This window comes from Streptomyces sp. B3I8, assembly GCF_030816915.1.
GTDB lineage: Bacteria > Actinomycetota > Actinomycetes > Streptomycetales > Streptomycetaceae > Streptomyces.
The window spans coordinates 625,219-737,469 of the sequence record NZ_JAUSYN010000002.1 but is presented as its reverse complement, the minus strand read 5'-3'; the positions used below and the strand labels follow the sequence as shown (position 1 = coordinate 737,469).

Annotated in this window: 108 protein-coding genes and 2 pseudogenes (2 of these 110 cut by a window edge); 54 read left to right on the top strand and 56 right to left on the bottom strand. The window is 73.5% G+C overall.

The window, feature by feature from the left end; all coding sequences use genetic code 11:
* Together QFZ64_RS05535 and QFZ64_RS05530 are read right to left on the bottom strand one after the other, a co-directional pair.
* Window positions 1–181, bottom strand: partial view of a Fur family transcriptional regulator gene (locus QFZ64_RS05535; protein WP_307062920.1) — the beginning only. It extends 263 nt beyond the left edge of the window; only the first 181 of its 444 coding nucleotides appear in the window; the start codon lies at window positions 179–181; its stop codon lies beyond the left edge, outside the window.
* Between the two features lie 411 nt (window positions 182–592).
* Window positions 593–1,174 carry a TetR/AcrR family transcriptional regulator gene (locus QFZ64_RS05530; RefSeq protein ID WP_307062918.1) on the bottom strand — a complete coding sequence of 194 codons (582 nt, stop codon included), beginning with the start codon at window positions 1,172–1,174 and terminating at the stop codon, window positions 593–595.
* A gap of 282 nt (window positions 1,175–1,456) precedes the next feature.
* Between QFZ64_RS05530 and QFZ64_RS05525 the strand changes: the two genes are divergently transcribed.
* From QFZ64_RS05525 to bla, 5 genes are all read left to right on the top strand, one after another.
* A complete protein-coding gene (locus tag QFZ64_RS05525) occupies window positions 1,457–2,059 on the top strand; it encodes a (2Fe-2S)-binding protein (RefSeq protein WP_307062917.1) in 603 nt (200 codons plus the stop codon).
* Window positions 2,056–3,048, top strand: a complete 993-nt coding sequence (locus QFZ64_RS05520; RefSeq protein ID WP_307062913.1) for a xanthine dehydrogenase family protein subunit M — start codon at window positions 2,056–2,058, stop codon at window positions 3,046–3,048. Before QFZ64_RS05525 ends, QFZ64_RS05520 begins: the two co-directional genes overlap by 4 nt.
* A complete protein-coding gene (locus QFZ64_RS05515) occupies window positions 3,045–5,183 on the top strand; it encodes a xanthine dehydrogenase family protein molybdopterin-binding subunit (protein ID WP_307062911.1) in 2,139 nt (712 codons plus the stop codon). The genes QFZ64_RS05520 and QFZ64_RS05515 overlap by 4 nt, the downstream gene beginning before the upstream one ends.
* Window positions 5,176–6,315 (top strand): XdhC family protein, encoded by a 1,140-nt coding sequence (locus QFZ64_RS05510; protein ID WP_307062909.1) that lies wholly within the window; start codon window positions 5,176–5,178, stop codon window positions 6,313–6,315. Before QFZ64_RS05515 ends, QFZ64_RS05510 begins: the two co-directional genes overlap by 8 nt.
* A gap of 138 nt (window positions 6,316–6,453) precedes the next feature.
* Entirely contained in the window at window positions 6,454–7,395 is a 942-nt protein-coding gene (gene bla / locus QFZ64_RS05505; RefSeq protein ID WP_307062907.1) for a class A beta-lactamase, read from the top strand.
* 199 nt (window positions 7,396–7,594) lie between these two features.
* Here the strand turns inward: bla and QFZ64_RS05500 are convergent, their stop codons facing one another.
* On the bottom strand, window positions 7,595–8,107 hold the full coding sequence (locus QFZ64_RS05500; protein WP_307062905.1) for an Lrp/AsnC family transcriptional regulator: 513 nt from the start codon (window positions 8,105–8,107) through the stop codon (window positions 7,595–7,597).
* A gap of 250 nt (window positions 8,108–8,357) precedes the next feature.
* On the opposite strand from QFZ64_RS05500, the gene QFZ64_RS05495 reads away from it, so the two are divergent.
* Window positions 8,358–9,854, top strand: coding sequence for an FUSC family protein (locus tag QFZ64_RS05495; RefSeq protein WP_307062903.1), 1,497 nt, complete (start codon window positions 8,358–8,360; stop codon window positions 9,852–9,854).
* Window positions 9,855–9,942: 88 nt separating this feature from the next.
* A complete protein-coding gene (locus QFZ64_RS05490) occupies window positions 9,943–10,986 on the top strand; it encodes a lactonase family protein (RefSeq protein ID WP_307062900.1) in 1,044 nt (347 codons plus the stop codon).
* 88 nt (window positions 10,987–11,074) lie between these two features.
* Here QFZ64_RS05490 and QFZ64_RS05485 read toward each other — a convergent pair whose 3' ends face one another.
* The 3 genes and pseudogenes from QFZ64_RS05485 to QFZ64_RS05475 form a co-directional block, all read right to left on the bottom strand.
* Window positions 11,075–11,998 (bottom strand): sirohydrochlorin chelatase, encoded by a 924-nt coding sequence (locus tag QFZ64_RS05485; RefSeq protein ID WP_307062899.1) that lies wholly within the window; start codon window positions 11,996–11,998, stop codon window positions 11,075–11,077.
* 259 nt (window positions 11,999–12,257) lie between these two features.
* Window positions 12,258–13,307: an N-acetylglucosamine kinase gene (locus QFZ64_RS05480; RefSeq protein ID WP_307071586.1), complete on the bottom strand. Its 1,050-nt coding sequence runs from the start codon at window positions 13,305–13,307 to the stop codon at window positions 12,258–12,260.
* 20 nt (window positions 13,308–13,327) lie between these two features.
* A pseudogene (locus tag QFZ64_RS05475) lies at window positions 13,328–13,792 on the bottom strand (uracil-DNA glycosylase); the annotation flags it as partial.
* Between the two features lie 232 nt (window positions 13,793–14,024).
* On the opposite strand from QFZ64_RS05475, the gene QFZ64_RS05470 reads away from it, so the two are divergent.
* Together QFZ64_RS05470 and QFZ64_RS35295 are read left to right on the top strand one after the other, a co-directional pair.
* Entirely contained in the window at window positions 14,025–14,702 is a 678-nt protein-coding gene (locus tag QFZ64_RS05470; RefSeq protein ID WP_307062896.1) for a uracil-DNA glycosylase, read from the top strand.
* A 752-nt stretch (window positions 14,703–15,454) separates the two neighbouring features.
* Window positions 15,455–15,871: an IS3 family transposase gene (locus QFZ64_RS35295; protein ID WP_373430725.1), complete on the top strand. Its 417-nt coding sequence runs from the start codon at window positions 15,455–15,457 to the stop codon at window positions 15,869–15,871.
* Between the two features lie 163 nt (window positions 15,872–16,034).
* Here the strand turns inward: QFZ64_RS35295 and QFZ64_RS05465 are convergent, their stop codons facing one another.
* The 6 genes from QFZ64_RS05465 to QFZ64_RS05440 all read right to left on the bottom strand — a co-directional run bounded on the left by QFZ64_RS05465 (window position 16,035) and on the right by QFZ64_RS05440 (window position 22,264).
* Window positions 16,035–17,027: an amidohydrolase family protein gene (locus tag QFZ64_RS05465; RefSeq protein WP_307062894.1), complete on the bottom strand. Its 993-nt coding sequence runs from the start codon at window positions 17,025–17,027 to the stop codon at window positions 16,035–16,037.
* Between the two features lie 30 nt (window positions 17,028–17,057).
* The gene (locus QFZ64_RS05460) at window positions 17,058–18,116 is read right to left on the bottom strand and encodes an amidohydrolase family protein (RefSeq protein WP_307062892.1); all 1,059 of its coding nucleotides are present in this window, start codon (window positions 18,114–18,116) and stop codon (window positions 17,058–17,060) included.
* Window positions 18,117–18,441: 325 nt separating this feature from the next.
* Complete coding sequence (locus tag QFZ64_RS05455; protein WP_307062890.1) at window positions 18,442–18,645, bottom strand: CoA-transferase; 204 nt, start codon at window positions 18,643–18,645, stop codon at window positions 18,442–18,444.
* Between the two features lie 184 nt (window positions 18,646–18,829).
* Entirely contained in the window at window positions 18,830–20,461 is a 1,632-nt protein-coding gene (locus tag QFZ64_RS05450) for a bifunctional 3-(3-hydroxy-phenyl)propionate/3-hydroxycinnamic acid hydroxylase (protein ID WP_307062888.1), read from the bottom strand.
* Between the two features lie 4 nt (window positions 20,462–20,465).
* The gene (locus QFZ64_RS05445) at window positions 20,466–21,392 is read right to left on the bottom strand and encodes a VOC family protein (protein WP_307062886.1); all 927 of its coding nucleotides are present in this window, start codon (window positions 21,390–21,392) and stop codon (window positions 20,466–20,468) included.
* Window positions 21,393–21,421: 29 nt separating this feature from the next.
* Window positions 21,422–22,264, bottom strand: a complete 843-nt coding sequence (locus QFZ64_RS05440) for a fumarylacetoacetate hydrolase family protein (RefSeq protein WP_307062883.1) — start codon at window positions 22,262–22,264, stop codon at window positions 21,422–21,424.
* Between the two features lie 225 nt (window positions 22,265–22,489).
* Between QFZ64_RS05440 and QFZ64_RS05435 the strand changes: the two genes are divergently transcribed.
* The gene (locus QFZ64_RS05435) at window positions 22,490–23,341 is read left to right on the top strand and encodes a FadR/GntR family transcriptional regulator (RefSeq protein WP_307062880.1); all 852 of its coding nucleotides are present in this window, start codon (window positions 22,490–22,492) and stop codon (window positions 23,339–23,341) included.
* A 400-nt stretch (window positions 23,342–23,741) separates the two neighbouring features.
* On the opposite strand, the gene QFZ64_RS05430 is transcribed toward QFZ64_RS05435, so the two are convergent.
* Complete coding sequence (locus QFZ64_RS05430) at window positions 23,742–24,884, bottom strand: WD40/YVTN/BNR-like repeat-containing protein (protein ID WP_373430553.1); 1,143 nt, start codon at window positions 24,882–24,884, stop codon at window positions 23,742–23,744.
* A 234-nt stretch (window positions 24,885–25,118) separates the two neighbouring features.
* On the opposite strand from QFZ64_RS05430, the gene QFZ64_RS05425 reads away from it, so the two are divergent.
* The gene (locus QFZ64_RS05425) at window positions 25,119–25,685 is read left to right on the top strand and encodes a hypothetical protein (RefSeq protein WP_307071585.1); all 567 of its coding nucleotides are present in this window, start codon (window positions 25,119–25,121) and stop codon (window positions 25,683–25,685) included.
* A 94-nt stretch (window positions 25,686–25,779) separates the two neighbouring features.
* On the opposite strand, the gene QFZ64_RS05420 is transcribed toward QFZ64_RS05425, so the two are convergent.
* On the bottom strand, window positions 25,780–26,532 hold the full coding sequence (locus tag QFZ64_RS05420; protein ID WP_307062876.1) for a TetR/AcrR family transcriptional regulator: 753 nt from the start codon (window positions 26,530–26,532) through the stop codon (window positions 25,780–25,782).
* A 268-nt stretch (window positions 26,533–26,800) separates the two neighbouring features.
* Here QFZ64_RS05420 and QFZ64_RS05415 point away from each other — a divergent pair, with 268 nt between their 5' ends.
* Window positions 26,801–27,046: a DUF2630 family protein gene (locus QFZ64_RS05415; RefSeq protein ID WP_307062874.1), complete on the top strand. Its 246-nt coding sequence runs from the start codon at window positions 26,801–26,803 to the stop codon at window positions 27,044–27,046.
* 50 nt (window positions 27,047–27,096) lie between these two features.
* Here the strand turns inward: QFZ64_RS05415 and QFZ64_RS05410 are convergent, their stop codons facing one another.
* The 3 genes from QFZ64_RS05410 to QFZ64_RS05400 all read right to left on the bottom strand — a co-directional run bounded on the left by QFZ64_RS05410 (window position 27,097) and on the right by QFZ64_RS05400 (window position 29,652).
* The gene (locus QFZ64_RS05410) at window positions 27,097–27,822 is read right to left on the bottom strand and encodes a phosphatase PAP2 family protein (RefSeq protein ID WP_307062872.1); all 726 of its coding nucleotides are present in this window, start codon (window positions 27,820–27,822) and stop codon (window positions 27,097–27,099) included.
* A 73-nt stretch (window positions 27,823–27,895) separates the two neighbouring features.
* Window positions 27,896–28,831 (bottom strand): M56 family metallopeptidase, encoded by a 936-nt coding sequence (locus QFZ64_RS05405; protein WP_307062870.1) that lies wholly within the window; start codon window positions 28,829–28,831, stop codon window positions 27,896–27,898.
* 254 nt (window positions 28,832–29,085) lie between these two features.
* Window positions 29,086–29,652 carry a DUF5134 domain-containing protein gene (locus QFZ64_RS05400; RefSeq protein ID WP_307062869.1) on the bottom strand — a complete coding sequence of 189 codons (567 nt, stop codon included), beginning with the start codon at window positions 29,650–29,652 and terminating at the stop codon, window positions 29,086–29,088.
* A gap of 225 nt (window positions 29,653–29,877) precedes the next feature.
* Between QFZ64_RS05400 and QFZ64_RS05395 the strand changes: the two genes are divergently transcribed.
* Together QFZ64_RS05395 and QFZ64_RS05390 are read left to right on the top strand one after the other, a co-directional pair.
* Window positions 29,878–31,608, top strand: coding sequence for an FUSC family protein (locus QFZ64_RS05395; RefSeq protein ID WP_307062867.1), 1,731 nt, complete (start codon window positions 29,878–29,880; stop codon window positions 31,606–31,608).
* Window positions 31,605–32,240, top strand: coding sequence for a MarR family winged helix-turn-helix transcriptional regulator (locus QFZ64_RS05390; protein WP_307062864.1), 636 nt, complete (start codon window positions 31,605–31,607; stop codon window positions 32,238–32,240). Before QFZ64_RS05395 ends, QFZ64_RS05390 begins: the two co-directional genes overlap by 4 nt.
* 147 nt (window positions 32,241–32,387) lie before the next feature.
* Here QFZ64_RS05390 and QFZ64_RS05385 read toward each other — a convergent pair whose 3' ends face one another.
* Entirely contained in the window at window positions 32,388–32,780 is a 393-nt protein-coding gene (locus QFZ64_RS05385; protein ID WP_307062862.1) for a VOC family protein, read from the bottom strand.
* A 79-nt stretch (window positions 32,781–32,859) separates the two neighbouring features.
* On the opposite strand from QFZ64_RS05385, the gene QFZ64_RS05380 reads away from it, so the two are divergent.
* A complete protein-coding gene (locus QFZ64_RS05380; protein WP_307062859.1) occupies window positions 32,860–33,480 on the top strand; it encodes a GNAT family N-acetyltransferase in 621 nt (206 codons plus the stop codon).
* 19 nt (window positions 33,481–33,499) lie between these two features.
* Here the strand turns inward: QFZ64_RS05380 and QFZ64_RS05375 are convergent, their stop codons facing one another.
* Entirely contained in the window at window positions 33,500–34,183 is a 684-nt protein-coding gene (locus tag QFZ64_RS05375; protein WP_307062857.1) for a glycerophosphodiester phosphodiesterase family protein, read from the bottom strand.
* Window positions 34,184–34,667: 484 nt separating this feature from the next.
* Here QFZ64_RS05375 and QFZ64_RS05370 point away from each other — a divergent pair, with 484 nt between their 5' ends.
* The 4 genes from QFZ64_RS05370 (at window position 34,668) to QFZ64_RS05355 (ending at window position 38,657) form a co-directional block, all read left to right on the top strand.
* A complete protein-coding gene (locus QFZ64_RS05370; RefSeq protein ID WP_307062855.1) occupies window positions 34,668–36,065 on the top strand; it encodes a DUF6421 family protein in 1,398 nt (465 codons plus the stop codon).
* Between the two features lie 35 nt (window positions 36,066–36,100).
* Window positions 36,101–36,856 (top strand): SDR family NAD(P)-dependent oxidoreductase, encoded by a 756-nt coding sequence (locus QFZ64_RS05365; RefSeq protein WP_307071584.1) that lies wholly within the window; start codon window positions 36,101–36,103, stop codon window positions 36,854–36,856.
* Window positions 36,857–36,900: 44 nt separating this feature from the next.
* On the top strand, window positions 36,901–37,971 hold the full coding sequence (locus QFZ64_RS05360; RefSeq protein ID WP_307071583.1) for a low specificity L-threonine aldolase: 1,071 nt from the start codon (window positions 36,901–36,903) through the stop codon (window positions 37,969–37,971).
* A 92-nt stretch (window positions 37,972–38,063) separates the two neighbouring features.
* Window positions 38,064–38,657, top strand: a complete 594-nt coding sequence (locus QFZ64_RS05355; RefSeq protein ID WP_307062853.1) for a transglutaminase domain-containing protein — start codon at window positions 38,064–38,066, stop codon at window positions 38,655–38,657.
* A 31-nt stretch (window positions 38,658–38,688) separates the two neighbouring features.
* Here the strand turns inward: QFZ64_RS05355 and QFZ64_RS05350 are convergent, their stop codons facing one another.
* The 3 genes from QFZ64_RS05350 to QFZ64_RS05340 form a co-directional block, all read right to left on the bottom strand.
* On the bottom strand, window positions 38,689–39,417 hold the full coding sequence (locus QFZ64_RS05350; RefSeq protein WP_307062851.1) for a 1-acyl-sn-glycerol-3-phosphate acyltransferase: 729 nt from the start codon (window positions 39,415–39,417) through the stop codon (window positions 38,689–38,691).
* Between the two features lie 256 nt (window positions 39,418–39,673).
* A complete protein-coding gene (locus tag QFZ64_RS05345; RefSeq protein WP_307062849.1) occupies window positions 39,674–40,633 on the bottom strand; it encodes a serine/threonine dehydratase in 960 nt (319 codons plus the stop codon).
* A gap of 44 nt (window positions 40,634–40,677) precedes the next feature.
* The gene (locus QFZ64_RS05340) at window positions 40,678–41,643 is read right to left on the bottom strand and encodes a carbon-nitrogen hydrolase family protein (protein WP_373430724.1); all 966 of its coding nucleotides are present in this window, start codon (window positions 41,641–41,643) and stop codon (window positions 40,678–40,680) included.
* 179 nt (window positions 41,644–41,822) lie between these two features.
* Between QFZ64_RS05340 and QFZ64_RS05335 the strand changes: the two genes are divergently transcribed.
* The 5 genes from QFZ64_RS05335 (at window position 41,823) to QFZ64_RS05315 (ending at window position 45,997) form a co-directional block, all read left to right on the top strand.
* A complete protein-coding gene (locus tag QFZ64_RS05335; protein WP_307062844.1) occupies window positions 41,823–42,731 on the top strand; it encodes a LysR family transcriptional regulator in 909 nt (302 codons plus the stop codon).
* A 147-nt stretch (window positions 42,732–42,878) separates the two neighbouring features.
* Window positions 42,879–43,217, top strand: coding sequence for a thioredoxin family protein (locus QFZ64_RS05330; RefSeq protein WP_307062842.1), 339 nt, complete (start codon window positions 42,879–42,881; stop codon window positions 43,215–43,217).
* Window positions 43,218–43,434: 217 nt separating this feature from the next.
* Window positions 43,435–43,968 carry a flavin reductase family protein gene (locus tag QFZ64_RS05325; protein ID WP_373430552.1) on the top strand — a complete coding sequence of 178 codons (534 nt, stop codon included), beginning with the start codon at window positions 43,435–43,437 and terminating at the stop codon, window positions 43,966–43,968.
* 212 nt (window positions 43,969–44,180) lie between these two features.
* The gene (locus QFZ64_RS05320) at window positions 44,181–44,978 is read left to right on the top strand and encodes an electron transfer flavoprotein subunit beta/FixA family protein (protein ID WP_307062840.1); all 798 of its coding nucleotides are present in this window, start codon (window positions 44,181–44,183) and stop codon (window positions 44,976–44,978) included.
* 56 nt (window positions 44,979–45,034) lie between these two features.
* Window positions 45,035–45,997: an electron transfer flavoprotein subunit alpha/FixB family protein gene (locus QFZ64_RS05315; protein ID WP_307062838.1), complete on the top strand. Its 963-nt coding sequence runs from the start codon at window positions 45,035–45,037 to the stop codon at window positions 45,995–45,997.
* A gap of 646 nt (window positions 45,998–46,643) precedes the next feature.
* Here QFZ64_RS05315 and QFZ64_RS05310 read toward each other — a convergent pair.
* From QFZ64_RS05310 to QFZ64_RS05295, 4 genes are all read right to left on the bottom strand, one after another.
* Window positions 46,644–46,856 carry a hypothetical protein gene (locus QFZ64_RS05310; protein WP_307062836.1) on the bottom strand — a complete coding sequence of 71 codons (213 nt, stop codon included), beginning with the start codon at window positions 46,854–46,856 and terminating at the stop codon, window positions 46,644–46,646.
* 102 nt (window positions 46,857–46,958) lie between these two features.
* Window positions 46,959–47,720 (bottom strand): hypothetical protein, encoded by a 762-nt coding sequence (locus QFZ64_RS05305; RefSeq protein WP_307062834.1) that lies wholly within the window; start codon window positions 47,718–47,720, stop codon window positions 46,959–46,961.
* The gene (locus tag QFZ64_RS05300; protein WP_307062832.1) at window positions 47,717–48,424 is read right to left on the bottom strand and encodes a sigma factor-like helix-turn-helix DNA-binding protein; all 708 of its coding nucleotides are present in this window, start codon (window positions 48,422–48,424) and stop codon (window positions 47,717–47,719) included. The genes QFZ64_RS05305 and QFZ64_RS05300 overlap by 4 nt, the downstream gene beginning before the upstream one ends.
* Window positions 48,425–48,821: 397 nt before the next feature.
* On the bottom strand, window positions 48,822–49,898 hold the full coding sequence (locus tag QFZ64_RS05295) for a LacI family DNA-binding transcriptional regulator (RefSeq protein WP_307062830.1): 1,077 nt from the start codon (window positions 49,896–49,898) through the stop codon (window positions 48,822–48,824).
* A 174-nt stretch (window positions 49,899–50,072) separates the two neighbouring features.
* Between QFZ64_RS05295 and QFZ64_RS05290 the strand changes: the two genes are divergently transcribed.
* Complete coding sequence (locus QFZ64_RS05290; RefSeq protein WP_307062828.1) at window positions 50,073–51,026, top strand: ROK family protein; 954 nt, start codon at window positions 50,073–50,075, stop codon at window positions 51,024–51,026.
* A 543-nt stretch (window positions 51,027–51,569) separates the two neighbouring features.
* On the opposite strand, the gene QFZ64_RS05285 is transcribed toward QFZ64_RS05290, so the two are convergent.
* Complete coding sequence (locus tag QFZ64_RS05285; protein ID WP_307062826.1) at window positions 51,570–53,642, bottom strand: NPCBM/NEW2 domain-containing protein; 2,073 nt, start codon at window positions 53,640–53,642, stop codon at window positions 51,570–51,572.
* 314 nt (window positions 53,643–53,956) lie between these two features.
* On the opposite strand from QFZ64_RS05285, the gene QFZ64_RS05280 reads away from it, so the two are divergent.
* From QFZ64_RS05280 to QFZ64_RS05270, 3 genes are all read left to right on the top strand, one after another.
* Complete coding sequence (locus QFZ64_RS05280) at window positions 53,957–54,157, top strand: hypothetical protein (RefSeq protein WP_307062825.1); 201 nt, start codon at window positions 53,957–53,959, stop codon at window positions 54,155–54,157.
* 161 nt (window positions 54,158–54,318) lie between these two features.
* Window positions 54,319–55,359 (top strand): NUDIX hydrolase, encoded by a 1,041-nt coding sequence (locus QFZ64_RS05275; protein WP_307062823.1) that lies wholly within the window; start codon window positions 54,319–54,321, stop codon window positions 55,357–55,359.
* 263 nt (window positions 55,360–55,622) lie between these two features.
* Window positions 55,623–56,927 (top strand): MFS transporter, encoded by a 1,305-nt coding sequence (locus QFZ64_RS05270; RefSeq protein WP_307062822.1) that lies wholly within the window; start codon window positions 55,623–55,625, stop codon window positions 56,925–56,927.
* Window positions 56,928–57,029: 102 nt separating this feature from the next.
* On the opposite strand, the gene QFZ64_RS05265 is transcribed toward QFZ64_RS05270, so the two are convergent.
* Both QFZ64_RS05265 and QFZ64_RS05260 read right to left on the bottom strand, forming a co-directional pair.
* Window positions 57,030–57,353: a hypothetical protein gene (locus QFZ64_RS05265; protein WP_307062820.1), complete on the bottom strand. Its 324-nt coding sequence runs from the start codon at window positions 57,351–57,353 to the stop codon at window positions 57,030–57,032.
* Between the two features lie 99 nt (window positions 57,354–57,452).
* Complete coding sequence (locus QFZ64_RS05260; protein WP_307062818.1) at window positions 57,453–58,808, bottom strand: dipeptidase; 1,356 nt, start codon at window positions 58,806–58,808, stop codon at window positions 57,453–57,455.
* Between the two features lie 194 nt (window positions 58,809–59,002).
* On the opposite strand from QFZ64_RS05260, the gene QFZ64_RS05255 reads away from it, so the two are divergent.
* The 3 genes from QFZ64_RS05255 (at window position 59,003) to QFZ64_RS05245 (ending at window position 62,346) form a co-directional block, all read left to right on the top strand.
* A complete protein-coding gene (locus tag QFZ64_RS05255; protein WP_307062817.1) occupies window positions 59,003–60,208 on the top strand; it encodes a geranylgeranyl reductase family protein in 1,206 nt (401 codons plus the stop codon).
* 120 nt (window positions 60,209–60,328) lie between these two features.
* On the top strand, window positions 60,329–61,684 hold the full coding sequence (locus QFZ64_RS05250; protein ID WP_307062816.1) for a sensor histidine kinase: 1,356 nt from the start codon (window positions 60,329–60,331) through the stop codon (window positions 61,682–61,684).
* A complete protein-coding gene (locus QFZ64_RS05245) occupies window positions 61,681–62,346 on the top strand; it encodes a response regulator transcription factor (protein WP_307062814.1) in 666 nt (221 codons plus the stop codon). Before QFZ64_RS05250 ends, QFZ64_RS05245 begins: the two co-directional genes overlap by 4 nt.
* An 80-nt stretch (window positions 62,347–62,426) precedes the next feature.
* On the opposite strand, the gene QFZ64_RS05240 is transcribed toward QFZ64_RS05245, so the two are convergent.
* The 3 genes from QFZ64_RS05240 to QFZ64_RS05230 form a co-directional block, all read right to left on the bottom strand.
* Window positions 62,427–63,188, bottom strand: a complete 762-nt coding sequence (locus QFZ64_RS05240) for a maleylpyruvate isomerase family mycothiol-dependent enzyme (protein WP_307062812.1) — start codon at window positions 63,186–63,188, stop codon at window positions 62,427–62,429.
* 77 nt (window positions 63,189–63,265) lie between these two features.
* A complete protein-coding gene (locus QFZ64_RS05235) occupies window positions 63,266–64,435 on the bottom strand; it encodes an MFS transporter (RefSeq protein ID WP_307071581.1) in 1,170 nt (389 codons plus the stop codon).
* Window positions 64,436–64,570: 135 nt separating this feature from the next.
* Window positions 64,571–65,743: a methyltransferase gene (locus tag QFZ64_RS05230; RefSeq protein ID WP_307062810.1), complete on the bottom strand. Its 1,173-nt coding sequence runs from the start codon at window positions 65,741–65,743 to the stop codon at window positions 64,571–64,573.
* A 102-nt stretch (window positions 65,744–65,845) separates the two neighbouring features.
* On the opposite strand from QFZ64_RS05230, the gene QFZ64_RS05225 reads away from it, so the two are divergent.
* Window positions 65,846–67,093 carry an ROK family protein gene (locus QFZ64_RS05225; protein WP_307062808.1) on the top strand — a complete coding sequence of 416 codons (1,248 nt, stop codon included), beginning with the start codon at window positions 65,846–65,848 and terminating at the stop codon, window positions 67,091–67,093.
* Between the two features lie 69 nt (window positions 67,094–67,162).
* Here the strand turns inward: QFZ64_RS05225 and QFZ64_RS05220 are convergent, their stop codons facing one another.
* Together QFZ64_RS05220 and QFZ64_RS05215 are read right to left on the bottom strand one after the other, a co-directional pair.
* Window positions 67,163–67,747, bottom strand: coding sequence for a DUF4865 family protein (locus QFZ64_RS05220; protein ID WP_307062806.1), 585 nt, complete (start codon window positions 67,745–67,747; stop codon window positions 67,163–67,165).
* Window positions 67,747–68,319 (bottom strand): TetR/AcrR family transcriptional regulator, encoded by a 573-nt coding sequence (locus tag QFZ64_RS05215; RefSeq protein ID WP_307062803.1) that lies wholly within the window; start codon window positions 68,317–68,319, stop codon window positions 67,747–67,749. The genes QFZ64_RS05220 and QFZ64_RS05215 overlap by 1 nt, the downstream gene beginning before the upstream one ends.
* Window positions 68,320–68,485: 166 nt before the next feature.
* Here QFZ64_RS05215 and QFZ64_RS05210 point away from each other — a divergent pair, with 166 nt between their 5' ends.
* A complete protein-coding gene (locus QFZ64_RS05210) occupies window positions 68,486–68,776 on the top strand; it encodes an SHOCT domain-containing protein (protein WP_307062801.1) in 291 nt (96 codons plus the stop codon).
* A gap of 187 nt (window positions 68,777–68,963) precedes the next feature.
* Here the strand turns inward: QFZ64_RS05210 and QFZ64_RS05205 are convergent, their stop codons facing one another.
* Window positions 68,964–69,464, bottom strand: a complete 501-nt coding sequence (locus QFZ64_RS05205; protein ID WP_307062799.1) for an ATP-binding protein — start codon at window positions 69,462–69,464, stop codon at window positions 68,964–68,966.
* A 327-nt stretch (window positions 69,465–69,791) separates the two neighbouring features.
* Window positions 69,792–70,115 carry a hypothetical protein gene (locus tag QFZ64_RS05200; RefSeq protein ID WP_307062797.1) on the bottom strand — a complete coding sequence of 108 codons (324 nt, stop codon included), beginning with the start codon at window positions 70,113–70,115 and terminating at the stop codon, window positions 69,792–69,794.
* 359 nt (window positions 70,116–70,474) lie between these two features.
* On the opposite strand from QFZ64_RS05200, the gene QFZ64_RS05195 reads away from it, so the two are divergent.
* On the top strand, window positions 70,475–71,599 hold the full coding sequence (locus tag QFZ64_RS05195; protein WP_307062796.1) for a PLP-dependent cysteine synthase family protein: 1,125 nt from the start codon (window positions 70,475–70,477) through the stop codon (window positions 71,597–71,599).
* 55 nt (window positions 71,600–71,654) lie between these two features.
* Here QFZ64_RS05195 and QFZ64_RS05190 read toward each other — a convergent pair whose 3' ends face one another.
* The gene (locus tag QFZ64_RS05190) at window positions 71,655–72,524 is read right to left on the bottom strand and encodes a DeoR/GlpR family DNA-binding transcription regulator (RefSeq protein ID WP_307062794.1); all 870 of its coding nucleotides are present in this window, start codon (window positions 72,522–72,524) and stop codon (window positions 71,655–71,657) included.
* A 456-nt stretch (window positions 72,525–72,980) separates the two neighbouring features.
* Here QFZ64_RS05190 and QFZ64_RS05185 point away from each other — a divergent pair, with 456 nt between their 5' ends.
* The gene (locus QFZ64_RS05185; protein ID WP_307071580.1) at window positions 72,981–75,269 is read left to right on the top strand and encodes a hypothetical protein; all 2,289 of its coding nucleotides are present in this window, start codon (window positions 72,981–72,983) and stop codon (window positions 75,267–75,269) included.
* Here the strand turns inward: QFZ64_RS05185 and QFZ64_RS05180 are convergent.
* The 4 genes from QFZ64_RS05180 to QFZ64_RS05165 form a co-directional block, all read right to left on the bottom strand.
* Complete coding sequence (locus QFZ64_RS05180) at window positions 75,233–77,680, bottom strand: right-handed parallel beta-helix repeat-containing protein (RefSeq protein ID WP_307062792.1); 2,448 nt, start codon at window positions 77,678–77,680, stop codon at window positions 75,233–75,235. The genes QFZ64_RS05185 and QFZ64_RS05180 overlap by 37 nt on opposite strands.
* 107 nt (window positions 77,681–77,787) lie before the next feature.
* Window positions 77,788–78,393, bottom strand: coding sequence for a hypothetical protein (locus tag QFZ64_RS05175; RefSeq protein WP_307062791.1), 606 nt, complete (start codon window positions 78,391–78,393; stop codon window positions 77,788–77,790).
* Between the two features lie 208 nt (window positions 78,394–78,601).
* Window positions 78,602–79,429 (bottom strand): MOSC domain-containing protein, encoded by an 828-nt coding sequence (locus QFZ64_RS05170; protein ID WP_307062789.1) that lies wholly within the window; start codon window positions 79,427–79,429, stop codon window positions 78,602–78,604.
* Window positions 79,430–79,568: 139 nt separating this feature from the next.
* Window positions 79,569–80,012 (bottom strand): DUF6643 family protein, encoded by a 444-nt coding sequence (locus QFZ64_RS05165; RefSeq protein ID WP_307062787.1) that lies wholly within the window; start codon window positions 80,010–80,012, stop codon window positions 79,569–79,571.
* Between the two features lie 300 nt (window positions 80,013–80,312).
* Between QFZ64_RS05165 and QFZ64_RS05160 the strand changes: the two genes are divergently transcribed.
* Window positions 80,313–81,650, top strand: a complete 1,338-nt coding sequence (locus QFZ64_RS05160; RefSeq protein ID WP_307062785.1) for a TerD family protein — start codon at window positions 80,313–80,315, stop codon at window positions 81,648–81,650.
* 18 nt (window positions 81,651–81,668) lie between these two features.
* Here QFZ64_RS05160 and QFZ64_RS05155 read toward each other — a convergent pair whose 3' ends face one another.
* A complete protein-coding gene (locus QFZ64_RS05155; RefSeq protein WP_307062783.1) occupies window positions 81,669–82,844 on the bottom strand; it encodes a glycosyltransferase in 1,176 nt (391 codons plus the stop codon).
* A 58-nt stretch (window positions 82,845–82,902) separates the two neighbouring features.
* Between QFZ64_RS05155 and QFZ64_RS05150 the strand changes: the two genes are divergently transcribed.
* Both QFZ64_RS05150 and QFZ64_RS05145 read left to right on the top strand, forming a co-directional pair.
* Entirely contained in the window at window positions 82,903–83,688 is a 786-nt protein-coding gene (locus tag QFZ64_RS05150) for a glutamate racemase (protein WP_307062781.1), read from the top strand.
* 81 nt (window positions 83,689–83,769) lie between these two features.
* Window positions 83,770–84,312 (top strand): hypothetical protein, encoded by a 543-nt coding sequence (locus QFZ64_RS05145; protein ID WP_307062780.1) that lies wholly within the window; start codon window positions 83,770–83,772, stop codon window positions 84,310–84,312.
* A 31-nt stretch (window positions 84,313–84,343) separates the two neighbouring features.
* Here QFZ64_RS05145 and QFZ64_RS05140 read toward each other — a convergent pair whose 3' ends face one another.
* Window positions 84,344–85,321, bottom strand: coding sequence for an O-antigen ligase family protein (locus tag QFZ64_RS05140; RefSeq protein WP_307062778.1), 978 nt, complete (start codon window positions 85,319–85,321; stop codon window positions 84,344–84,346).
* A 347-nt stretch (window positions 85,322–85,668) separates the two neighbouring features.
* On the opposite strand from QFZ64_RS05140, the gene lnt reads away from it, so the two are divergent.
* The 3 genes from lnt (at window position 85,669) to QFZ64_RS05125 (ending at window position 88,403) form a co-directional block, all read left to right on the top strand.
* Window positions 85,669–87,306 (top strand): apolipoprotein N-acyltransferase, encoded by a 1,638-nt coding sequence (lnt, locus tag QFZ64_RS05135; protein ID WP_307062776.1) that lies wholly within the window; start codon window positions 85,669–85,671, stop codon window positions 87,304–87,306.
* Between the two features lie 95 nt (window positions 87,307–87,401).
* Window positions 87,402–87,878: an NUDIX domain-containing protein gene (locus QFZ64_RS05130; protein WP_307062774.1), complete on the top strand. Its 477-nt coding sequence runs from the start codon at window positions 87,402–87,404 to the stop codon at window positions 87,876–87,878.
* Window positions 87,879–88,001: 123 nt separating this feature from the next.
* A complete protein-coding gene (locus QFZ64_RS05125) occupies window positions 88,002–88,403 on the top strand; it encodes an SseB family protein (RefSeq protein WP_307062772.1) in 402 nt (133 codons plus the stop codon).
* Between the two features lie 42 nt (window positions 88,404–88,445).
* On the opposite strand, the gene QFZ64_RS05120 is transcribed toward QFZ64_RS05125, so the two are convergent.
* Complete coding sequence (locus QFZ64_RS05120) at window positions 88,446–88,835, bottom strand: MarR family winged helix-turn-helix transcriptional regulator (protein ID WP_307062770.1); 390 nt, start codon at window positions 88,833–88,835, stop codon at window positions 88,446–88,448.
* A gap of 42 nt (window positions 88,836–88,877) precedes the next feature.
* Window positions 88,878–89,240: a VOC family protein gene (locus QFZ64_RS05115; RefSeq protein WP_307062768.1), complete on the bottom strand. Its 363-nt coding sequence runs from the start codon at window positions 89,238–89,240 to the stop codon at window positions 88,878–88,880.
* Window positions 89,241–89,482: 242 nt separating this feature from the next.
* Here QFZ64_RS05115 and QFZ64_RS05110 point away from each other — a divergent pair, with 242 nt between their 5' ends.
* The 7 genes and pseudogenes from QFZ64_RS05110 (at window position 89,483) to QFZ64_RS05080 (ending at window position 94,286) form a co-directional block, all read left to right on the top strand.
* On the top strand, window positions 89,483–89,734 hold the full coding sequence (locus QFZ64_RS05110; protein WP_307062766.1) for a helix-turn-helix transcriptional regulator: 252 nt from the start codon (window positions 89,483–89,485) through the stop codon (window positions 89,732–89,734).
* 195 nt (window positions 89,735–89,929) lie between these two features.
* Window positions 89,930–90,418 carry a fluoride efflux transporter CrcB gene (gene crcB, locus QFZ64_RS05105; RefSeq protein ID WP_307062764.1) on the top strand — a complete coding sequence of 163 codons (489 nt, stop codon included), beginning with the start codon at window positions 89,930–89,932 and terminating at the stop codon, window positions 90,416–90,418.
* Window positions 90,415–90,822: a DUF190 domain-containing protein gene (locus tag QFZ64_RS05100; RefSeq protein ID WP_307062762.1), complete on the top strand. Its 408-nt coding sequence runs from the start codon at window positions 90,415–90,417 to the stop codon at window positions 90,820–90,822. Before crcB (QFZ64_RS05105) ends, QFZ64_RS05100 begins: the two co-directional genes overlap by 4 nt.
* Window positions 90,819–91,194, top strand: a pseudogene (gene crcB, locus QFZ64_RS05095) (fluoride efflux transporter CrcB). The gene QFZ64_RS05100 and the pseudogene crcB (QFZ64_RS05095) overlap by 4 nt, the downstream one beginning before the upstream one ends.
* Window positions 91,195–91,505: 311 nt before the next feature.
* Complete coding sequence (locus tag QFZ64_RS05090; RefSeq protein ID WP_307062760.1) at window positions 91,506–92,342, top strand: undecaprenyl-diphosphate phosphatase; 837 nt, start codon at window positions 91,506–91,508, stop codon at window positions 92,340–92,342.
* A 175-nt stretch (window positions 92,343–92,517) separates the two neighbouring features.
* Window positions 92,518–93,195 (top strand): FadR/GntR family transcriptional regulator, encoded by a 678-nt coding sequence (locus QFZ64_RS05085; RefSeq protein ID WP_307071579.1) that lies wholly within the window; start codon window positions 92,518–92,520, stop codon window positions 93,193–93,195.
* Window positions 93,196–93,269: 74 nt separating this feature from the next.
* The gene (locus QFZ64_RS05080) at window positions 93,270–94,286 is read left to right on the top strand and encodes an asparaginase (protein ID WP_307071578.1); all 1,017 of its coding nucleotides are present in this window, start codon (window positions 93,270–93,272) and stop codon (window positions 94,284–94,286) included.
* A 45-nt stretch (window positions 94,287–94,331) separates the two neighbouring features.
* On the opposite strand, the gene QFZ64_RS05075 is transcribed toward QFZ64_RS05080, so the two are convergent.
* Window positions 94,332–95,564, bottom strand: a complete 1,233-nt coding sequence (locus QFZ64_RS05075; protein WP_307062758.1) for a D-alanyl-D-alanine carboxypeptidase family protein — start codon at window positions 95,562–95,564, stop codon at window positions 94,332–94,334.
* Between the two features lie 100 nt (window positions 95,565–95,664).
* Complete coding sequence (gene rho / locus QFZ64_RS05070; RefSeq protein WP_307062756.1) at window positions 95,665–96,894, bottom strand: transcription termination factor Rho; 1,230 nt, start codon at window positions 96,892–96,894, stop codon at window positions 95,665–95,667.
* A 646-nt stretch (window positions 96,895–97,540) separates the two neighbouring features.
* Here rho and QFZ64_RS05065 point away from each other — a divergent pair.
* Window positions 97,541–98,149: a hypothetical protein gene (locus QFZ64_RS05065; protein ID WP_307062755.1), complete on the top strand. Its 609-nt coding sequence runs from the start codon at window positions 97,541–97,543 to the stop codon at window positions 98,147–98,149.
* A gap of 85 nt (window positions 98,150–98,234) precedes the next feature.
* Window positions 98,235–98,990, top strand: a complete 756-nt coding sequence (locus QFZ64_RS05060; protein WP_307062753.1) for a class I SAM-dependent methyltransferase — start codon at window positions 98,235–98,237, stop codon at window positions 98,988–98,990.
* Window positions 98,991–99,057: 67 nt separating this feature from the next.
* Here QFZ64_RS05060 and QFZ64_RS05055 read toward each other — a convergent pair whose 3' ends face one another.
* From QFZ64_RS05055 to QFZ64_RS05045, 3 genes are all read right to left on the bottom strand, one after another.
* The gene (locus QFZ64_RS05055; protein ID WP_307062751.1) at window positions 99,058–100,026 is read right to left on the bottom strand and encodes an acetylxylan esterase; all 969 of its coding nucleotides are present in this window, start codon (window positions 100,024–100,026) and stop codon (window positions 99,058–99,060) included.
* A 192-nt stretch (window positions 100,027–100,218) separates the two neighbouring features.
* Window positions 100,219–100,806, bottom strand: coding sequence for a hypothetical protein (locus QFZ64_RS05050; RefSeq protein WP_307062749.1), 588 nt, complete (start codon window positions 100,804–100,806; stop codon window positions 100,219–100,221).
* 191 nt (window positions 100,807–100,997) lie between these two features.
* Complete coding sequence (locus QFZ64_RS05045) at window positions 100,998–101,399, bottom strand: MarR family winged helix-turn-helix transcriptional regulator (RefSeq protein WP_373430723.1); 402 nt, start codon at window positions 101,397–101,399, stop codon at window positions 100,998–101,000.
* Between the two features lie 284 nt (window positions 101,400–101,683).
* Between QFZ64_RS05045 and QFZ64_RS05040 the strand changes: the two genes are divergently transcribed.
* The 3 genes from QFZ64_RS05040 to QFZ64_RS05030 all read left to right on the top strand — a co-directional run bounded on the left by QFZ64_RS05040 (window position 101,684) and on the right by QFZ64_RS05030 (window position 105,202).
* Window positions 101,684–102,502, top strand: coding sequence for a putative protein N(5)-glutamine methyltransferase (locus tag QFZ64_RS05040; RefSeq protein WP_373430551.1), 819 nt, complete (start codon window positions 101,684–101,686; stop codon window positions 102,500–102,502).
* A gap of 96 nt (window positions 102,503–102,598) precedes the next feature.
* A complete protein-coding gene (locus QFZ64_RS05035; protein WP_307071577.1) occupies window positions 102,599–104,614 on the top strand; it encodes an FAD-dependent oxidoreductase in 2,016 nt (671 codons plus the stop codon).
* A gap of 30 nt (window positions 104,615–104,644) precedes the next feature.
* Entirely contained in the window at window positions 104,645–105,202 is a 558-nt protein-coding gene (locus QFZ64_RS05030; RefSeq protein ID WP_307062743.1) for a PadR family transcriptional regulator, read from the top strand.
* Window positions 105,203–105,217: 15 nt separating this feature from the next.
* Here QFZ64_RS05030 and QFZ64_RS05025 read toward each other — a convergent pair whose 3' ends face one another.
* The gene (locus QFZ64_RS05025; protein ID WP_307062740.1) at window positions 105,218–105,778 is read right to left on the bottom strand and encodes a hypothetical protein; all 561 of its coding nucleotides are present in this window, start codon (window positions 105,776–105,778) and stop codon (window positions 105,218–105,220) included.
* 523 nt (window positions 105,779–106,301) lie between these two features.
* Between QFZ64_RS05025 and QFZ64_RS05020 the strand changes: the two genes are divergently transcribed.
* Window positions 106,302–107,210: a glycoside hydrolase family 75 protein gene (locus QFZ64_RS05020; RefSeq protein ID WP_307062738.1), complete on the top strand. Its 909-nt coding sequence runs from the start codon at window positions 106,302–106,304 to the stop codon at window positions 107,208–107,210.
* A gap of 572 nt (window positions 107,211–107,782) precedes the next feature.
* Here QFZ64_RS05020 and QFZ64_RS05015 read toward each other — a convergent pair.
* From QFZ64_RS05015 to QFZ64_RS04995, 5 genes are all read right to left on the bottom strand, one after another.
* Complete coding sequence (locus QFZ64_RS05015; RefSeq protein WP_307062735.1) at window positions 107,783–108,202, bottom strand: PTS-dependent dihydroxyacetone kinase phosphotransferase subunit DhaM; 420 nt, start codon at window positions 108,200–108,202, stop codon at window positions 107,783–107,785.
* Window positions 108,195–108,794, bottom strand: coding sequence for a dihydroxyacetone kinase subunit DhaL (dhaL, locus tag QFZ64_RS05010; RefSeq protein ID WP_307062733.1), 600 nt, complete (start codon window positions 108,792–108,794; stop codon window positions 108,195–108,197). Before dhaL ends, QFZ64_RS05015 begins: the two co-directional genes overlap by 8 nt.
* Before the next feature lie 91 nt (window positions 108,795–108,885).
* Window positions 108,886–109,878: a dihydroxyacetone kinase subunit DhaK gene (dhaK, locus tag QFZ64_RS05005; protein WP_307062730.1), complete on the bottom strand. Its 993-nt coding sequence runs from the start codon at window positions 109,876–109,878 to the stop codon at window positions 108,886–108,888.
* Window positions 109,879–110,139: 261 nt separating this feature from the next.
* Entirely contained in the window at window positions 110,140–111,759 is a 1,620-nt protein-coding gene (locus QFZ64_RS05000) for an MFS transporter (RefSeq protein ID WP_307062728.1), read from the bottom strand.
* Between the two features lie 323 nt (window positions 111,760–112,082).
* Window positions 112,083–112,251, bottom strand: the final stretch of a protein-coding gene (locus QFZ64_RS04995; RefSeq protein WP_307062726.1) for a MarR family winged helix-turn-helix transcriptional regulator. It continues 329 nt past the right edge of the window; the window shows 169 of its 498 coding nt (coding positions 330–498); its start codon lies off the right edge, out of view; it ends in the stop codon at window positions 112,083–112,085.

Here is a 112,251-nt window from a genome sequence, read left to right as displayed (position 1 = left end):
CCTCGTAGACCGCCTGGAGCGAGACGTGGCCCACGCGTGCGCGCACGCCGGAGGCCAGGGCCTCGACGCCGAGGTGGTCGCCCTCGCGCACGGCGTCCAGCAGCGCGACCCGGGCGGCCGTCACGCGAAGGCCCGCGCCGCGCAGTTCCTCCGCGGTCGTCTCTGGCCGGGATGCGGTCATGGCGGCGAACCTACAGCCGTAAACACGATCCATTCAAGGAAACGAGGCGCCAAAGTTTGGTGGACTCGCGGTCTGTCCGGTGAACGGCGGGTACGGGGGTCGGTTCCCGGCCGGTCCTCGGCCGGTTCTCGGACATTCTCGGCCGGGCCGGTCCTTGGCCCGGTCACGGGCCGGGTTCTCGGCCGGTCCGGGCCGGTCGTCGGGCCGTTTCCTGGCCCGCCCCCGGCCCGGTCGCCGGCTTCGTGCCGGCGCGGTGCGGTGCCGGGCGCGGCGCCGTGCCGGACCCGTCCCCCCCGGGGGGGCTCCGCAGGCCCGGGGAGCCGCCCCTGCGGCACCGGGCCCCTGCCGCCCCGCCGCACCGGGGCTCCGCCGCCCCGCGGCCGCCTCCCCCCTGTCGCCGCCGCGCCGCGGTCACCGGGGTCCCGGTGCTCCCACCCGCAGTCCGTCCATCACCAGGTCCATCAGGCGGGTGGCCCGTTCCTGCCAGCCGTCCTCGGGCGCCGACATCCACAGTCCGGAGATGGCGAGCATGAAGTCGTCGACGGTGACGTCGCAGCGGATGACACCCGCTTCCTGGCAGGCGCCGATCAGACGCTCGGCCGCGTCCGTCAGCGGAGTGGGCGACGGCCGTGAGGGGCTGCCCGGCCCGCTGGTGGCCAGCCGGATCGCCTCGGCCAGACCGGCCTTGGTCATCGCGAACCCGGCCAGCCGGTCCATCCACTCACGCAGCGCCCGGTCCGGTTCCCGCTTTTCCAGCAGGTGGTGCGCGTGGTCCGCGACCTGCTGCATCTCATGGCGGTAGATCTCCAGGACGAGGGACTCGCGGTTGGGGAAGTTGCGGTAGAACGTGCCCTGTCCGACGCCCGCCTGGCGGGCGATCAGGCTGAGCGGCGCGTCCGCGCAACGGGTCAGCTCGACCACCGCCACCTCCAGGATGCGCTCACGGTTGCGCTGCGCGTCCGAGCGCAGGGGAGCGGCCTTCCGCTGTCCCATTCGTCCTCCCCTCGGGCACGTCGTGGGGCCAGCCCTTGCTAAGCGGACAGCTGTCCGGTAGCTTCCAAGTACCGGACAGCTGTCCGGTTGACCCCATGCTACCGGTGGGCAGTGATTTCGCGCCATATGAGGCCTCGTGCCCGGTGCTCCTCGCTCGCCCCGACGCGTCCCGACCCGATGCCGTCCTTCGACAAGTGTTCCCCCTCCGCGTGCTTTCCGTATCCCCCGCGCATCCCTCGTGTCCCTTGCCGACGTGTTTCGCGTACACGAAAGAAGCTGACCATGGCACCCACGACGTCCAGCGCCATCACCCTGAACATCAATGGCGAGAAACATCCGCTGACCGTCGACAACCGCACCACCCTGCTCGACGCCCTGCGTGAGCGGCTCGACCTGACCGGCAGCAAGAAGGGCTGCGACCACGGACAGTGCGGCGCCTGCACCGTCCTGATCGACGGCCGCCGCGAGGTGTCCTGTCTCAATCTCGCCGTCGCGGCCGAGGGGCGTGAGATCACCACCGTCGAAGGCCTCGCGCGCGGCGAGGAGTTGCACCCGGTGCAGCAGGCCTTCCTCGACCTCGACGGTTTCCAGTGCGGCTACTGCACCCCCGGACAGATCTGCTCGGCGGTCGCGGTGATCGAGGAGCACGCGGCCGGCTGGCCCAGCGCCGTGACCGACGACGTACGTCCCGAGGCCGGGCCGCCACCGCTCAGCCCCGAGGAGATCCGCGAGCGGATGAGCGGGAACCTGTGCCGCTGCGCCGCCTACGTGTCGATCGTCCAGGCGGTCTCCCGCGCGGCCGGTACCACCGCGGAACAGCGGCGCACCGACCCGGCCGGCTCCGAGCACGCCGGCCGCACGGCGGACACGGAGGCGGTGGCATGAAGGAGTTCGGATACCAGCGCGCCGACGACATCTCCGGCGCCGTCGCCCTGCTCGGCACCGACCCGGACGCCCGTTTCCTCGGCGGCGGCACCAACCTCGTCGACCTGATGAAGTCCGGCGTCGAACGCCCAGGACTCCTCGTGGACGTGCGCCGACTGCCCCTGGACCGCGTCGAGTCGACACCGGACGGCGGACTGCGCATCGGCGCCACCGTCACCAACAGCGACCTGGCCGTCCACCCCGAGGTCCGCCGCCGCTACCCGGTGCTCACGCAGGCCGTCCTGGCCGGCGCCTCCGGGCAGCTGCGCAACATGGCCACCGTCGGCGGCAACCTGCTCCAGCGCACCCGCTGCGGCTACTTCACGGACGTGACCAAGGCCTGCAACAAGCGGGAACCCGGCAGCGGCTGCCCCGCCATCGAGGGCGAGCACCACAACCACGCCATCCTCGGCGCCTCCGACCACTGCGTTGCCACGCACCCCTCGGACATGGGTGTGGCGCTGACCGCGCTCGACGCCGTCGTCACCTACGAGACCGCCGACGGGCCCGGCGAGCTGCCGCTCGCCGACTTCTACCTCCCCGTCGGCGACACCCCGCACCGGGAGACCGCCCTGCCGCCGGGCGCCCTGATCACCGGCGTCATCGTGCCGCCCGCACCGGTCGCCGCCCGCTCCCGCTACCGCAAGGTGCGCGAACGCGCCTCGTACGCCTTCGCCATCGGCTCCGTCGCCGCCGCGCTCGACGTCTCCGACGGCGTCGTCCGCGAGGTGCGGCTGGCCTTCGGCGCGGTCGCCTCCCGCCCCTGGCGGGCCCGCGCCGCCGAACGGGCGCTGACCGGGGCACCGGCCGACGCCGAGAACTTCGCCGCCGCCGCGGACGCCGAACTGGCCGCCGCCCGGCCGCTGCGCGACAACTCGTACAAGGTGACGCTCATGCGCAACCTCGTGGTGGCCGTGCTCACCGAACTCGCCGAGGAGGCCACCCGATGACCACCGCCACCACCGGCCGTTCGACACCCCTCGGTGTCGTCGGCACCTCGCACACCCGGGTCGAGGGCCGTGAGAAGGTCACCGGCGCCGCCCGCTACGCCGGGGAGATCCCGTTCGCCGACCTCGCGTACGGCTGGCTGGTGCTCTCCACCGTCGCCCGCGGCCGGATCACGTCCGTCGAGACCGAGCCCGTCCTCGCCATGCCAGGCGTGCGCGCCGTGCTGCACCACGGCAACGCCCCGCGCGTGGAGACCGAGTACCAGGGCATGATCGGCCCCCCGGACCCCACCACGACCCTCTTCCAGACCGACCGCGTGGCCTACCTCGGCTGGCCGGTTGCCCTCGTCGTCGCCGAGACCTCCGAACAGGCACGCGAGGCCGCCGAGTCGCTCGTCGTCCACTACGAACAGCAGCCGCACGACGTCGACTTCTCCGGTGACCGCCCCGAGGCGCGCCCGGTGGACGGCTTCGCACCGGGTCTGATCGAGAAGGGCGATCTGGAGGCCGAACTCGCCGCCTCCACGCATGTGGTGGACACCGAGTACACCACGCCCGAAGAGCACCACAGCATGATGGAGCCGCACGCCGCGGCCGCCCACTGGGACGGTGGCCGGCTCGAGATCGTCGACTCCAACCAGAGCACCACCTGGGTGAAGAACGACCTCGCCAAGATGTTCTCCCTGGAACCGAGCGCGGTCCGGGTGCGCTCCGAGCACATCGGCGGCGGCTTCGGCAGCAAAGGCGTGCGCGTCCACCAGGTCGCCGCGGTGATGGCCGCCACCGTCCTGCAGCGGCCGGTGCGCGTCGTCCTGACCCGCCGTCAGATGTTCTCGCTCACCGGCTACCGCAGCCCCACCGCGCAGCGCGTGCGGCTGGGCGCCGACGCCGACGGCCGGCTGCGCGCGCTGGAGCACCGCTCCGTCAACCAGACGTCCACCGTGCACACGTTCGTCGAGCCGAGCGCCGGCGTGCCCCGGGTGATGTACGACGCCGCCGCCCACCACACGGCCAACCTCGTCGTCCCCCTGGACGTGCCGACCCCGACGTTCATGCGCGCCCCGGGGGAGGCGCCCGGCTCCTTCGCGCTGGAGTCGGCGCTCGACGAACTCGCCGTGCGGTGCGGTCTGGACCCGATCGAACTGCGGGTGCGCAACGAACCCGACCGGGCACCCCTGTCCGGCCTGCCGTTCGGCACCCGCAACCTGCTCGGCTGCTTCCACGAGGGCGCCCGTCGCTTCGGCTGGGCCGACCGCGACCCGCGCCCCGGCGTGCGCCGCGACGGCCGCTGGCTGCTCGGCACCGGCGTGGCGGGCGCCTCCTTCCAGGCGGGGGCCGGCCCCTCCACGGCGCTGGCGACGGCGGAGCCGGACGGCACCTTCACCGTGCGGATCTCCGCGGCCGACATCGGCACCGGCGCCCGCACCGCGCTCACCCTGGTCGCCGCCGACGCCCTCCATGTCCCGGTGGACCGCGTCCGGGTGCACATCGGTGACAGCGACTTCGGTCCCGCGATGTTCGCCGGCGGCTCGATGGGCACCCGCTCCTGGGCCTGGGCGGTCAACGCCGCCGCCGAGGAACTGCGCGAGCGACTCGCGCTCGGCAGCGGCATCCCGCCCGAGGGCATCACCGTGCGCGCGGACACCACCGAGGCGATCAGCAGGCTCGCGCGGACGGAACGCCACTCCTACGGCGCGCAGTTCGTCGAGGTCGCCGTCGACCCCGCCACCGGCGAGGTCCGGGTGCGCCGGATGCTCGGCATCTTCGCGGCCGGCCGGATCGTCAACCCGCTCACCGCCCGCAACCAGCTCGTCGGCGGCATGATCTGGGGCATCTCCATGGCCCTGCACGAGGAGGCGGTACGGGACCGGGCCACCGGCGGCCTCTACGCGGCCGACCTCGCGGGCTATCACGTCGCCAGCCACGCCGACGTGCCGCACGTCGAGGCGGACTGGATCGAGGACGACGACCCCGACGACCCGGTCGGCATCAAGGGCGTCGGCGAGGTCGGCATCGTGGGCGCCGCCGCGGCCATCGCCAACGCGGTCTGGCACGCGACCGGCGTACGCCACCGCCACCTGCCCATCCGCCCCGACCGGGTGCTGGGGGCCCGGACCGCGGGGGCGCCCGATGCTTGATCTCGCCGAGGAACTGCACGGCTGGCTGACGGAGGGCCGGAAGTTCGCGGTGGCCACCGTGGTCGCCGTCGGCGGCAGCGCGCCGCGCGGCCCCGGCGCCGCCCTCGCCGTCGACAGCGAGGGCACGGTGATCGGATCGGTCTCCGGCGGCTGCGTCGAGGGCGCGGTCTACGAGCTGTGCCAGGAGGCGCTCGCGGACGGCCGCACGGTCGTCCAGCGGTTCGGCTACAGCGACGAGGACGCCTTCGCCGTGGGCCTGACCTGCGGCGGGATCCTCGACATCATGGTCACCCCGGTCGGCGCCGACGCCCCCGCGAGGGAGGCGCTCGGCAGGGCGCTGGCGGCCGCCGCCTCCGGCGAGCCGGCCGCCGTCGCCCGCGTCGTACGGGGCCCGGACGAACTCCTCGGCCGTGTCCTGCACGTGGACTTTGAGGGGGCGTACGCGGGCGGGCTCGGCGGGCACCCGGAACTGGACCGCACGGCGGCGATCCGGGCCCGGGCCCTGCTGGACGTGGGCCGCACCGGCACGGTCGAGGTCGCCGAGGACGGCAGCCACTGCCCGGGCGGGCTGACCCTGCTCGTCGAGTCCAGCGTGCCGCCGCCCCGCATGATCGTCTTCGGGGCGATCGACTTCGCGGCGGCCCTGGTGCGGGCCGGCAAGTTCCTCGGCTACCGCGTCACCGTGTGCGACGCGCGCCCCGTCTTCGCCACCCGGGCCCGCTTCCCGGAGGCCGACGAGGTCGTCGTGGACTGGCCGCACCGCTATCTGCGGAGCACCGGGACCGACGCCCGCACCGTGCTGTGCGTGCTCACCCACGACGCCAAGTTCGACGTACCGCTGCTGGAGGAGGCGCTGCGCAGGCCGGCCGCGTTCATCGGGGCCATGGGGTCGCGCCGCACGCATACCGACCGTGAGCGCCGGCTGCGTGAGGTCGGCGTCACCGCGGCGGAACTGGCGCGGCTGAGGTCCCCGATCGGCCTGGACCTGGGCGCCCACACACCGGAGGAGACGGCACTGTCCATCGCCGCGGAGATCGTGGCGGCCCGGCGGGGCGGTACAGGCCTGCCGCTCACCGACTCGGGCACACCGATCCACCGGGACGGGGAACGGGGGACCGCCGAGGCGGCGTGAGGCGAAAGCGGAGGGGCGGGAGGCGGAGGGAACTGTGCCGTTCTGCGCGGCGTCCCAGCAGATGATCACAGAAATGATCACGCGAGTGATCACGGACATCCGCTGCCGCACAGCGCGCAGGAACAGGAGAGCACCGCTTTGGTCAGTCCAGGACACACCAGCCCCCGTCCCGGCCGTCGCACCGCGCTGGCACTCGGCGCGGGGGCGGCCCTCGCCGTCGCCCTGCCCACCGCGTCGGCGCACGCCTCGACACCTGCCGCCGCCTCCACCGGAACCGCCGGGCTCTCCCGGCGGTTCCGGGCCCTGGAGAAGGAGTACGCCGCGCGCCTCGGCGTCTACGCCTACGACACGGCGACCGGCCGGACCGTGCGGTACCGCGCGGACGAGCGGTTCGCGCTCTGCTCGGTGTTCAAGACGCTCGCCGCCGGGGCGGTCCTGCGGGACCTGGACCGGGACGGCGAGTTCCTCGCCGAGCGGGTTCACTACACCCAGAAGCAGGTGGACGACTCCGGCTACGCCCCCGTCACCGGCCTGCCGGAGAACGTCGCCGGTGGTCTGACCGTGGGGGAGCTGTGCGCCGCAGCGGTCTCCGAGAGCGACAACTGCGCGGGCAACCTGCTGCTGAGCGAACTGGGCGGACCGACCGGCATCACCAGGTTCTGCCGCTCGCTCGGCGACGGCACGACCCGCCTCGACCGCTGGGAGCCGGCTCTCAACTCGGCGGAGCCGTGGCGGACGACGGACATCACCACGCCGCACGCCATCGGCCGCACCTACGCCCGGCTCCTCCTCGGCCGCGCGCTGCCCGACGCCGACCGGGAACGGCTCACCGGCTGGCTGATCGCCAACACCACCGACGGCGAACGCTTCGGCAAGGGGCTGCCGGACGACTGGATCCTGGCCGACAAGACCGGCGGCGGCACGAGCTACGGCGTCGCCAACGATGTCGGCGTCGTCTGGCCCCCCGACCGACCGCCGCTGCTGCTGGCGGTCCTCTCCACGAAGCTGGACCCGGCGGGCCCGACGGAGAACGCGCTGGTCGCCAGAACGGCGGCGGAGGTGGCCGCGGCTCTGACCTGACGGGGCGGGGCCCGGCGGCCAGTGCCAACGCGCCCTGACCGGAGGGCGAAGCCCCGAGTCCTCAGGGGCGCGGGGAACCGCGACCAGCCACGACGTGCCCGCACCGGACCTGTCCGCCCGGACCGCTACGGCGCCCCGGGCGGACAGCCCACCGGCCCGGAGTGCCGTAGCGGTCCCGGGCCGGTGGGCTGCCCGCGCGTCAGCCCGGGGGCGGGCCCGCGCCCGGACCGGCGGCGCGGTCGGCCGCCGCGCGGCCGACCGCCCCCACCAACGGCAGCAACCGGTACCGCACCCGCTCCCGCAGCGCGACCTCCGTACGCGTACGGACCACCCCCGGCACGCTGATCAGCGTCTGCACCACGTCCTCGAGATGCGCGTTGTCCCTGGCGACCACGCGCGTCAGCAGATCACCGCCCCCCGTCGTCGAGAACGCCTCGACGATCTCCGGAACCGCCGCCAGCGCCTCACCCACCTCGTCCAACCGCCCCTGCGTCACCTCCACATGCACGAACGCCAGCACCGGATGACCGAGCGCGGCGGGGGAGAGGGACGGCGCCGTACCCGTGATCACCCCGTCCCGCTCCAGCCGGTCGAGGCGCGCCTGCAACGTGCCGCGCGCGATCCCGAGGACGCGGGCGTACTCCCGCGCACTGGTGCGCGGCTGCTCCAGGAGCAGCCGCAGGATGCGGGTGTCGAGCTGGTCCACGGCCATGGTCCGTTGGCCCTCCGGTCGTCGGCGTCGAGCGCCGCCGACTGTACCAATGGTCCAGCGAAACCGGTGCCTGTTGAGCCATGCCCGCATCCCTGCTTACCTTGGGCACATCAATGGCGCCGCGCAGCGCAGGACGGCAACGAGGCCGGGTCCGCGCCCGCGGCGCCTTTCCATGTCTTCCCGGGCCCCGCGCACGTACGCCGTGGGCCCGCGCTCCGGGGGTGAAACGACGGTGAAGACGCTCACGCTCATGTTCACGGCCGCGGACCCGGGCCGTACCCGGCTGCGGATCTCCCTGCGGGCGGTGCTCGGCATCGGCCTCGCCGTGACCCTCTGCGCGGCGACAGGACTGCCGCTGTCCGCCTCGATCACGGGCGGCCTGGCCGCACTGCTCGCGCTGTTCACCGTCGCCGACCCGACCGTACGCGGCCAGGCCGTCACCACCGCGCTGCTCCCGGCCGTCGGCCTGCCGGTGCTCGCGCTCGCCTCGGCGTTGCACGGGCTGCCGCTGCTCCGCGACGCCGCCTGGCTCGCGGTCGTATTCGCGGGGGTGTACGCCCGCCGCTGGGGGCCGCGCGGCCACGCCCTCGGCATCTTCGCGTTCATGATGTTCTTCACCGCGCAGTTCCTGCACGCCGTCCCCGCCGCGCTGCCGCGGCTCACCGCCGCCGTGCTGCCGGCCCTCGCCACCACCGCCGCAGTGCGGTTCGGGCTGTGGTGTGTGGAGCGCCGTACGCCCCCGCCCGCCGCACCGGCCCCGCCCGACGGGCGCGGACTGGCCCGCCACACCACCCGGCAGGCCTTCCAGGCCAGTGCCGCCTGCGCCTTCGCGACGGTCGTCGGTGAACTGCTGTCGCAGGAGCGCTGGTACTGGGCCGTCGGCGCCGCCTGGTGGATCTTCGTCAACACCGCCTCCCGCGGAGAAACCCTGGTACGCGGCTTCCGGCGGGTGTTCGGCACGGTCACCGGGCTGGTCGCCGGACTGCTGGTCGCCGTGCCCCTGCACGGGGCACCGGCACCCACGGCGGCTCTCGTCGCGGTGTGCGTCTTCGGGATCTTCTACTCGGCGCCCCTGTCGTACAGCTGGATGATGTTCTTCGTGACGGTCATGGCGGGCCTGCTCTACGGGCTGCTGGGCGTGCTGCACCCCGGTCTGCTCGGCCTGCGGCTGGCCGAGACGGGCGTGGGCGCGCTCGGCGCGGCGCTCGCCGTCGCGCTGGTGCTGCCGGTCACGACGCACGCCGTGACCGACCACTGGGTGCGGCGGGCGCTGCACGCCGTGCACGCCTGCACCGCCGCCGCGTCCCGCCGCCTCGCGGGCGACGCGGCGGCCGACCCCGCGTCGTGCGCGGCGGAGCTCGAAGCGGCCCTGGGGCGCGTACGGACGGCGCTCGCGCCGCTGGTGCACCCGCTGAGCCCGCTGCGGGCGCGCGGGGAACGGGCGCGGACCGTCCTCGCCCTGCTGGACAGTTGCGTCCGCGAGACCCGCGGCCTCGCGGACGTAGCCGCCCACCCCGACGCCTCCCACGATGCCCGGCTGACCGCCGCGTGCGCCCGCGTGGAGACGGCGGTGGAGGCACTCGTCGGGGCCGTCCCCGACCGCGCCGTCCCGGCACCGGCGGCGGCCCCTGGCCACCACCCGGCCGCGGAGGCGGCCCTGACCCACCTCCATGGCCTGGAACGCGCCCTGTCCGCCCTGTCCGCCCCCCTGACGGCGCCCACCGCGCTCCGCCGGGCCCGCGCGTGAATCCCGAACGGCGCCGCCGCCCCCCTCTGGTCTAGACCCGCTGCTACCGTCGCCCCGACGGATCACACGCGGACGAGAGGGGACGGACGTGGGCGCGAGCGACGACGGCGGACGACGGCGGGCGTACATCGGGTCGTACACGGCGGAGGGCGGCCGCGGCGTCCTGTGCGCGGCCGTCGACGAGGACAGCGGCGCCCTCACCCCCCTCGGCGCCAACGCCGACGTGCCCGACCCGTCCTTCCTCGCGCTGTCACCCACGGACGGACTGCTCTACGCCGTCAGCGAGACCTCCGACGGTGCCGTCGCCGCCTTCCGCGTCACCGGCGACACCCCCGAGCTCGTCGGCGCCCCGGTCCCCGTCGACGGCAACGGCCCCACCCACCTCAGCGTCCACGCCGGGCACGTCCTGACCGCCAACTACGTCTCCGGCAGCGTCACGGCCGTCCCGCTGCGCGCCGACGGCACCCTCGCGGAGGCCGCCTCGGGCATGCTCCGGCACACCGGCTCGGGACCCGACCCCAAGCGGCAGCAGGGCCCGCACGCCCACCAGGTGCAGCCGGACCCCGGCGGTCGCCGGCTGGTGAGCGTCGACCTCGGCACCGACTCCGTGCGCGTCTGCGCCCTGGAGGACGGCGTGCCCACCCTGCGCGGCGAGTACGCGCTGCGCCCCGGCTCCGGCCCCCGCCACCTCGCCTTCCACCCCGGCGGCGCACACGCCTACGTCGTCAACGAACTGTCGCCCACGGTCACCGTCTGCCGCTGGGACGCCGACGCCGGCGCGCTCAAGCCGCTCGGCGAGACCTCCGTGCTGCCGAGCGCACCAGACGGGGACGCGTACCCGTCCGGCATCGTCGTCTCGCCCGACGGCCGGTTCGTGTGGACCGCGACCCGTGGCCAGGACGTGGTGTCCGTCCTCGCCGTCGAAGCGGGGGGCGAGCGCCTGCGGCTCCTGGCGACGGTGCCCTGCGGCGGTGCCTGGCCGCGCGACCTCGCCCTGTCGGGCCGCTTCCTGTACGTGGCCAACGAGCACTCCGGGAACGTCGCCCGGTTCGCCGTCGACCCCGCCTCCGGGCTGCCCCGCGAGGGCGGCTCGCTCGAGGCACCCGCGGCGTCCTGCATCGTCTTCGGCTGAGCCGGATACACGCCGAAGGGCCCGCCTCCCCGAGGGGAGCGGGCCCTTTTCGCGTACTCGTACCGGACTCCTGCCGACGTCCGGCGGATCAGCGCACCGGCGTGCCCTGCGGCTGCGGCTGGGCGATGCCGAGCGCCGTCGTGTACTTGGCGAGCACCAGCTTGCCGATCGCCGGATAGGCACCCAGCGGTTCGGCCGTCGCGCAGTCCGCCTCCTTCGCGGCGGCCTCCAGCAGGCCCTCCTCGATCTCGGGGCCGATCAGGTACGGGGCGAGCGCCAACTGCGACGAACCGGCCGCCCGCAGCTCCTCCGCCACGGCCGAGATCGAGCCCTCGTCGTCCAGGGCCGCCGCCATCACCGGCACGGCCAGCCGCGCCGCGAGCAGCATGCCGGTGATCCCGGCCGCCTGCACCGCCTCGTCGCCGCCCACGGACGCCAGGACGATGCCGTCCGCGGCGGTCGCCACGGTGAACAGGCGGGCGCGGTCGGCGCGGGCCAGACCCGCCTCGGAGAGGCGGACGTGCAGCGCCTCGGCGAGCAGCGGGTGCGGGCCGAGGACGTCGGTCAGCTCGGCGGCGATCCTGCTCTCCATGACCGCCTGGCGGATCCGGCGCAGCAGCGCGTTGTCCGGCCCGGCGAGCAGCGGCACGACGACACCCACCGGGCCGTCGGGCTCCTTGACGTCGCTGCCGGCGGCACGGGCCTGCTCGTAGCGGGCGGTGCGCTCCTCGGCCCCACGTGCCAGGACGTGCCCCAGCGCGGGGAACTCGGACTCGTCCCCGTCCACGTACGCGATGCGGGCATCGAGACCGGGCAGCTCGGACCGTGCGATGCTCACCACCTCTTCGGCGAGGCTGCGCATCGCGGCGCTGGGCGTGCCCGGCACCGCGAGGACGAGCGCGGGCGAACCCTCGGGAACGGCGAGGGGTTCCGGACGGCGGTGCCGTCCGGGCTGACGCGGACGCGGCATTCGTACAGGCAGGCCATTCGCGGGCCCAGTGGGGGAGCTCATGGCGCCGCATGCTACTGGCTTCCTGGGCTCCCCTGTTCGGGGAGGGGCCGGGTGAGCGGTATCCGTCCGGATTTGTCTGATGAGGTACGTACGAATTCGAGACGATCGGCATGGTTGGACCGTGTCGGCGAACGATTGTCGGGGCTGCCGGTGAAGCGGGGGGCCGTCCCACCGGGGAGGGAACCGGCGTCGGGCGGATTCACCCCTTCGGGTGGCAGGGTGGCCGAAAAGTCGTGCCGGGGCACGGCGGCGTCGCCCGTCACGGCGCCGACGAGGGTCGGTTTCCGGCCGTGGTGGACGGCGTCCTGCCCCCGACCGTGACCCGCAGCATCCGCGCGTCCTGCGGAAGCGCGAGCGGTCCGGTCGCCAGTTCACGCGCGATCCGCACCGCGCCGTGCAGCGGATCACCCTCGGCGGGCACCCGCCGCGCGTGCGGCAGGCAACGCGTCAGCTCCTCCGCCAACGGGGCGGTGAACGCCTCGCCGAGCTTCACCAGGCCTCCCGTGACGGCCAGCCGGGGTTGTCCGGAAGGCGGGCAGACGGCCGCAGCGGACTCTGCGACGTTCCGGGCGGCGGCCCGCAGCACGCCCGCCGCGACCGGGTCGTCCCCGGCGCAGCCGGCCACCTCGGGGGCGAACGAGGCGAGTACGGCGGCGCGGTCCGCCCGCGGATACAACCGCCCCGGCAACTCGGCGACCGGCCCGAACACCTCCTCGGCCCGCCGCAGCAACGCCGCCGACCCGCCCGGCCGCCCGTCGTGGGCCCGCAGCGCGGCCTCCAGCCCCGCCCGGCCGATCCACGCGCCGCCCCCGCAGTCGCCGAGCAGATGCCCCCAGCCGTCCGCGCGGCGCCAGCCGGACAGATCCGTGCCCACCGCGATCAGTCCGGTGCCCGCCGCGACGACCGCGCCCGGCCGGACGCCCAGCGCACCGGTGTAGGCGGTGACGGCGTCGGCGGCCAGCGCCAGCCGGGACACGCCCAGCTCCCGCTCCAGGGCTGCGGGCAGCTCGGCCCGCAGGCCGTCCCCGAGCGTCGCCATACCCGCCGCGCCGACGGCCACGGCGACCGGCGCGGCCGCCCCCGCCTCCGCCAGCAGCCGCCGCACCGCCGGCACGAGTTGCTCCAGCAGATGCCCGGCGTCGATGCCCCGGGTCCCGGTGCGCACCGGCTCCCGCGACACGAACGGCCCGGCCACCACCTCGCCGTCGACCCGGGCCAGCACCACGCGGACCCCGGATCCTCCCGAGTCCACACCGGCCACCACCGCCCCGCCGGAGGCCGCGGCGCCGGAAGCCTCCGCACCGTCCAACCGGGGGCCGCCGGGCGAGGTCACGGGAGACGCCGGTCCACCGGGGCCGCGCCCTGACGGGTCAGCAGGTCGTTCGCGCGGCTGAACGGACGGGAGCCGGGGAAGCCCCGGTCGGCCGACATCGGGGACGGATGCGAGGACTCCACGGACGGCAGGTCACCGAGGAGCGGACGCAGGTTGCGGGCGTCGCGGCCCCACAGGATCGACACCAACGGCGTGCCACGGGTGGCGAGAGCACGGATGGCCTGCTCGGTGGCCTCCTCCCACCCCTTGCCCCGGTGCGCACCCGGCTTGCGCGGTGCCGTGGTCAGCGCCCTGTTGAGCAGCAGCACACCCTGCCGCGTCCACGGCGTCAGATCGCCGTTGGACGGCTGGGGCAGCCCCAGATCGGTATGGAGCTCGCGGAAGATGTTCAGCAGACTGCCCGGCAGCGGCCGCACCTCTGGAGTGACGGAGAACGAGAGCCCCACCGCGTGCGCGGAAGTCCCGTGATCTGTGTATCGGCGGCGAGAGGCGGACCAGGCGCGATGACTGCGGCGGAGTGGCTTGATCACTGAGTGCAACAAGCTCCCCTCCTTCCCGGTGACCGGCTGCGTGATCCGCTCGACCGGTTGGACGAGTTCGACGAGGAGGAAGAGTAGCGCCCGGAGCGGCAACCGTGCGTGAGGGCTTCTGTGCGGTGCCGAGGCATGGCGTCCACCAGTAGAGTGAGGTGCCGTGGCACCACGACCCTTGCATGAACTCGTCGAAGCAGGCTGGGCGAAGGCTCTTGAACCTGTGGCTGAACGCATCGCGTCCATGGGGGACTTCCTCCGGAGCGAGATAGCGGCCGGCCGGACCTATCTACCCTCCGGGGCCAACGTCCTGCGGGCTTTCCAACAGCCTTTCGACGACGTCCGTGTCCTGATCGTGGGGCAGGATCCTTACCCCACGCCGGGTATGGCGATCGGGCTGAGTTTCGCCGTCTCGCCCGAGGTGCGTTCGCTGCCGGGGAGCCTGGAGAACATCTTCCGGGAGATGCACTCCGACCTCGGACTGGCCAGGCCGTCGAACGGTGACCTGACGCCGTGGACGCGGCAGGGTGTGCTGCTGCTCAACAGGGCGCTGACCACGGCCCCGCGCAAGCCGGGTGCGCACCGGGGCAAGGGGTGGGAGGAGGTCACCGAGCAGGCCATCCGTGCTCTCGCCGGGCGTGGTAAGCCGTTGGTGTCCATCTTGTGGGGCCGTGACGCGCGCAATGCGCGACCACTGCTGGGAGATCTGCCGGCGATCGAGTCCGCGCACCCATCGCCGATGTCGGCGGATCGCGGTTTCTTCGGCTCGCGGCCGTTCAGCCGTGCCAATGACCTGCTGATTGGGCAGGGCGGGCAGCAGGTCGACTGGCGGCTGCCGTAGGGCGTGCGGGGTTGCAGCGACCGGGTCTCTTGTCGAAGGGGCAGCGATTTCCTGGACGGCTGGTCAGACCCGCTCACCGTCGCATTCGACCTGCGGTCAAGCGGGGAAACGCTCGATGCTGAGCCGAGTTGGCCGCATCTGGCCCGGACCTCGGTGCGTGATGTGTGGTGTCGGTGTGCGAGTCCTGCGGTACGACATGGCACAGGGCGTAACGACTTCCCAGGGGTGTCCAGTTGATCCAGGACAAGCACGTACTGACGTCGGCTTGTCGAGGTGCGGTTGGGTTGCCGAGGGCAAGGCTGGTGAACCGCTCCGGGTCTGGTGGAGGCTCGATTCCCTGAGAGGACCGAGTCATGGCACGTCTGTCCCCTTACCCCCTGAGCTTCGCGATCGTGCGGTGCACATGGTTGCGGAGATCCGACCGAACTGCCCGACCGGGTGGGCCGCGATGAAGGCAGTGGCGGCGAAGCTGGGTATCGGTGCGGCTGAGACGGTGCGGACCTGGGTCCGCAAGGCGGAGGTGGACGTCGGCCGGCGGCCCGGCACGACGTCCGAGGAGGCTGCGCAGATCAAGCGGCTGCGAGCCGAGAACGCCGGGCTGCGACGGGCGAACGAGATCCTCGAAGCGGCCCGGCTTGCTCTGCGGCCGAGCTCGACCGGCCCTCGAAACGCTCGTAGCGTTCATCGACACTCACCGCGAGGTGTTCGGAGCCGAGCCGATCTGCCGAGTCCTGACCAGCCACGGACTGTAGATCGCGACGAGCACCTACTACGCCGCCACAAGCCGCAACCCCAGCGCCCGGCCGGGCCGTGACGCTGAGCTGAAGAAGCGGACCAGCCGTGTCCACACGGAGAACCTCAGCGTCTACGGAGTGCGGGAGGCCTGGCGGCAGCTGCACCGCGAAGGCATACCGGCGGCCCGCTGCACGGTCACCCGGCTGATGCGCGACCTCGGTCTCCAAGGCGCCCGACGCGGGAAGAAGATCCGCACCACTCCCCGCGACGACGGCCATGAGCGGGCCGCTGACCTGCGATGCAGGCAGCCGATACACCTCGTCCGCGTTCACCGCGTACCTCCTCGGGGCCGGCATCGACGCCTCGATCGGCACGCTCGGCGGCACCCTGGACAACGCGCTCACAGAGCCCCGGATCGGTCTCCACAAAAATAGCGCCCGTTACGACATCGCAGAGGCGTGCACGGTGCCAGGTAAGCCGACCACCGCAACGTGCTCCATACCGGCCCAGCCTGCCCTGCCTCATCGACGAGGGCTCCGTTCGTGTCCGACCCGCGGGGCTCGGCCTCAGCGCATACAGCAACCACGCCTTCACCTCCTACACATGAGTGTGGGTCGCAAGACGCGGAAAGAGACGGCGGGCGTTACGGGAGGTGAGAGCGCGCCAGGTGTCGTTCTCCGGTTGGGTCGCGGTGTCGATGGAGGTGATCTGTGCGGTGGCACCGGGTGCGGGGGTGAAGCAGTAGTCACTTCCGTACAGCAGGCGTTGGGTGCCGAAGGCGGCGGTGAGTGCGGGGACCTGGCGGGGGAAGGGGGTTCCCGCGATGTCGAACCAGAGGCGGCTGATCTGTTCGGGGATCGGGCCGATGGGTTCGCTGCCGTGATCGGCCGGGGCGCTGGAGGCGAAGACGCTCCGGAAGAGTTCCATGCGGTCACTCAGCAGCGGTAGGGCGCCCGCGCCGTGGGTGAAGATCCACGGGATGTTCGGGTACTGCGTCAGACGGCCGTTGAAGACGAGGTCGCTGACGGTGCGGGTGGTGTCGAAGATGAACTCGAGCATGGGCCGGGGGCGGCCCAGGGACACCGTCTCGAAGTTCGGGGGTGAGGTGGGGTGCACGAATACGGGGGTACGGCGGCGGTCGAGTTCCGCCAGCAGCGGTGTGAGGCGGGCGTCACCGAGGTAGATGCCGTGGGCGTTGGTTTCCAGGGTGACGCCGTCGCTGCCGAGTTGGTCCATGGCGTAGGCGAGCTCTTCGAGGGCCGCGTCCACGTCGGGCAGGGGCAGGGAGGCGAAGTGCCCGAATCGGTCGGGGTTGGCGCGTTCGAGTTCGGCGCCGGTTTCGTTGACGTGGCGGCTGAGGGCTCGGGCGGCCTTGTCGTCGCCGAAGTGGGTGCCGGGTGAGGAGATGGACAGCAGGGAGGTGGCGATGCCCCACTGGTCCATGAGTTCCAGGTGCCGGTCCGCCTCCCAGGTGGGCCAGGCGCCCATGCCGTCGGGGCGCAGGTGTCCGGCTGTCTTGGCCTCCTGGAGGTAGCGGGGGGTGAGGAAGTGGGCGTGGACGTCCACGAGCGGTTCGGGGCTGTCGGACATGGCGGGTCTCCATTACAGGACGGGGGGATGTCAGGCGGGGGCGGTTTCTGTGCCGCCGCACCAGATGCGGCGGATGTTCCGGCTCGCGCGGATGTCCGCGAGGGGGTCGCCGTCGATGAGCAGGAGGTCGGCGCGCTGTCCCGGGGTGATGGAACCGCGGTCGGTGAGGCTGAAGTGGCGGGCAGGTCCGGCGGTGGCGGAGTTCAGGGCCTCGGCGGGGGTGAGGCCGGCGTCGACGAGGAGTTGAAGTTCGTGGTGGAGGCTGGGGCCGTGCGGGACCTGGAAGGGCACGCCGGGCTGGGTGTTGGCGTCGGTGCCGGCGAGCACGGGGACACCGGCCTGATGCAGTGCGGCCACGTTCTGCCGGGCGGTGCGGTAGGCAGGTGCGGCCCCGCGTGCGGCTGCGGTGCCTTCCATCATCGTCAGAGTCGGCACGGCGGCCCGGCCCTCGGCGGCCATGCGTGCGATGTCGGACGGGCTCAGGGGCTGGTCGAGGGGGATATGGGTGAGGATGTCGACGCCGGCGTCCAGGGCCATCCGGTAGGCCCCGGCGGTGGCGGCATGCGCGACGGCGAGTTTTCCGTGAGTGTGCGCGGCCGCGACCAGAGCGTCGACGGTCTCCTGGTTCGGTCCGCCCTTTCCGGGGGCTTCGGCCACGATCTTGATGTAGTCCGAACCTGCGGAGACCTGTGCGGCGACGAATTCCGCGGCCTGCTGGGGCGTGCGGACGACTGCGTCTGCGGCCATCCCGGGGATCTTGGCGTGCGGGCCGCCTGTGCCGATGGCAGGGGTGCCGGCGCTGCGGATGTCGGTCACGCCGGGTGTGTTACGCAGGGACGCCAGGAGCTGCGGAGGCCAGGTGGCCATGTCCAAGGCAGTGGTGACGCCGTAGGAGCACAGTTGCTCAAGGGTCTGGGGGCCGTGGAGGTGGACGTGGGCGTCGATCAGTCCCGGCATGAGGATCATGCCGTCGCCTTCGACGACCTTCGCCCCGGTGACGGAGGTGTCCGGGGAGATCACGCCGCCGGCGATGACCACCGTCCGCGGTTCGGTGAGCCGACGGCCGTCGAAGACACGCACGTGCGTCACCGCCGTCCTGTCCGCGGAAGCATGCCGAGCGGGTGAGGTCGGGTAGGTCACGTGGTGTCTCCTGTGCGGTGGAACGGGCGATGCCGGCGCACCACTGGGTGCGTCGTCCGGTACGGCGCTCTTCCGAGTTCGCCGGGCCCGGAGGGTGGCGGCGCGGGCTGAGGGGTTGAACGGCGGGTCGGGTCGCTGGTGCGGGTGGGTGGGACCGCCCCGGCCGCGAGACAGGGCAGCCTCGAACATGGCAGTGCGGCCGGGGCGGGGCTTGAAGGGTGAGCTGTTCCCGCCGGTCCGGCGGCTGTCCAGGTCATCGGGCCGGCGGGAGGCTTCAGCTCTGCTGTCCCGTTGGTGCGGGAACGTGCACGGGTGCGGCGGTGGCGGCGAGGATGTGCGTGGGGCTGACTCCTGGCGCGGCGGTCCTGACACTGAGGGTGGCGGGACTGCCGCACAGTCCGGAGCCGCCCACGGCCAGGGAGGATCCTTCGGTGATGTCGGCCACGGCCTGAGCTGCGGAGGGGACTGTCTTGTCCATGGGGTCCTTCGGTCTTGGCGTCGGTGGCAGAGGCCGCGGCGGGGCGTCCGGGCCGCGCGGCAGCGGTGGCGGGGCCCGGACGCCTCGGCGGTGCCCACGGTGCGGAGCGCAGCCGCTGGGGCACAGCGGTGGCACGGGCCGTGCGGTGACCCGTACGACCGCCGACCGCGGTCGAGAAGAGCGTTCAGTCCAGGGCGAGCAGTGGCTCGGGGGCGGGGCTGACGGTGCCGGGGGATGCGGGGTGGCGAAGTTGTTCGCGGAGCTGGCCGAGCAGCTCGCGCAGTTCGGGGCCGGTGGAGGCTGCCCCGAAGAGGTAGAAGTCGGGGCGGACGATGGCGGCGGTGTGGCCGTGCTCGCGCATGTGTGGCAGATAGCCGCCGTCACTGTCGAGGTACCCGTCGGCGGGTGCGTGCTCCGGGTACAGGGCCACGACGGTGGCGCCAATGCTCGTGAGGAAGCGATGGTCGGCGTCGTCGAGGGCGTCAAGGGGCTGGTGGCCGTCGGTCAGCAGGGTGAAGCCGCCACCGGTGAGGCTGTCGAGCAGGGCTGTCTGTCCCTGGTGGGTGACCTTGTACTGCGGGGTGAGGTGGCCGACGTCCGCCGCGCGGTGTCCGTCGGCCGTGCGGCGCAGGACGCCGTCGCCGAGGACGGGTGGTGGGGGCGCGGGCAGCACGCGACGAGGGTCGGCCTCGCCGGCGATCATGCGGGCGTCGCGGGTGACAGCTTCGTCGGGGTCCAGGACGCAGATGACCTGGCCCAGGGCCATGGACATGCCGATGGCGTGCTGAACGTGGTCGCTGCGCTCGCTGGTGTAGGTGTCCAAGAGCGCTGGGTCTGCTGTGCCGTCGAGGACGAGGGCGAGTTTCCAGGCCAGGTTCATGGCGTCGCGCATGCCCGAGCACATGCCCTGGCCGGCGAAGGGCGGCATCTGGTGGGCGGCGTCCCCGGCCAGCAGGAGCCTGCCTTCGCGCCAGCGGTCGACCCAGCGGGCCTGGAAGGTGTAGACGGTGTGCCGCTCGATGGTGGTGTTGTCCGGCGTGCGGCCCCAGGGTTCGAGCAGCTTCCATGCGGTGTCGAGGGTGTTGAGTTCCTCGACGCTCTCATGGGGCAGGCGCATGAACTCCCAGCGGCGGCGCCCGGGGCCGCCGGAGACGATGGTGGTGGGCCGGGAGGGGTCGCACAGCTGCCAGTTCATCGGCGCCCAGGTGGCCTGCTCGTGGGGCTGGGTGTCGACGATCAGCCAGTCGTAGAAGAAGCCCAGGTCGGTGACGGTGGTGGCCATGCGGCTGCGGACGAAGCTGTTGGCACCGTCCGCGCCGATGATGTACCGGGCACGGACCTCGCCGGGGCCGCACGGGCCGTCCGTGATCAGGCGGACGTGGTCTGCGGTGTGTTCCAGGTCGACGACTTCGCAGCCGCGGGCGACGGTGACCGTGGGCAGGTCTTCGGCGGCCCGGGACAGGACGGCTTCCAGTTGGGGCTGGGAGAAGAAGCTGGCGGTGGGCCAGCCGCAGGGGCCGGTGCCCGACCAGTCGATACGGACCAGGGACTCGCCCTCCCGGTTGCGCCACTCGTAGTGGTCGGGCACCGGATCGGTGACCGCTGCGACCTTTTCGCTTACGCCGGCGGCCTGGAAGATCCGGCCGATCTCGTCGTCGAAGTGGACCGCGCGGGGCAGGTTGTAGGGCTTGGGCCAGCGTTCCAGGGCAATGACGTCGTGTCCGGCCCTGCCCAGCAGCAGGGCGAGCAGCTGGCCCACCGGGCCGAAGCCCACGATCGCCACGTCCTGGACGGCAGGGGACGGTGTCCGGGTCATGGTGTTACCTCGTCTCACTGTGGGTGCCGGTCATCAGCGCGGCGAGATCCTCGGGGGCAAGGAAGGAGGGCGGGGGCGGAGGACCCCAGTTGAAGAGGCCCTTGGCGCCTTCGAGGACTTCAGGTGTCCACAGTTGGTCGTCGACGATGCAGTCCATGTCGGAGTAGTACTCGCTGAAGTTGCCGGCCGGGTCCTTGAGGTACCAGAAGAAGTTGGAGCCGGCGTGGTGGCGGCCCAGGCCCCAGATGTGCCGCTCGGGGTGGTCCTGGAGCATGGCGGCGGCGCCGCGGCCGACCTCGTCGATGTCGTCGACCTGCCATGCGGAGTGGTGCAGGAAGGTGACCGGCGCGGCGAGGACCAGGATGTTGTGGTGGTCGGTGGAGCAGCGCAGGAACGCTCCGTGGTCCTTGATGTAGTCCGATGCCTTGAAGCCCAGACCGTCGCGGAAGAAGGCGGTGGTGGTGTCGAAGTCCGTGGTCCCGATCACGGCATGTCCGAGCTTGCGTGGGCGTACCCGGTCCGTACGCAGGATGCCGGGGGCGCGCCGGCCGGTGCGGTCGGCGCGTCCGGGGCCGTTGTAGACGGTGGCGGGAACCGGGGTCTGCGTGAGGCGGGGGCAGACTTCCACTACTGCGCGCACGGCGGTGGCCTTGTCGTAGGCCGTCAGTGTGGATCCGTCCGTGTGGGCGTCGATGCCCAGACGGTGCAGGCGCGCGGCGGCGGCCGCGAGGTCGTCAGGGGTGTCGGCGCCGATGCGTACCTCGATGAGGCGGCGGGTGGGGGCGTGCACGATGCGGAGCTGGCGGCCGGCGTCGCGGCTGGCGAACCATCCGTCTTCGGCGGGCTCCAGCCCGAAGTCGTTGTAGTAGGCGGCCGTCTCGGCCACATGGGGGACCCCCATGGTGATGGAGGTCAGACGGTGCAGTGCCATCAGGGACTCCCTTGTCCGGACCGCTGCTCTCAGGCGACGAAGGTCTGTCGCAGCTCGCCGATGCCCTCGATCGTGGAGACGAGCTCGTCGCCGGGGGCCAGCCAGCGCTGCGGGTCACGCCCAAGGCCCACTCCGGCGGGCGTGCCGGTGAAGATGACGTCACCGGGCAGCAGCGGCAGCACCGCGGACAGGCCGGCGACCAAGGCCGGAACGGAGAAGATCAGGTCCCTGGTACGGCCCTTCTGGACCTCCTCGCCGTTGATCGCGCATCGCAGTTCGAGGTCATCGGGGTTGTCGAACTCATCCGGGGTGACCAGCCACGGGCCGATCGGCGCGAATCCGGGGAAGGACTTGGCGAGGCCGAACTGCGGTGCCGGGCCGGCCAGTTGCGTCACGCGCTCGGAGATGTCCTGCCCGGCGGCCAGGCCGGCGACATGGCTCCAGGCGTCGGCCTCTGCCACGTCCCGGGCATACCGGCCGATGACGGCCACCAACTCGACCTCCCAGTCCGTGTGCCCGCCGGGCGGCAGGGTCACCTCGGTGACGGGGCCGCTGATGCTGGTGACGTACTTGGTGAACACCGGCGGCAGTCCCTCCGGTGCCACGAACCCTGATTCAGCGGCGTGGTCGCGGTAGTTCAGGCCGATCCCCAGGGTCTGGCGCGGGGCAGGGGCGGGCGAGCCGAGTGCGGCCGCTTCGAAGACCGCACCAGCCGGCAGCGCCGCGCTCTCGGCCCAGGCCCGGAAATCCCCCCACTGTTCGTAGACCGCCTGCGGGTCAGCGGAAAAACGGCCGCCACTGGCCTCCTCGACATCGACAGCCCTGCCGTCGATGATCAGGGCCAGGCGACCGGAAAGATTGGCGATACGCACGATGTGTCTCCCGAACGTGTGGGACGGAGCAGCTCACCCGCGGCGTCCTGAACCGCGGCGGCTCACCAACCGGCCGGACGAGCCCGGCCTCCGCCAGCGACGATGGAGCCCTTGCTCACCCGCCGGCAATTCAGCATGATGATTACCTTGATGTTGCGTCGGCGGGAACCGTGCGTCAAGAGTTCCGCCGGAAACCATCATGATGAATATGTTGGAGGAGTCTCTGTGGCTGCCACACCCGAGCGCACCGAGCGGACGCCGGATCACCGGCCCTCGCCCGTCGAGGCCGTCCTGGATGCCGACCAGCGGCGCGGCAGGAGCCAGGGCGCCGGCGCAGCCATGGTGCGCAGCGGCCGTGGCGGTGAGGGCCGCGCCAGCGGATCCGGGCGTGCCGAGCTCGCGGCAGAACGCGTCGCCAAGGTGATCGAGACCGTGCCCCCCGGCTCCCGGCTGGGCACCAAGGAAGAGCTGCGCACCTTGTGCGAGGTGTCGGTGGGCACGTTCAACGAAGCGCTGCGGCTGCTGCAGTCCCGTGGCCTGGTCACCGTCAAGCCGGGACCCGGCGGCGGACTGTTCAGTGCCGAGCAGTCCCCCATGGTCCGCCTCGGTAACTCCGTCCTGGCCCTGGACTCCCAGCAGAACGACGTCGCTGACGCGGTACGCATCCGCGACGCCCTCGACCCCCTGCTGATCGAGGACGCCCTGTGGCACGCCTCGCCCGCCGACCTTGCCGGGCTGCGCCGCCACATCACCGCGATGGAGAACGCCGTGAACGGCACCGACCCGGTCGCCTTCGTTCACGCCAACTGGCGCCTGCACGCCGCGATCGCCTCAATCAGCCCCAACGCACTCCTCAGCTCCCTCTACACCCACCTGCTGGACCTGATCGAGTCCCACACCCTGTCCGTACTGCCGGCCGGCGAACAGCCGCTGCCCGACTACATCGCCACCCGCCACGCCCTGCACCGCGACCTCGTCGACGCCCTCGAGCGCCGCGACCGCGACGAGGCACTGCGTCTGATCCACGAGCACAACACCACTCCCGCGGCGCACGAGGATGTGACGGAGGCGCGCTGAGCAGCAGCTTCACTGGCACGGGCGCTCCGGCCGTGCCGGGCAGGAATGGACCGGTCGTCTCCGGGCCATCGACTTGTGCCCTCCAGCCACCAGCATCACTGCCAGATCACCGCGGCGGGCGGGCCGCGGGGCCCGGCCCCGCCGCGCTCCCATGACGCCGACCGCGCGTGGTCGCTGTCCGGCCGGAGCTGGCGACTGCGGCGCGGGGCATCATCGCCGACGACCCGCCTTCAGCTCACGATGCGGTGCCGAACGCGAGTAACGGAACCACATTGTCATCGAGCCGCGCCCAACCCAGCGCAGCGGAGCCGACGTTCTCGCGGATGATCCACCCCGAATCGATCACCGACCGAACCCGACGCCGACCGCGCCCCGCCGACCGCCGGCGGCGCGGTGCCGCTCATCCGATCACCGCCGCCCGTACGCACAGCACGTCCGGCAGGTGCGAGGCCAACTGGCGCCAGCTGTCGCCGTCGTCGGACGAGGCGTACACCTCGCCGTTCCGGTTGCCGAAGTACACGCCCGCCGGGTCGGCGTCGTCCGTGCACATCGCGTCGCGCAGCACCGTCCCGTAGTGATCCTCCCGGGGCAGCCCCGCGGACAGCGGTTCCCACGTGCCGCCCGCGTCGGCGGTGCGGAAGACGCGGCACCGGTGGTCCGCCGGGACCCGGTCGGCGTCGGCGTTGATCGGGAAGACGTACGCGGTGTCCCCGCGGTGCGGATGCGCGGCCACCGCGAACCCGAACGTCGACGGCAGTCCCTCGCCGATGTCGGTCCAGCGCGCACCGCTGTCGTCACTGCGGTACACGCCCCAGTGGTTCTGCAGGTAGAGCCGGTCGGGGTCGGCGGCGTCCCGGGCGACCTTGTGGACGCACTGGCCGAACTCGGGGTCGGGGTCGGGCAGGAAGACCGCCGAGACCCCGGAGTTGGACGGCTCCCAGCTCGCGCCGCCGTCCCGGGTGCGGAACACGCCCGCGGTGGAGACCGCGACCGTCACCGCGCCGGCGTCCCGCCGGTCGGTGAGCACCGTGTGCAGGCCCTCACCGCCGCCGCCCGGCACCCATCTGTCCCGCGTCGGGTGCTCCCACAGCGGGCGGACCAGGGAGAAACTCTCCCCTCTGTCCTCCGAGCGGTACAGCGCCGCCGGTTCCGTGCCCGCGTACACCACGTCGGGCTCCGCGGCGGCCGGGTGCAACTGCCACACCCGCTCCAGCGACGCCCCCGTGTCCTGCGGGAACTTCACGGCGGGCTTCGCGGGCTCGGTCCACGTGTGCCCGAGGTCGTCGGAGTGGAAGACCGACGGGCCCCAGTGCGCGCTGTCCCCTCCCGCGAGCAGCCGAGGCGACGGCCCGCGGGTGTCGATCGCGACCGAGTAGACCGCCTGCGCGTTGAAGTACGGCCGCTCGTCGAACTCCCAGACGCCACCGCGACGGCGTCCGATGAACAGCCCCTTGCGGGTGCCCACGGTGAGCAGGACGTCGGACATGCCGACCACCTCCGAAACCTCGTCGGTCCAGACACGGGTCAGTCTGCACCCGACCACCGACAGTGGCCCCGGGACGGCTCCGGCGCGGCTGCTGCACGGCTGGGCCGCGGCGCCCGGACGCTTGGTACGGCCATCCCGGACGGGTACCCGGACGGCCGGCGCGGCGCACGGCGACGCGGACGACGCACCTGGCGTGAGCGGGGCGACGGCGGCGGGCCGTGTCACGGAGGGCGTGCGGGAGGACGTCCGGCCGGCAGGTGGTCCCGGGTGGTGAGGAGGGTGCCGACGATGGTGGCGTTCCGGCGGCGGAAGGTCTGGCTGTGGCGGTGGCGGCGCAATCCGCTGCGCCGCCGCAGCGACTCGGTCGAGGCCTGGGTGGTGCTGATCGCCTGGACCGTCACCGTGGCCGGCGGTGTGCTGGCCGGCCTCGCGGCCACGCACACCGTGGCACGGACCCTCGCCCGGGAGCGTGCCGAGTGGCGACCCGCGGTGGCCCGGCTCCTGGAGAACGCGCCCGCCTCCGCCGCCGACGGCGCCCGCGTGTGGGCCCGGGCCCGCTGGACAGCCCCCGACGGCTCCGTCCGCACCGGTCAGGCCCGGGTCCAGGTCGGCAGTGCGCGGGGCACCCCGGTCCCGGTGTGGACGGACACGGCGGGCCTGCTGGTCGGCAAGCCTCCCTCCGCCGCCACGGCCGCGACACGCGCCGCCCTGATCGGCGCCCTGACGGGAGCCGCCGCCGCGACGGTTCCGCTGGTGGGCGGACGCCTCCTGCGCGGCCGGCTGGAGCGCCGTCGGCTGGACCGGTGGGACGAGGACTGGGCACGCTTCGGACCGGCCGGGGGACGCACGGCCGGCTGAGCCGCCCGCCCCCGGAGAAGGCGACGGGTCGCTCTCGGTGGACACAACTGGCCGCCCCCGGCGGACACGACGAGTCGCCCCCGCGTGCGGACGCTCACGGCCCGAGCCGCGCCCCCCCTGGCGTGCCGTCCGGCTCCGGTCGCTCGTCCTCCGCCCGCCCTGTGCGCTCCTCGCGCGCGCCGTCGCGGTCTTCGGTGGCGAAGAAGCGCGACAGATTCCTCCCGTGCGCCCCCTGCGCCCCCGCGGACGCGTCGGCCCCGGGCGGCATCCCCTGTTCCCACGCGAGGCCGTACCTGCGGAACAGTTCCGCCCGCAGCACCGGCAGCGGCATCGGCGCCCCGGGCACCAGGGCCGCGTACACCGCACCCATCAGCAGGGCACGCAGCATGGGGTAGTCCCGGTCGGGACGGTCCGAGCCGTTGCGGACGACCGTCTGGCGCAGCAGCTCCGCCAGCCGTTGCTGCTCGGGGCACTGCACGAAGCCCTCGGCCTGCAGGATCCCCGCCATGTGCTGCCGCATGAGTACCGGGTGGTCCCGCGTCAGACCGAGGATGGCGTCGATCGCCCGCGCCATGCGCTCGGGGCCGTCGTCGGTCGCCGGCGCGCGTTCGAGGCCTTCCTCCAGCGTGCGGTGCATCAGCCGGTGCACCGCCGACTGCAGCAGTTGCCGCTTGCCGGGGAAGTAGTACGACACCAGCCCCCGCGCCGAGCCGGCGCGGTCGGCGATGTCGGCCAGCGTCGTCGCGTCGTATCCGCGTTCGCTGACGAGTTGCACGGCGGCGTGCAAGAGCCGCTCCCGGGAACGTCGCCGCAATTCTTCATTGACCGAGGCGCTGCGCGGCGACATTCTGTAACTCCTGCGTTGACTGGCTGCCAGCCAACTATACTCAACGCACCCCGGACCCGGTCGGCGCGGGTTTTGGGGCTGCCGTCTGTCTTGGGCGACGCGGGGGATCGCCCAAGACAGGCGTGCGGGGGGCCGGGACCGGGCCGTGGGTCCGGTTCGAGTCCGAAGCCGGGTTCGGCCTTCGTACAGGTGTCGCAGGTGTCGCAGGTGTCGCAGTGCGGCGACAGCCTCCCTAGAGTGGGGCGGGAGCCCCAGGAGGCATACGGACATGGACGAGCAGCAGATTCTCGGCAGGATCACGGCCATGGTGGACGAGGAACGCGCCCTGCGCGACGCCCTCACGTCCGGCCGGATCGACAGCGACACCGAACACCGGCGGCTCGGCGACATCGAGCGGGAACTGGACCAGTGCTGGGACCTGCTGCGCCGACGGCGCGCGAAGACGGAGTTCGGCGAGAACCCCGACGAGGCCCGGGCGCGCCCGGTCTCGCAGGTCGAGAACTACCAGGGCTGAACGGGACGTTCCGCCCGGCGACATCCGGCGAAGGGCACTGCCGAGGCCGGTCAGGGCTGCCGCTCCGGCCGGTGGGCGGGCACGTGCGGGGCGCCGTACCGGTGCTCGTACGTCACGACAGCCAGGGCGACCAGCAGGGCGCCGAGCAGCCAGCCGCCGACGACGTCCGTGGGCCAGTGCACGCCCAGCCAGACACGGGTCAGTCCCACCCCCACGACCGACACGACGGCGACGGCCACCGCCGTCCGCCACAGCACCCGGCCGGCGCCGTACCGGCGCAGCAGCCACAGCAGCAGCCCGCACACCACCGTCGCCGTCAGGGCGTGACCGGAGGGGAAGGCGGCGTAGTGGGCGGAGTCGACGGGATCGGGCCACACCGGACGCGGTCGGCCGACCAGGGCCTTGAGGGACTGCTGCAGCAGGGTCCCCAGCGCGCACGTGGCCGCCACCCACAGCGCGAGCAGCCGGGCGGAGCGACGCCGCGCCAGCCACACGACGGCGGCCGCGCACAGCAGCCGCATGGTCGTCGGGTCCCACACCCAGTCCGTCAGGATCCGGCACGCGTGGGTGAGACCGGGATGCCCGACGGCCCGGCGGTGCGCCGCGCGCGCGAGGTCGCCGTCGGCGGAGACGAGGGGATGCCAGGAAGAGGCGACCAGCGCGGTCAGCAGTACGGCGGGGACGGCGAGGGCGGCGCACACGACCGCGCCGCGCCGGGCGGTGGCCCAGGGCGACACCGGGGCGTCCGGTGGTGCGTCGACGTGCGGCGGGTGCATGGTCCGATCCTCTCCGGCCGGCGGGGCCAGAAGCCACACGCGGGGCGGTGCGGCGGTCGGCCGGTCGGCCCGCCTATCCCAGTGCCCGCAGTCCCGGTACGAACGCCACCAGAACCGGGATCACCGGGACCAGGGCTGCCGCGGCGGTCAGCCGAAGACGGTGGGTCGGCGGGAGCCGGTCGGGGGGCGTGAGCAGTCGGTCGACCCGCTGCGGAACGTGCGCCTGCGGGGTGGGACAGGGGCCGAACAGGCCCCGGTCCTCGTTGAGTCCGACCAGGGCCAGGGCGGTGGTGAGGCGGCCGAAGCGGCGGGAGGCCGTGTCGTCGGCGGCCAGCTCGACCAGCCGGTGCATCTCGTCCCGGAACGCGGCGAACACCGGAACCTGGGGGAACCCGTTGGCCAGTGCGTCGGAACAGTGCAGCAGCCAGTCGTGCCGGGCCTGCGCGTGCCCCTGCTCGTGCGCGAGCACCGCGTCGAGCTGCCGCCCCTCGAGCCGGCGCAGGGCGGCGGTGGTGAGGGCGAGCCGCGGTGCGGTTCCGGGCAGCCACCAGGCGTCCGGGCGCTCGCCCTCGATGATCACCAGCCGGTCGGATTCCGGCTCCTCGCCGGGCAGCAGCGGCGAGCGTACGAGGAGTTCCTTCCGGCTGCGCCGGAGGTGGGCGCGGGCCCGGAGAATCTCCCGCACCAGCATGGCGCCGCTCCACAGCCCGCCGCACGCCAGCGTGACCGCCGTCGCGGCGGCCCAACCGCCGCCCGGGCTCAGCGCGTAGGCGTTGACGACGGAGTGCGGGGCAGGGGCGAACACGTGTCCGCGCACGGCCGCCCAGGCGCCGGCCGCGCTCAGGGTCATCGACAGGACGCAGCAGACGAGGACGGCCGCCACGACGCACTGCCACACCCACAGGGCGACCACGGGTTCCCGGTCCGGCCAGTCGGCCCGGGCGAGCAGCCGTGGGGCGACGACGGCGGTCAAGGCGCCGAGCAGCAGCAGTGCCGCGGGAACCATCATGGGTGAAGACTATGAGCCGGGCGGTGCCTCGGGATACGCGCCGTCTCCGCAAAGTGACGCACGCCACGACCGAGTGGCGCACGCCCCGGCCCGCGAGCGGTCGCGCCGGAGCGGCGGGGCGCGACACGGGGCCCACGACCCCGCGAGCCCCTTTCGTACGCCCCGGTACGTGCGACCGACCGCCCCCTCCCTGCCCCCGCGCCCCCGTGCTCCGCGCCCTCGGCCGTCGACCCGCCCGCGCCTCCCCGGCGGCCTCATCTCATCAGCAGCATCGCGAGCATCCCCATCGCCATGGACAGCCGGCAGGCCCGCGCCAGCTCGACCCGGTCCCGCCACAGCACGGACCCCCGGCCGCCGCCACTGCCGACGACCACCGTCGGGGCCGGTACCAGCCGGGCGCCCGACCACAGCACATACCCGGCGAAGTACAGCGCGAGCACCCCCGTCACGCCGGGCGGTCCCGCGGCCGAGCCGTGCCCGTGGTGGCCGGAAGCGGGGGAGACGGACATGGCGGCCGCCATGTAGACCATCGCACCCGTGCCCACGAGATGGTGCAGATGGTGCCCTCCCGCCCGGGCCGCCCACCCCTCGCGTATCGCCGCCGCACCGAACACCAGCGCGCACACGCCCCACGCCCAGTCCGGCGGTGCCACTACCGTGGCCGGTACCGCCATGGCAGCCATGCCGAATCCCATCAGTGCCTCGGCGCCCGCCGCCCGGCGCTGCTCCGCGACGGCGCTGCGCGTGCGCAGCAGGCAGTAGGCCCCGGTCACCGCGCACAGCGCGACGAGCAGCCACTCGGGCGAAGTCGATCCGTGCACCCGTACCCCCCGATCGTCGGTGCCGCCTCCCGCGGGGAGACGGCGGTCGGACGGCCGGTCATCGCGGCCGGTTCTCACAGTCGGTCAGGGCATGCCCCGGCGGGAGGACGCGCAAAAGGGCGCAAAGAGGTAGCCGGGGGAGCGCGCGTCTCATGCCGCGCCTCCACGGGGCGCGGGAGCCGCAGGCGAATATTTCACGAGTAAAACACATGTTAATGTTTTTCCATGCCCGGTGCCCATGCCAAGCCCCCACGGATCCGTCGACTCCCGCTCCTCGCCGTCCTGCGCCTGGGCAGCCCGTCCGACATCTGGTTCAAACCCGCGCTGAGCAGCGTCGCCGCCGTCGCGCCGCCCAACCTCGTCCTGCTCGCCGTCGGCCGCCTCGACCTGGCGATGTACGCGATGGCGGGCGGACTCTGCGCCCTCTACGCGCACAGCCGCCCGTACGCGGCGCGGGCCCGCACCCTCGCCCTGGTGGTGGCCGGCATGCTCACCGGCCTCGCCGTCGCCCTGGTGACGGCCTCGCTCACCACCGACGCCCTCGTCCTGGTGCTTGTCGGCGCGCTGATCGCCGCCGTGCAGAAGACCCTGTGCGACGCGACCCGCATCGGCCCGCCCGGACACGTCGTCCTCACCTTCATCACCTCGGCCGCCCTGTTCGTGCCCCAGTCCCTCGGGCAGGTCCCGGGGCACCTGGCCCTGGCCGCCGGCACCGGGGCCTGGGCGTGGACCGTCGGCATGGCCCCGGGTCTCGTCCGGCCGCACGGACCCGAGCGCCGTACGACGGCCCAGGCGCTGCGGGCGGCCGCCGCGTACGCCGCGACGGGCGGCACCGGCGAGAACGCGGGCCGGGCGCGCGCCGCGGCCGCGGCCGCCGTCCAGACCGCCTGGCAGTCCCTGCTGCCGCCCACGCGCTCGACCCCGACCCGCTCGATCCCCAGCTCGACCCCGGCCCGTTCGATCCCCACCCGCTCGACCCCCACGCGCCCGGCCCTGCGGCGTCTCCTGGTCCGCGCGGAGGTCGCGCTCGCCGCGCCCGCCGACACCGACCCCGAACGACTGCGGAACCGGGCCCTCGCCCTGCGCGGCAACGGACCCGTCCCCGAGGCCGGCGGTCCGGGGGAGCCGGCCGAGGAACTCCTCGGCACCGGCACCGAGGCGGAAGCCGCACTCGACGCCCCCGCACGGCCGCTGCGCGGCGGGCCGGGCCACCTGGCTCCCGTCGCTCTGCGCACCGCGCTCGGCTGCGCCCTCGCCGGTACCGCCGCGCTCGCGCTCGGCGTCGGCCGCCCGTACTGGGCGCTCGTCACCGCCGCCTCCCTCTACCAGGCCAACGTCACGCTCACCTGGAGCCGCGCCGTCCAGCGCGTCGTCGGCAATGTCCTGGGCGTCCTGCTCTTCGCGGCGGTCGTCCCACTCGCCCACCTCGCCCCGGTGGTCCTCGTGCTGTGCTGTCTGGCGTTCAACTTCGCCGCCGAGGCGCTGATGGGCCGCAACTACTGGCTCGGCACCGTCTGTGTGACCCCGATGGCGCTGCTCGTCACCGAGTTCGCGCGGCTGCAGCAGCCGGGCGAGCTGATCGTCGACCGGGTGCTGGACACGCTCGTGGGCGCGCTGGCCGGCTTCGTCGCGGCCGTCGTCGTCACCAACCGGCGGGCCGGCGACCGGGTCGAACGGGCGCTCGGCACGGTAGAGCGCGCGACGGAGCACGCGGCGCGCACGGTGGCCGCCGAGCACCCGGCGCCCGCCGCGCTGGAGTCCGCGCGGCGCGCGCTGGCCGCCGCCGTCGTCGATCTGCGCGCCGCCGCCGACACCGCGGCCGGCGAGTGGTGGCAACACGCGCTGCCCGAGGAGCGGGTGCCGACGGCCGAGCGAGCGGCACACCGTACGCTCGCCGCGACGGTACGACGTCAGGGACTGCACACGGCGCACACCTCGGAGGACACACGGGCATGACGGCGGCGAAGGCGGCGGGCGCGGCGCACACGGCGGACGGCGGAGAAGCCCGGGAGGACCGGACGGCCGCCCCCGCCCCTCCGCACGGCACAGTCCCCGGCCCTCCGCACGACACCGCCCGCGCCGTCGCCCACGACACGGTGGCCGCCGTCGTGCGGCAGTGGCGGGCCGTGCGCCCCGACATCGACACCCGCCCCATGGAGATCATCGGCCGCATCAACCGCTGCGCCGCCCTCCTCCAGCAGGCGGAGGACGCCCCGCTGCGCCACGCCGGGCTCACCAAGCCCGAGTTCGACGTCCTCGGCACCCTGCGGCGCACCGACCACGAGCTGACCCCGGGCGAACTGGCCCGGGAGACCTTCTCCTCCGGTGCGGCCGTCACCAAGCGGCTCAAACAACTGAGCGAACGCGGTCTGGTCGAGCGGCGCGGGGACGACCGCGACCGCCGGGTCGCCCACGTCCGCCTCACCGACGCCGGCCGGGACCTGGTCGACTCGGTCCTGCCCGAACAGCTCGCCTACGAGGCGGCCGCGCTCTCCGGTCTCGACGACGCACGGCAGGACGGGCTCGCCGGCATCCTCGGCGAGCTGCTGATCCAGCTGGAGGGCCGCCTCGGCGGCCCGCGCGGCTGACCGCACACGGTTCTCCCACCGGCCCGCCCGCACCGTCCCCGGCGCGGGACCGGCAGGGCGGGCACGCGGCCCTCCGTCCCCGCCCGCCGCGGGAGGCCGCCGGACCCACGGCCGTGCGGCCGCCCGGCTGCTCGTACACACGCCGGCTCAGATGCCCGGCCGGTACCGCATCGGATGGTCGGCCGGGACCTCCACGAGGACGATCCGGACCCCGTCCGGGTCCTCGATCCACATCTCGACCAGCCCCCACGGCTCCCTCACCGGCGGCCGCAGGACCGCGACCCCCTTCGCCACCAGCTCCTCGTGGGCCGCGGCGGCGTCCGCGACCTGCAGCCACAGCCGGACAGCGGGCGCGAGGGGGGCCTCGGAACGGCCGGAGACCTCCAGGAAACCGCCGCCGAGGAAGTAGACGGTGCCCCGCTCCGGACCCGTGCCGAACTCGCGGTACACGGGGAGCCCCAGCAGCTCGCTGTAGAACGTGCGGGAACGCTCGGGATCGGTGGGGCGCAGCAGGACCCGGCTGCTCAGTACATGCACCATGCCTGATCAGCCTAGGACCTGTCGGACCCCGCGGTTAGTCTCTTTCCTGCCGTGCCGTGCGACAGATCGGAGCCACCCCATGGACAGCGCCGTCACCGCCGTCCCGCTGACCTACCGCGACGCCACCGAAGCCGACGTCGAGGCGCTCGTCGCGCTCGTCGAGTCGGCGTACCGCGGGGACTCCAGCCGGACGGGCTGGACCACCGAGGCGGACATTCTCGAAGGGCAGCGGACCGACGCCGAGGGCGTGCTGGAGGTCGTCAGGTCGCCCGACAGCAGGCTGCTCGTCGTGGAGCGGGACGGCTCGCTCGTCGCCTGCTGCCAGCTGGAGCACCGCGGGGGGAGCGCCTACTTCGGCATGTTCGCGGTCCGCCCGGGGCTGCAGGGCGGCGGCCTCGGCCGGGCGGTGCTGGCCGAGGCGGAGCGGACGGCGCGGGAGAGCTGGGGCGTCACCGAGATGCAGATGACGGTGATCTCCGTGCGCGAGGACCTGATCGCCTGGTACGAGCGCCGCGGCTACCGCCGTACGGGCCGGATCAGCTCCTTCCCGTACGGCGACGAGCGCTTCGGCATACCCCTCCGCGACGACCTGCGGTTCGAACTCCTGGTCAAACCGCTGGTCCACGACACCGACGGCACTTCGGCGGCGACCGACCGGGCCCCGGCGGCGACCGACGGCACCCCGGCGGCGCGGCCGTAGGGCGGCGCCCGCGTGCCGGTCAGGCGGTGAACCGGCCGGTGCGCTTGATCTCGGGGTAGTCGGTCGTCGCGCCGTCCAGCTCCAGGGCCCGTACGAGGCGCAGATGGTCCTGGGTGTTCACCACCCAGCCGATGATCCTGAGGTCGGCCTTGCGCGCGTGCTCGACGACCTCCAGGGTCAGCCGGCGGATGTTGAGCACGAGCGTCGTGGCGCCGACGGCCACCGCGCGCTCCACGACGTCCAGGCCGTAGCGGCTGGCGACCAGCGCGGTGCGCACGCCCGGTACCAACCGGGCGATCTCGGCAAGTGCCTCGTCGTGGAAGGAGATCACCTCCACTCGCGTGACCAGGTCCCGCCGGCGCATGACCTCGGCCAGCGCACGGGCCGCCGCCACGTCCTTGATCTCGGCCTGGAGCGGCGACCGCACCGCGTCCAGCACTTCCTCGAAGGTCGGCACACGCTCGCCCCGGCCGGCGTCCAGCGCCCGCAGTTCGGCGAGGGTCTTCTCGGTGATGGGGCCCGCACCGTCGGTCGTACGGTCCACCTCGGCGTCGTGCATGACGACGAGGGCTCCGTCCTTGCTCAGGTGCAGATCCAGTTCGATTATGTCGAGGCCCGCGCGCTCGGCGGCGACGAAGGACCGGAGGGTGTTCTCGGGCTCGATGCCCATGACTCCGCGGTGACCGATGGTGAGGAAGTTCAAGGTTCATCTCGCTTCCGTCGACGGCGGCTCGGCTGCCGCGCACTGCACCTTCGTACCCACGCGGCAGGGCGCAGCCTAATGGCCCGCACCCGCCCTGAACCCGGTCGGACACGGCGAAACGGAAGCACCCGGCCGTGCGGGCCGGGAACCACGCCCGACGGCGTCACTCCCAGGTGGGCGCGTCCCCACGCGGTTGACCGACGCGCCCGCCGGACCCGGGCGCCTCCGGTGGCCGGATCCGGTCGGCCGGTCACATCCTGGGGTGGTAGCGCACGGCCGGCCCGCAGACCGGCCCGCACGCTCACCGAGCTGTGCGGGCCCATGTGTCGAAGTAGTCGTTTCAAAGGCCTCGGACGGGAAAAACGACGGTTGAAGCAGGGGTGGCGCCGCACGATTTGCCGCAGGTGCCCTTGCTGGGAGAAACCGTGGGGGCATACGGTGTCCTCACGGTTCTTGCCAAAGCTTCTCCCGCGAAGGATGGGTCATGACGGAAATTCTTGTGCCGGTGGGTTCGGAGGGGACGATTCCTCCGCAGGGCAGGGTGGTGGACCACCCTGCCTGGCCCGTGCTCAAGGATGCCGTGGAGCAGATCCGGCCATGGCAGTCCAAGGACGGCTCGATCGACTTCGACGCCGAGGGCGCCCCCTCCGCCGCCGACGCCCTGGCGGCCGTACGGCGGGTCGTCGAGGCCGTCGGGAAGCTGTCCCCCCTGCTGCCGCACGACGCCGCGTACCACAGGGCGCTCGTCGAGGACCTCGACCGCTGGGCCGAGGGCGGTTTCGCCGTGCCCGACTTCCTGGACTCACTGCTCGCCTTCCGCCCCGCGGCCGACCGCCGGGACGGCCTGCAGCACCTGGTCGTCTTCCCGATGTACACGCAGAACGGCAACCCGGACCGCAATCTGGAGGCGGTCGTGCTGCGCATGGTGTGGCCGGACTGGCTGGCCGAGCTGGAGCGCACCCGGTACGACAACCCGCTGTTCTGCGGCATCACCTTCGAGGACTTCACGGCCGGCTACGACACCAACTCCGCCGTCCTCTTCCCCGAGACGATCGCCGTGCGCGAGGCGCCGGAACGTTTCTCCTGGGGCGGCATCTTCTGCGACCGCGAGGCCGCCCGCTTCCGTCGCGTCACCGCCGCGGCCGTCGACCTGCTCGGCCTGGAACTGCCCGAGGACATCGCCGCCATGGTCCACGACCAGAAGCGCTGCGAGGAGGCGTTCGTCCTGTGGGACATGGTCCACGACCGCACCCACAGCCACGGCGACCTGCCCTTCGACCCGTTCATGATCAAGCAGCGCCAGCCGTTCTGGATGTACGGCCTGGAGGAGCTGCGCTGCGACCTCACCGCCTTCCGTGAGGCCGTGAAGCTGCAGGCCGACGGCGTGCCGCAGGCGCGTGACGTGCAGTACGCGGTGCTGTTCGACCGCATGTTCCGCTTCCCGGTCACCGGCGCGCGGGTGCGCAACTACGACGGTCTCGGCGGCCAGCTCCTTTTCGCCTACCTGCACAAGCACGACGTCGTCCGCTGGACCGACAACAAGCTCGCCGTCGACTGGGAGCGCGCTCCGCAGGTCACCAACGACCTGTGCGCCGAGATCGAGAAGCTCTACCGGGACGGCATAGACCGACCCAAGCTCGTCCACTGGTTCGCCGGCTACGAGCTGGTCTCCACCTACCTCTCCCCGCACCCGGGTTCGAAGTGGGCGCAGGGGCCCGGCGCCCTCGATCTGAGCCTGCCGCCGCGCAAGCTCGTCGACGACGTGCTGCCGGACGAGTTTCCGCTGAGCATGTTCTATGAGGCGCTGTCCAAGAAGCTGAAGAACGTGATTGCCTCGACCAAGGGCATCACGGCGGACACCGCCGAGCGGATCGCCGCGTGAGCGACCGCACCACCACTGCTCAGGAGGCGAAGAACATGGGGAACGGGGCCAACGGAGCTCTCAGCGGTGCGGTGATCGCGGTGGCCGGCGCGGGCGGACCCGCCGGCCGGGCGACGCTGCTGCGACTGGCGGGCGCGGGCGCGACCGTCGTCGCCTCGGACAACGATCCCGAACGGCTCGCGGAGGCCGTCGACGCGGCGAGCTTCGCGCACGGCGGCGCCACCGTCACCGGGGACACCGTCGACCTGCTCGACCTGAAGTCCACGCACGAGTGGGCCGCGCACATCGAGAAGGACTTCGGCCGGGTCGACGGACTCGTCCACCTCGTCGGCGGCTGGCGGGGCAGCGAGACCTTCACCAAGACCAGCCTCGACGACTGGGACTTCCTGGAACTGCTGCTCATCCGCACCGTTCAGCACACCAGCCTCGCCTTCCACGAGGCGCTGCAGCGCAGCGACCGCGGCCGGTACGTCCTGATCAGCGCCTCCGGTGCCACCCGGCCCACCGCGGGCAACGCCGCCTACTCCGCCGCCAAGGCGGCCGCCGAGGCGTGGACGCTCGCCATGGCGGACTACTTCCGCAAGGCGGGGGGCCCGGACGGGCCGACCTCGGCGGCTGGGATCCTGGTGGTCAAGGCGTTGGTGCACGAGGCCATGCGCGCCGACCGGCCCAACGCGAAGTTCGCGGGCTTCACGGACGTCGAGGACCTGGCCGAGGCCATCGCCGGCATCTGGCAGAAGTCCGCCGCCGAAGTGAACGGAAACCGTCTGTGGCTGACCGAGAAGCCGTGAATCCTTCCCGGACCGACGCCGTACGCCCTTCCTACGCCGACGCCGTGAACCCGCCGAGGACCGACGCGCGCCGCCATCACGACCCGGAGGTGCGCGGCTTCGCCAGCGACAACTACGCCGGGGCACACCCGGAGGTGCTCGCCGCGCTGGCCGTGGCCAACGGCGGGCACCAGGTGTCGTACGGCGAGGACGACTACACCGAGAACCTCCAGCGCGTGATCCGCGGCCACTTCGGCCCCACCGCCGAGGCCTTCCCGGTCTTCAACGGCACCGGCGCCAACGTCGTCGCGCTCCAGGCGGTCACCGACCGCTGGGGCGCGGTGATCTGCGCCGAGAGCGCGCACATCAACGTCGACGAGTGCGGGGCGCCCGAGCGGGTCGGCGGACTGAAGCTGCTCACCGTGCCCACCCCGGACGGCAAGCTCACCCCCGAGCTGATCGACCGTCAGGCGTACGGCTGGGACGACGAGCACCGCGCGATGCCGCAGGTCGTCTCGCTCACCCAGAGCACCGAACTCGGCACCCTCTACACGCCCGACGAGATCCGCGCGATCTGCGACCACGCCCATGCCCGCGGTATGACGGTCCACCTCGACGGCTCCCGCATCGCCAACGCCGCCGCCTCGCTGGACGTGCCCATGCGGACGTTCACCAACGCCGTCGGCGTCGATCTGCTGTCGCTGGGCGGGACGAAGAACGGCGCGCTGTTCGGCGAGGCCGTCGTCGTCATCAACCAGGACGCCGTGCGGCACATGAAGCACCTGCGCAAGCTGTCGATGCAGCTCGCCTCCAAGATGCGCTTCATATCAGTGCAGTTGGAGGCGCTGCTGGCCAAGGACCTGTGGCTGCGCAACGCCCGGCACTCCAACGAGATGGCCCAGCGTCTGGCCGAGGGCGTCCGCGCGGTGCACGGCGTGGAGATCCTTCACCCCGTGCAGGCCAACGCCGTCTTCGCGCGGCTCCCGCACGAGGTGACCGAGCGGCTGCAGCAGCGCTTCCGGTTCTACTTCTGGGACGAGCCGGCGGGCGAGGTGCGCTGGATGTGCTCGTTCGACACCACGGAGGACGACGTCGACGCGTTCGTCGCCGCGCTGAAGGAGGAGATGGCGCGGTAGGCGGGGCCGTCCCCTCCGACTGTCTGCATAGGTATGCGGTCACTCGTAAAGTCATTGACTCGCGGGTGATCGCTTTCCTATGCTCTGGGGGCATGCAGCTCATCCAGCAGGACCCGGACCTCTCCGCGTATCTCGCCGCCGACGAGGCCATCGACCACCATCATCCGCAGGTGCGGCAGACGGCGGCACGGCTCGCGGCGGGGGTGGCGGACTCGTATGCCTATGCACAGGCAGCATACGAATTCGTGCGCGACACCATTCCTCACTCGGCGGACAGCGGGGACCCGCGTGTCACCTGGCGCGCCTCCGGCGTCCTGGAGCGCCGCACCGGCATCTGCCACGCCAAGGCGCACGCCCTGGCCGCGCTGCTGCGCGCCGAGGACATCCCGACCGCCCTGTGCTACCAGCGCCTCGCCCACGACGACGGCGGCGGGCACGCCGTGCACGGGCTGGTCGCGGTCCGCTTCCGCGGCGCCTGGCACCGGCAGGACCCGCGCGGCAACAAGCCCGGTGTGCACGCGCGGTTCTCCCTGGACGGCGAGCGACTGGCCTGGGTCCCGGACCCGGCGGCCGGCGAGGAGGACTACCCCCTCCTGTACGCGGCACCGCACCCGGCGGTCCTGGCGGCGCTGCGCGCCGCCCCCGACCGGGCCCGGCTGTGGGAGAGCCTGCCCGCCGCCCTCTGAGGGGCGCGGGCGCCGCGCAAGGCCCGGTCGCTCAGCGGGACTCGGCGGCGCGCAGCGCCTCCTGCGTCGGTGCGGTGCCGCCCAGGTGCGCGGGCATCCACCAGGTGTCGCCGGGACCCTTGGGGCGCACGGGGTAGGCGCGCTGGGCGGCCTCCAGCAGTTCCTGGACGCGCTCCCGCAGCCGCCGGGTGAGCACACCGGCGTACTGGTCGCGCGCGGCCTCGACCGCCTCGCCCACCCGGATGTTGATGGGGATGTGGCTGCGCTTGAAGTTGCGCGGGTGCCCCTTGGTCCACAGGCGCTGGGTGCCCCACAGCGCCACCGGGACCAGCGGCACCCCCGCGTCCTGCGCCAGCCGGGCCGCGCCGGACTTGAAGCCCTTCAACGTGAACGACTGCGAGATCGTGGCCTCCGGGAAGATCCCGACCACTTCGCCGGAGCGCAACGAGTTCAGCGCGTGCTCGTACGCGGCCTCGCCCTGCTCGCGGTCGACCGGGATGTGCCGCATGCCGCGCATCAGCGGACCGGAGATGCGGTGCCGGAACACCGAGTCCTTCGCCATGAAGCGGACGAGGCGCTTCTGCGGGCGGGCGGCCAGACCGGCGAAGACGAAGTCCAGATAGCTGATGTGATTGCTCACCAGCACGGCACCACCCGACCGCGGAATGTTCTCCGAGCCCTGGCAGTCGATCTTCAGGTCCCACGCCTTGAACAGTGTGCGGGCGAAACCGATGACGGGGCGGTAGACCAACTCTGCCATGGGACGGGGTGGCCCCTTCCTGCTCTGCCGGGGAAGGGATTCCCGGCAATAAGTTACGCGGCCGTAGGTTTGCGGCTCTCGCAGATGGTGCCCGAAGAACGAGCGGGGAACCAGCCCTGGTGCCCGAGCCCGGAGAGATTCTCGTCACGTGACCGCACGGGTGAGCCTGGGGCCTGGCGAGAGCCCGGTCGTCGGCGAACGGGACACGGGCCGGCTTCGACGGTGGAACTGGAGTGCCTCGGCAGGGTGGGGCTCCTCAGCTGCCGATCCCCGAGGGTGCCGTGTTGGCGCCCGAGACGACGACAGTGGCGCCGTCGGGGAAGTGTTCGGGGTGAGCGAGCAGCGCGGCGAGAGGGGTGGCTCCGCCGGGTTCGGCCACGATGCGCAGCCGCTGCCACAGGAGTGTGCGGGCAGCGGCGATGTCCTCGTCCGTGACGGTCAGGGTCCTCATGCGGTGCGAGAGGCCGACCGCGGTGGCTATGCGGCCCGCCCGACGGGCGCCCAGACTGTCCAGGGCGATCCCGCCGACCTCCACGTCCACCGGCTCCCCGGCCGCCAACGCCGCGGTGAGCGAGGGTGCCGACGACGGTTCGGCGGCGATGACGCGGTTGCGCCCCTCCAGCGCCAGGGCGACCCCTGCGTACAGGCCTCCTCCTCCGCACCCCACCAGCACGGGCTGTCCCTCCGGTATCTGCTCGGCGAGCTCCAGGCCGAGCGTGCCCTGCCCCGCGACCGTCCGCGGGTCGTCGTAGGCGTCGATGTGGAAGGCGCCCGTACGCCGGGCATGGTCCTGGCCGGCTGCCAGTGCGTCGGAGTAGAAGCCCTCGACACGGCGCAGGCGTGCGCCGAGAGACTCGATGACGTCGGTCTTGGCCCTGGGGGAGAAGCCGGGTACGAACACGGTGGCGGGCAGGTTCGCCCGGCGTGCCGCCCAGGCCACGGCGGCCCCGTGGTTGCCTCCCGAGGCGCAGCAGACGCCGCCGGTCGGGGCGCCGCGTTCCGAGGAGCGGAGGAAGGCGACGGCGTTGGAGGCGCCGCGGACTTTGAAGGACCCCGTGTGCTGGAGGAATTCCAGCTTCAGAGTGACGGGGACGGGCAGGCCGAGTTCCCCGGCCGCCACATGCATCACGGGGGTGCGGCGCACCACGTCGCGAATCCGCCCGGCGGCGGACACGATGTCATTCCTGGAGGGAACGCCGACGGGCTGTGCGTTCATGGAGGGAACAGCGCCGGGCTGTGCGGGCCGCGCGTTCTGTGCATTCATGGGCGGTGTCCAAGGGAGCCGGAACGGTTCTGGGGGGACGAGGGGGATGCGCTCGAACTGCCGTCCGTCCGAACGGCGCGTCGGGCTGTGGTGTCCACGTGGAGGCTGAAGACGTCGGGCCGCGCGTAGTGGCCGACGGCGTCGAAGTCGTAGCGAGCGCGCGGGATCAGCGCCATGTCGAGGTCCGCGGTCAAGAGGGCCTCCTGATCCAGGACGGGCCCGGCCAGCACGTCGCCCAGCGGGCCGATGATGCTGCTGCCACCCCGGGAGACGAGGTGCTCCGGGTCGTCGTCATACGGCGTGGGGTGGTCCGGGGGGAAGTCTCCGGTGCGCAGGACTTGGTTCGCCGCCAATACGAAACATCTGCCTTCCATGGCGATATGGCGCATGGTCGCGTGGTGGCTCTCCCGGCTGTCCGCCGTCGGCGCACAGTACAGTTCGATGCCTTGCGCATACATGGCCATCCGTGTCGCGGGCATGAGGTTTTCCCAGCAGATGACCGCCCCGAGCCGGCCGATCCCGGTGGAATGCACCTCAAGGGTCGAGCCGTCGCCGAACCCCCAGATCATCCGCTCGGCGCCGGTGGGCATGAGCTTGCGCCGCTTACCCAGAAGGGCTCCTGTGTCGGAGAAGAACAGAACAGTACAGTAGAGCGTGCCGAATTCCCGTTCGACGACGCCGATGACGAGGTGTGTGCCGGCAGCGGCCGCCAGTTCGCCCAGACGGCCGGTCAGCGGGCCGGGCACCTCCACGGCGCCGTTCCAGTACCGGGCGAATTCGTCCCGTCCGGCCGCGGTCCGGTCGCCCACCACCGCGCCGAAGGCCGACCCCTTGGGGTACCCGCCGATGAACGCCTCGGGGAACACCACGAGATCCAGGTTCTGTTCGGCTGCCGCAGACAGCCACCGTTCCACCACATGCGTCGTGGCCGCCGGATCGAACGGAACCGGCGCGGCCTGCACCACGCCCGCGCGAACGACTCGCGCCCGGCCGGGACCCGCTCCCGGGCCGATGCCGGCACCCGCTCCCGGGCTGCTGTGTGTGCTGTCGTCACTGGTCATGTCTGTACGCTGCACCGCTTGCACTTTGAAGCCAAGAGCGAGCTTCTTCAACAATGCTTAAGCATCACTACACTGGGACGGTGAACGAACGGCAGTTGCGGATCCTGCGGGAGCTCGGCGAGTCGGGAAGCGTCACCGCGACCGCGGAGGCGCTCCTGATGACCCCCTCGGCGGTCTCGCAACAGCTGCGGCTGTTGCAACGCTCGATCCGGGTCCCGCTCACCGAACGTGACGGGCGGCGGTTGGTGCTCACCGATGCCGGGCAGGTTCTGGCCGGTGCGGCGATCGAGGTGGAGATCGCGCTGGCCAGGGCGCGGCACAGCATGGAGGAGTTCGTCGACCAGCCGGACGCGCGCGTGGCAGTGGCGGCGTTCCACAGCGCGGCTGCCGCGTTCTTTCCGTTGCTGCTCGGCCAGGCCGCCCCCAAAGGCCCGCGGCTCTCGCTCTCCGACGAGGACGTCGCACAAGAGCATTTCCCGCGGCTGACCCGGGACTACGACCTCGTACTCGCGCACCGTCTCGACCGAGCGCCCCTGTGGCCGGCCACGCTCACCGCCAGAACGCTGCTGCGGGAACCGCTGGACATCGCCCTGCCGGCCGATCACCCCCTGGCCACCGAACGACAGCTCACCCCGCGAGACGTCGCGGACCAGCCCTGGATCACCGTCGACGACGGCTTTCCGCTGATGGCCACCGTCGACGCCATCGCGACCGCCGCGAACCGGCGGCTCGACATCGTCCATCGCATCAACGACTTCACGGTGGCGGCCGAAGTCGTGGCCGCCGGAGGCGGCCTGGCGTTGATGCCCCGCTGGACGACACGTCCGCACCCCGCACTGGTCCTCAAACCGCTGCGCGGCGTCCACGCCCGACGCCACATCGACGTCCTCCACCGCCCTGAACGTGCCGCACGACGAGCCGTGCGGAGGGTGCTCACCGCATTGGACCGTGCGGCGGCGGCGATCCGGAGCCGAGACGCGCGGGCCTGACGGAAGTGTCTGTTCCGTCGTCGGGAATCGGCGCGGTCCGTCGATGGTTGCCCGAGGAGCACATGGTGCGCCTGGTGGTGCGCTCCGGGGCGGGTGCGGCGCGCACCGGGTGCCCGGTCCGCGACGGCGGAGTGGCGTAGCGGCGGAATGGAGGACTCGGTGCGCGGGCGGGACGACATGCGACTGGGTGCGGAGGAGTTGGGGCGGGAACTGGGGGAGCGGGCTACGCTCGTGCAGTTCTCCAGCGCGTTCTGCGCGCCCTGCCGGGCCACTCGGAGAGTCCTCGACGAGGTCGCCGGGATGGTGCCGGGCGTGGTCCACGTCGAGATGGATGCCGAGAAGCACCTGGACCTGGTACGGGCCCTGAAGGTGGAGTCGACCCCCACGGTGCTCGTCCTCGACGCCGCCGGACGTGTCGTACGGCGGGCCGCGGGGCAGCCGCGACGCGTGGACGTGATCGCCGCGCTCGGGGAGGCGGTGGGGTGACCGGGCGGCGGTCCGGGCGGCCGACGACGACATGGGCGTACTTGACTGCGCGCGCCCCCTTTCGTCAGCCTGACACCATGTCGTCGGAGTCGTCGAAGATCCCTCTCGCCGGGCGCGGCCTCGCCGGCGCCGCCGTCCGTGGTGTGAGCGGTCCGCGTTGTCCGGGCCGTTGACCGGTCACGAATCCACGCGCCCGGCCCTGCCGAAGGACGATTCCTTGACGACCCCCTCGCCCTCCTCCGTGACGGCCCCCGCGTCCCTCGACGCCATCCGGCCCGGATCCCCCGATCTGCTCCGGTCCGTCTTCCGGCGGCACGCGGCCGGGGTCGCCGTCGTCACCGCGTGGGGCGGCACGGGACCGGTCGGCTTCACCGCCACCTCACTCACCTCGGTCTCCGTCGAGCCCCCGCTCGTCTCCTTCGGTATCAGCAGCGGATCCTCGAGCTGGCCGGTCGTCGCCGAGGCCGGTCACGTGGGCGTGCACATACTCGGCGAGCACCAGCGGGAGCTGGCCGGCACGTTCGCGCGCAGCGGCGCCGACCGCTTCGGCGCGCCCACCGGGTGGCACGAGGGACCCGAGGGCGTACCGGTCCTGGACGGCGTCCTCGCCTGGCTGGTCTGCCGTGTGGTGGCGCGGGTCCCTGCGGGGGACCACCGGATCGTGGTGGCCGAGGTCGCCGTCGGGAACTCCTCGGGCGAGGGCCGTCCCCTCGTCTACCACCAGGGCCGTTTCAACGGCCTGCGGGACTGAGCCGCCCCGGCCCGCGAGCCCGCGCGGACCTATTGCCCGGCGTTGTCAAGGTCACAGTTCCAAGCGCTTGCTTAGTGGGCAGACTGCAGGTGTACTGATGAGTAATATTTCGTTCGGGACGCGTTCCGTCCCGACCGGGAACGGCCGCTCCGGGCGCCTATGCTGCCTGGAGGAAGGCAGACCGGAAATGACGATGCAGTAGGAGAGCCGGCGTGAGCTTGAGGATCGTTGTCACTGTGAAGTACGTGCCCGACGCCACTGGCGACCGGCACTTCGCCGATGACCTGACCGTCGACCGGGACGACGTGGACGGTCTGCTCTCCGAGCTGGACGAGTACGCGGTCGAGCAGGCGCTCCAGATCGCCGAAGGCCGCCGGCAGGGAGGGGACGACGCCGAGGTCACCGTCCTGACCGTCGGCCCCGAGGACGCCAAGGACGCGCTGCGCAAGGCGCTGTCCATGGGCGCCGACAAGGGCATCCACGTCGAGGACGACGACCTGCACGGCACCGACGCGATCGGTACGTCCCTGGTGCTCGCCAAGGCGATCGAGAAGGCCGGCTACGACCTGGTCGTCTCCGGCATGGCCTCCACCGACGGCACCATGGGCGTCGTGCCCGCGCTCGTCGCCGAGCGGCTCGGTGTGCCGCAGGTGACGCTGCTCTCCGAGGTGTCCGTCGAGGACGGCGTGGTCACCGGCCGCCGTGACGGCGACACCGCCTCCGAGCAGCTCCAGGCCTCCCTGCCCGCCGTCGTGTCGGTCACCGACCAGTCCGGCGAGGCCCGTTACCCCTCCTTCAAGGGCATCATGGCGGCCAAGAAGAAGCCGGTTCAGTCCTGGGACCTGTCCGACCTCGGCATCGAGGCCGAGGAGGTCGGCCTGGAGGGCGCCCGCACGGTCGTGGAGAGTGCCGCCGAGCGTCCGGCCCGCACCGCGGGCACGATCGTCAAGGACGAGGGCGAGGGCGGCAAGCAGCTCGCCGAGTACCTCGCGAGCCAGAAGTTCATCTGAGGACGCCTCCTCACCGCCCCGCAGACTTCGCATTCGTCCCAAGGAGATCCGTTCCCATGGCTGAAGTTCTCGTCTACGTCGACCACGTGGACGGCGCCGTCCGCAAGCCCACCCTGGAGCTGCTGACCCTGGCCCGCCGCATCGGCGAGCCGGTCGCCGTCGCGTTGGGAGGCGGCGCCGGTGACACCGCCGCCGCGCTCGCCGAGCACGGCGCGGCTCGGGTCCTCACCGACGACGCCGCCGAGTACGCCGACTACCTCGTCGTCCCGAAGGTCGACGCCCTCCAGGCCGCCGTCGCCGCCGTCTCCCCGGCCGCCGTGCTGGTGCCCTCCTCCACCGAGGGCAAGGAGATCGCCGCCCGCCTCGCGCTGCGCCTGGGTTCGGGCGTCATCACCGACGCCGTCGACCTGGAGGCCGGCGGCGAGGGCCCGGTGGCCACCCAGTCGGTGTTCGCCGCGTCCTACACCACCAAGTCCCGTGTCTCCAAGGGCACTCCGGTCATCACGGTCAAGCCGAACTCGGTCTCCGTGGAACCGGCCCCGGCCGCCGGCAGCGTCGAGGCGCTGTCGGTGACCTTCTCGGAGCAGGCCACCGGCACGAAGGTGATCTCGCGCACGGCGCGGGAGTCGACCGGGCGTCCGGAGCTGACCGAGGCCGCGATCGTCGTCTCCGGCGGTCGTGGCGTCAACGGTGCGGAGAACTTCTCGCTCATCGAGGGGCTCGCCGACTCCCTCGGCGCGGCCGTCGGCGCGTCGCGTGCCGCCGTCGACGCCGGGTGGTACCCGCACTCCAACCAGGTGGGCCAGACCGGCAAGTCCGTCTCGCCGCAGCTGTACATCGCCAACGGTATCTCCGGGGCGATCCAGCACCGGGCGGGTATGCAGACGTCGAAGACGATCGTCGCGGTCAACAAGGACGCCGAGGCTCCCATCTTCGACCTGGTCGACTACGGCGTCGTCGGCGACCTCTTCCAGGTCGTTCCGCAGCTGACGGAGGAGATCAAGGCGCGCAAGGGCTGACAGGCCGGCACCACCCGGCCCGGTCGGGCGCGGCGGTCCGGGTGGTCGAGTGACCCGCGTCTTTCGCTGCTGGAGGCCCCCCGCAGCCGTCCCCGAGGACGGTCGCGGGGGGCCTCGGCACGCCGGCCGGTGGGCGCCCTGCCGGGCGGCGGGACTTCAGTGGTGCGTCTCGACGCAGTCGCGCCGTCGCGAGGCGGATCGTGAAGGCGAAGGGCTGCCCGTCCGACGTCCACGCCCGCGAGTCGCCTTCCGGCCTCTCGGGACAGCAACTCCAGCGGTAGGCCGTCGCCGCAGCCGAGGTCCGGCACGCGCTCGCTGCCCGCCACCCGGTCCACAGGATCTCCCCAGCTCGACCGGCTGTCCGGAGCACGGCCACGGCCGGACGCCGCCGCGGTCACCGCCGGGTGCTCGGCATGGAACGTCTGCAGAAACGCCTCGTGTGCCGCGGTGGTCGTCATCCGCCGAGCCCACGGCGCAGGCGCGGTGGGGAGCCGGCCGAGACCCCGGCGAGTTGCCGCACGGCCGTGTCCTACGCCTGTGGTGGGAACCCGAGTTGGGCCGGCGGCGTGTGAACGACCCTGTGGGACGGACGGCCTCGTCCGGAGCGAGACCGGGCGCAGCACCGACTCGGCCGGCCGGCGGGTGCTCAGGCGCCGTCACGGATCCACCAGAAGAGGAGGCCCGCGGCGCCGGCACCGATGCCGTAGGCGGCGCCGCGGACTGCGCTGAAGAGGATGGTGTTGCGGCGCCGGCGCATCCAGGCGGATGCCCTGACGAAGCGGCCGGCCTTCGGTGGTGCGGGTGCGGGTGCGGGTGCGGTGGTGGCGGTGACGTCTGCGGGGGCGTGAGGTTTGGTCATGCGGGCGCTCTTTCGCGTGGACGGGTGCCGCCGGGGCCCGGTGGGGCGGGCGGCTCGGGAACTCTCGTCGTCCCTGTCGGACTTGCTGTCCGCGCGGGTCGGTCAGTGGGGTGCGGTGAGGCGCTGGATGCGGTCCGGCAGCCGGCTGTCGGGCCGGCAGACCAGACCGTCCTCGCCGTGGCGGTCGGCGAGGGCCTCGTAACGCTTCTGCAGATGACGGACGGGGCTCGGTCCCGCTGTGCGGTGGCGGGTGGAGTAGGCGGTGAAGGACTCGACGGCCCTGACGAGGTCACGGGTGTAGCCGTCCGGAGAGCCGTCGACCCATTTCTGCGGGCCGCGGTCGCGCAGGGCGGTCATCTGCCGTTTCCAGAAGGCCGCTTCACGGATCTCGCCCTGGCTGAGATGGTGCAGGTGCAGGCAGTAGGCGGCACCGGTGTGTTCGGCGCCCGCGGCGAGCTGCCACCAGAACACGGCGCTCTCGGGATGGTTGGCGAGGTGGAGGACGCAGGCGAAGACGTGAATGCCGTGGACGTCTACTGGCAGCCACTCGGTGAAGGCGTCCGGAACGGGCTCGCCGGTGCCGTCGTCACCGATCAGCGCGGCGAGTTCCGAGACGTGGCCGACCGCTCCGGCCTCGGTGACGATCCAGCGGGAGATCTCGTCGAGCCGGTGCCGGGCACGGGCGCCGGCCGGCCGGTGGGCCGGCGCGGGCGGGACGAAGCCGGCGTCGGCGGCCAGCCGGCGCAGGCCCTCGCCGGCGTCGAAGGGGCGGCGCGGCTCGCGGATGAGCGGATCCGCCCCGCGCAGACGCTCGGCCCAGATCACGTCGGCCTCGGCCGGACGCCTGCTCCATGACGGTGTCATTGGCTCTCCTCCCTCTGCTTCGCCGATTTCACGGGGTTCTTGAGGTTCCCGGCGAACCCGGGGGTACCGGGGTTCCCGGCGAACCCGGGGGTACCGGGGTTCTCGGCGAACCCGGGGGTACCGGGGTTCCCGGCGGTCCCGGACATTCCGGAGATCCCGGGGTCCCCGGCGTCCCCGGGTTTCACCGGCTTCGCCCGTTGCCTCCCGCGGCTGTTGTGATAGACGGGGGCGAGGCGCTCGCGGGCCTTGCGGCAGTGGTGATCCACGGTGCTCGCGGTGATGCCGAGGTACCAGCCGGTCTTCCGGCTGCTGTAGTGCAGGATGTACCGCAGGATGATCACGTCGAGCTGTCGCTGGGGCAGTTTCAGCAGGGCCGCGTAGAGGCCGATGCCGCTCGGTATCGCGGTGAGCTCCTCGCGTGCCGCGCTCAGCGCCTCGTCGCCGACCACGCGTCGCAGGATGCTCCACGTCTGTTGCGGGAGGTTCGCCTCGGTGAGCAGCGCGTCCCAGTTCCGGAGAACCTCCAGGAAGGCGCGGTGGACCGCGCGTTCGGCGGCATCGTTGGTGGCGAGCCGGTGCAGCGCGTAGGAGTGCCACGCCTCCTGGTTCATCAGGTAGTGCGCCTCGAAGTCCAGCGGCAGGGGGAGTGGCGCCTGCGTGGCGGAACTGGAGCCCTCGTCGGCCCGGTGGACGTCTTCGTGCATGGGTCCTCTTCGCTGAGGTGTCGGGTGGCCCGGCGTGCGCCGGTGACGGCCACTCAATCGGCCTCACGCCCGGATCGCGCATGCACGCGACCCCTTGTGTGACTGTAGGAATTTCAACCTTCGTTCGTCGTGATCACGAGGGGACGGAGAGGCCCTGCCTGAGCTGCGGCGTCGACCTCGGGAGAGGTGGGCGCGGCTCTCCTGAGAGCATGTGAAGTGACGCGAGTCACATCTCGGGACCGAATTTTTTCAGCCAAGACGGTGCGAATCGGCCACGCGATGGTGGGACGGCGGGGAGCACGCCCTCGCCCGGCCGCACGTCCGCCGACGGGGAACAGCACCGCCGCCCTCGGTGAGCGGCTCACGGAGGGCGGCGGCGCGGTGCTGCTCGGGCGGCTCAGCCCGCCGGGGGCAGCTCGCCGGAGCCGCGCTGGATCAGCCGGGTCGGCAGCTCGATCCGCTCCGGGCCGAGCGGGCCGCCGTCGAGCTGCCGGAAGAGGCGCTCGGCGGCCGTGCGGCCCAGCGCGGCGGCGTCCTGGGCGACGACGGTGACGCCCGGCCGCAGCAGGTCGGCGAGCTCGAAGTCGTCGAAGCCGACCAGCGCGACCGGACGGCCGACCTCCGCGAGGACCCGGACGACGGTGACGGTGACGCGGTTGTTGCCCGCGAAGATCGCCGTCACCGGGGAGGAGCCGGCCAGCATCTCCTCGGCGGCGCGCCGTACCCGCTCCGGGTCGGTGACGCCCAGCGACATCCAGCCGTCCGCCACCGTTGTCCCGGCGTCCTCCATGGCCGCCCGGTAACCGCGCAGGCGTTCGGCGGCGGTGTGGATGCGGGGCATGTCGCCGATGAAGCCGATCCGGCGGTGGCCGTGCGCGATGAGGTGTGCGACGCCGTCACGCGCCCCGCCGAAGCTGTCGGAGAGCACCACGTCGGCGTCGATCCGGCCGGCCGGGCGGTCCACGAACACCGTGGCCACGCCCGCCTTCAACTCCGGCTCCAGGTAACGGTGGTCGTCCCCGGCCGGGATCACGACCAGGCCGTCCACGCGCCGCGCGCACAGCGCGAGCACCAGCTCCTGCTCGCGCTCTGGGTCCTCCGCGCTGGAGCCGTTTATCAGCAGCGCGCCGTGCGCCCGGGCCACCTCCTCCACCGCGCGGCTGAGCGGACCGTAGAACGGGTCGGCCAGGTCCTCCAGGACCAGTCCGATGCTCGCCGTACGGCCCTTGCGCAGCACCCGGGCGCTGTCGTTGCGCCGGAAGCCCAGCGCGTCGATGGCCTCCTGGACGCGCCGCTCGGTGTCCGGAGTCACCCCGGGCTCGCCGTTGACCACGCGCGAAACGGTCTTCAGACCGACTCCGGCACGCGCCGCGACGTCCTTCATGGTCGGGCGGTTTCCGTAGCGGCTGGCCGCGACGCGGTCTCCTCGGCGGGCGGTCTCGGGCACGATGCGCTGTCCTGTCCTGTCGTCCACGGGGTCCGGCGCGGTTCCTGTTCGCACCCGGGATGCGTCGGTCCATGGGGTTGTATGAGGATGTGGCGTCGAGCATAGAGCCTGGACAACGTTGTCAGATGCGAGAGAGACTGTCCACCGCAATCTCCGGCCTGCGCTTTCCCGCCGATACCACACTGGGGAGACCACACACTGATGCACACGGACCTCGTGGCCGCGCTCGACATCGGAGGCACCAAGATCGCTGGTGCGCTGGTGGACGGCCAAGGCCGGATACTGCTGCGCGCCCAGGCAGCCACGCCCGCGCAGGAGGACGGCGACACCGTGATGGGCGCCGTGGCCCAGGTGCTCGGCGAGCTGAGAGTCTCACCGCGGTGGGGCGCGGTGCGTGCCGTGGGCATCGGCAGCGCTGGTCCCGTGGACGCCTCCGCGGGCACCGTGAGTCCGGTGAACGTTCCGGGCTGGCGCGGCTATCCGCTGGTCGAGCGGGTGCGGGCGGCGACCGGCGGACTGCCGGTCACGCTGATCGGCGACGGGGTGGCCATCACGGCGGCCGAGCACTGGCAGGGCGCTGCGCGCGGGCACGACAACGCGCTGTGCATGGTGGTCTCCACGGGCGTCGGCGGCGGTCTGGTGCTCGACGGACGGCTGCACCCCGGTCCCACCGGGAATGCCGGGCACATCGGGCACATCAGCGTCGACCTCGACGGCGACGCGTGTCCGTGCGGGGCGCGCGGCTGTGTCGAGCGCATCGCGAGCGGGCCGAACATCGCGCGGCGCGCGGTGGAGGCGGGCTGGCGGCCGGGGCCGGACGGCGACGCGTCGGCCGCGGCGGTCGCCGCGGCGGCGGTGTCGGGGGACCCGGTGGCGGTCGCCTCCTTCGAGCGGGCGGCGCAGGCGCTGGCCGCGGGGATCGCGGCGACGGCGACGCTCGTCGAGATCGACATCGCGGTGATCGGCGGGGGTGTGGCCAAGGCGGGCGAGCTGCTGTTCGCTCCGCTGCGTCGGGCGCTGACGGACTACGCGACGCTGTCCTTCGTACGGGGCCTGGAGGTGGTGCCCGCGCGGATGGGAACCGACGCGGGCCTGGTGGGCGCGGCGGCCGCGGCGCTGACGGGGGTGGAGAAGGAGACGGTGGCGGGCGTCTAGTTCTCCGCCCTGGCTCCAGAAGCCTCAGGCGACCACGCGGTCTCCCGCGCCTCTCCGGGGCGCGGGAGACCGCGTGCACCTCGGGGAGAGGCGCGGGGCCGCCGTCACCGTGAGGCCCGCGTTCCCTTCGGCGACGCACTGCTCGTCGGCGTCGAAGACAGTCACCCCGGCACAGGAACGTGACCGATACCCGAACCTCATGAAGGGCCGACGGCACCCCCTCGTGCACGGGCTGAGGTCCGAGAGCGCGGAAGGTGCCTGTGATGCCCGGTGGCCCTCGTCGGGCCGGTCGGTGCGGCAGCTCCTCGCGACGGCCGCACCGACCGATCGACCCGTCGAAGAGTCACGGCCTAGAACTAGGGCCTCTCGTTCGGATCATTCCGGCGTCGCGGGGTCCGGTACGCGCCTGTGCGGCGTTGTCGTCGGTTGCCGGGGCTCCGCCCTGGCGTCCTCCTCCGCCTTGCAGCCGCACGCACCGGACCCCGCTCGGGTCGGTCGAAGACGCACCGCGCCTCCCGGCCGGCCTGATCCGAACGAAAGGCTCTAGCAGTGCAGCCGTGCCTCCGCCCAGTCCGCGTGGTCCGAGTCGACGCCGTCTCCCGCGTCACCCACGACCAGCCGTACCACCTCCGCCCCGCTCACGTCCGCGGACACCGACTCGGCCGGCATCGCGTTGGTCAGCGTGCCGGTCGACGCGACCTCCTTGCCGTCGGCCCAGACGGAGAACGTCACCGACCCGCGGTCTCCCTTCTCGTCGTCCACGCCGGCCTCCGCCGTGACCCGGTCACACCGCTTCGCGGTGTAGAACTCCACGGCGCTCTCCGCGTGCACGCCGAGCCCGTCGCCGTACACCACCCCGCCGATCGTCAGCGGATGGCCGTCGCCCGCCGCGTCCTCGCCGTTGCTGGTGTTCCGTTCGACGGGCCCGTAGCCGTTCACGGTGGACAGCCATGGCAGGTCCCCCAGGGAAGAGGTCCCCGCCGGGGGCGGCACGGCCACGGTCGCCGTCACCGGCACCGCCATCCGCACGTGTGCCCCCGTCGGCGACCGGTAGGACGCGCGCACCGTGAGGCCGTACGCCCCCGTCGCCGCCCCTTCGGGCACGCTCAACCGCCACGACGTGCGCAGCGGGTGTCCCGTCCGCAGCACGGTCGTCCGTGCCGGCGACAGCGCCCGTACGGTCCAGCCCTCGGGTCCGTCGAGCGACACGGAGGCGTCCAGCGCGGGTATGCGGCCGAGACCGTCGAGGACCGACGTGAGGTCGGCCGTGCCGCCCGCCTGCGTCAGGGTGGAGCCTTCCAGGCCGAGTTCCGCGGCGGGCGGGTACTGCGCCCAGTGTCCGTCGGCCGCGACGCGGACGAGTACGGTGCCGTGCGCGGGCACCGTCGCCGCGATCGTGCCCGCGGTGCCGCGGGTCTCGTGCCGCCACAGGTCCCGCACCGTGTATCCGGCCGCCCGGGGCAGCCCGACGGCGGCGGCGGTCGTCGCCACGCGCTGCGCGCCGCCGCTCTCGTTGAACAGTGCCACCGCCCTGCTGCCGTCCTTCATCTCCTTTGCGACCACCCAGCGCCCGCCCTCGGAGGAGACGACCGTGCCCTGCCTGCCCAGCGGGTCCTGGTCGACGGCGACGACCTCCTTGTTGCCGAGGATGTCGAAGGTGGCGTCGGAGGCGGTGCGCAGGTCGGAGCCGATGAGCAGTGGCGCGGCCATGACGGACCACAGGGAGAAGTGGGTGCGGTACTCGGTGTCCGTCATGCCGCCGTTGCCGACCTCCAGCATGTCCGGGTCGTTCCAGTGCCCGGGCCCGGCGTACGGGGCGAGCGGCAGGTTCTTCTTGACGATGGACAGCATCGAGCCCCAGCTGTCGTCGATGTCCCCGGTGGTGCGCCACAGTTGGCCGACGTCCGCCGCCCACTCCCAGGGCTTGTTCTCGCCCCACTCGCAGATGCTGTAGACGATCGGGCGGCCGGTGGCCCGCAGCGCATCGCGCATGGTGGTGTACCGCTGCTTCGCGTCCACACCCTGGTTGTTGCAGTTGTCGTACTTGAGGTAGTCCACACCCCAGTCGGCGAACTGCTGGGCGTCGCTGTACTCGTGGCCCAGCGCGCCCGGGAAACCGGCCTCGTTGCACGTCTTGGTGCCCGCGCTGGTGTAGATGCCGAGTCTGAGGCCCTTGGCGTGCACGTAGTCGGCGACCGCCTTGATGCCGTGCGGGAAGCGCGCCGGGTCGGGCACCAGTTTGCCGTCCGCGTCACGGGCGGGCAGGGCCCAGCAGTCGTCGAGGTTGACGTATTTGTAGCCGGTGTCCGCCAGGCCCTTCTCGACGAGGATGTCGGCGATCCCCTCGACCATCTTCTCGTTGAACTCGGCCCGGCAGTGGGTCGAGTTCCAGTTGTTGAAGCCCATGGGCGGGGTGGCGGCCGGCTCGTCGGCGCGCGTGGCGGCGTCGGCGGCCGATGCGGAAGCGGCAGCAACGGCGGCGGATGGTGCGGGCGCGGGGGCGGCGGTGGCCTGCGGTGCCGTCAGGACGCCCGCGCCGAGCAGTACGCCCGCGGCCAGCAGGCCCACGGCATCTCTTGTACGGGATCGATCGGTGGTACCGGGCAGGTGACGCATCGTTACGTTCGCTCCGTCCTTGCCGGGGGTGCGGTTCGGGGGGTAGGTGTGCGATCGAGGGTGGGGGTCGGTGGTGCGGTTGGGGATGCGGTGTCGGGCGGCGGTCCGCCGAGCGAGGTGGCTGGGCGTCGCGAGCGCGGTGGCGCGCGCCGGGCAGGGGTCGCGAGCGGCGGTTTACATGCGCGCGTCAATGTGAGCATGTGCGGTTACGGTAGACCGTGTTCGACTCTGTTGGAAGTGTGCCGACATCGCATCCGTCGATCACCCCGGACCCGGCGCCGTGACCTTCGGCGCCCCGCGCAGTTGAGACGGGCATGAAGAAGCGCAGCATGCTCGCCATCGCCTCCCTGGCCACCGGATTCGTCGTCGCGGCGATCTCGCCCTCGCACTCCGCCGACCACGGCGTCCTCGGGAACCTGAACGTCGACGACGCCCAAAGCGCCGTCGACCACACCGCGCTCCTCGGCCACGACAACCTGAGCCCGGTCGGCGAAACTCACGAGCACCGCGGCTGACCGCCGCCCCGACGCACGGCGCCGGTGTCCCCGGAGGGCACCGGCGTCGTCGTGTGTGCGGGGGACGGGTCCGGGCCCGATGGGCTCCCTCTTCAGAAGCTGGTTTCCGTGGCAGGGTGGAGCGGGCAAGCCTCAGGGGGCCGAACAGAAGAGGGGGAAACGTGATCGTCTGGGTCAACGGCGCGTTCGGTGCGGGCAAGACCACGACCGCACGCGAACTGATCGACCTGATCCCGAACAGCACGCTCTTCGACCCCGAGGTCATCGGCGGCGCGCTCACGCACCTGCTGCCGCCCAAACACCTCGCCGAGGTCGGTGACTTCCAGGACCTGCCGATCTGGCGACGGCTCGTGGTGGACACCGCCGCCGCGATGCTCGCCGAACTGGGCGGCGTCCTGGTCGTGCCGATGACCCTGCTGCGTCAGGAGTACCGCGACGAGATCTTCGGCAGTCTCGCCTCCCGGCGTATTCCGGTTCGCCATGTCCTGCTGGCTCCGGCCGAAACGATTTTGCGCGAGCGAATAGCCGGGCGGGAGATCCCGCCCGACCTCCCCGACGGCGACATGCGCTTCAGACAGTGGGCGTTGGACCACATCGAGCCCTACCGTGCCGCCCTCGCCGCATGGCTCACCGCCGACGCCCACGCCGTCGACACCAGCTTCCTGACCCCCCGTGAGGCCGCCCTGCGGATCGCCGAGGGAGTGCGCACCGGGGACGTTCCGGTCCGTGACATCGTGCAGACCCCCGAACCGACCGCCGAGACGCTCGCGGCAGGTGTCCTCCTCTTCGACGAACAGGACCGGGTGCTGCTCGTCGACCCCACCTACAAACCCGGCTGGGAGTTCCCCGGTGGCGTCGTCGAACCGGGTGAGGCCCCGGCCCGGGCGGGGGTGCGCGAGGTCGCCGAGGAGACGGGGATCCAGCTCACGGACGTGCCCCGGCTGCTCCTCGCCGACTGGGAACGGCCCGACCCGCCCGGCTACGGCGGCCTGCGGCTGCTCTTCGACGGCGGTCGGCTGGACCCCGGTGAGCGGGGCCGGCTGCTGCTGCCCGGCCCGGAACTGCGCGAATGGCGCTTCGTCACCGAGGACGAGGCCGCCGACCTGCTCCCGCCGATCCGCTACGCCCGCCTCCGCTGGGCCCTCCGCGCACGTGAACGTGACACGGTTCTCTACCTGGAAGCGGGCACACCGGTCGGCTGACCGCGGACGCACCGGAGGGCGCACCGGTCGGCTGACCGGCGGGTGCGGCACGGCTGTGGGGGATGGCACCGACGATCCGGCCAGTATGTGCGGGGCCGGGCGCAGGCGTCACCGGCCCGAGCCGGCGGCGGTGGCGCTACCGCCCGTGCCACCGCCCGTGCCTGGCCTCGCCGAGCCCGCTTTGGTGACGCCGGGCCCGTGCCGCAGGCGCTCCCTGCCGTCGTGCGGCTCCAGTGCTTCCCCCACATGAAGGGTGACACCGCATGAGCCAGGACGTGCGCGGTGGTCTCCTGCGCCGCCACCGCGACTTCCGTCTGCTGTGGTGCGGCGAGACCGCGGGCAGGTTCGGCGCGTCCGTCACCGGGGTGGCGATGCCGCTGGTTGCCGTCTCCACCCTGCACGCCGGCACGTTCGAGGTCGGTCTGCTGAACGCCGCTGCCTGGGTCCCCTGGACGATCATCGGTCTCCCGGTCGGTGTCTGGGTGGACCGGCTTCGCCGCAGACCGCTCATGCTGGCCGCCGCCACGGTCTCCCTCCTGCTGTTCGCCGGCGTCCCGGTGGCCGCACGCTTCGGCTGGTTGAGCATCCAACTCCTCGTGGCCGCCGCCCTGCTGACGGGCACGGCGGCGGTGTTCTTCCAGACCGCCTACAGCGCCTACCTCCCCAGCATCCTCGAGCCCGACGACCAACCCGAGGGCAACGCCGAACTGCACGGCAGCGCGTCCGCCGCGCAGATCGCCGGGCTCGGCTCCGGCGGTCTGATCGCACAGTGGGCAGGTGCGGTGAACGGGATGTACGCCAACGCCGCGACGTTCCTCGTCTCCCTCCTCTGCCTCGCGGGCATCCGGCATCGTGAGCCACGCGTCACCAGAACCGGACGTCGTCCCAAGTCGCTGGTCGACGAAGTCCGCGAGGGCCTGCGGCTGATCGTCGTCGACCCCTGGTTCCGCGCGCTCACACTCTTCGCGGCCGCCTCCAACCTGGCGCTTGTGGGCTACCAGTCGATCCAGGTGGTCTTCCTGGTCCGGAGTGTCGGCCTGCCCCCAGAAACGGTCGGCGCACTCCTCGCGGCGACGGGCGCCGGAGGTGTGGCCGGGGCATTCGCCGCACGCCGGGTCGCCCACCGGATCGGCACGGCTCGCGCGACACTGCTGTTCGAACTGGGACTTCCCATGCTCGGCCTGCTCATCCCGCTGACCGTCGGCGGAGCCGGCATCCTGCTCTTCGTGGCAGGCGGCTTCAGTGTCTCCGCGGGTGTCGTGGCCGGCAACATCATCAAGGCGAGCTTTCAGCAGCGCTACTGTCCGCCGCATCTCCTCGGCCGCCTCACCGCGAGCACAGCGTTCCTCAGCTACGGAACCATCCCCGTCGGAGCTTTGCTCGGCGGCGCGCTCGGGACCGCGCTCGGCCTCCGCACCGCCATGGCACTCACGACCGCGGGAGTGCCGCTCGCCGCACTGATCCTGCTCTTCTCCCCGATCCGGCGAACCCGCGACCTGCCGGCGTTCCGCATGCCGACGGCTCCTGGCGAACGTCCGTCGACTGCTGCCGGCCAGTCGCCCGGCTGAGCGACTCAGCCTCGCGGCCGTGCCGCAGGGGTCACATCCCGGCCCGGGACGAGGAGTTGGCAGTAGCTGCCCTTTGCCCATTCCCTACTGCTCGTCTGCTCCTCACAGGTCCGAGGCACCGATCCAGCAGATCGTCGCGACCACGTCCGAGGCCTTGCCGGTCGCTTCGGCTGCCGGCAAGACCCGGTCCCGGCAGTCGGCCACGATCCGGCACCAGGGCGATCGTCTGTCGATCTCCGGGTCGATGCCCGGACCGTGGTGTCCGAAGATCCCGCCACCGGGCTCGACCTGCCACATCGGGAGACCGAGGACCGCCCGGCCGTGAGCGGCGGGCTCCTCGACGACTTCGGCGAGGTGAACCGTCGGCCATGGCGGACCCAGGTTCTCCAGCGGCCGCAGCAACACGGTGGCCCGGGGTGTGATCACGACGTCTCGGGCACCGAGGTCGCACCGCGCAGCGGTCACTCCTTCGATGCGGCCGGGCGTTCACCCGCAGCACGTCCGGAGGCCGTGGGCGTCTTCGGGTCAGTTGCCCGCGTAGGCGCGCAGGAACAGTGCCTCGGCGACCGACAGTCGCTCCAGTTCCTCCGGCGAGACGCTCTCGTCGACCGCGTGGATCTGTGCCTCCGGCTCGCTGAGGCCGATCAGCAGGATCTCCGCCTCCGGGTACAGCGAGGCGAGCGTGTTGCACAGCGGGATCGAGCCGCCCTGCCCCGCGTGCTGCATCTCCTGGCCGGGGTAGGCCACGGCCATCGCCCCGGCCATCGCCGCGTACGCCGGGCTGGTGGTGTCCGCGCGGAACGGCTGGCCCTGGCCGATCTGTTCGACCGTCACCCGGGCACCCCACGGCGTGTGCTTCTCCAGGTGGGTCCGGAGCAGCTCGGTCGTCGCCACCGCGTCCGCGCCCGGCGGCACCCGCAGGCTGACCAGCGCGCGGGCGCTCGCCTGCACCGACGGGGTTGCGCCCACCACCGGCGGGCAGTCGATGCCGAGGACCGTGACCGCCGGGCGCGCCCAGACGCGGTCGGCGACCGTGCCCGAGCCGATCAGCTCCACGCCGTCGAGGACCTTGGCTTCCTGACGGAACTGCGCCTCGTCGTACTGCAGTCCCTCCCAGTGGGCCTCGCCGTCCAGGCCGTCGACCGTCGTGGAGCCGTCCTCGCCGCGCAGCGAGTCCAGCACCCGGATCAGGGCGGCCAGAGCGTCCGGTGCCGCGCCGCCGAACTGGCCGGAGTGCAGATTGCCCTCCAGGGTGTCGATCCCGACCCGCAGCATGGTCATGCCCCGCAGCGTCGTCGTCACGGTGGGCAGGCCGACCCGGAAGTTCCCGGAGTCACCGATCACGACGGCGTCGGCGGTGAGCAGCTCCGGGTGCTCCTCGGCGTACCGCTCCAGGCCGCCGGTGCCCTGCTCCTCCGAACCCTCCACGATCACCTTGACGTTGACCGGCACCCCGCCGTTCGCCTTCAGCGCCCGCAGCGCGAGCAGGTGCATGATGACGCCGCCCTTGCAGTCCGCCGCGCCCCGCCCGTACCAGCGGCCGTCACGCTCCGTCAGCGTGAACGGCGGCGTGCTCCACGCGGTCTCGTCCAGCGGCGGCTGCACGTCGTAGTGCGCGTACAGGAGCACTGTCCGGGCGCCGGCCGGGCCGGGCAGGAAGCCGTACACCGACTGCGTGCCGTCGGGGGTGTCGAGCACGGCCACGTCCTGGAAGCCCTCGGTGCGCAGTGCCTCGCAGATCCAGCGCGCCGCGGCCTCGCTCTCGCTCTTCGGGAACTGGCCGAAGTCCGCCACCGAACGGAAGGCCACCAGCTCGGTGAGCTCCTCCCTCGCCCTGGGCAGCAGCGAGGCGACGGTCTCGGCGACCGGATTCGACGACATGGGCACGCTCCTTGTGGGTGCGACGTTCTACTTTCGAAAACTTTTGTTTGCCTGTGACCGTGTGGTGCGCGGATGCTTACGGATGTGCGCCGCGCGCACGCTGCAGATCCTCCCACAGCGGCCCGCGCGCCCGGCCACCGTAGGATGCGTGGGACAGGTGCGGCAGGCGGCTTGAGCGGGAGCAGTAGACCATCGTGAGCAGCGAGAACTCATCGGCGGAAGGCACGCAACGGGTGTGGGACGTGGTCGTGGTGGGGGCGGGGCCCGCCGGGGCCTCGGCGGCCTACGCCGCGGCGGTCGCGGGACGCAGCGTGCTGCTGCTGGAGAAGGCCGACCTGCCCCGCTACAAGACGTGCGGCGGCGGCATCATCGGGCCCTCGCGGGACACCCTGCCGCCCGGCTTCGACCTGCCGTTCAAGGACAAGGTGCACGCCGTCACCTTCTCGAACAACGGCCGCTTCACCCGTACCCGCCGCTCCCGGCAGATGCTGTTCGGTCTCATCAACCGTCCTGAGTTCGACCAGCAGTTGGTCGAACACGCGCAGAAGGCGGGCGCGGAACTGCGCACCGGCGCCACCGTCGTCCGGGTCGAACAGCACGGCGCGGCCGTGCCCGACCGGCGCACGGTCGCCCTCGTCCTCCAGGGCGGCGAGACGGTGCTGGCCCGCGCGGTCGTCGGCGCCGACGGCAGTGCCAGCCGCATAGGAGCGCACGTCGGGGTCAAGCTCGACCAGGTCGACCTCGGCCTGGAGTCGGAGATCCCGGTGCCCGAGACCGTCGCCGAGGACTGGAAGGGCCGGGTGCTCATCGACTGGGGCCCCATGCCCGGCAGTTACGGCTGGGTGTTCCCCAAGGGGGACACGCTCACCGTCGGCGTGATCTCCGCGCGCGGCGAGGGCGCCGCCACCAAGCGGTACCTGGAGGACTTCGTCGCCCGGCTCGGCCTCGCCGGGTTCGAACCCAGCGTCTCCTCCGGCCATCTGACCCGCTGCCGCGCCGACGACTCGCCGCTCACCCGCGGACGCGTACTGGTGTGCGGGGACGCGGCGGGGCTGCTGGAGCCGTGGACCCGCGAGGGCATCTCCTTCGCCCTGCGTTCCGGGCGGCTCGCGGGGGAGTGGGCGGTACGGATCTCCGAGGCGCACGACGCGGTCGACGCACGCCGACAGGCCCTGAACTACGCCTTCGCGATCAAGGCCGGGCTGGGGGTCGAGATGAGCGTCGGCAAGCGGATGCTGAAGGCCTTCGAGCGCCGTCCGGGGCTGTTCCACGCGGCCCTCACCGGGTTCCGCCCGGCGTGGAAGGCGTTCACCGACATCACCCGGGGTGCCACCACGCTGGGTGAACTGGTCCGCAGCCATCCGCTGGCCCAGCGGGCGCTGACGGCGTTCGACCGGTAGGCGGTCGGTCGGCGCCGATCGGGGACCCCTGTGATACCCCCCGGTACTACCGGGGGAGTACCGGTGATCGCCCCGCGCGGGTGACGCGGCACCCGCCCGGTGCCGTCTAGCGTGACGGGCATGAAGGAGCGACACACGCGGGCCCCGGCGTGGTGGTCCACGCCCGGGTCCGGGCCGCCCTGGTGGCACGGCACGGACGACGACGCGGGGAGCGGCGGGGGGTTCGGCCGCGTCAGAGGCGCCGGAGGTCCGGTCGGCGCCGGTCCCCGCCGCACCTCCGCGTCCGGCGGGCGCCGGCTGCCGTGGCCCTCCACCGTGCTCCTCACGGCCGTCGTGCTGGTCGGCACGCATGCCGCCGCGCAGGGACAGCGCGGCAGCGGGCGCGCGGAGCTGGACGGCTTCGCGCTGCTGCTGCTCCTGCTCGGCTGCGGGGTGCTGCTGTGGCGGCAGCGCCACCCGGTGGCCGTCGTCCTCACCACCGCGGCCGTGGTCATGGTCTACCTGGGAGCCGGCTACCCCTATGGTCCGGTGTTCCTGGCGGTCGCCGTCGCCTGCTTCGGCGCCGTCGTCACCGGGCACAGACGGGCGGCCTGGGCCGCGGTGGCGATGCTGTGGGCGGGGCACGTCGTGGTGGCGCACTGGCTGTACCGTGCGCTGCCGCCCTCGGGGGACGCGGCCGCCTCCTGGGGGCAGGAGGCCGTCGTGGCCGCGTGGGTGGCGGCGGTCGTCGCGGTCGGCGAACTCGTGGGCGTACGGCGCGAGCAGTGGGCGCGCGAGCGGGCCGAACGCGCCCGGGCCGCCCGGCGCCGCGCCGACGAGGAGCGGCTGCGGATGGCCCGGGAACTGCACGACGTCCTCGCGCACAGCATCTCCGTGATCAACGTGCAGGCGGGTGTGGGCCTGGCGCTGCTCGACTCCGACCCCGAACAGGCCCGTACCGCGCTCACCACGATCAAGGCGGCCAGCAAGGAAGCCCTGGGGGAGGTGCGGCAGGTGCTCGACAGACTGCGCACGCCCGGTGAGGCGCCCCGGGCGCCGGCGCCGGGTCTGGACCGGCTGCCGGAACTGGTCGCGCAGGCCGCCGACGCCGGACTGGGCGTCGAGGTCGAGGGCACCCCGCCGAAGCTGCCGCCCGGCGCCGACCTGGCCGCGTTCCGCATCGTCCAGGAGGCGCTCACCAACGTCGTACGGCATTCCGGGTCCCGGCACGCGCGGGTCACGCTCACGTCCGGCGAGGGCGTTCTGCGGCTGCGGATCGACGACGACGGTCCCGCGACCGGCGCCGACGCCGGAGGCAGCGGCAACGGTCTGGCCGGCATGCGCGAGCGGGCGGCGGGTCTCGGCGGCACGATCGAGGCGGGCACGCGGGCGGACGGCGGCTTCCGGGTGCTCGCGGTACTGCCCCTGCGCGCATCCGCGGCCGACGGCACCCCGGAGCCCCCGGCGACCCATGGCCCATCCCAGGAGGAACGGTGATCCGCGTCCTGCTCGCCGACGACCAGTCGCTGGTCAGAGCGGGCTTCGAGGCACTGCTCGACGCCCAGCCGGACATCGAGGTGGTGGGCGAGGCCGCCGACGGGGAGGAGGCCCTGCGAGCGGTGCGCGCGCTCACCCCCGACGTCGTCCTGATGGACATCCGCATGCCCGCCCTCGACGGGCTCGCCGCCACCCGCCGCATCACCGAGGACGCGCGGCTGGCCGAGGTCAAGGTGATCATGCTGACCACCTTCGAACTCGACGAGTACGTCTTCGAGGCGATCCGGTCCGGTGCCTCCGGCTTCCTCGTCAAGGACACCGAGCCGGCGGAACTCCTGCGCGCGGTACGGGCGGTGGTCGAGGGGGACGCGCTGCTGTCGCCCGGTGTGACCCGGCGGCTGATCGCGGAGTTCGCCGCGCGCTCCAAGGAACCCGCGGCGGCCGCGTCGCTCGCCCGGCTCACGACACGCGAACGGGAGGTGATGGCCCTGGTCGGGCTGGGGCTGTCCAACGAGGAGATCGCGCGCCGCCTCTTCGTCAGCCCGCTGACCGCAAAGACGCACGTCAGTCGCACCATGGTCAAACTGGGCGCCCGCGACCGCGCGCAACTGGTCGTACTGGCCTACGAGTCGGGGCTGGTGCGGCCGGGGTGGCTGGGCTGAGACGAACCGGCCGCACGCGCGCCGGGGCGTGCCCCTGACCGACGGGCCGACGGGCCGCCGTCCGACGGCCCGTCGTGCTCTCAGCCGACGGCCGACGTCCTCCGCCAGAGGCCGGCGAGTGCGGTGTCGCCGCTGACGGAGGGGACCGGAGCGCGATTCCACAGGGCGAGGTACAGGACGGCGGCGGGCCCGGCCAGTTCGCAGTCGGCCTCCGCGGTGGCGCCCCGCTCGGTGACCGGGGGCTCGGGAGAGAGCCGTACGGTCCACGCGGTGTCCGGGACATCGGTGGTCCGGACGCGCAGGACGCGCGGGGCCGGCGCCCGCACCCGGCTCCGGGACCGGGCGTGGAAGCCGCGCAGCAGTTCGTCGATGCCGTCGGCGGCGAACTCGGCCGTGAACCCGTGCGTGGGATCCGCGGCGACGGCGGCGGGGGCGGCGCCGCGCGCGGCCTCGGCGTCGACGCGGTGCACGGCGGTCTCGTGCGCCTGGCGCCGCGCCCAGAAGGCGACCGGGGTTCCGGCACCGGGCAGGAAGGTCCAGCACCGCAGGTCGGACGGGGCACCGGCGAGCGCGTCGACGAGCAGACGGTGGCCGTCGCGGTACCAGGCGAGGAGCGCCTCCCCGTCCAGATCCGGGACCTTGTCCCGGGGCCGTGCGGAGGTGTGCCGACCGGTGACGAAGGCGCCGGCCCAGCGGTGGATCGCGCCGGTGTGCCCCAGCAGGTCGCGCATCCGCCAGCCGGGGCAGGTCGGCACCTCGGCCCCGGGACCGGTCTCCTCGGCGATCTCGCCGAGCAGCCGGCCCTCGTGGTCGAGCGTCCGGAGGAAGCGGGCAGTGTCCATGCGCGCAGTCTGGCCGACGGCCGGTCGTAGGGCGAGAGAGGGGCAGTGAGCCGGCCGGGGCGGTCCTGTCCCGGCCCTCAGGTGCGGGCCGCGTGGCGGGTGAGGAAGGCGATGAGGGCGGCCACCGCGGCGAGCACGGCGACGCTGGTGAGCGCGGTGGACAGGGAGAACCATTCCGCCATGAAGCCGATCGTGGGCGGCCCGAGCAGCATGCCGCCGTAGCCGAGCGTGGACGCGGTGGCGACGCCGTCGGGGCCGCCGAGCGCACCGGCGCGTTCGACCGCGGTGGGGAAGATGTTGGCGAGCCCCAGCCCGGTGACGGCGAAGCCGAGCAGGGCGGCCCAGGCGGACGGGGCGAGCGAACCGAGCAGCATGCCGCCCGCGGCCGTCGCGCCCCCTGCCACCAGGGTCCGGGTCCGGCCCAGCCGTTCCAGCAGCACCGTCCCGGTGAGTCGGCCGACGGTCATGGCGAGGGCGAAGCACGAGTACCCCACCGCGGCGAGCCCCGGCGTGGCGCCGAGGTCCTGCTCCAGGTGGAGCGCGCCCCAGTCGGCCATGGCCCCCTCGCCGTAGGCGGTGCACAGCGCGATCAGCCCGAAGGTCAGCACCAGGGCGCGGGTGCGCGGCTGCGAGCGCCGCGGAGCCCGCCGTTCCTCCGGCGTCGGCTCCGGGGGCTCGGGCGGTTCCTGGCGCAGCAGCTCCCGGCCCGCCACGGCGGTCACGGCCAGGCCGATCACGGTGAGACCGCACAGGTGCCACGTCGGCGTCACCGACCCCGCCACCAGGCCGCCGAGCCCGGCTCCGACCATCCCGCCCAGGCTGAAGGCGGCGTGGAAGCTGGGCATGACGGGCCGCCGCAGCGCGGCCACCAGGTCCACGGCCGCGCTGTTGAAGGCGACGTTGATCCCGCCGTACGCCGCACCGAACACGCACAGCACCGCGCCCAGCGCCCAGACCGAGTGGGTGAGCGGCGGCAGGGCGATGCTGAGGGAGAGCAGTACGGCGCAGACGACGGTCACGGGGTGGCTGCCGAACCGGCGGCAGAGGCGCCCGGTGAGCGTCATCGTGACGACGGCCCCGGCCGAGACCCCGAGCAGTGCCAGCCCCAGCGCGCTCGTGGAGGCGCTGGTCTGCGCCTTGATGGCGGGGATGCGCACGACCCAGCCGGCGAAGACGAAGCCGTCGAGGGCGAAGAAGGTGGTCAGAGCGATACGCAGGCGGACGAGATCGGTGGTGCGGCCCGGCACGACGGTGTGCGGACGGGCTTTGTTTATTTGCGGCACAAAATCAGACTAGGAGTGCTGTCAACAGGGCGGCAGGAGCCCAGGGACACCGACGGCACGGCGGTCACCGCCCCAGCGGTCACCGTCCGGTGCGCACGGTCACTTCTTCACGGCTTTCAGCACCACGAACTTCGGGTCGCTCGCCACCAGTTCGCTGTTGCCGAACAGGCGGCGCAGGGTGACGTGGTGGCCGAGGTGGCGGTTGCCGACCACCCAGAGTTCGCCGCCCGGACGCAGGGCACGGCGGGCCTGGGTGAACATGCGCCGGGCGGTGGCGTCGGTGGTGGCCTGGTGGGAGTGGAACGGCGGATTGTTCAGCACCAGGTCGACCCCGGCCGGGGCGAGGTCCGCGAGGCCGTCGCCGACCATGAACTCCGCCCCGCCGGCGCGGTCCGTGCCCGTGGTGTTCTCCCGGTACGTCTCCTCGGCCGACGCCACCGCCTGGTACGACTCGTCCACGAACAGGACGTCGGCTCCGGGCTCGTCGAGAGCCACCGCGGTGCCCACGATCCCGTTGCCGCAGCCGAGGTCCACCACGCGTTGTCCGGCGCGGGCACGCGGGAGGTGGCGCAGGAAGAAGCGGGTCCCGATGTCGAGCCGGTCGGCGCAGAAGACACCCGCGTGGTTGGTGACCGGCCGTCCCGACAGCACGCCGACGTCGTCGGGGAGCGCGTAGCGGTACGGCCAGGGGTCGCGCCCACGGGCCATGTGCGCGTCGGGGGCGCAGTGGATCAGCCGGGCCTTCTGCTCGGCGAGGGAGGTGCGGGTCGGACCGAGGATCCGCTCGAAGGTCCGCAGCGTCGAGGTGTGGATCTCCTTCACCATGCCGGCGCCGACGACGACCGTGTCCGGGCGCACGGCCGGGGCCAGCCGGTGCAGTTGGTCCTCCAGCAGCGCGAGGCTCTTGGGTACGCGGACGAGGAGGACGTCGACGGTGTCCGGGGGCGGATCCTGGGTGGTGAGCAGGCGCACGGCCGACGGGTCGACGCCGGCCCGCGCGAGGTTGGCGAGGGTGGCCTGCCGGGCGAGGAACGAGTCGGTGACCTGGGTGGGGCGGTACGGGGCGAGCGCGGTGGTGAGCGCGCCCCAGCGGTCGCCGAGGACGACGACGGCGGGGACGTCGGCACCTTCGACGGTTCCCGCGTTCCCGAGAACGCCGGCCACCGCGAGGTGGCGGAGCAGGTACGCGTCGGCGGCGTCCCAGGCGCGCAGCCGGTCGCGGGGGTCCGCGGGGAAGCGGGTGAGGTGATAGGTGCCCTGGGGAGTGGTCATGGGGTCGTTCATCGCGTGCCCAGGCTATCGGAGCGGCCGGGGAGCGTCCGGGAGCGCCCAGGGGCGCCGTCCGTACCCGCGGATCATGGGAGACTCGCCCTCATGAGCGGCAATGCGGCCCCGCGCGCGGCGGGGGAAGGGAACACCACCCGGGCACGGCTGGACCGGGGCCGCGGTGCCCTCGGCCCCGCACTCGAACTCGTGCACACCGGCCGCGCCCCCACCCGCGCCGTCCTCACCACCGCCCTCGGCGTCACCCGCGCGACCGCCGGCGCGGTCGCCGCCGAACTGGAGGCGCTCGGTCTGATCCGGGTCGACGCCCACCCCGGCGCCGCCGCCGGCTCCCAGGGCCGCCCCTCGCACCGTCTGGAGGTCGCCGAGGACGGCCCCGTCGCCCTGGCCGCCCAGGTCCACGCCGACGGATACCGCGCCGCCCTCGTCGGCCTCGGCGGCCGCATCGTGGCCACGGCCCCCGGCTGCGAGACCGTCGACCCCGACCCGGCCAAGGTGCTCGGCTCCGTCGTCGAGGCAGGCGCCGACCTGCTCCGCGCGACCGGCCTGCGCTGCGTCGGCGCGGGCCTGGCCGTCCCGGCCGCCGTGGCCGCACCGGAAGGGCTCGCGCTCAACCCGATGCACGTGGACTGGCCGGCCGGCTCCCCCGTGCGGGAGATCTTCGCGGAGCGCGTGCGCGCCGCCGGCCTCGACGGTCCCGCCTTCGCCGCCAACGACGTCAACCTCGCCGCCCTCGCCGAACACCGGCACGGGGCCGGCCGCGGCGCCCGCGACCTGCTCTGCGTGGCCACCGGGCACCGCGGCGTGGGCGGCGCGCTGGTGCTCGACGGACGGCTGCACACCGGGAGTTCGGGACTGGCCCTGGAAGTGGGACACCTCACCGTCAACCCGGAGGGCCGCCCCTGCCACTGCGGCAGCCGCGGCTGCCTCGACGTGGAGGCCGACCCGCTGGCCTTCCTCACCGCCGCGGGCCGCGACCCCGGCCCCGAACTCTCCCTGCTGCAACAGGCGAACGACCTGATCCGCGCCCACCACGCCGACGACCCGGCCGTCCGCGCCGCCACCGAGGCGCTGATCGACCGGCTCGGCCTGGGGCTGGCCGGGCTGGTCAACATCCTCAACCCCGACCGGATCATCCTCGGCGGCTTCCACCGCACCCTGCTGGACACCGACCCCGACCGGCTGAGCGCGGTCGTCGCCGACCGCAGCCTGTGGGGGCGCAGCGGCGGCGTGCCGATCCTGCCGTGCACCCTGGACCACAACAGCCTCGTCGGCGCGGCGGAACTCGCCTGGCAGCCGGTCCTGGACGACCCGCTGACGGCACTCGCGGGGGTCTGACCTCCGGCCACCCGGCCCGTCAGCCCGTCAGCCGCGCCGTGACGGTCCCCGCACCCGTCCGCTGCCGCCTCACCACTGCCGCCCGCGCGGTAGCCGGTCCCGTCCCGGGGCCGACAGCCGCAGCACCCGGAAGACGTCGCCCTCCGTCCTCGGCGCCGCGTGCTCCCAGAGCGAGAACCGCACCACCTCCCAGTGCCGGGAGTCGACGGCCACCGCCGCGCACACGGCGCCGTCCAGCGCCACCAGCAGCCCCGCGTCGTGCATGACCTCCTCCGCCACCTCGCCGAGGGCGGCCCCCTCGGGCACCGGCGTGCGGTGCCGTACCGCGTACCGCGCCTCGGCGCCCGGGACCGCGCTCTCCTCGTACCACAGCCCCGTCCACTGGCGGACGGACGGCCGCCCGAAGTCGTCGACGAGTCCCTGGAACGGGCCTCCGTACAGGAAGGCGTTCATGCCGCGCGCCTCGTGCCACAGGTAGAAGGGCGCGTACTGGTTGACGGGCGAGCCGTCCACCCCGCGTTCGCGCACGAGGTACGCCTTGAACCCGAGCCCCTCCCAGTCGTCGAGCGCGTGCCCGGCGCGGGCCACCCGGTCCCGCACGATCCCCATGTCGTAGTCGGCGGGCAGGGTGATCTCGTACTGCATCGCCTGCATCACACGTCTCCCCGGTCGGCGGGCCGCAGCAGGGCGAGCAGTCCGCGCACCCCGGTGTCGAAGGCGGCCGGGGAGCCCGACGCACGGGCCAGGACATAGCCTCCCTGGACCGTCGCCACGATCGTCGCCGCCACCTCCTCGGCGTCCAGCGCGGTCGCGAACTCCCCCTGCTCCTGACCCTCTTCGACGATGCCGGCCAGCTCCTCGCGCAGCCAGTCCAGTGTCTCGTCGACGGGTGCGCGCAGCTCGTCGTTCGCGATCACGTCCGGATCCATGGTCAGCCGCCCGACGGGACACCCGCGCAGGACGTCGCGCTCGCGCCGCAGATACGCCGTCACGCGCGCGGACGGTGTCCCGGGTCCGCGCAGCACGCCGGCCGCGGACGCGCGCATCTCGTCGGCGGTACGGCGGATCGCGGCCAGCGCCAGATCGGGCTTGCCCTTGAAGTGGTGGTACATGCTGCCCTGGCCGGCGCCCGCGCGCTCCAGGATCGCCCTGGGGCTGGTGCCCACGTAACCGCGCTCCCACAACAGGTCGCGCGTGGACTCGATGAGTCGCTCCGAGGTGCTCATGCGGAGACTGTACATACCAGTAGTTACAGACGTCCAGGGTCTGCGCCGCGCGCGCCTACTCCCCGGGCGGTAGGCGCACCGCCGCCGGCCGTACGACGACGCGGGCCCCGTGCCGGAGCGACGCTGAGGTCATCGGAACGACGCACACCCGAGGAGATGACCCGAGATGCAGACGCTGGCGCAATGGAACGGCGGGCCCGGCCCGTGGATCCTGTTCTTCCCGCTGATCTGGGCGGCGGTCGTGGTGGCCGGCGTGACGCTGCTGCGCCGCACCGGCCGGCGCGGGCAACGGGGTCCGTGGCACCCCGTGGACGCCGGCCGCCCGCGGGGCGACTCGCCCCTCGCGGTCCTCGGCCGGCGGTTCGCCTCCGGTGAGATCGACGAGGACGAGTACTGGCGCCGTGCCTCCGTCCTGGAGGAACACTTCGGCCCCACGAACAAGCCCCCCACCCTCTGACCCCACCCGCCCCGCGCCCCCCAAGGGGCGCGGGAACCGCGCGAGCAGCCCCCGGCGACCCGCACCCGGCAACGCGCCGATCCGCCCCCGCCGGGGCACCGCACGCCCCCGCAGGGAACCCGCGCCGTTCCGGGAACCCGTGCGGCCCCGCAGGGAACCCGCACGCCCCCGACGGCGCGAAGCGCCGTCATCCCGGCACCACCGCCCGCTCCCCGCGCCGTCCGGCAACGCCGCCGACCGCCGCGACCCCCTCCACGTCCCCGGACGCGAGACTCCGTACCGACACCACCGGCGCGCACGCCGACAGCGCGAACCACACCACCTTCCCCTCCTCCCCGTCCGGCCGCACGCCCCAGCTCTCGCTGAGCTCGGCCACCATCGCCAGCCCCCGCCCACAGGTGGAGCCGGGCTCCGCCTCGCACGCGGCGGGCAGCCGGGGGTCGTGGTCGTGCACCGAGACCGTCAGACGGTCGAGCCGCAGCTCGATCTCCACGGTGCACGTCTTGTCGGGCTCGGCATGCCGGTGCACGTTGGTGAGCAACTCGGTCACACCGAGCGAGGCCCGGTCGATGAGGGCATCCAGATGCCAGTAGCGCAATTGCGCCGATACGATTCTGCGGACCTGGCCGATCCGCGACGGCAGGGCTTGGAGCTCCACCGTGCAGTGCCTGCTTCGCTGGCTGATCACGGCTGCGACTCCCCGAATTGAGGTCCGGAAGAAGACGAGAACGGATCCTGCGTAGGTGGCCGCGTGTAATACGCCGCCTGGTGCTGCGCGGCCCACGTCCGGCGACCGCTGTGGGGGCGACGACCGCGTACGACGGCCGTCCGCCGATCGGGGCGGCCGGTGAGCGTGCCGCCTGGCTCGGGGCGGCTCCGTACGTCGGCCGCCCGCTTGTCGTGGCCGGCGGGCTGGTTCTTCAGCGTGATCGCCGGTAAACCCAGAGTGACGTGTGACCAGCGTGACGTACGGGGTTGGGATGCGCAACTCGCGCCCCCGTGGCGCCCGAGCCGTTCAACGGCCGCGGCCGGACGCCCTGCGGACCGCCTCGATGAACCGCCGGGCCGGCGGCGACCCCTGTGCGCCCGGGGCGGGATCGCTCTCCCCGAGGGTCAGCGAGTACCGCGTCCCGCCCAGGTCCGCACGGGCCCGGTCCTCGGCGCCGAACCACGGCCTGGACGCGCGCACCGCCTGTACCGGCGCGCTGTCGATCTCGCTGCCGTAGCTGGTGAGCAACCGCAACCGGCCGTCGCTGATCCGGACTTGCCCGGCCCTGGTCAGGGACCGCAGCCCTTTGCCGATCCGCACGCCTCTGGCCGTGAACTCCGGTTCAGGCATGGTGTTCCGCCCCCTCGTGCGCCTGGGTGGTCCTCCGTGGTTCCGCGCGGGCATGGCCGTACGACTTCCGAACCCGGCCCGTCCGAGCGTCCGAGCGTCCGAGCGGTCGAACGGTCCCGCGCCGTGCAGTCTGCCCGCGCACGGCCCCGAGCACCAGTGCGCATAAGGGGTGCACCGTGCATCACCGGGCGCACACACGCGAGCGCGCCCCCCTTGCGCGCCCATCCCGGCCCCCAGGACCACCTTTGAGTACCTCAAAGACGTGTTTATGCAGGTGGGAAGCGTGCGCAAGCGTGCCTATCATCGAGACGTCCGGGCGCACGGAGGCGCTCTCGGCGCACCGTGTAAGGAGTCCCGGCGTGAGCACCACCCCCACCCACCAGCCCGGCGCCACCCTCGACGTCGACCGGACCGACGTGTCGTACCGGCACTGGCTCAAAGAGGCCGTGCGCAAGGTGCAGGCGGACGCCAACCGCTCGGCCGACACGCACCTCCTGCTCTTCCCGCTGCCCGAACAGTGGGGCGTCGACCTCTATCTCAAGGACGAGTCGACGCACCCCACAGGCAGCCTCAAGCACCGTCTGGCCCGCTCGCTCTTCCTCTACGGGCTGTGCAACGGGTGGATCCGCCCGGGCCGCCCGGTGATCGAGGCGTCCAGCGGTTCGACGGCCGTCTCGGAGGCGTATTTCGCCAAACTGATCGGCGTGCCGTTCATCGCGGTCATGCCACGCACGACGAGCGCGGAGAAGATCCGCCTGATCGAGTTCCACGGCGGCCGGTGCCACTACGTCGACGACCCGCGCACGATGTACGAGGAGTCCGCCCGCCTCGCGGCGGAGACCGGCGGCCACTACATGGACCAGTTCACCTACGCGGAACGGGCCACGGACTGGCGCGGCAACAACAACATCGCCGAGTCCGTCTTCCGCCAGCTCGAACGGGAACGGTTCCCCGAGCCCGCGTGGGTCGTCGCCACGGCGGGCACCGGCGGCACCTCCGCGACCATCGCCCGGTACGTGCACTACATGCAGTACGACACCCGCGTCTGTGTCGCCGACCCGGAGAACTCCTGTTTCTTCGAGGGGTGGACGACCGGTGACCCGGGCGTCGTCTGCGAGCGGGGCTCCCGCATCGAGGGGATCGGCCGGCCGCGCATGGAGCCCAGCTTCGTGCCGGGCGCCGTCGACCGCATGATGAAGGTGCCGGACGCGGCCGCCGTCGCCGCCGTCCGCGCGCTGGACCGCGTCACGGGCCGCAAGGCGGGCGGCAGTACGGGAACCGGACTGTGGAGCGCGCTGAAGATCGTCGCGGAGATGGTGGCCGAGGGGCGCCGGGGGAGCGTCGTCACCCTGCTGTGCGACCCGGGGGAGCGCTATCTGGACAAGTACTACTCGGACGCCTGGCTCGCGGCGGAGGGACTGGACGTCGCCCCGTACGCGGCCGCGATCGACACCCTGCTGAGCACGGGGGCCTGGTCGGAGTAGAACGGCGCGCCGGGGGTCGACGGTCGCGCCGGAGTCACCCGCCCGGCGCCGCGCCTCAGCCCGATCCCTCCGCCGTCTGTGCCTGCTGTGCCGGCTCCGGAGCCTCCCGCTCCTCCGGTTCTCCGGCCACCACCAGTCGGTCGAGGTGTTCCGCCATCTCCGCCCGGGCCTCGCCCGGCAGCCCCGAGTCGGTCACCAGCGTGTCCACCTGCTCCAGCGTGGCGAACGAACTCAGCCCCACCGTGCCCCACTTGGTGTGGTCGGCGACCACCACCACACGCCGCGCGGACTGCACCAGCCGCCGGTTCGTCTCGGCCTCGGCCAGATTCGGCGTCGACAGACCCGCCTCGGCGGATATCCCGTGCACGCCGAGGAACAGGACGTCGAAGTGGAGTGCGGCGATCGCCTGGTCGGCGACCGGGCCCACCAGCGAGTCGGACGGTGTGCGCACCCCGCCGGTCAGCACCACCGTGGCCGCGCCCTGCCGGCGGCCCATGGCGCGCTGCGCGGAGTGGAAGACGTCGGCCACGCGCACCGAGTTGGTGACGACGGTGAGGTCCGGCACGTCCAGCAGGTGGTGCGCCAGCGCGTACGTCGTCGTGCCGCCGGAGAGCGCGATCGCCGTGCCCGGCGCGACCAGTTGGGCCGCCGCCCGCGCGATGTCCTCCTTGGCGGTCAGCTCCAGGCCCGACTTGGCCTCGAACCCGGGCTCGTGCGTGCTCGCCTCGACCACCGGCACCGCGCCGCCGTGCACCTTCTCCAGCACGCCCTGGCGGGCCAGCGCGTCGAGATCCCGGCGGACCGTCATGTCGGAGACGCCGAGCTTGCGCGTCAGCTCGTTGACCCGGACGCCGCCGCGTCGGCGTACCTCGTCGAGGATCAGGGTGCGGCGCTGCTCCGCGAGCAGGTTCTGATTCTCGCTCACGTCCGCTGCGGATCCTTTCCTCGTCCCGACTCCGTCCGGTCCTTGCGCGCACCACCCGCCGCACGGCGTCCGTACCGGCTCCGACCGGCGCGTACCGAGGGGCGGCGGTGGCGAAGGACGCCCCATCCTCGCACGCCCCAGCGACATCCGCGCCACTGCCCGCACCATCGCCGTCCCTGCCGCCGACCGTGCAGGCGGCACCCTCGGACCGGTGCCGGGGGGCGTCGTCGGCCGCGTTTCTCCTGCCCGCGCGTCACGCATCCTGAAAACATTTCGGTCACACAGGTGTGGCCGTGCCCCACATCGGCAATCCTGTGCCTGCACATGACATGAAGACAGACGCCCGCCACAGGCGCGCACCGCGCGCGGGGGAAGTGCGAGACGGTGGAACACGCAGCGGCACAGAACACCCTGGAACTCCTGGTCCACGGGGTCGGCGGCACCACTCCGCAGGAGATGCTGAACGATCCGCGCACGGTCCGGATCACCGGCGACGACACCGCCGCCGTCTTCCGCCGCGCCGACGACGTCGACGCCGAGGAACGGCCCGCCGACCACGGCGACGCGCCGGTGCCCGAGGCCTACGTCTGGTGCAACCTCACCTCCGGCAACGGCTCGCGCGCCCTGTGGCTGCTGCTCCTGCCGTTCATGGTGGTCAACCTGGCCCACTGGATGCGCCCCAGCACCGAGGGTCACCGCATCCGGACCGTACGCCTGTACGGCCTCCTGGTGCGGCTCGCCGGACTCAGCCTCACGGTGCTGCTGGTCGCCGCCGCCTGCGAGGTCGCCCTCGACCTCACCGCCTGGCAGTGCGCGGGCACCCCCGCGTGCGCCGGGCGGCACTCCTGGCTCGGCTTCCTGTCACCCGTCGTCTCCGACGGCGGCTGGTGGAGCGAGCCCGGCCGCCGGCTCGCCCTGGCCGCGCTCGTGCCGACCGCCCTCACCGGACTGCTGTGGTACCTCTCCCACCGCACCTGGAGCGCCTACGAGTCCCAGCCGCCACCGCCGCAGGACGAGGAGGCCGACGGGGAAGCAGGGGAGGACGCCTACCGCAGCGCGCTCGCCCGCCCCGGCTTCTGGTACGGGCGCCGACTCGTGGCCCGGCTGCGCGCCGCGCACACCGCCGCCGCCCTCCTCACCGTCGCCGCGGCCGTCGGAACCGCCGCCGCCCGCCAGGACCGACGCCCGGGCGGACCCGCGCTCCTCGACGCCCTGGCCCCGCTGTTCGAGTCGGCGTACGTGGCCGGCGCGCTCGTCGTGGTCTGGGTGGTCTGCCGCCGCGGTCGCACCGAGAACCGTCTCGACCGGGGGCTCGACCGCGCCCTGGTCCGCCTGCTGCCCATGAGCTCCCTGGCCCTGCTCGTGCTCTCGCTCGGGTACGCCTGCTGGTCGCGCCCCGACTGGCGGTCGGCCGGACGGCTGCCGGGCGACCGGGTGTTCGGCACGCTCACCCTCACGCAGTGCCTGCTCGTCGTCGTACTCGCCCTGGTCGCCCACACCCTGTACCGCACGCACCGTCACCCGCGCACCGCGCTGCGCGGGCTGGCCGGCCCCGCCGTCGCCATGCTCGCCTGCGCGCTCGGCGGGGTGATGTCCGGCGGCGTCGCCCAGCGGGTCTCCGACTGGCTCGACGGCACCCGCCGCACCCTGCCCGGACCGCCCGTCCTGCTCACCTGGCAGGCCTCCGCGATCCCGCCGCTGCTCCTGCTGCTGCTCGTGGTCGTCGCCCTGCTGGCGCGCCGCACCCTGCGACTGCGCCGGGCCGAGGCCGTCCAGGTCGAGCGCGACCACCCCGGCGAACCCACCGACGCCGCCCGCACCCGCCGTATCGCCGGGGCCAGGGCGATGGCCCCCCTCACCGACCTGGCCCCCCGCGTCATCGGCGTCGTCGCCGTCGCCACGCTGCTGCTCGGCACCGCCTCACTGGTCGGCGCCGAACTCACCGACGAGGTCCCCGGCGACGCCGCCCGCGGCACCTCCTCCGCGCTGCAGGGCGCCGCCGACACCACCCAGGCGTGCGGCTCCTGGCTGATAGGGGTCGGCTTCCTGCTCTTCGTCACCTGGGGCCGACGCGCCTACAAGGACCCCGCCGCCCGCCGCACCATCGGCATCCTGTGGGACGTCGGCACCTTCTGGCCGCGCGCCGCGCATCCCTTCGCCCCACCCTGCTACGCCGAGCGCGCCGTGCCCGACCTGACCTGGCGCATGGCGACCTGGACCGGCTCCACCGGCGGCCGGCTGGTGCTCTCCGGCCACTCCCAGGGCAGTGTGCTCGCCGCCGCGGCGGCCTGGCAGCTCAAGCCCTCGGTACGCCGCCGGGTGGCCCTGCTGACCTACGGCTCACCCCTGGAACGGCTGTACGGGCGCTGGTTCCCGGCGCACTTCGGGCCCGCCTCGCTCAGCGCCCTGCACCGTGAGGTCGACTGCTGGCGCAACCTCTACCGGCTCACCGACCCCATCGGCGGGCCGGTCCGGCTGCCCGGCGACTGCGGTCCCGAGGTGGACCGCGCCCCGCTCAAGGACCCGCTCGCCTACGGCCGCACCGCGCTGCACCCGCTGCCGGCCCCGATCCTGGGGCACAGCGACTACCAGGCGGACCCGGCGTTCGCCGAGGAACGCCGACTGCTGCTGGCCCGGCTGCGGCCCGGAGTGCCGGCCCCCCGCCCCGTCGAGGAGGCGGACGGCACGGCACCCACGGACAACACGCCTCAGGCGCCCGGCAGTTCCGGCAGGTCCTCCGGATAGAGCAGCGTCAGGTCGTCCGTGCTCGGTTCGGCGAACTGGGCGACCCGGCCCGCGTGCCGCTCCACCATCGCCTCGAACGTCTGCCGCGCCGTACGGCCGTTGCCGAAGGCGGGGCCCTTCGGTATCGCCGCGAAATACTTCAACAGTGCCTCGGACGCCCCCTCCGCCAGCCGGTACTCCTGCTCCTCCGCCTGCTGCTCCACGATCCGCAGCAGCTCCTCGGGGCCGTAGTCGCCGAAGGTGATCGTCCGTGAGAAGCGGGAGGCGACCCCCGGGTTGACGCTCAGGAAGCGCTCCATCTCGGCGGTGTAGCCGGCGACGATCACCACCACCGCCTCCCGGTGGTCCTCCATCAGCTTCACCAGCGTGTCGATCGCCTCACGGCCGAAGTCGCGGCCGGAGTCCTCGGGGGACAGTGCGTACGCCTCGTCGATGAACAGCACACCGCCGCGCGCCCGGTCGAACGCCTCCTGGGTGCGGATGGCGGTGGAGCCGATGTGCTCGCCCACCAGGTCGACCCGGGACACCTCGACCAGATGGCCCTTCTCCAGCACCCCGAGCGAGGCCAGGATCTCCCCGTACAGCCGGGCCACCGTCGTCTTGCCGGTGCCGGGGGAGCCGGTGAACACCAGGTGGCGTCGTACGGAGGCCGCCTTCAGGCCCGCCTGCCGGCGGCGCCGTCCCACCTCGATCATGTCGGTCAGGGCCCGCACCTCGCGCTTGACGCTCTCCAGCCCCACCAGCGCGTCCAGTTCGCCCAGCACCGCCTCCGAGGTGCGGGCCGCCGGGGCCGCCGGTTCGGGCGCCGCCACCAGGCCCTGCGGCTCCGTGGTGCGCTGACCGGGGATGGACCCCAGCAGCCCGGACCCGGGTGCCGGTGTGGTCTGCACGGCCGTCTCCCGGGCGGGGGAGCGCAGGCTCGTGCTCTCGTCGCTGGTGCAGTCCTCGACGAGCGCGCCGCCACCGCCCGGAGCCTCCGGCCCGCCGTCCGCGAACTCGTAACCCCCGCGCGCGCACCGTTCCGTACGGCACTTGCGCAGCGTCGTACGGCAGCCGTCGATCACATGGAAGCCGTATCCGTCGCTGTCGGTGACCCGGCAGTTCTGGAAGGTGCCCCGGCCGCCCGCCGAGACGTAGAAGCCGGCCTCCGCCGGGGAGGCGATGGTGCAGCGCTCGACGGTGGGATCGGCGCCCTTGGTGACGATCACGCCCGTCTGCACGCCGTCCACCGTGCAGCCGCTCAGGGTGCCGCCGCTGCCGTGGTCGCGGAACCAGGCGCCCGTCGCCGCGTCCTTGATCCGGCAGTCGTCCAACTGCGCGGTCGCGCCGTCGCTCACCGACACCGCGGTGTTGCGCACCTGCGTCAGGTCGCTGTCGATCACGTCGGCGCGCGAGCCCCGGTCGAGCACGAACAGCGCGTCCGGCACGTCGTGCACCCGGCAGGACTCCAGGACCACGGTGGCGCCGTCACTGATCCACACCGCCGGGTAGTCGCCGGTGGAGTCGAAGATCTCGCACTGGTTGGCGTCCACACGGGTGCCCGGGTCCCAGACCGACAGCCCGTTGCGCCCGAACTGGCGCACCGTCGTGCGGGTCAGTGTGAGGACCGCGCGCGAGCGGAGGTCGACCGCGTTCTCCGGCACGTCGTGGATGCGGCAGTCGGCGAGGGTCAGCACCGCGTCCGTGTCCAGGGTGACGCCGTCCGCGGTGGTGCGGTGCACGTCGCAGTCGGTGAGGTGCGCCGTCCCCCGCCCGGTCACCTGCACACCGGAGCCCTTGATCTCGTAGACCTCGCAACCGACGCCCTCCAGCGAGGAGTTCTCCCCGGTGACCGACAGCCCCGCGCCCGAGGCGTGGTGCACTCGGCAGCGCTCCAGCCGGGGCCGCGCGCCCCCGCGCACGGCCACGCCGGACTGGCCCGCCGCGACCACCTCGCACTCCTCGAACACCCCGCCCCCGCCGTCGACCACGGCGATCCCGACACCCGCCGGGTTGTCCACCGTGCAGCGCCGGACGGTGGGACGGGCCTCGGCCCGCACCTCGATCCCGGCCGACGAACGCGTCATGATCCGCAGATCGGTGAGCTCGGGGGTGCCCTCCTCCACCAGGACGGCCGGCGCGGACGCGTCCTGGCCCTCCACGTGCAGGTCCTGCACGACCGCGGAGGCGCGGACGGTCAACGGCACCCCGTCCACGGGGGCGATGCGCACGGAACCGGGCGAACCCTCCGGCCCGCGCAGCGTCACCGCCCGCTGGACGACGAGGTTCTCCCGATAGGTGCCCGGGGCGACGGTGAGGACGTCGCCGTCGCCCGCGGCCTCCAGCGCGGCGGCGAGGGACGCGTACTCACCCGTGCGGCGCCGCCACCTCGATGTACCGGTGTGCGTCACCTGGACCGTGCCCTGTGCCATGGCGTTGCCGTGCCCCCACCTCGTCGTACGCGGGTCGTTGCCGAAGAGTTCGGCCGGTCCACCGTAGCGTGCGCGGGGCGGGTGGACGGACCGGAGCCGAAGGCCGTTCAGGCGTCGGTGCCGGTGCGACCCCAGTCCGGGCCGGCCTTCTCCCACGCCCGGTCCAGGCGGGCGTACCGGCGACGGACCATGCGCCACACCAGCAACCGTCTGCCGCCCTCGACGAGTCCGGCCGCCGCGACGGCCGAGCCGAAGCCCGCCAGGACGGCGTGGGTGGTGGCCGTGACCGTGTCCAGCGGACGGTCCACCGGGTGGCCGCGGGCGTTGGTCCACAGGGTGAAGTGGTCGCCGTGACGCGGCTGTTCGAGGTCGGCCAGGACGGCCCCGTGCCGGACCGTGCCGTCCGGGCCCGTCCAGCTCGCCAGGACGTGACTGTGCGCGTCCCGGGCGGTGGCGGTCTCCGGATCGGGGTCCAGCGGGCTGTGGTCCAGTCTTCGGACGACTGTGGCCACCACCTCGTGACGGGCGTGCCGTTGCTCCCGCACGGCGTGTTGCAGGGCGTCCTGCGTGGCCGCCCCCACGGCGGCGCCGACCAGCGGCGCCACGACGAGGATCAGCACGAGGGCGACCAGTGCCAGCCATGCCTCGACCAGGTCGGTCGTACGACGCAGTGGATTGCCCCGCCAGCGCCAGAGTCCGCGAACCGCCCGCAACCGCCCCACCCCCTTCCGCTCCGTGATAACTCCGCGCGCGGGCCGAAGGCGCCCGGGCGCGGAGAAGAGAGAGCGACATCACGCCGCCGTGCTCCACGGATCTTCAGAAACGTCTCACGCGTCCCAACGCTCGCGGACCCGGCGGGGGTTCCCCGGGACCGCCCTCCCGCCCCCGCTTCGGTGGGCTGCTCCCGGGCCCGAGCCGGGCCTAGCCCAGCACCTCGACGGGGTCGCCCACCCGTATCGTCCCTGTGGTCAGCGGGACGAGGTTCTGGCCGAAGACCAGCCGGCCGTCGAAGCGCCGGTGCCGTGCGAGGGTGCGCAGTGGTTCCCTGCCGCGGGCCCCGGTGTCCTGGTCCGTGGTGGTCACCACGCAGCGTCCGGACAACTTGGCCACGCGGAAGACGACCTCGCCGATCGCCACCCGGTTCCAGTCGTCCTCGGCCCAGGGTTCGGTGCCCGAGACGACGGCGCCGGGCCGGAACCTGTTCATCGGCAGCGGGCCCTCCGCCGCGTGATCGCCCCGCGCGATCAGTGCGTTGAGGGAGTCGAGGGAGGCGAGCGTGGTGAGCAGCAGGGGGTAGCGGTCGGCGAGGCTGACCATCTCGCCGGGGGAGCTGTACGGCGGATCGTCGATGGGCCTGCGCACGGCGGGGTCGTCGAGGTGGGCCAGGAAGACGTCGCTGTCCAGATGGCCGCTGAGCCAGTCCCGCGCCTCGGTGCCGGCGGACACCAGGTCCACCTTCTGCCCGAAGATCCGCGCCGTCGTGGTGACGCCCGGCTCCGGCACGGCGACCGTGAGCGGTTCCCGGCCGGGCGCGGACAGCACGATGCCGCCGCCGGGCAGGGCCTCGGCGGCGGCAGTCGCCAGGCGCGGTTCCTCACGCTGGGTGAGGACCTTGCCGGTGTCGTCGATCACCGCCCAGCGCCGGTCCCCGGCCAGCCCCCAAGGCTCGACCACGGCCGCGGGCAAGGGCTGGGCCCGCAGCGCTTTGACCGGGTGGATGTGGAGCGAGTGCAGCGCTGGTTTCGGCATGGGGCCATCGTGTCAGCAACCCCTGACACGGGGCCCGGTGGGAGCGTCACGGCCCGGACAGCCGTGACGCTCCCGGCGGCCGTCACGGTCCCGGCGGTGCTCCGGGACCCGACGGCGTCGAGCCGGTGTGCTCGGTGGCTCAGTAGCCCCGGTACTGCTGCCCGTTCTGGTACGGGTCCTGGTACGGCGTCGGGGCCGGGCGCGGGGCGGCGGGGCGCATCGCCTCGTACCCCGTGCCGCCCACCATGGGGCGGGGCGGCTGCGGTGCCTGGGCGCCCGGGTAGCCGCGCGGGCCCACCTGCTGGGGAATGTAGGCGGCGGGCGCCGCCTGCTGCAGTGGTGTGGGCTGCTGCGCCTGTGGGTAGCCGTACGCGGGGATCTGGGGGGACGGGCCGGACGGCAGCGCGGGAAGAGCCGAGGGCAGGGCGGGCAGGTTGTTGCTCGGCTCGTAGGCCGAGGGGACCCGGATCGGGGCGATCTGCGGGGTGCCCCGCTCGGCCACGAGCGAGTCGTAGATCGGGGTGTCCGGGAAAGGCGACGCGGAGTAGTAACCGCCGCCATAGGTGGAGCGGGGGGAGGTCATGGCACATAAGTTAAGCCCACGATGTGCTGGTTGGGGAGACCGATAAGAGGGTTGTTTTCCGTGTCGGCTGGTGACGTCGGATCCCCAATACGAGCGAACTCGCCGAAAAGGGGCGGCGACTGGCGTCCTGATGCGGTATAGGCCGCGCTCCGGGGCTGGTGACCAGCGGTCCGGCGCCCTTCCGTCCAGGAAAGTGACGCACGGGGATTCCCGGGACACGGCGCCGTAGATTTGGCTGGAAACCCTCCGACGGCGCCGCCGCCGGGCGGGCCGGTGCCGAGAGGTGTGAGGGGGAGCAGCATGTCCATGCTGAAGGGGGCGAACGTTCCGGTGCCGACGGCGGAACTCCGCGTCGAACTGGGCCGGCGGTCCGGTCCGGGGGTGCCCGGCGCGGACGCCTCGGCACTCCTGCTGGACTCGGGAAGGGTGCGCACCGACGCCGACTTCGTCTTCTACAACCAGCCCACGCACGCTTCCGGCGCGGTGCGCCACGAGGGCAGCCGGACCACCGGCGGCGAGGTGACCGACACGCTCCTCGTCGACCTCCCCCGCGTCGAGGGTGCGATCGACCGCATCGTCCTCGCGGCCTCCGTCGACGGCGGCACCTTCGGACAGGTGCCCGGGCTGTACATCCGCGTGCTGGACGCACGCAGCGGCGAGGAGGTCGCACGCTTCGACGCCACCGCGACCGTCGAGACCGCCTTCGTCCTCGGGGAGCTGTACCGGCGTCAGGGCGCCTGGAAGTTCCGCGCCGTCGGCCAGGGATACAGCAGCGGACTGGAAGGGCTCGCCACGGACTTCGGCATCACCGTGGACGAGCCGCAGCGACCGGCCGCCACCACCCCGGCAACCGCCCAGGCCCCGGCTCCCGCACCTCGTGTCGACTGGCCGGCCGCGCCCGTCACCGCGCCCCCGCCCACCGGCGCCCCCGTGCCACTGCCACCCCCCGTGGGTGTCTCCCCGGCGGCACCGCCCCCGCCGCCGGCGTCGCCCGCCCCCGTCCGCCTCGCCAAGGTGACGCTCACCAAGGAGGCCCCCTCCGTCTCCCTCGCCAAGCAGGGCGGCACCTCCGGTGCCATGCGCGTCAACCTCAACTGGGAGGTGCGCAAGCAGTTCTCCGGCTGGGGCAGCAAGCGCGGCCGGGCCGTCGCCCACCACCGCGACCTCGACCTGGACCTGTGCGCCCTGTTCGAACTCGCCGACGGGCGCAAGGGCGTCGTCCAGGCCCTCGGCAACGCCTTCGGCGCGCTGGACCGGCCGCCGTACATCCACCTCGACGGCGACGACCGCACCGGCGCGGTCGAGACCGGCGAGAACCTCACCATCAACCTCGACCACCTGCGGGACTTCCGCCGCATCCTCGTGTTCGTGACCATCTACGAGGGCGCCCGCTCCTTCGCCGACCTGCACGCCACCGTCACCCTGCGGCCGCAGCACGGCGCACCCGTCGACTTCTCCCTCGACGAGTGCACGGTGCCCTCCACCGTGTGCGCGCTCGCCCTGATCACCAACACCGGCGGCGATCTCGTCGTCCAGCGCGAGGCGCGCTACCTGGTCCCGGACCGCGGGGTCAGCCCCCAGCGCACCCTCGACCGCGCCTACGGCTGGGGCATGAACTGGACCCCCGGCCGCAAGTGAGGAGCCGCCTGCGAGGGATCAGCTCTCCTCGAGGGCCGTGTCGGGCCGGGCGTAGGTCCGGCCCTTCCAGGCGGCACCGCGCCCCCGGTAGTGCCGCACCGCCGAGTCCACCGTCATCAGCAGATAGAGGAGCGCGGTGAACGGCAGCAGGGGGGCGAGCCACGGCGGCAGGCGGTAGTAGCGCAGCATCGGCACGAACGTCGCCGTCATCACCAGCCATGCGAGCCCCCCGGCCGCCGCGGCCGCCCAGGACCCGGTGACGAGGCCGGCGAGGAACGCCACCGGCGGCACCAGATACACCAGGGCCAGCCCGAGGACGGTGCCGAGCAGCAGCAGCGGGCTGTGCCGGAGCTGCGCGTACGCGCTGCGCGCGACCATGTGCCACAGGTCGCGCAGCCGCGGGTAGGGGCGGACGCTGTCGACCCGGTCGGCCAGCCCCAGCCAGATGTGCCCGCCGCCGCCCTTCACGGCCCGCGCCAGCGCCACGTCGTCGATGACCGCCTGCCGGATCGCGTCCGGGATCCGCGCCCGCTCGGCCGCCTCCGCGCGCAGCAGCACACAGCCGCCGGCCGCCGCCGCCGTGCGCCCGCCCCGCACGCCGATCCACCGGAAGGGATAGAGCTGCGCGAAGAAGTAGACGAAGGCCGGGACGACGAACCGCTCCCACCGGCTCTCCACGCGCAGCCGCGCCATCTGGGACACCAGGTCGTACGCCCCGGTCTCGGCCGCGGCGACCAGGGACCGCAGGCTGTCCGGGGCGTGCGCGATGTCGGCGTCCGTCAGCAGCAGGAACGCGGGCTCACGGGTGCGGGCCAGGCCGATGCCGTGCCGCACGGCCCACAGCTTTCCGGTCCAGCCGGCGGGCGGCTCGCCGGGGGAGGTCACGGTCAGCGGCAGACCGCCGTGGCGCCGGGACAGCTCCGCGGCCAGTTCCCCGGTGCCGTCGGTACTGCCGTCGTCGACGAGGAAGACCTCGGCCCGCCCGGGATACTCCTGCGTCAGCAGCGTGGGCAGACTCCGGGGGAGCACCTCCGCCTCGTCCCGGGCCGGTACGACGACGCACACGGGGGGCCACACCTCCGGGTCCCGGCGGAGCGGCAGCCGGACGTCCGTGCGCCAGAAGAAGCCCTGGCCGAGCAGCAGCCACAGCCAGGCGAGGAGCGATCCCAGGGCGATCCACACAACGGCACTCATCCGCCGCAGTCTGCCCCACACCGGCGGCCTCCCGACACGGATCGTCTAAGGTGACCGGGTGAAGATCGCGCTCATGGACTCAGGAATCGGACTGCTCCCGACCGCCGCCGCGGTACGCCGACTGCGGCCCGACGCCGATCTCGTGCTGTCCTCCGACCCCGACAGCATGCCCTGGGGCCCGCGCACCCCCGAGGATCTCACCGCTCATGCCGTGGCCGTCGCCGAGGCCGCCGCCGCACAGCGCCCCGACGCGCTGATCGTCGCCTGCAACACCGCCTCCGTGCACGCCCTGCCCACGCTGCGGGCCCGCCTCGAACCCGGGCTGCGGGTCATCGGCACCGTCCCCGCGATCAAGCCGGCAGCGGCCGGCGGCGCACCCTTCGCCATCTGGGCCACCCCCGCCACGACCGGCAGCCCCTACCAGCGCGGCCTCATCCGGGAGTTCGCCGACGACCTGGACGTCACCGAGGTGGCCTGCCCCGGTCTCGCCGAGGCCGTGCAGCACGCCGACGAGACCGCGATCGACGCCGCGATCGCCGACGCCGCCGCGCGCACGCCGGACCACGTGAGGACCGTCGTCCTCGGCTGCACCCACTACGAGCTCGTCGCCGAGCGCATCCGCGCCGCCCTGCGCGGCCCCGGCCGCCCCTCGCCGGTCCTGCACGGGTCCGCCACCGCCGTCGCCGCGCAGGCGCTGCGCCGCCTCGGCGCGCTCCCGGACCCGGAGGCCGCGGTACGGGGCACGCTGACGGTGCTCCTGAGCGGGCGCGAGGCGCCGCTGCCGCCGGAGGCCGCTGCCTACGAGGAGGGCCGACTGCTGGACACGGTCAGCCCCGCACGCTGACGCCTCCGGAACCCGGCCACCGCGGGGGCGACGCTGTGCGAGCGACTGCCCGCGCAGCGGAATCGGGCTACCCTCAGGGACATGAGGGACCACCCCCACGGTGACCACAGGCACCCGGACATCTGGACCGGACGCGCCACCAACCGCGCCCAGTGGCTCGCGGCCCTCGCCGGCGCCGCCTGCCTCGCGCTCGGCATCGAGCTGGCCATCGACTCCGCATGGGAATCCGGCGTCGCCGCGCTGGCCATGTCCGTCGTGGGCTGCATCGCCGCCGGGCTGCTCATCCTCTTCGGCACCCTCGCCTTCGTGCACGTCGCGGTGAGGGTCGACGGGGAGTGCCTCGAAGTGCGCTGCGGCCACATCGGAGTGCCGCGCCGCCGCATCCCCCTGTCCCACGTCGTGGGCGCCGAGTTCGCGCCCAGAGTCACCCCGCGCCAATGGGGCGGCTGGGGCTACCGCTGGCGGCCCGAGAAGGGCACCGCGGTGGTCGTACGGCGGGGCGAGGGGCTCGTGCTGCGGCTGTGGGACGGGCACGTGTTCACCATCACCGTCGACAACGCGGAGGCCGCGGTCCGTGTCATCAGCGACCGCCTGCACCCGCCGGTGGCGGACACGGCGGGCTGAACCGCACCGCGCGGAGACGGTTCCCCCGCCCTCACCGCTCCGGGGCGCCCTCACCCTCGTCGCCGCCGAGCGGCCGGGCCGTCGCGACGCCCGCCAGCGCGCCCGCCCCCGCGGTGACCGTCGTGAAGCTCAGGGCGTTGCCCACCGTCGCCAGCACGCCCACCGCGGCCAGCGCCACACCCGCGCTGAGCACCACCGGCGTACCGCGCGGCGAACGCCACAGCGCGTACAGCACCCAGGCGCCCGCGGCCGCCAGCAGTGCCACCCCGACCAGACCCTGCTCCGCCGCCTGCTGCAGGGCCGCCGAGTGCGGCCGGCCGTCGGAGGTCAGTGTGGCCGCGGCGGTCGGGCTCAGCTCACCGAACCGTCCGGGCCCCGCGCCCAGCAGGGGATCACGGCCCGCCATCCCCACCGCGTCCCGCCACAGCAGGACCCGGTACCCGCCCAGCTGTCCCTCCGCCGACGCGGCCAGCCCCTCGGGCAGGGCGTCCTCGGCCACCGCCCAGGCCAGAGCGCCCGCCGCCGCGACCGCGGCCGCCGGACCGGCGAGAGCGAGCCCGCGGTGCCGCATCCGCGCGGCGGCCGGCGAACAGAGCAGCACCCCGGCACACGCGAGGCAGCCGGCCACCGACCCCTGGACAGCCGCGGCCACGGCGGTACCGGCGGCAAGCAGTCGCAGCGTGAACCGGGGCAGCGGTGCCGCGGCCGCCAAGGCGGCGCAGCAGGCGGCGCCCGACGAAAGTGTCAGCAGCGCGGCGGTGGCACCGGCGTGACCGAGCGGCGCGGCGAGCCGGGGACCGGCCGTCGCGCCCGGAACCCCCAGCGCCAGCCCGAGCCCGGCCAGGGCGGCCACGGCGGGCGCGGCCACCGGCAGCAGGGCACCGGCGATCCGGCCGGTGGCGTATCCGGCGGCGACCGCGAGCACCGCGAGCAGCACCCCCTCGGGTCTGCCGTCCCGCCCGGCCGCCGTGAGCAGCGCCCACCCGGCGCAGGCGCCGAGGATCGTCACCCCCCACGCGTCCGCGCTGCCACGGCGCTCCCGGACAGCCGTTCCCCCGGCCGTCGCCCTCTGCCCCGTGGCCTCCGCTCCGTCTCTTGCGGTGCCCACCCCACACCCCCGCCCTGTCGTGCCCCGGCCCGCGACGGCCCCCGGTCGGCGCCCCGCCCCCAGGCGGTGGCCGGACCCGGTGGGCGTCCCTCGTCCCGGGTCCGGGGCACACCGTAACGGTCGGGGGCCGTTTTGTGTACGAGCTGTGCAGAAACGGTCCAGCTGAGGTGACGGCCGGTGCCGGGGGAGCGGCGGGACGGACCGGACCGATCTGTCGCCCCGCTGGTCACGCCCCGTACACTCCCGGAGTGACCGCCACCGCCACCACCGTGGACCGGCCCGACCGGCTCGGCCCCAGGGCCACGCCGGCCGCGCGCTCCCTCCGCCTGCTGCGCCGACTCCTGCCGGCCGCCGTCGCGGCGCTCTGCGGAGTGCTCCTCTACGTCAGCTTCCCGCCCCGCACCCTGTCCTGGCTGGCCCTGGCGGCCTTCGCCGGATTCGGACTGCTGCTGCGCGGCCGCACCTGGAAGGCCGGGCTCGGCCTCGGCTATCTGTTCGGCCTCGGGTTCCTGCTGCCGCTCCTGGTCTGGACCGGCGTCGAGGTCGGTCCCGGACCGTGGCTGGCGCTCGTCGCGGCGGAGGCGGCCTTCGTCGCCCTGGTCGGCGCCGGTATCACCGCCGTCTCCCGGCTGCCCGGCCGGCCGCTGTGGGCGGCGGCGCTGTGGACGGCGGGGGAGGCGGCACGCGCGCGGGTGCCGTTCGGCGGCTTCCCCTGGGGCAAGGTCGCCTTCGGTCAGGCCGACGGGATCTTCCTCCCCCTCGCGGCCGCGGGCGGCACCCCGGTGCTCGGCTTCGCGGTCGTCCTGTGCGGTTTCGGACTCGGCGAAGCGGTCCGGCTCGCGGTCGCGGCGCGGCGTACCGGCGGGCTGCGGCGCGGGGCCGCCGCCGTCGCGCTGCTGAGCGTGGCCGTCCCCGTGGCAGGCGCGTTCGCCTCCCGCACGCTGGTGAGCGACAAGGCCGAGGACGGCACCACCACGGTCGCCGTCATCCAGGGCAATGTGCCGCGCGCGGGCCTCGATTTCAACGCCCAGCGCCGTGCCGTCCTCGACTACCACGTGCGCGAGACCCGGCGGCTGGCCGCCGAGGTCGACGCCGGCAAGAAGGCCCGGCCCGACCTCGTGCTGTGGCCGGAGAACTCCTCCGACATCGACCCCTACACCAACGCGGACGCCTACGCCGTCATCGAGGGCGCGGCCGAGGCGATCAAGGCCCCGCTCTCGGTCGGCGCCGTCATCGAACGCGACGGCAAGCTCTACAACGAGCAGATCCTCTGGGACCCGGAGAAGGGGCCGCGGGACATCTACGACAAGCGGCAGATCCAGCCCTTCGGGGAGTTCCTCCCGCTGCGCGGCATGATCGGCGCGATCAACAAGACGTGGACGTCGATGGTGCGCCAGGACTTCAGCCGGGGCCACGAGCCGGGCGTCTTCACCATGGCGGGCGCCCACGTCGGCCTCGTCACCTGCTACGAGGCGGCCTTCGACTGGACCGTCCGCTCCACCGTCACCGACGGCGCCCAGATCATCTCGGTGCCCAGCAACAACGCCACCTTCGACCGCAGCGAGATGACGTACCAGCAGCTCGCCATGTCCCGGGTCCGCGCCGTGGAGCACAGCCGCACCGTCACCGTGCCGGTGACCAGCGGCGTCAGCGCGGTGATCATGCCGGACGGGCGGATCACCCAGAAGACCGGCATGTTCGTCGCGGACTCCCTGGTGCAGAAGGTGCCGCTGCGCTCCTCGCAGACGCCCGCGACCCGGCTGGGCACCCTGCCCGAACTGGCGCTGGTGCTCGTCGCGGCCGGCGGCCTCGGCCGGGCGGTGACCGGCACGGTCCGCGCCCGACGGACGGGAGGCGCCGGGCGGCAGGCGTCCGAGCAGGGGTGACGACGCCGGACGGACGGCGTCCGAGCAGGAGTCACGGCCGGACGGCGGCCGGGCCCGGCGGAGGGTGGCCGCGGGAGGAGCTCTAGGGTCGTGGCATGGCCACCCCTGACTTCATTCACACCCTCCGGGCCTCCGCGGGCCACCAGTTGCTGTGGATCCCCGGCGTCACCGCCGTCGTCCTGGACGACGCCGGACGGATCCTGCTCGGGCAGCGCGCCGACAACCACGAGTGGGCGCTGATCGGCGGCATCCCGGACCCCGGTGAGCAGCCGGCCGACTGTGCCGTGCGCGAGGTGTACGAGGAGACAGCGGTGCGCTGCGTCGCCGAGCGCGTCGTTTCGGTCGGCGTGAGCCGCGAGATCACCTACGCCAACGGTGACATCTGCCAGTTCATGGACATCACCTTCCGCTGCCGGCCCGTGGCCGGCGAGCCCCGGGTGAACGATGACGAGTCGCTCGCGGTGGGCTGGTTCGCACTGGACGCCCTGCCCCCGCTGCGGAACGGTCATCGCCTCCGGATCAAGCAGGCGCTCTCCGACGAGCCGACCTGGTTCGAAGCCACCGCCGGCTGAGGACGCGACGTCACTTCCGGGACCCGGGGCGCATGGTCCGGGTGCGCCTGGGTAGGCGCCCCGAGGTCCGATCGGGCCGCTCACACACGGGGCCGCCCGACCGCCACGACCTGGGAATCTGCCATGGACACACCCGAAAGCCCCCGCACGACCACCGCCGTCCGGGACGCGCTCACCACCCTGCTGGTGGACGCCGAGGACACCGACGCGCTGGACACGCTGGCCGGGAGCGAGGTCCTGATCCCCGTGCCGGACGACGCCACCGGCGAGGACGCCACCGACCCGACCACCGTCGCCCTGCCCGTACTGGAACAGCCGGGCGGGACGCAGACCGTGCCGGTGTTCACCTCGGAGGGGGAGATGGCGGAGCTGCTGCCGTCCGTGACCCGCTACCGGCTGGTCCCGCTCGGGGCACTGGCCGCCCAGTGGCCCGCCGACGAACTGTCCCTCACCATCGACGCCAGTTCGCCGCACGGCCTGACCCTCGACTCGCACGGTGTCCGCAGCCGACTGGCCCGGCCCTGACCCGAGCCACCCAGCCCTGACGTCGGTCGCTCGACTTCGACGTCAGTCGCTCAACATCCGTTCCAGCACCGCCCGTTGCAGGGGCCGCACCTCGGCGTACAGGGTGCGGCCCTTCTCGGTCAGGGCGACCCACACTCCGCGCCGGTCGTGCGCGCAGACGGAACGCGTCACCAGGCCGTCCTTCTCCAGCCGGCCGATGAGCCGGGACAGCGCGCTCTGGCTGAGATGGACCCGGCCGACGAGGTTGTGCACCCGGCACTGCTCGCCCTCCTGCGGCGCCTGCGCGGCGAGGAGGTCGAGCACCTCGAAATCGCTGGCCCCCAGGCCGTGCGGGTGCAGTGCGCGGTCGATCTCGCACATCGTGCGCGCGTGCACCGACAGGATGTCCCGCCACCGCTCCTCGAGCGGGGAGGTGGCTGTCTTCGCTGACATACCCGAACGGTAACAGAATCCGGCCATTCGTTGAGCGTGCAACTAACTCTGGGTCGTGCCCGCCGGGTCCTCGGTGAGACCCAGCAGGTTGCCGTCCGCGTCCTTCACGAAGGCGATGAGCTTTCCGCCGCCGACGTCCTGCACGTCCTGCAGCACCTCGGCCCCGGCCTCCCGCAGCGCGGTGAGCCGGGCCCGGATGTCGCTGACGTGCCAGTAGGGAACCGGACCGGTCATTCCCCGGGCGTGCCCGTTGGGGTCGAGCCCGATGTCCTGCCCGGAGTCCTTGAACCCGACGTAGTACGCCTCGTCGGCGTAGGGCTCGGTCTCCAGCAGTGCCTTGAACAGCTTCTTCGCCCGGGCGAGATCGTTGACGGGGTAGATGACGGTCCGCACTCCACCGGTCATGGCGGCGCTCCTCAGCTCTCGTGTGGTCCCGGGCCGTGCGGCCCCGGTGAGATCCACGCTAGGCGGGAGGGGCACCCACCCGCTTCTCGAAAACTGACCGGTCCCCGCGCGCGGCCACGCCCCGTCCCCGCGTTCCGGGAGCCGTGCCGCCCGCGCGCCCGCACTTCGGCCCATTACGCCCTCTGTGCGGCTCCCCGCCCCGCGTCACAGTGGGCATCGCGAGGTCGTCGGGAAGGGGCGCCGTGCTGAAGTCACCCATGGGCGGCGGCGGAATCCGCCGCCGCATCCTGGAGCTGCTGGTGGACCTCGACGGCGCCACCGCCCCGGCCGTCGCCGTCGTCCTGGGGATCACCCCCGACCTCGCCCGCGCCCATCTCGGCGTCCTCGCCGCGGCGGGTCTGCTCCGCGCCGAGCGCGTCGCCGGGCGGACGTGCTACCACCGCGACGAGGCACGCATCGCCGAGGCCCGCGACCTGTTCGAATCCGGGTGGTAGGGGCGCCGGCGCCCCGCCGGCCGGTCGCACGCCTCCCGTACCCCGCGATAACCTTGCCACCGGCCGCGCTCCCGACACGCGGCGCGGCGGTGGGGCCCGCCGTACCCGAACCGCGGCGGGGTCGCCGCCGACGGTCCCTACTTGCACCCGAGCGTGCCCGGCGGACCGGGCCCCGGCGAGTAGGAGCAGCAGCCCATGACGGTCCCGCACCCCGAACGTGTCGACGCCGGGAAGTCCGCGCACACCACCGCCCCTCCCGTACGCCGCCCGCCCGTCCGGCACGGTCAGGGCCGTGCCGTCGCGGCGGTCGCGCTCGGCGGCGGCACCGGAGCCACCGCCCGCTACGCCGCCGGCCTGCTGTGGCCGACGCCCACGGGCGGTTTCCCCTGGACCACCCTGTGGATCAACGTCGTCGGCTGCGCGGTGATCGGCGTCGTCATGACCCTCCTCGCCGAGGTGTGGGCCCCCCACCCCCTGGTACGGCCCTTCTTCGGCACCGGAGTGCTCGGGGGCTTCACCACGTTCTCGACCTACGCCGTCGACATCGAGAGGCTCCTCGACGCCGGCCGTCCCCGCACCGGCCTCGCCTACCTCGCCGCCACCCTGTTCGCGGCCCTGGCCGCGGTGTGGCTCGCCGCCGCCGCGACCTACCGCCTGCTGAGCTCGACCCGGAGGACCCGATGACCGTCCCCACCCGTCGCGCCCTGCGCCTGACCGTCCTCGTCGGCGAGTGCGACACCTGGCACCACAAGCCCGTGTACGCGGAGATCGTGCACCGGGCGCACGCCGCCGGCCTCGCCGGCGCGAGCGTGTTCCGCGGCATCGAGGGGTTCGGCGCCTCCTCGGTGATCCACACCTCCCGGCTGCTCTCGCTCGGCGAGGACCTCCCCGTGGCCGTCGTGATCGTGGACGCCGAGGACCGCGTACGGGCCTTCCTTCCCCGGATCGAGGAACTGCTCACCGACGGACTCGCCGTCCTCGACGCGTGCGAGGTGCTCGCCCCCGCATGGCCGGACGACCGGGAGACCGGGCAACCGACGGGCAGTATCGGGACGAATCGGACCGAGGAAGGTAAGAACCGTTCGTGAACTGGCTGCTGGTCGTCGCGGGTGCCATGGTCGGCGCACCGCTGCGCTACCTCACCGACCGTGCGGTGCAGGCCCGGCACGACTCGGTCTTCCCCTGGGGCACCTTCGTCGTCAACGTCGCCGGGTGCGTGATCCTCGGCCTCCCTGACCGGCGCCGCGACCGCGGGTGCGGCCGGCTCGCGGCTGCAACTGCTGCTCGGCACCGGTCTGTGCGGGGCCCTGACCACCTACTCGACCTTCTCCTACGAGACCCTGCGCCTGGCGCAGGACGGCGCCCGCTCCTACGCGGTCCTCAACGCGGCGGCGAGTGTGGCGGCCGGGCTCGCCGCCGCGTTCGCCGGCGTCTCGCTCGCCGGAGTCCTGTGGCGCTGAGGGCAGCCCCCGGCAGCGCGGAGGCATGTCGCCATGCCACTCCTCGTGCCGCCCTCGCACGGCGGTGCGGGGCCGCTTCCGCGCGTGCGTGCGCAGGCCCGATCCCGTGCAGCCCCAGGGCGGTGCGGAGGCCCGCACCTTCGTGTAGTAAGACTGTCCCCGCCGTCGGCACACCGCCGACAGGCCGCTGACACACCGTGGGCAAGACGCTCCTGCCGGACAACTTGCCGCGGTCCCGTCGCCGTCCTTACGTACACGTGCGTTCCTGGCGTGTCCGCGCCACACGTCTCCCGCGAGCAGAACTGGATCCCATGAGCGTCATCAACGTCGGTCAGGCCGTCGTCCTCGGAGCCGTCGAGGGGGTGACCGAATTCCTGCCCGTCTCCTCCACCGGCCATCTGAAGATCACCGAGGGACTGATGGGCATTCCCGTCGACGACGACGCCGTCGTCGGGTTCTCGGCCGTCATCCAGGTCGGCGCGATCGCCGCGGTGCTCGTGTACTTCTTCAAGGACATCGTGCGGATCGTCTCCGCCTGGTTCCGCGGCCTGGCCCACCGCGAGGAACGGCACAACCACGACTACAAGTTCGCCTGGTGGGTGATCGCGGCGACCGTGCCGATCGTGATCGTGGGCCTGGCCGCCAAGCCGCTGATCGAGGGGCCGCTGGCCTCGCTGTGGGTGGTGGCGGCCTCGCTCATCGTCGGCAGCGGGGTGATGTGGGCGGCCGATCAGATGGGCCGGCACAAGCGGGGCGAGGACGACACGTCGTTCAAGGACGCGATGCTGGTCGGCACCTCGCAGATCCTGGCACTGCTCTTCCCCGGCTTCTCCCGCTCCGGCGCCACGATGTCCACGGCGCTCATCCTCGACCTGGACCGCGTCGCCGCGACCCGTCTGTCGTTCTTCCTCGGCATCCCCGCGCTCACCGGTGCCGGCCTGTACGAGCTGAAGGACGCGCTGGGCGCCGGCGTGGGCGTCGCGCCGCTGGCCGCGGGCACGATCGTGTCGTTCGTGGTCGCCTACGCGTCCATCTCCTGGCTGCTGAAGTTCGTCGCCAAGCACTCCTTCAACGCATTCGTGATCTACCGCATCGTGGTGGGCGTGGCCCTGATGGGTCTGCTCGGCGCGGGTGTGCTCGACAGCTGACCACCTTCCGTTCCCGTCCGGCGGGGCCGCGGCGCGCGGTCCCGCCGGACGGGGGCCCGGTGGAGTTCCACCGCCGGGCGGGAGCTTGACAGAAACGTTTCCGCGGCCGCAGGATCGCCTGGTGAACCTGTCAGACAGCCAGACAGGCGTCGGGACCCCGCGGCGGGTCAGCGCCATGGAGGCGGTGCTCACCCACCTGCGCGGTGCCATAGAGCGCGGCGAGTACGCGATCGGCGACCGGCTGCCCTCCGAGGCCGAACTGTGCCGTGCCCTGGAGGTGAGCCGCCCCGTTGTGCGCGAGGCCCTGCGCGCCCTGCAGACCATGGGACTGACCGTCTCCCGGACCGGCAGGGGCACCTTCGTCGTCGCCGACACGGCCCGGGACCTCACCTTCGGCGACTACACGGCCGGCGACCTGCTCGAAGTGCGGCGGCACGTCGAGATCCCGGTGGCCGGCTACGCGGCACTGCGCCGCACCCCTGAGGACCTGGACCGGCTGACCGGCCTCCTGGACCGCATGGAGCGGGAGACGGACACCACCGCCTGGGTGGCGATGGACACCCTCTTCCACCTCCGTGTGGCCGAGGCCGCCCGGAACCCGGTCTTCCGCCGGGTGATCGAGGAGATCCGGGACGCGCTCGCCCGCCAGTCCGCCTTCCTCAACGATCTGGGCGGCCGGCGCGAGCAGTCCGACCGTGAGCATCGCGCGATCGTAGAAGCCCTGCGCGACGGCCGTGAACAGGACGCGGTGCGGGCCATGTCCCACCACCTCGACCGCGTCGAGACCACCCTCACGGACATCGTGCGCCCGGCGCGCACGGACACCCCCACGGAAGGCGGACCGGAGAGTTGAGCGAGCACCCCGAGCCCGGAACCGTCACCCCGGACCGGCACCGGCACCCCGAGCCCGGAACCGGGGTCGGGGCCGTGACCCCGGCCCCCCGCGCCGGAGTGGCCGACGCCCCCGTGATCCGGGAGCCGCGCCACGCCCCCGTCGCCCACGTGGTGCGCGGCGGACTCGTCGAGGGGGTCCACTACGGGTCGGTCGTCGTCCTCGGGACGGGCGGCGAGACGCTGCTGGACGTCGGCGACACCGAGGCCGCGTTCTATCCGCGCTCCGCGCTCAAGCCCGTCCAGGCGGTCGCGATGGTGCGGGCCGGACTGCCGCTCGACGGGGAGCCGCTGTCGCTGGCCGCGGCGAGCCACTCGGGCCAGGAGCGGCACCTCGACGGCGTGCGCCGCCTCCTGGAGCGGGCCGGGCTCACCGAGCACGACCTGCGCAACGTGCCCGACCTGCCGTACGGCACGGGGGAGCGGGACGAGTGGATCCGGGCGGGACGGGCACCGTCGCGGCTCGCCCAGAACTGTTCCGGCAAGCACGCGGCGATGCTGTACACGTGCCGGGTGAACGGTTGGTCGCTGGAGGACTACCTCGATCCCGGGCACCCGTTGCAGCGGGCGGTTGCCGCGACGGCCGAGGAGCTGACCGGACAGCGGATCGCCCGGGTCAGCGTCGACGGCTGCGGCGCCCCGCTGTTCGCCGTCTCCCTGCGGGGACTCGCACGGGCGGCGGCCCGGCTCACCACCGCGCCGGCCGGAACGCCGGAGGCACGCGTGGCGGACGCGATGCGGGAGCACCCGGAGATGGCGTCCGGGAGCACCCGCGACGTGGCGGCCCTGATGCGGGCGGTGCCGGGGCTGCTGTCCAAGGACGGCTTCGAAGGAGTACAGGTGGCCGCGCTGCCGGACGGACGCGCGGTGGCGGTGAAGGTGTCCGACGGGGCCGAGCGGGCGAGGGTGCCGGTGACCGCCGCCGCGCTGGAGTGGGCGGGGGTGGAGGGGGACGTCCTGAAGCCGTTCTCGGGGGCGGTGCTGCTGGGCGGCGGCCGCCCGGTGGGCGCCGTCTCGGCGGTGCCGCCGCTGCCGGCTCCGAGCGCCGGGTAGATCGTACGGCGGCGTCGGGTGGCCCGCGGCACGCTCGTCCGCCGGTCACCGAACGCGCCGGGCCCCGGGAGTCACCCCCCTGCGGCGACGGGACGCGGCGCGCAGCACGAGGGTGAGCACCGTCGCCGCCGACAGCGCCGCCCCGCACACCACCGCCACGCCCGTCGGCCAGTGCGGGCCGGCCGAGGCGTGGGCCCGGGCCGGCGGGCCGGGGCGGGCCCTCGCGGGGGCGGAGGCCGGCGCCGGGGGTGTCTTCGTAGGGTGGCGGGGCTCCAGGGAGCCCACCGCCGTCACATGGCCCTCCGCCGCGAACCCCCAGTCGAGCAGCGCGCGCGCCTCCTCGTACACCTGGAAGCCGCCTCCCGCCTGCGGGTGGAGGACCGTCACGACCAGCGTGCGGCCGCCCCGGCGCGCCGCGGCGATCAGCGTGTTGCCGGCACCGCTGGTGTAGCCGTTCTTGACGCCGATCAGGCCCGGGTACGGGGCCACCCCGTCGGTTCCGGTCAGCAGGCGGTTGGTGTTCTGGATGCCGTACGGCTGCCCGTACCCGGGGAAGTAGGCCTCGGGCGTGGCGCAGTACCGTGCGAAGTCCGCGTCGTGCAGTCCGGCGCGGCCGAACACGGCGAGGTCGTACGCCGAGGACACCTGCCCGGGCCGGTCGTAGCCGTCGGGCGAGACCACATGGGTGTCCCGGGCACCGAGTTCCCGTGCCGTGGCCTGCATCCGGCGGGTGGTGGCCGCCAGGCCGCCGTTCATCGCGGCCAGCACGTGCACCGCGTCGTTGCCGGAGCTGAGGAACACCCCGCGCCACAGGTCGGCCACGGTGTAGGTGAGTCCCTCGGCGACACCGACGAGGCTGCTGCCGGGGCCGATGTCGCGCAGTTCGCTCTCGTCGACGGTGTGCCGGGCGTCGCCGGGCAGGGCGGGGAGCACGGTGAGCGCGAACAGTGCCTTCAGGGTGCTGGCGGGCGGCAGCGGGCGGTGCGGGTCGTGCGCGGCGAGCACGTCCCCGGTGTCGGCGTCGGCCACCAGCCAGGAGAGTGCGGAGACCTCCGGGACCGCGGGCGCCCCCGCCCCCGGCCGCACCCGCGTGTCCGCTCCGTCGGCCGCCGGGTCCGGTGCCGGAGCCGGTGCCGTCGGCGACATCAAGGACGCCTCGGACGCCGGTGCGGGAGGGGCCGCGTCGGCGGCGGACGGGCTCGGCGCGAGGGCCAGCGCGCCGACCGCGCAGAGAGTGGCGCCACAGACGGCAATGCGGTGTGAGAAGCCGATGGTCATACCGGCTACGGTCGGGAAGGGAGTCCGCCCGCGCCGGTCGGACCGGTCCGAACGGGCGGATCCGGCACCCGGTTGACGCAGCCGCCGCGCGGCGCCGCGCTCACCCCTGTCGCAGCGTCGGCTGGACCTGGTGCAGGAACGTGGCGTTGTCCGGAGTGCCGCGCAGCCGCTGCAGCAGCGTCTCGTAGCCGCCGGGTCCCTGGCCCTGCCCGTCGCGGGACACGAGGGCTCGCCGCAGTCCGCGTACGGTGGTCAACTCGCTGGGCGGCAGCAGGAGTTCCTCGCGCCGGGTGCCCGAGCCCGCGAGATCCACGGCGGGGAAGACACGCCGGCCGGCCAGGGTGCGGTCGAGCCGCAGTTCCATGTTGCCGGTGCTCTTGAGCTCCTCGAAGAAGTAGTCGTCGGCCCGCGAGCCGGTCTCCACCAGGGCGGTGGCCAGGATGGTGAGCGAACCGCCCTCCTCGGCGAGCCGCGCGGCCCCGAAGAACCGCTTCGGGCCGAGCAGCGCCGCCGCGTCGACGCCGCCGCTGAGCGTGCGGCCGCCGGAGCCCGCCGCGTTGTTGTGGGCGCGGCACAGCCGGGTCAGCGAGTCGAGCAGGATCACCACGTCACGGCCCTGTTCGACGAGCCGTTTGGCGCGCTCCACGACGAGTTCGGCGAGCGCGATGTGGTCCTTGGGCGCCCGGTCGAACGTGGAGGCGTACACCTCGCCCCGCACCGAGCGCCGCATGTCGGTCACCTCCTCGGGCCGCTCGTCGAGCAGCAGCACCATGAGGTGACTCTCCGGATGGTTGCCCGCCACGGCCGCGGCGATCTGCTGCAGCAGTACGGTCTTGCCGGTCTTGGGCGGGGCGACGATCAGCCCGCGCTGCCCCTTGCCGACCGGCGCGAGCAGGTCGATCAGGCGTCCGGAGACCCCGCTCGCCGGGTGTTCCAGGCGCAGTCGGTCCCGGGGGTGCAGCGGGGTGAGGTCGTGGAAGTGCGGCCGGTGCCGGGCCTCGCCGGGGGTGCGGCCGCCGACCCGGGCGACGTCGGTCAGGGCATGCCGGTCGCCGAGCACGCCCTCGACATGGTCGCCGGTGCGCAGCCCGTACCGGCGGACCAGCGCGGCCGGGACCTCGGCGTCGGCGGGCGTGGGCAGGAAGTCGCCGGTGCGCAGGTGCCCCTTGCCGTGCCGGTCGACGTCGAGGAGACCGGCGGCGGTGCGCGCGGAGGTGCGGTCGGGGCCCGCACGGTCCGGGGTGCGAGCGGCGGCGGGGCCGCTCGTGGTGCGGTCGGGGGTCCGCCGTGCCGCGGCGGATCGTCCGAGGGTGGAGGTGGTGGTCGTCATGGAGGGGCCTTTCGGGACGGAACGCGACAGCACGCGGTAGGGGAGAGGGCCGCGGGGGGAGGGCCGGTGGGCACGTCTCCACGGAGCGGCGAGAACGGCATCCCGGCCGTGTTCCGCTACAGGGAACCGCGGTGTCGGCGGAATACCGGGTGAGAAGCCACCGGCCGGTCGTACGACGGGCGGGGCGGCGGGAAAAGAGAGTGACAGCGGCACCGGCGCCCCGGACGGGGCGTGACACAGGTGCTCTTCGCACTGTAGCACTTGACCCGCGGACGTCAATGGCCGTCGACCCCGGGCCGAGGCGTCCGGTCGGGCTTCCGGTTGCGCTCGGACCTCCCGGTCCGCCCGGCCCGGGGCCAGGTGGCCGAAACCCGCTCTCGGGCCTCCTCGCGGATCACCGCAAACCACAACGGTGCGGCACGGAGGGGGACTTGACCACTCATCGAGCATTATCGTCACATCATGTCCACGCCGCCGAAGCCTTCGCAGCCCCCCGAGCCCCCCGAGCCGCCGGAGCCGCCGCCGCCGGCGCCCCCGAGCGCCTACTCGTACCCGCCGCCGGGCGGCGGCCCCCTACGCCTCGCCCGGACCGTACGCCGCGACTTCGGCGCCGCCTCCCGGCGGCAGCGGCGGGGCCGGACGGGCGGTGCTGTGGGCGGCCGTCGGGGCCGTGGTCGCCTCCGCGGCCTGGGCCGTCGCGTTCCTCGCCCTCGACGCCGGGAAGGACGACGCCGATCTGCGCGGCTACACCGCCGCGGCCAACCTGTGCGGCAAGGCCGACCACTCGTCCTTCGACGACGAGTACCCGGACGACAGCGGCTCCCCGACCCACAACTCCCTGAAGGACACCGCGCTCGACCAGAGTTACTGCAGCCTGAACCTGAAGAAGACCACGTCGAGCTACGCGGACGCCTACCTCACCCTCCAGTTGGACCTGCACAAGCGGACCGATCCGGGGCCGGAGTTCCGGGCCGTCTGGAAGAAGTACGGGGACCTCCACGACGGTTACGACGTGGACACCGTCGACGGCATCGGTGACGAGGCGTACCTGGTCAGCCAGGACACCACCGGCGACACCACGAGCGGCTCCCGTTACGCCACCCTCGCCGTGCGGGACGGCTGGATGACGTGGACGATGACGTACAGCAGTTACCTCACCTCCTACGACGAGGACAAGGACCCGCCCGAACTCGACGAGGTCACCGACTGGCTGAAGACGGACACCGAGTCCACGCTGGAGGCGCTCAGGGACTGAGCGGTCCCACTCGGATTTGGTCGAGGAACGACGACCGTCGCGGCCGGGCGCACGGGCGGCACGGCCGCGCATAGGCTGTGCGGTGATGTTCTCTCCCCAGGGCCCCGGCCTCCATGAACTGGCCGTCCAGGCGCTGTCGTCCGTCGAGCACGGCTACGACCTCCTCGCGCCCAAGTTCGACCACACGCCGTTCCGCACCTCCGACGCCGTCCTCGACTCGGTGACCCGCGCCCTCACCGGACTGGGCCCCTTCGAGCGCGGCCTCGACCTGTGCTGCGGCACCGGGGCGGGGACGGACGTGCTGCGCGCGGTGTGCGGGGCCGGTGTCACCGGCGTCGACATCAGCGCGGGGATGCTCGCGCAGGCCCGGCGGCGGGAGCTGGACCGGGGCGCCGGGACCGGAGCCGGGGCCGTCGGACCGGGTGTCGACTGGGTGCGTGGGGACGCCCGGGCGCTGCCCTTCGGGCCGGACTTCGACCTGGTCGTCAGCTTCGGGGCGTTCGGGCACTTCCTGCCCCGGGAACTGCCGGCGCTGTTCGCCCAGGTCCACGCGGTACTGCGGCCGGGCGGGCGGTTCGCCTTCCCGATCGGCGCCCCGCCGCCCCTCACGTCGCCCTGGTACTGGGCCCTGCTCGGCTTCGACACGGCGATGCGGGTGCGCAACGCGCTGTGGCGGCCGCCGTTCGTCATGTACTACCGGACGTTCCGTCTCGGCGACGTGCTGCGCGCACTGGAGGGCGCCGGATTCGAGGTCGGGCTGCGCGCCCTGCCGGAGTTCGGGCGGCGGCCCGACGGCAGCCCGCGCGGCCGGCTGGTCGTCGCGACGCGGGCCGCCGCCTGACGGCACGCGCGCGGACGGCGACGGGAGGGCTCCGGGAGGGGCTCGGAGGCGGGCGGGCGCCGGTGGCTCAGAGGCGGGTGGGGAGCCAGGCGAGCTGGGCCGCCTGCTGGTAAGGGCCGCCGCCCTCGTGGTCGTTGAAGTCGTACACCTCTATCGCCTTGTCCTCGCCCGCCCACACGTTGAACGCGGCGAACACCGTGGACGGCGGGCAGGTCTGGTCCTCCAGGGCCGTGGAGAAAAGAGCCGGGGCGGTGCCGCGGGCGGCGAAGTGCACGCCGTCGAAGTACGACAGGGTGCGCAGCGTCTGCTCGGTGCGGCCGCGGCGGGTCCTCAGGTAGTTGCCGATCTCCCGGTACGGGTCGCGGTCCGTGAGGGTCGTCGCGCGGGGGAAGTCGCACAGGAACGGGACGTCCGGGGCGACGGCGGCGAGGTCGGGCACGAGGCCGCCCACCGCGAGCGTGACACCGCCGCCCTGGCTGATGCCGACGGCGGCGGTGCGGGCCGGGTCGGTGAGCGGGTGGGCGCGGGCCGCCTCCACGGCGCGGACCGCGTCGGTGAACAGCCGGCGGTAGTAGTACGTCTCCGGGTCCTCGATGCCGCGTGTCATGAAGCCGGGGAAGGCGGGTCCGAAGCCCACCGGGTCCGGGGTGTCACCGCCACCGCCCCACCCGCTGCCCTGGCCGCGCGTGTCCATCACGAAGTGGGCGAAGCCGGCCGAGGCCCACAGCAGGTGGGTGTGGGGCAGGCCGCGCCCGCCGCCGTAGCCGATGAACTCCACGACGGTCGGCAGCGGGCCGTCGGCCCGGGCCGGCACCGTCAGCCAGCCCTTGACCGGGTGGCCGCCGAAGCCGGCGAAGGTGACGTCGTGCACGCGGACGGTCTTCAGACCCGTCTCGACCGGCTCGAAGCGGGCGTCCAGGTCGTGTGCGCGGGCCTCCTGGAGGGTCTTCGCCCAGAACGCGTCGAAGTCCTCGGGTGCGACGGAGTCGCTGCGGTAGTCGCGCAGCTCGTCGAGGGGAAGGTCGAACAGGGCCATCGAGGACCGCCTTCACGGCGTCGGGCGCCGGCCCGGGCGGCCGGTTGCGGGTGAGCACACCGTACGTGCGGCCCGGGCGGTGGGGTGGGGGCGGGTTCGGCGGTGCGGGACGGCTGCTCACCCGGGTCCGGTCCGGGGCGGGCGGGCGTCGAGCGACGCGCGCACCGCCCCGGCGGGGCCCCGGACGCCCGTTCACGGCGTGCGGTTGCGCCACTCGGGTTCCGTGCGCTCCCACTCGCGTTCCCACTCCGCCATGTGGTGCCGTTCGCTCGCGCGGCGCACGGTGACCCTGCCCAGCAGGACCACGGCGGTGGCTCCGCCCATGGCCCAGATGCCGGTGGTCAGCGTGTGCTGCCAGACCATCGTGCCGGTCACCGGCGCCTCGACACCGCGCCCCTGCCGGTCCAGCCAGACCTCGGCCCGGTCGCCCTGGCGGGTGCCGGCCGGGACCAGGGCACGGCCGGTCCGCCGCGCGCCCGAGTCGGGGACGGTCCACCGCACCCGCACGCGGTAGAGCGGCTGCGTGCCGCCCTCCGTGGAGGACACGGCGGCGGGCGCGTCCTCCAGCAGCACGGCGGAGACCTCGTGACGGGCGGCGCGCTGGGCGGTGGCTTGCGCCCGCGCGTCGTCGTACGCACGCAGGCCGGTCACCACGCCGGCCAGGGGCGCGCCGACGCACAACAGAACGGCGAAGACCAGGGCCGCCCACGTGTCGAAGACGTCGGAGCGGCGGCGCAGCGGATTGCGGCGCGTGCGTCGGCCGGGCACCCGGGTTCGCATCGTGACCTCCTCGCCGCTCCGGTTCGCCCCGGTCGGAGGCCCCGCGCCTGGGCGACGGCGTCCGCGAACGGTCCGCACAGCCAATTCTCCGCCCGTACGGGCGTTCGGCGCACCCGCTGGCACGAACCGGTCGGCACGGTCGGCCGGTACGGACCGGTCGCGCGCACCGGTCCGCTCGCGCGGAGGGCCCCTCAGTGCCCGCCCGGCCGCGGGGGCAGCCCGTCGTTGTACCGGACCAGGTACTGCGCGAACCGGTCGAGGTCCTCCTCGGGCCAGTCGGCCAGGCGTTCCCGGATCGCCCGGCGCCGTCGCTCCGTGACCCGGGCGAGGATCCGCGTGCCCTCCTCCGTCAGGCGCAGTACCTGCACCCGGTGGTCCTCCGGGGCCTGCCGCCGCTCGATCAGCCCGGCCCGCTCCAGCGCCGTCACCTGCCGGCTCACCGTCGACTTGTCGAGCGCGTAGTGCGCGGCGAGATCCGTCGCACGGCACCCCCCGCTGTCCTCGAGATGCCCCAGCAGCGTGTACGACACCAGGGACAGCTCCGGGTGCATCCGCCCCGCCGACGCCCTGGCCCGGCGGGCGAACGCCGTCATCTCGCGCTGGATCGTCTCGGCGGAACGGTCGGCCGCGCTCACGGGGCCTCCTTCGGTCGCCTGCCGCAACCAGCCTACGGTGCCGCGGAAGGGGGGGCCGGCTGCTAGGGTGACCGCTCCGGCGAGGACGGCCCCCGCCGGACCGGGGCGAGGAGGTGGGACCCATTACCGCAGTGTCAGGTCGGGTGCTCTCGTCCCCGCGCGGCGCGGTCCGCTAGCCGCCGGTCGGGAGAGCGCCTTCGGCTCTCACCCCGAAAGGCCCATCGGCCGTCATGCCTTCTTCCGTGCCCCCTGCGTCCCCTACGCCCCCCGTACCTCCTGCGCGCCCGTCGTCCGCCGTGCTCGCTTCCGTCGTCGTCGCGCTGCGTGCCGCCGGCTGCGTGTTCGCCGAGGACGAGGCGGAGCTGATCCTCGCCGCGGCCCGTACGCCGGCCGAGGTCGCCGCGATGGTCGACCGGCGGGTCGTCGGTGAGCCGTTGGAACTCGTCGTCGGCCGGGCCGAGTTCCACGGTCTGCGCATCACTGTCGAGCCCGGCGTGTTCGTCCCCCGGCGGCGCACCGAGTTCCTCGTCGACCAGGCCCTCGCCCTCCTCCCCGACCAGGGTCTCGTCGTGGACCTGTGCTGCGGTTCGGGCGCGGTCGGCGCGGCCCTCGCCGCGTCGTCGGCCGCGCCGCGCCTGCACGCCGCCGACATCGACCCTGCGGCCGTGCGCTGCGCCCGCCGCAACGTCGCCCCGTACGGCGGCCACGTGCACGAGGGCGACCTGTACGCGGCCCTCCCGCCCGCCCTGCGCGGACGGATCGACGTCCTCACCGCCAATGTGCCGTACGTGCCCACCGACGAGGTGCGCCTGCTGCCGGCCGAGGCCCGTGAGCACGAGCCGCTGGTCGCCCTGGACGGCGGCGCGGACGGTCTCGACCTGCTGCGCCGGGTCGCCGCCGGGGCGCCCCACTGGCTGGCCCCCGGCGGCGCCCTGTTCGTCGAGACCAGCGAGCGGCAGGCGGCGGCGGCCGTGGCCGCCTTCACCGGCGCCGGGCTCGGGGCCCGGCTCGCGCGGTGGGAGGAGTTCGGGACGACGGTGGTGATCGGCGTCCGCCGGTGAGTTCTGCGCCACGTCTTGTGCAACTAGTTGCACAAGACGTGGCGCGTCGTCTACAACGGATCCGTCCACCCGTGTGTCCGGAGGGTCCCGATGAGCCTGAGCCGTTACCCGCATCTGCTGAGCCCCCTCGACCTGGGCTTCGTCACCCTGCCCAACCGCGTGCTGATGGGCTCCATGCACATCGGCCTGGAGGAGGCGGAGGGCGGCTTCGCGCGCATGGCGGAGTTCTACGCGGCCCGGGCCCGGGGCGGCGTCGGCCTCATCGTCACCGGTGGCATAGCACCCAACGAGGCGGGCCGCCCCCATGAGGGCGGCGCCAAGCTGACCACGGAGGCGGAGGCCGACCAGCACCGGGTGATCACCGACGCCGTGCACCGCGAGGGCGGCCGCATCGCGCTGCAGCTGCTGCACTTCGGCCGGTACGCCTACCACCCGGACCTGGTGGCCCCCAGCCCGCTGCAGGCCCCGATCAGCCCCTTCGCGCCCCGCGAGCTCACCGACGCGGAGGTGGAGGAGACGATCGAGGACTACGTCCGCGCCGCCACGCTCGCCCGCCGGGCCGGCTACGACGGCGTGGAGATCATGGGCTCCGAGGGCTACCTCGTCAACGAGTTCGTCGCCGCCCGCACCAACCACCGCACCGACCGCTGGGGCGGCCCGTACGAGAACCGGATGCGCTTCCCCGTGGAGACAGTCCGGCGGGTGCGCGAGGCGGTCGGCGAGGACTTCATCCTCGTCTACCGGCTCTCCATGCTCGACCTCGTGCCCGGCGGCTCCTCCCCGGAGGAGGTCGTCACCCTCGCCAAGGCGGTCGAGGCGGCCGGGGCCACGCTCCTGAACACCGGCATCGGCTGGCACGAGGCGCGCATCCCCACCATCGCCGGCTCCGTGCCGCGCGGCGCGTTCACCTGGGTCACCGAGCGGCTCATGGGCCAGGTGTCGGTGCCGCTCGTCACCACCAACCGCATCAACACCCCCGAGCTGGCCGAGCGGGTGCTCGCCGAGGGCCGCGCGGACATGGTGTCGATGGCCCGGCCGTTCCTCGCCGACGCCGACTTCGTCGCCAAGGCCGCCGCCGGTGCCCCCGACACCATCAACACCTGCATCGGCTGCAACCAGGCCTGCCTCGACCACACCTTCAGCGGGAGGATCACCTCCTGCCTGGTCAACCCCCGCGCCTGCCACGAGACCGAGCTGGTGCTCACCCCGACCCGGCGGCGCAGGCGGATCGCCGTGGTGGGCGCCGGGCCCGCCGGTCTGGCCTGCGCGGTCGCCGCCGCCGAACGCGGTCACGAGGTCGTGCTGTACGACGCCGCCGGGGAGATCGGCGGCCAGCTCAACGTCGCCCGCAAGGTCCCCGGCAAGCAGGAGTTCGACGAGACCCTGCGCTACTTCCGCACCCAGCTCCGACTGCGCGGCGTGCAGGTCCGGCTGAACACCCGGGCCGACGTCGGCGACCTCATGGAGTACGACGAGGTCGTCGTCGCCACCGGTGTCACCCCCCGTGTGCCCGACCTGCCGGGCGTCGACCACCCGAGCGTCCTCGGCTACCTCGACGTGCTGCGCGACGGCGCCCCCGTCGGCGAGCGGGTCGCCGTCCTCGGCGCCGGCGGCATCGGTTTCGACGTCGCCGAGTACCTCACCGACGGCGGCGAGGGCGCGGGCACGGACCCGGAGACGTACTTCCGCCACTGGGGCGTCGACACGGAGTACCGCACGCCCGGCGGCCTCACCGCTCCCCGGCGGCCCGCGCCGCCGCGCACGGTGCACCTGCTCCAGCGCAGGACCACCAAGGTCGGCGCCGGCCTGGGGAAGACCACCGGCTGGATCCACCGCACCGAACTCAGGCACCGCGGCGTCACCATGGTCCCGGGCGTCACCTACCGGCGCATCGACGACGCCGGACTGCACCTGAGCGTCGACGGCGCCGACCGCGTCCTGGAGGTCGACACGATCGTCCTGTGCACCGGGCAGGAACCCCGCCGCGACCTCTACGACGCCCTCACCGCCGCCGGGCGCACGGCACACCTCATCGGCGGCGCCGACCTGGCCACCGAACTGGACGCCAAGCGCGCCATCGCGCAGGGCACCGAGCTGGCGGCGGCCCTGTAGCCGCGGCGAGGTCCTTCCTAGGATGACGTCATGTCACTCCCGCACGCGATCCTGACCGCCCTGCTCGAGAGGCCCTCGTCCGGGCTGGAGCTGACCCGCCGGTTCGACATGTCGATCGGCTACTTCTGGTCGGCGACCCACCAGCAGATCTATCGCGAACTGGGGAAACTGGAGAGCCAGGGACACATCCGGGCGCTCCCGGCCGAGCAGCCGGCCCGCGGGCAGAAGAAGGCGTACGAGGTGCTGCCCGCGGGCCGTGCCGAACTGGCCCGCTGGACCGCGAAGGCCCAGGATCCCAAGCCGCTGCGCGACACGCTGCTGCTGCGGCTGCGTGCCGCGGCCGTCGTCGGAACCGCCGGGATCGAGGACGATCTGCGCCGCCATCTCGCCCTGCACGAGAGGCAGTTGGCCGAGTACCGGGAGATCGAGGAGCGGGACTTCGGCGCCGACCGGGACACCGCCCAGGACCGGCTGCGGCATCTGATCCTGCGGGCCGGCATCGACCTGGAGACCTTCTGGGCGGGATGGCTCACCCACGCCCTGGAGGAATTCGGCCGGCTGCCGGCGCCGGAGGGCGAGCGGACATAGGCAGGCGGCGCCGGGTCAGAGGTGGTGCGGGCGGCGGGTGCGGCGGCGCAGGTACCAGGCGGCGACGCCCGCCCCGGTCGTGGCGAGGACGCCGCCGGCCACCAGCGTGAGGGTGCCGTAGTCGTGGACCGATCCGCCGGCCCCGCCCATGACGCCCAGCGAGGGGGACACCGCGGGCGCCGGGGCCGCCGGGGTGGCCGGAGCGGCGGGGGGCCTGCTGGTGGCGGACGGCGAGACGAGGATCGGCTGGGTGCCCGCGGTCGAGCCGTCGGCGCACACCACGACCACCGTGAACGTGCCGCGGCCCACGTTCGACCAGGCCGCGGACTGCGTCCCGTTCGCCTGCGACAGCGCCACCTGCCGCCCCTGGGCGAAGCGCGACTGCCCGGGGGAGAGCAGCGAGGCGTTGCCGAAGCTGCCGCCCATCTGCTTGCAGGCGGTGGTGGCCACCGACACCGTGGACCCCGCGGTGCTCACCGAGATGCCCGCGGCAGAGGCGGGCGAGGAAAGAGCCAGCGGCAGCGCGGCGGTGACCGCGACGAGGCCGCTGCGGACCGATATCTGAAGTACACGCATGGGACTTCCCTCCAGCGGCACGGCCGGCGGCACACCCTTGCGCCGCCGGGATCGGGGAACGTTCGCGCCGCCTCGAAGCGATCTCAGACCGTCCGCGGGCGGCCCGCATCCGGACGGCCCCCGGCCAGGTGAACCTTTCCGTCGTCCGGCGCACCGCCGGTGCACGTCCCGCGCGGGACCGGCGCGGGACCGGCCCCCGGCCGGACACCGGCCGTGCGCGCGGCCGCGTGCGGCGGACGGGGCGTGTGCGCCGGACGCGCGGAGCTTCGTATGCTTGATACGTCCACGGGGCGCGAACTCCGCCGTCGACGGCGGCAGTTCGCGTCCGCGGCGCGGACCGCTGTCGTCGTTGAGCCCGCGCCACCGCGGACGGCCGGGGGCCGCCGCCGGGTCCGGCCCGGCCCCCGGCCGTGACCGGCCCCGGCCGGACCGCCCCCGCCCGCCGCGCGGACGGCGCCCCGGACCGCCCCGCCCGCCGCGTGGTGCGTGCTCGGCGCCGACCGCCGTGAGAGGGTCCGTAGCCGTGCGTTACACCACCTCGTTGTCGCTGGTGGCGGCCAGTGCCGCCCTCCTCGCCCCGGCCGGGCCGGTCACGGACGTCCGCCCCCGGTTGCCCGCGGCGGCGGAGACCGCCGTCGGTCCGGGCGACGCCGTCGCGTCGCGCGGCGGCGCGCTCCCGCCCCGGTCCGGGCCCGCCTTCCGCGACCGCGACCGCGGCCGGGAACGGCCCGTCCTCGGGCGGCGCGGGGCGCGCGAGGATCCCGGCGTACGCGGGGACCGCGGGGGACACGGGGATCGGGTCGCCGCCGCCGACCTGCTCGCCCGGACACGGCACTGCACCCCGGTCTCCCACGGCCGCTACCGCAGCGACGCCGGCGCCCGCGCCGACATCCCCGTCTGCGGCCGGCACGGCGCGGTCTTCTGGAAGGCGGACATGGACATCGACTGCGACGGTCGCGCCGGGCGCCACTGCAACCGGCGGACCGACCCCCGGTTCACCGGCTCCACCGCCTTCGAAGGGGCGGACGGGCACCGTCTCGACGCCGAGAGGGTGCCCTACATCGTGGTCCCCGGGCCGAGCCGCATCTGGAACCACCGGGCGGACGGGGTCCGCGGCGGTTCGGTCGCCGCGGTCATCCACGGCGACCGGGTGCAGTACGCGGTCGTCGGCGACACGGGGCCGCGCGACATCATCGGCGAGGCCTCGTACGCCACGGCGAAGGGGCTCGGTATCCGCCCCGACCCGCGCGGCGGCGGCACGGACGGCGAAGTGACGTACGTCGTCTTCCCCGACTCCGTCGTGACCCCCCTCGACGACCGCGAGGCGACGGCGGAACGCGGGGAGGAACTGGCCCGCCGGTTCCTTTGGAGGTCGGGCGACGGAACGAGACCGGCGGCCGCCCCCGCGGCCTCCGCACCCCACCGACGGTGAGCGACTCGGCGCGAGGAGGCCGTCGGCGGTAACGGCCGGCGGCGCGCCGGGGTCGGTCCATGGTCCCGGCCACGCGGGCCCGGGGCCTGACTGGTGCCGGGCGGCGTCCTCGCAGGTACCGGTCGGTCGTCGGCCCGGTGGGGGTCGGGGCCCGCGGTTCCGGGGTTCTCGCCGGTGGTGCTCGGCGTCCTGGCCGGAGTCGGCCGGTCGGTGGCTCGACGGGGTCGGGTCTGTGGTTCCGGCGGTGCGGGTCCGGGGTCTTCACCGGGGTCGGTCGGTGCTCCTCGCCGGTACCGGGGGGAGGCCCAGCGGGGGTCCGGGGCGCCGGCGACGCGGCTCGGGGTTCTCACCGGGTCGGCCGGCGCCCTCCCTGTGCCGGTGGGCGGCACGCCGGGGCCGGGCCGGAGGCTCCGGCGATATGGGTCCAGGGCTTCCACGGGTGCCGGCCGGTGCCTCCGGCGGAACCGGACGTCGGCCCGCCGGGGGCGAGGCTCGGGGCCCCGGCAGGGCGGGCCCGGGGTCCACACCGGTGCCGGTCCGGGCCCCCGCCGGTACCGGTCGGCGGCCGCCCGTCACTCCTTGCGGTAGGCGTACGCCTCCTTCGCCGCTTCCTCGACGGCGGTCACGTCCGCTCCCGTCGATGCCGTCACGACCGCCGCGATCGCGCCCTCCACGAACGGGGCGTCGACCAGACGGGTCCCCTCCGGCAGTTCGTCGCCCTCCGCCAGCAGCGCCTTGACCGTGAGGACCGCGCTGCCCAGGTCCACCAGGACCGCGACGCCCGCGCCCCGGTCCACCGAGGCCGCCGCCGCGGAGATCAGCTCCGCGCTGGTGCCGAGCCCGCCGTCCGGCGCGCCGCCCGCCGCCGCGACGGGCGGCACCGTCGCACCGCCCGCCAGACCCCGGGCCAGCTCCGCCACCGACGCGGCCACCTCCGCGCTGTGCGACACCAGCACGACACCGACCAGCCGTTCCCGGGTCTCCTCACTCACCGCGTGCCTCCTCCAGTGCGGCGATCAGCAGGGCGGCCGAGGTGGCGCCCGGGTCCTGGTGCCCGATGCTGCGCTCACCCAGGTAACTGGCCCTGCCCTTGCGGGCCCGCATCGGCGTCGTGCCCACGGCGCCCTCCTCCGCGGCGGCCCCGGCCGCGGCGAACGACTCGGAGAGGGCGTCGACCGCCGGCACCAGCGTGTCGATCATGGTCTTGTCGCCCGGCGCCGCCCCGCCGAGCTGCCGCACCGCGTCCACGCCGGTGCGCAGCGCGTCCGCGAGCTGCTCCGGTGAGACCTCGGCGGCGTCCCCGAGCGCCTTGCCCGTGCGGCGCAGCAGCGTGCCGTACAGCGGCCCGGACGCACCGCCGACGGTGGAGATGAGCTGCCGTCCGGCCCGTGTCAGCACGGCCCCCGGGGTCTTCGGCGCCTCCTCGTCGAGTACGGCCTTCACGGCGCGGAACCCGCGCTGCAGATTGCTGCCGTGGTCGGCGTCGCCGATCGGCGAGTCGAGGGCCGTGAGCCGCTCGGCCTCACGGTCGACGGACGCGGCGGTCGCCGCCATCCAGCGGCGGAAGAAGTCGGCGTCGAGCACAGGTTCTCCTTGCGTGGTACGGACGTTGCGGGGGCGGGGTGGGGCGGCCCGGGACGGCCGAGGGGGCGGCCTCGGGCATCGGCCGGGGCGTCTACCTGCCCCAGCGCAGCCCCGGAGTGCTCACCGGCGCGTCCCACAGCCGCAGCAGCTCCTCGTCGATCTGGCACAGGGTGACGGACGCACCGGACATGTCCAGGGAGGTGACGTAGTTGCCCACCAGCGTGCGGGCCACGGCCACTCCCCGCTCGGTGAGCACCCGCTGCACCTCCGCGTTGAAGCCGTACAGCTCCAGCAACGGCGTCGCGCCCATGCCGTTGACGAGCACGAGGACCGGGTTGCGCGGCTCCAGGTCCTCCAGCACGGCGTCGACCGAGAAGTCCGCGATCTCCCGCGAGGTCATCATCCCGCGCCGCTCGCGCCCCGGCTCACCGTGGATGCCGATGCCCAGCTCCAGCTCACCGGCGGGCAGGTCGAAGGTCGGGCTGCCCTTGGCGGGCGTGGTGCAGGCGGAGAGGGCCACGCCGAAGCTGCGCGCGTTGTCGTTGACCTGCCGGGCGATCGCCTCGACCCGTTCCAGGGGCTGCCCCTCGTCCGCGGCCGCGCCCGCGATCTTCTCCACGAACAGGGTCGCGCCGGTGCCCCGGCGCCCCGCGGTGTAGAGGCTGTCGGTGACGGCGACGTCGTCGTTGACGAGGACCCTGGCGACCCGGATGCCCTCGTCCTCGGCGAGCTCGGCCGCCATGTCGAAGTTGAGGACGTCACCGGTGTAGTTCTTGACGATGAACAGCACCCCGGCGCCGCTGTCCACGGCGGCCGCGGCCCGCACCATCTGGTCCGGGACGGGGGAGGTGAACACCTCGCCGGGGCAGGCCGCCGACAGCATGCCCGGACCGACGAAGCCGCCGTGCAGCGGTTCGTGCCCCGAGCCGCCGCCGGAGACGAGGGCCACCTTCCCCGCCACCGGCGCGTCCCGCCGTACGATCACCCGGTTCTCCACGTCCACGGCCAGCTCGGGGTGGGCGGCGGCCATCCCCCGCAGCGCGTCCGTGACCACCGTTTCCGCGACGTTGATCAGCATCTTCATGGGTACCTCCGGTGCACCGGCAGGCCTCGCTCCGGCCTGCGTCCTGGGCCGCTCCTACCGGCAGTATCTGCCCCGTGACGGCGAAGGTCACCTGTGACGGCGGTGGTCACCCGTGCCGATGGTGCTCACCCGCGACGGCGGCCGTGGTGCGGACATGCCGACACCCCCTGGGGATCCAGGGGGTGTCGGCCGGGAGGCCGTCCCGGTGGCGCGGGGGATGTGACCACCGGGACGGTGTCGTGGGAAGAGGTGTCACACCCCTCAGGCGGAGGCACCCACGGCTGCGTCCGCGGCGCCCGGGCGCGCCTCGCCGTCCTCGGCGCTCTCCTCGAGGTCCGGCGGGATCGTGGACAGCGCGCTGGCGTGCACGTCCTTGGTGCGCAGCATGGTGAAGCCGATGACCGCGGCGACGAAGCCGAGGATCGCGCTGAAGGTCATGGCGCCGTGGAAGGCGTTCATGAACGCGTCCTGGCCGGCCACCAGCACCTTGTCGCGGAGCGGGCCCGCGGCCTGGGCGACGGCGTCGAGACCGCCGGCGCTGATGCCGTGCGCGGCCTCGTGGGCGGCGTCGTCACCCATCTGCTTGCCCACCGCGGAGCCGGTGAAGTCCTCGGTGACCGTGTGCTGGAAGTAGGCGCCCACGGCGGCGATGCCGACCGCGATGCCGACCTGCTGGAAGGTCTCGTTGATACCGGAGGCGACACCCGACTTGGCGGGCTCCGTGACACCGATGGCCAGGGCGGCGCGGGCCGGGTTGAAGGCGCCCATGCCGAAGCCGGAGATGACCAGGGCCGGGATGAGGACCGTCCACTTGGAGTCGGCCTCGGTCATGTTGAGGAAGAGGATGCCGACGGCCATCACCAGGGTGGAGCCGCCCAGCAGCACCCGGAAGGGCACCTTGCCGATGAGGCCGCCGCCCAGGGCACCGGCCACGAACATCGCGCCGGTCAGCGGGAGGAACCGCAGACCCGTGCCCCACGCGTCCACGTGCAGCATGTTCTCGATGTAGCTGGTCTCGAAGAACACCGACGGCAGTGCGCCGGCGTTGCCGATCATGGCGACGAGGGAGATGCCGATGAAGGTGGGGCTGCGGAAGAACGCCAGGTCGATCATGGCGCGCTCGCCCATGCGCTTCTCGATGAACACGAACAGGGCCAGGAACACCGCGCTGGCCGCGTACAGGCCGAGGGTGGTGGCGCTCGTCCAGCCCTCCACCGGCCCGCGGATGGTGGCGTAGACCAGGGCGGCGAGGGCGACACTGAAGGTGCCCAGACCGGCCCAGTCGGTCGGGTGGGCGTTCGGGTTGCGCGACTCGCGCACCCGCAGGGCGCCGATGACCAGGGCGATCACGCCGACCGGCACGTTGATGTAGAAGATCCAGCGCCAGGACAGGGAGTTGATCAGCGAGCCGCCGATCAGCGGGCCGGTGGCCACGGCGAGGCCGATGGCCGCACCGAAGGCGGTGAAGGCGGTCGCGCGCTCCTTGCCGTGGAACTCGTGGCTGAGCATGGCCGGGCCGACCGCGAACATGACGGCGGCGCCGACGCCCTGGATCGCCCGGAACCAGCTGAGCGCGTTGGCGCCGTCCGCCAGGCCACAGGCCAGCGAGGCGGCGGTGAAGACGGCGAAGCCGACCTGGAAGAGCTTCTTGCGGCCGATCCGGTCGGCCAGCGAGCCCGCCGCGACCAGGAAGATGGCCAGCGTCAGGGCGTAGGCGTCGAACACCCACTGCAGGTCGGCGAAGCTGCTGCCCAGCGACTCGTGGATCTGCGGCAGCGCGATCGAGACCACGCTCAGGTCGAGCATCAGCATGAACGAGCCCAACGCGACGATCCCGAGCGTCCACCACCTCGTGGGGGACGGGACGCGTTCTGCGGACATGCGGGGAACCTTCCAATCAGCAGGGGGTGTCGATGATGGGAATCTAGATGATTGGAAAGCGATGCGTCAACGCGAGCCGGTCGGGCGTGCGGGGCCGGCCGGTGCGGGGGTCCGGGCGCGACTCTGCGTGGCCGAACTCATGATGAATTCCCTTGCGACGGCGGCCGGTTGGGCAATGACGCAGAGGGACGGCGAGGCGCGGGGCGCCGGTGGGTCGGGGGAGGGGACACTCGCCCCGGACGTGCGAGAAGGGGTGCCCGGCCGAGCCGGACACCCCTTCTCAGGGCTTCTGGGGTCCTCCGGGGACCCGGGGACGCCTCGCGTCAGTCGGTGCAGACGGACGCCGGCCAGCGGCCCTCGAGCAGCCTGCCGAGCATGCCGCGCAGCGCCTCGCGTTCGCCGTCCTCCAGTGCGCCGAAGAACTCCGTCTCCACCTCGGAGGCCACCCGGTCGGCGGTGGCGAGCGCCTCCCGGCCGGAGTCGGTGAGAATC

Coding starts and splice junctions, on each gene's coding strand:
- QFZ64_RS05530 (WP_307062918.1), bottom strand. CDS start 1,174: ATGGGACAGCGGAAGGCCGCTCCCCTGCGCTCGGACGCGCAGCGCAAC.
- QFZ64_RS05525 (WP_307062917.1), top strand. CDS start 1,457: ATGGCACCCACGACGTCCAGCGCCATCACCCTGAACATCAATGGCGAG.
- QFZ64_RS05520 (WP_307062913.1), top strand. CDS start 2,056: ATGAAGGAGTTCGGATACCAGCGCGCCGACGACATCTCCGGCGCCGTC.
- QFZ64_RS05515 (WP_307062911.1), top strand. CDS start 3,045: ATGACCACCGCCACCACCGGCCGTTCGACACCCCTCGGTGTCGTCGGC.
- QFZ64_RS05510 (WP_307062909.1), top strand. CDS start 5,176: ATGCTTGATCTCGCCGAGGAACTGCACGGCTGGCTGACGGAGGGCCGG.
- QFZ64_RS05500 (WP_307062905.1), bottom strand. CDS start 8,107: ATGGCCGTGGACCAGCTCGACACCCGCATCCTGCGGCTGCTCCTGGAG.
- QFZ64_RS05495 (WP_307062903.1), top strand. CDS start 8,358: ATGTTCACGGCCGCGGACCCGGGCCGTACCCGGCTGCGGATCTCCCTG.
- QFZ64_RS05485 (WP_307062899.1), bottom strand. CDS start 11,998: ATGAGCTCCCCCACTGGGCCCGCGAATGGCCTGCCTGTACGAATGCCG.
- QFZ64_RS05465 (WP_307062894.1), bottom strand. CDS start 17,027: ATGTCCGACAGCCCCGAACCGCTCGTGGACGTCCACGCCCACTTCCTC.
- QFZ64_RS05455 (WP_307062890.1), bottom strand. CDS start 18,645: ATGGACAAGACAGTCCCCTCCGCAGCTCAGGCCGTGGCCGACATCACC.
- QFZ64_RS05450 (WP_307062888.1), bottom strand. CDS start 20,461: ATGACCCGGACACCGTCCCCTGCCGTCCAGGACGTGGCGATCGTGGGC.
- QFZ64_RS05445 (WP_307062886.1), bottom strand. CDS start 21,392: ATGGCACTGCACCGTCTGACCTCCATCACCATGGGGGTCCCCCATGTG.
- QFZ64_RS05420 (WP_307062876.1), bottom strand. CDS start 26,532: ATGTCGCCGCGCAGCGCCTCGGTCAATGAAGAATTGCGGCGACGTTCC.
- QFZ64_RS05415 (WP_307062874.1), top strand. CDS start 26,801: ATGGACGAGCAGCAGATTCTCGGCAGGATCACGGCCATGGTGGACGAG.
- QFZ64_RS05410 (WP_307062872.1), bottom strand. CDS start 27,822: ATGCACCCGCCGCACGTCGACGCACCACCGGACGCCCCGGTGTCGCCC.
- QFZ64_RS05405 (WP_307062870.1), bottom strand. CDS start 28,831: ATGATGGTTCCCGCGGCACTGCTGCTGCTCGGCGCCTTGACCGCCGTC.
- QFZ64_RS05395 (WP_307062867.1), top strand. CDS start 29,878: ATGCCCGGTGCCCATGCCAAGCCCCCACGGATCCGTCGACTCCCGCTC.
- QFZ64_RS05390 (WP_307062864.1), top strand. CDS start 31,605: ATGACGGCGGCGAAGGCGGCGGGCGCGGCGCACACGGCGGACGGCGGA.
- QFZ64_RS05385 (WP_307062862.1), bottom strand. CDS start 32,780: ATGGTGCATGTACTGAGCAGCCGGGTCCTGCTGCGCCCCACCGATCCC.
- QFZ64_RS05380 (WP_307062859.1), top strand. CDS start 32,860: ATGGACAGCGCCGTCACCGCCGTCCCGCTGACCTACCGCGACGCCACC.
- QFZ64_RS05370 (WP_307062855.1), top strand. CDS start 34,668: ATGACGGAAATTCTTGTGCCGGTGGGTTCGGAGGGGACGATTCCTCCG.
- QFZ64_RS05365 (WP_307071584.1), top strand. CDS start 36,101: ATGGGGAACGGGGCCAACGGAGCTCTCAGCGGTGCGGTGATCGCGGTG.
- QFZ64_RS05355 (WP_307062853.1), top strand. CDS start 38,064: ATGCAGCTCATCCAGCAGGACCCGGACCTCTCCGCGTATCTCGCCGCC.
- QFZ64_RS05350 (WP_307062851.1), bottom strand. CDS start 39,417: ATGGCAGAGTTGGTCTACCGCCCCGTCATCGGTTTCGCCCGCACACTG.
- QFZ64_RS05345 (WP_307062849.1), bottom strand. CDS start 40,633: ATGAACGCACAGCCCGTCGGCGTTCCCTCCAGGAATGACATCGTGTCC.
- QFZ64_RS05330 (WP_307062842.1), top strand. CDS start 42,879: ATGGAGGACTCGGTGCGCGGGCGGGACGACATGCGACTGGGTGCGGAG.
- QFZ64_RS05315 (WP_307062838.1), top strand. CDS start 45,035: ATGGCTGAAGTTCTCGTCTACGTCGACCACGTGGACGGCGCCGTCCGC.
- QFZ64_RS05310 (WP_307062836.1), bottom strand. CDS start 46,856: ATGACCAAACCTCACGCCCCCGCAGACGTCACCGCCACCACCGCACCC.
- QFZ64_RS05305 (WP_307062834.1), bottom strand. CDS start 47,720: ATGACACCGTCATGGAGCAGGCGTCCGGCCGAGGCCGACGTGATCTGG.
- QFZ64_RS05300 (WP_307062832.1), bottom strand. CDS start 48,424: ATGCACGAAGACGTCCACCGGGCCGACGAGGGCTCCAGTTCCGCCACG.
- QFZ64_RS05290 (WP_307062828.1), top strand. CDS start 50,073: ATGCACACGGACCTCGTGGCCGCGCTCGACATCGGAGGCACCAAGATC.
- QFZ64_RS05285 (WP_307062826.1), bottom strand. CDS start 53,642: ATGCGTCACCTGCCCGGTACCACCGATCGATCCCGTACAAGAGATGCC.
- QFZ64_RS05280 (WP_307062825.1), top strand. CDS start 53,957: ATGAAGAAGCGCAGCATGCTCGCCATCGCCTCCCTGGCCACCGGATTC.
- QFZ64_RS05270 (WP_307062822.1), top strand. CDS start 55,623: ATGAGCCAGGACGTGCGCGGTGGTCTCCTGCGCCGCCACCGCGACTTC.
- QFZ64_RS05260 (WP_307062818.1), bottom strand. CDS start 58,808: ATGTCGTCGAATCCGGTCGCCGAGACCGTCGCCTCGCTGCTGCCCAGG.
- QFZ64_RS05250 (WP_307062816.1), top strand. CDS start 60,329: ATGAAGGAGCGACACACGCGGGCCCCGGCGTGGTGGTCCACGCCCGGG.
- QFZ64_RS05240 (WP_307062812.1), bottom strand. CDS start 63,188: ATGGACACTGCCCGCTTCCTCCGGACGCTCGACCACGAGGGCCGGCTG.
- QFZ64_RS05230 (WP_307062810.1), bottom strand. CDS start 65,743: ATGACCACTCCCCAGGGCACCTATCACCTCACCCGCTTCCCCGCGGAC.
- QFZ64_RS05225 (WP_307062808.1), top strand. CDS start 65,846: ATGAGCGGCAATGCGGCCCCGCGCGCGGCGGGGGAAGGGAACACCACC.
- QFZ64_RS05220 (WP_307062806.1), bottom strand. CDS start 67,747: ATGCAGGCGATGCAGTACGAGATCACCCTGCCCGCCGACTACGACATG.
- QFZ64_RS05215 (WP_307062803.1), bottom strand. CDS start 68,319: ATGAGCACCTCGGAGCGACTCATCGAGTCCACGCGCGACCTGTTGTGG.
- QFZ64_RS05210 (WP_307062801.1), top strand. CDS start 68,486: ATGCAGACGCTGGCGCAATGGAACGGCGGGCCCGGCCCGTGGATCCTG.
- QFZ64_RS05200 (WP_307062797.1), bottom strand. CDS start 70,115: ATGCCTGAACCGGAGTTCACGGCCAGAGGCGTGCGGATCGGCAAAGGG.
- QFZ64_RS05185 (WP_307071580.1), top strand. CDS start 72,981: ATGCTGAACGATCCGCGCACGGTCCGGATCACCGGCGACGACACCGCC.
- QFZ64_RS05180 (WP_307062792.1), bottom strand. CDS start 77,680: ATGGCACAGGGCACGGTCCAGGTGACGCACACCGGTACATCGAGGTGG.
- QFZ64_RS05170 (WP_307062789.1), bottom strand. CDS start 79,429: ATGCCGAAACCAGCGCTGCACTCGCTCCACATCCACCCGGTCAAAGCG.
- QFZ64_RS05165 (WP_307062787.1), bottom strand. CDS start 80,012: ATGACCTCCCCCCGCTCCACCTATGGCGGCGGTTACTACTCCGCGTCG.
- QFZ64_RS05160 (WP_307062785.1), top strand. CDS start 80,313: ATGTCCATGCTGAAGGGGGCGAACGTTCCGGTGCCGACGGCGGAACTC.
- QFZ64_RS05155 (WP_307062783.1), bottom strand. CDS start 82,844: ATGAGTGCCGTTGTGTGGATCGCCCTGGGATCGCTCCTCGCCTGGCTG.
- QFZ64_RS05145 (WP_307062780.1), top strand. CDS start 83,770: ATGAGGGACCACCCCCACGGTGACCACAGGCACCCGGACATCTGGACC.
- QFZ64_RS05130 (WP_307062774.1), top strand. CDS start 87,402: ATGGCCACCCCTGACTTCATTCACACCCTCCGGGCCTCCGCGGGCCAC.
- QFZ64_RS05125 (WP_307062772.1), top strand. CDS start 88,002: ATGGACACACCCGAAAGCCCCCGCACGACCACCGCCGTCCGGGACGCG.
- QFZ64_RS05120 (WP_307062770.1), bottom strand. CDS start 88,835: ATGTCAGCGAAGACAGCCACCTCCCCGCTCGAGGAGCGGTGGCGGGAC.
- QFZ64_RS05115 (WP_307062768.1), bottom strand. CDS start 89,240: ATGACCGGTGGAGTGCGGACCGTCATCTACCCCGTCAACGATCTCGCC.
- crcB (WP_307062764.1), top strand. CDS start 89,930: ATGACGGTCCCGCACCCCGAACGTGTCGACGCCGGGAAGTCCGCGCAC.
- QFZ64_RS05100 (WP_307062762.1), top strand. CDS start 90,415: ATGACCGTCCCCACCCGTCGCGCCCTGCGCCTGACCGTCCTCGTCGGC.
- QFZ64_RS05090 (WP_307062760.1), top strand. CDS start 91,506: ATGAGCGTCATCAACGTCGGTCAGGCCGTCGTCCTCGGAGCCGTCGAG.
- QFZ64_RS05085 (WP_307071579.1), top strand. CDS start 92,518: ATGGAGGCGGTGCTCACCCACCTGCGCGGTGCCATAGAGCGCGGCGAG.
- QFZ64_RS05075 (WP_307062758.1), bottom strand. CDS start 95,564: ATGACCATCGGCTTCTCACACCGCATTGCCGTCTGTGGCGCCACTCTC.
- rho (WP_307062756.1), bottom strand. CDS start 96,894: ATGACGACCACCACCTCCACCCTCGGACGATCCGCCGCGGCACGGCGG.
- QFZ64_RS05060 (WP_307062753.1), top strand. CDS start 98,235: ATGTTCTCTCCCCAGGGCCCCGGCCTCCATGAACTGGCCGTCCAGGCG.
- QFZ64_RS05055 (WP_307062751.1), bottom strand. CDS start 100,026: ATGGCCCTGTTCGACCTTCCCCTCGACGAGCTGCGCGACTACCGCAGC.
- QFZ64_RS05050 (WP_307062749.1), bottom strand. CDS start 100,806: ATGCGAACCCGGGTGCCCGGCCGACGCACGCGCCGCAATCCGCTGCGC.
- QFZ64_RS05045 (WP_373430723.1), bottom strand. CDS start 101,399: ATGACGGCGTTCGCCCGCCGGGCCAGGGCGTCGGCGGGGCGGATGCAC.
- QFZ64_RS05030 (WP_307062743.1), top strand. CDS start 104,645: ATGTCACTCCCGCACGCGATCCTGACCGCCCTGCTCGAGAGGCCCTCG.
- QFZ64_RS05025 (WP_307062740.1), bottom strand. CDS start 105,778: ATGCGTGTACTTCAGATATCGGTCCGCAGCGGCCTCGTCGCGGTCACC.
- dhaK (WP_307062730.1), bottom strand. CDS start 109,878: ATGAAGATGCTGATCAACGTCGCGGAAACGGTGGTCACGGACGCGCTG.
- QFZ64_RS05000 (WP_307062728.1), bottom strand. CDS start 111,759: ATGTCCGCAGAACGCGTCCCGTCCCCCACGAGGTGGTGGACGCTCGGG.